The sequence below is a fragment of the Kutzneria sp. NPDC051319 genome (assembly GCF_040682195.1).
Classification (GTDB): domain Bacteria; phylum Actinomycetota; class Actinomycetes; order Mycobacteriales; family Pseudonocardiaceae; genus Kutzneria.
In genome coordinates this window covers 114,640-222,363 of the sequence record NZ_JBFBAM010000013.1, presented here as the reverse complement: position 1 = coordinate 222,363, position 107,724 = coordinate 114,640, and the positions used below count along the sequence as shown (strand labels likewise).

Annotated in this window: 89 protein-coding genes and 1 pseudogene (1 of these 90 only partly in view); 51 read left to right on the top strand and 39 right to left on the bottom strand. The window is 70.1% G+C overall.

Annotation, left to right across the window (positions count from 1 at the left end):
• Positions 1 to 87 precede the first annotated feature (87 nt).
• Both AB0M73_RS16420 and AB0M73_RS16415 read right to left on the bottom strand, forming a co-directional pair.
• Positions 88 to 567, bottom strand: a complete 480-nt coding sequence (locus AB0M73_RS16420; RefSeq protein WP_363891434.1) for a hypothetical protein — start codon at positions 565 to 567, stop codon at positions 88 to 90.
• Positions 568 to 586: 19 nt separating this feature from the next.
• Complete coding sequence (locus AB0M73_RS16415; RefSeq protein ID WP_363891433.1) at positions 587 to 1,048, bottom strand: hypothetical protein; 462 nt, start codon at positions 1,046 to 1,048, stop codon at positions 587 to 589.
• A 140-nt stretch (positions 1,049 to 1,188) separates the two neighbouring features.
• Between AB0M73_RS16415 and AB0M73_RS16410 the strand changes: the two genes are divergently transcribed.
• The 3 genes from AB0M73_RS16410 to AB0M73_RS16400 are packed head-to-tail and all read left to right on the top strand — an operon-like array spanning position 1,189 to position 3,147.
• Positions 1,189 to 1,626, top strand: a complete 438-nt coding sequence (locus AB0M73_RS16410; protein ID WP_363891432.1) for a helix-turn-helix domain-containing protein — start codon at positions 1,189 to 1,191, stop codon at positions 1,624 to 1,626.
• Positions 1,623 to 2,120 carry a hypothetical protein gene (locus tag AB0M73_RS16405; protein WP_363891431.1) on the top strand — a complete coding sequence of 166 codons (498 nt, stop codon included), beginning with the start codon at positions 1,623 to 1,625 and terminating at the stop codon, positions 2,118 to 2,120. Before AB0M73_RS16410 ends, AB0M73_RS16405 begins: the two co-directional genes overlap by 4 nt.
• A complete protein-coding gene (locus tag AB0M73_RS16400) occupies positions 2,113 to 3,147 on the top strand; it encodes an MAB_1171c family putative transporter (RefSeq protein WP_363891430.1) in 1,035 nt (344 codons plus the stop codon). The genes AB0M73_RS16405 and AB0M73_RS16400 overlap by 8 nt, the downstream gene beginning before the upstream one ends.
• A gap of 52 nt (positions 3,148 to 3,199) precedes the next feature.
• On the opposite strand, the gene AB0M73_RS16395 is transcribed toward AB0M73_RS16400, so the two are convergent.
• Entirely contained in the window at positions 3,200 to 3,865 is a 666-nt protein-coding gene (locus AB0M73_RS16395) for a leucine-rich repeat domain-containing protein (RefSeq protein ID WP_363891429.1), read from the bottom strand.
• Positions 3,866 to 4,172: 307 nt separating this feature from the next.
• Here AB0M73_RS16395 and AB0M73_RS16390 point away from each other — a divergent pair, with 307 nt between their 5' ends.
• The 9 genes from AB0M73_RS16390 (at position 4,173) to AB0M73_RS16350 (ending at position 14,035) form a co-directional block, all read left to right on the top strand.
• Positions 4,173 to 4,676 carry a DoxX family protein gene (locus AB0M73_RS16390; protein WP_363891438.1) on the top strand — a complete coding sequence of 168 codons (504 nt, stop codon included), beginning with the start codon at positions 4,173 to 4,175 and terminating at the stop codon, positions 4,674 to 4,676.
• Positions 4,677 to 4,701: 25 nt separating this feature from the next.
• Positions 4,702 to 6,636 (top strand): 4-alpha-glucanotransferase, encoded by a 1,935-nt coding sequence (locus AB0M73_RS16385; RefSeq protein ID WP_363891428.1) that lies wholly within the window; start codon positions 4,702 to 4,704, stop codon positions 6,634 to 6,636.
• 126 nt (positions 6,637 to 6,762) lie between these two features.
• The gene (locus AB0M73_RS16380; protein WP_363891427.1) at positions 6,763 to 7,554 is read left to right on the top strand and encodes an alpha/beta hydrolase; all 792 of its coding nucleotides are present in this window, start codon (positions 6,763 to 6,765) and stop codon (positions 7,552 to 7,554) included.
• Positions 7,551 to 8,480, top strand: coding sequence for an alpha/beta hydrolase (locus AB0M73_RS16375; RefSeq protein WP_363891426.1), 930 nt, complete (start codon positions 7,551 to 7,553; stop codon positions 8,478 to 8,480). Before AB0M73_RS16380 ends, AB0M73_RS16375 begins: the two co-directional genes overlap by 4 nt.
• A gap of 8 nt (positions 8,481 to 8,488) precedes the next feature.
• Complete coding sequence (locus AB0M73_RS16370; protein ID WP_363891425.1) at positions 8,489 to 9,913, top strand: wax ester/triacylglycerol synthase family O-acyltransferase; 1,425 nt, start codon at positions 8,489 to 8,491, stop codon at positions 9,911 to 9,913.
• A 75-nt stretch (positions 9,914 to 9,988) separates the two neighbouring features.
• Entirely contained in the window at positions 9,989 to 11,140 is a 1,152-nt protein-coding gene (locus AB0M73_RS16365; protein ID WP_363891424.1) for a Gfo/Idh/MocA family oxidoreductase, read from the top strand.
• Entirely contained in the window at positions 11,137 to 12,165 is a 1,029-nt protein-coding gene (locus AB0M73_RS16360; protein WP_363891423.1) for a dihydrodipicolinate synthase family protein, read from the top strand. The genes AB0M73_RS16365 and AB0M73_RS16360 overlap by 4 nt, the downstream gene beginning before the upstream one ends.
• Positions 12,162 to 12,983: a sugar phosphate isomerase/epimerase family protein gene (locus AB0M73_RS16355; RefSeq protein WP_363891422.1), complete on the top strand. Its 822-nt coding sequence runs from the start codon at positions 12,162 to 12,164 to the stop codon at positions 12,981 to 12,983. Before AB0M73_RS16360 ends, AB0M73_RS16355 begins: the two co-directional genes overlap by 4 nt.
• 23 nt (positions 12,984 to 13,006) lie before the next feature.
• Positions 13,007 to 14,035: a LacI family DNA-binding transcriptional regulator gene (locus AB0M73_RS16350; protein ID WP_363891421.1), complete on the top strand. Its 1,029-nt coding sequence runs from the start codon at positions 13,007 to 13,009 to the stop codon at positions 14,033 to 14,035.
• On the opposite strand, the gene AB0M73_RS16345 is transcribed toward AB0M73_RS16350, so the two are convergent.
• A complete protein-coding gene (locus AB0M73_RS16345; protein ID WP_363891420.1) occupies positions 13,977 to 15,107 on the bottom strand; it encodes a low temperature requirement protein A in 1,131 nt (376 codons plus the stop codon). The genes AB0M73_RS16350 and AB0M73_RS16345 overlap by 59 nt on opposite strands.
• 284 nt (positions 15,108 to 15,391) lie before the next feature.
• On the opposite strand from AB0M73_RS16345, the gene AB0M73_RS16340 reads away from it, so the two are divergent.
• Together AB0M73_RS16340 and AB0M73_RS16335 are read left to right on the top strand one after the other, a co-directional pair.
• A complete protein-coding gene (locus tag AB0M73_RS16340; RefSeq protein ID WP_363891419.1) occupies positions 15,392 to 17,920 on the top strand; it encodes a glycosyltransferase in 2,529 nt (842 codons plus the stop codon).
• Complete coding sequence (locus AB0M73_RS16335; RefSeq protein WP_363891418.1) at positions 17,920 to 19,281, top strand: radical SAM protein; 1,362 nt, start codon at positions 17,920 to 17,922, stop codon at positions 19,279 to 19,281. The genes AB0M73_RS16340 and AB0M73_RS16335 overlap by 1 nt, the downstream gene beginning before the upstream one ends.
• 4 nt (positions 19,282 to 19,285) lie before the next feature.
• Here the strand turns inward: AB0M73_RS16335 and AB0M73_RS16330 are convergent, their stop codons facing one another.
• Positions 19,286 to 19,891 carry a helix-turn-helix domain-containing protein gene (locus AB0M73_RS16330; RefSeq protein ID WP_363891417.1) on the bottom strand — a complete coding sequence of 202 codons (606 nt, stop codon included), beginning with the start codon at positions 19,889 to 19,891 and terminating at the stop codon, positions 19,286 to 19,288.
• 71 nt (positions 19,892 to 19,962) lie between these two features.
• Here AB0M73_RS16330 and AB0M73_RS16325 point away from each other — a divergent pair, with 71 nt between their 5' ends.
• On the top strand, positions 19,963 to 20,853 hold the full coding sequence (locus AB0M73_RS16325) for a TIGR03619 family F420-dependent LLM class oxidoreductase (RefSeq protein ID WP_363891416.1): 891 nt from the start codon (positions 19,963 to 19,965) through the stop codon (positions 20,851 to 20,853).
• Positions 20,854 to 20,896: 43 nt separating this feature from the next.
• On the opposite strand, the gene AB0M73_RS16320 is transcribed toward AB0M73_RS16325, so the two are convergent.
• From AB0M73_RS16320 to AB0M73_RS16310, 3 genes are all read right to left on the bottom strand, one after another.
• Positions 20,897 to 21,478: a LysE family translocator gene (locus tag AB0M73_RS16320; RefSeq protein ID WP_363891415.1), complete on the bottom strand. Its 582-nt coding sequence runs from the start codon at positions 21,476 to 21,478 to the stop codon at positions 20,897 to 20,899.
• Positions 21,475 to 22,203, bottom strand: coding sequence for a metallophosphoesterase (locus AB0M73_RS16315; RefSeq protein WP_363891414.1), 729 nt, complete (start codon positions 22,201 to 22,203; stop codon positions 21,475 to 21,477). The genes AB0M73_RS16320 and AB0M73_RS16315 overlap by 4 nt, the downstream gene beginning before the upstream one ends.
• Positions 22,204 to 22,291: 88 nt before the next feature.
• The gene (locus AB0M73_RS16310) at positions 22,292 to 22,717 is read right to left on the bottom strand and encodes an SsgA family sporulation/cell division regulator (protein WP_363891437.1); all 426 of its coding nucleotides are present in this window, start codon (positions 22,715 to 22,717) and stop codon (positions 22,292 to 22,294) included.
• Positions 22,718 to 22,862: 145 nt separating this feature from the next.
• Here AB0M73_RS16310 and AB0M73_RS16305 point away from each other — a divergent pair, with 145 nt between their 5' ends.
• Positions 22,863 to 23,927, top strand: a complete 1,065-nt coding sequence (locus AB0M73_RS16305) for a class I SAM-dependent methyltransferase (protein ID WP_363891413.1) — start codon at positions 22,863 to 22,865, stop codon at positions 23,925 to 23,927.
• 616 nt (positions 23,928 to 24,543) lie between these two features.
• Positions 24,544 to 25,689: a DUF222 domain-containing protein gene (locus AB0M73_RS16300; RefSeq protein ID WP_363891412.1), complete on the top strand. Its 1,146-nt coding sequence runs from the start codon at positions 24,544 to 24,546 to the stop codon at positions 25,687 to 25,689.
• Positions 25,690 to 25,934: 245 nt separating this feature from the next.
• Here AB0M73_RS16300 and AB0M73_RS16295 read toward each other — a convergent pair whose 3' ends face one another.
• The gene (locus tag AB0M73_RS16295; RefSeq protein ID WP_363891411.1) at positions 25,935 to 26,594 is read right to left on the bottom strand and encodes a response regulator transcription factor; all 660 of its coding nucleotides are present in this window, start codon (positions 26,592 to 26,594) and stop codon (positions 25,935 to 25,937) included.
• Entirely contained in the window at positions 26,587 to 27,720 is a 1,134-nt protein-coding gene (locus AB0M73_RS16290) for a GAF domain-containing sensor histidine kinase (protein WP_363891410.1), read from the bottom strand. The genes AB0M73_RS16295 and AB0M73_RS16290 overlap by 8 nt, the downstream gene beginning before the upstream one ends.
• A 155-nt stretch (positions 27,721 to 27,875) precedes the next feature.
• Here AB0M73_RS16290 and AB0M73_RS16285 point away from each other — a divergent pair, with 155 nt between their 5' ends.
• The 6 genes from AB0M73_RS16285 (at position 27,876) to AB0M73_RS16260 (ending at position 30,680) form a co-directional block, all read left to right on the top strand.
• Complete coding sequence (locus AB0M73_RS16285) at positions 27,876 to 28,541, top strand: SDR family oxidoreductase (RefSeq protein WP_363891409.1); 666 nt, start codon at positions 27,876 to 27,878, stop codon at positions 28,539 to 28,541.
• On the top strand, positions 28,538 to 28,885 hold the full coding sequence (locus AB0M73_RS16280) for a VOC family protein (RefSeq protein ID WP_363891408.1): 348 nt from the start codon (positions 28,538 to 28,540) through the stop codon (positions 28,883 to 28,885). The genes AB0M73_RS16285 and AB0M73_RS16280 overlap by 4 nt, the downstream gene beginning before the upstream one ends.
• Complete coding sequence (locus AB0M73_RS16275) at positions 28,882 to 29,886, top strand: S-adenosylmethionine:tRNA ribosyltransferase-isomerase (RefSeq protein WP_363891407.1); 1,005 nt, start codon at positions 28,882 to 28,884, stop codon at positions 29,884 to 29,886. The genes AB0M73_RS16280 and AB0M73_RS16275 overlap by 4 nt, the downstream gene beginning before the upstream one ends.
• A gap of 81 nt (positions 29,887 to 29,967) precedes the next feature.
• Positions 29,968 to 30,141, top strand: a complete 174-nt coding sequence (locus AB0M73_RS16270) for a hypothetical protein (protein WP_363891406.1) — start codon at positions 29,968 to 29,970, stop codon at positions 30,139 to 30,141.
• Positions 30,142 to 30,218: 77 nt separating this feature from the next.
• Positions 30,219 to 30,368 (top strand): hypothetical protein, encoded by a 150-nt coding sequence (locus AB0M73_RS16265; protein ID WP_363891405.1) that lies wholly within the window; start codon positions 30,219 to 30,221, stop codon positions 30,366 to 30,368.
• Between the two features lie 9 nt (positions 30,369 to 30,377).
• The gene (locus tag AB0M73_RS16260) at positions 30,378 to 30,680 is read left to right on the top strand and encodes an STAS domain-containing protein (RefSeq protein WP_052396046.1); all 303 of its coding nucleotides are present in this window, start codon (positions 30,378 to 30,380) and stop codon (positions 30,678 to 30,680) included.
• A 4-nt stretch (positions 30,681 to 30,684) separates the two neighbouring features.
• Here the strand turns inward: AB0M73_RS16260 and AB0M73_RS16255 are convergent, their stop codons facing one another.
• Both AB0M73_RS16255 and AB0M73_RS16250 read right to left on the bottom strand, forming a co-directional pair.
• On the bottom strand, positions 30,685 to 34,293 hold the full coding sequence (locus AB0M73_RS16255) for an AAA domain-containing protein (RefSeq protein WP_363891404.1): 3,609 nt from the start codon (positions 34,291 to 34,293) through the stop codon (positions 30,685 to 30,687).
• 46 nt (positions 34,294 to 34,339) lie between these two features.
• Positions 34,340 to 34,702, bottom strand: coding sequence for a hypothetical protein (locus AB0M73_RS16250; RefSeq protein ID WP_043725075.1), 363 nt, complete (start codon positions 34,700 to 34,702; stop codon positions 34,340 to 34,342).
• 47 nt (positions 34,703 to 34,749) lie between these two features.
• On the opposite strand from AB0M73_RS16250, the gene AB0M73_RS16245 reads away from it, so the two are divergent.
• Positions 34,750 to 38,538, top strand: a complete 3,789-nt coding sequence (locus AB0M73_RS16245) for a hypothetical protein (RefSeq protein ID WP_363891403.1) — start codon at positions 34,750 to 34,752, stop codon at positions 38,536 to 38,538.
• Here the strand turns inward: AB0M73_RS16245 and AB0M73_RS16240 are convergent.
• A complete protein-coding gene (locus AB0M73_RS16240) occupies positions 38,511 to 39,467 on the bottom strand; it encodes a hypothetical protein (protein WP_363891402.1) in 957 nt (318 codons plus the stop codon). The genes AB0M73_RS16245 and AB0M73_RS16240 overlap by 28 nt on opposite strands.
• Before the next feature lie 121 nt (positions 39,468 to 39,588).
• Here AB0M73_RS16240 and AB0M73_RS16235 point away from each other — a divergent pair, with 121 nt between their 5' ends.
• The 4 genes from AB0M73_RS16235 (at position 39,589) to AB0M73_RS16220 (ending at position 43,360) form a co-directional block, all read left to right on the top strand.
• Complete coding sequence (locus AB0M73_RS16235) at positions 39,589 to 40,500, top strand: hypothetical protein (protein ID WP_363891401.1); 912 nt, start codon at positions 39,589 to 39,591, stop codon at positions 40,498 to 40,500.
• 186 nt (positions 40,501 to 40,686) lie between these two features.
• Positions 40,687 to 41,367: a hypothetical protein gene (locus tag AB0M73_RS16230; RefSeq protein ID WP_363891400.1), complete on the top strand. Its 681-nt coding sequence runs from the start codon at positions 40,687 to 40,689 to the stop codon at positions 41,365 to 41,367.
• Positions 41,364 to 42,374, top strand: a complete 1,011-nt coding sequence (locus AB0M73_RS16225) for a hypothetical protein (RefSeq protein WP_363891399.1) — start codon at positions 41,364 to 41,366, stop codon at positions 42,372 to 42,374. Before AB0M73_RS16230 ends, AB0M73_RS16225 begins: the two co-directional genes overlap by 4 nt.
• Positions 42,375 to 42,781: 407 nt before the next feature.
• Positions 42,782 to 43,360, top strand: a complete 579-nt coding sequence (locus AB0M73_RS16220) for a hypothetical protein (RefSeq protein ID WP_363891398.1) — start codon at positions 42,782 to 42,784, stop codon at positions 43,358 to 43,360.
• Between the two features lie 8 nt (positions 43,361 to 43,368).
• Here AB0M73_RS16220 and AB0M73_RS16215 read toward each other — a convergent pair whose 3' ends face one another.
• Positions 43,369 to 44,040: a Crp/Fnr family transcriptional regulator gene (locus AB0M73_RS16215; RefSeq protein ID WP_363891397.1), complete on the bottom strand. Its 672-nt coding sequence runs from the start codon at positions 44,038 to 44,040 to the stop codon at positions 43,369 to 43,371.
• On the bottom strand, positions 44,037 to 46,202 hold the full coding sequence (locus AB0M73_RS16210; protein ID WP_363891396.1) for an NB-ARC domain-containing protein: 2,166 nt from the start codon (positions 46,200 to 46,202) through the stop codon (positions 44,037 to 44,039). Before AB0M73_RS16210 ends, AB0M73_RS16215 begins: the two co-directional genes overlap by 4 nt.
• A gap of 160 nt (positions 46,203 to 46,362) precedes the next feature.
• Here AB0M73_RS16210 and AB0M73_RS16205 point away from each other — a divergent pair, with 160 nt between their 5' ends.
• The 4 genes from AB0M73_RS16205 (at position 46,363) to AB0M73_RS16190 (ending at position 49,607) form a co-directional block, all read left to right on the top strand.
• Positions 46,363 to 47,430: an NAD(P)-dependent alcohol dehydrogenase gene (locus AB0M73_RS16205; RefSeq protein ID WP_363891395.1), complete on the top strand. Its 1,068-nt coding sequence runs from the start codon at positions 46,363 to 46,365 to the stop codon at positions 47,428 to 47,430.
• A gap of 13 nt (positions 47,431 to 47,443) precedes the next feature.
• On the top strand, positions 47,444 to 48,868 hold the full coding sequence (locus AB0M73_RS16200) for an aldehyde dehydrogenase family protein (protein WP_363891394.1): 1,425 nt from the start codon (positions 47,444 to 47,446) through the stop codon (positions 48,866 to 48,868).
• 6 nt (positions 48,869 to 48,874) lie between these two features.
• On the top strand, positions 48,875 to 49,339 hold the full coding sequence (locus AB0M73_RS16195) for a VOC family protein (RefSeq protein WP_363891393.1): 465 nt from the start codon (positions 48,875 to 48,877) through the stop codon (positions 49,337 to 49,339).
• Positions 49,340 to 49,478: 139 nt separating this feature from the next.
• Positions 49,479 to 49,607, top strand: coding sequence for a hypothetical protein (locus AB0M73_RS16190; RefSeq protein ID WP_363891392.1), 129 nt, complete (start codon positions 49,479 to 49,481; stop codon positions 49,605 to 49,607).
• Between the two features lie 22 nt (positions 49,608 to 49,629).
• Here AB0M73_RS16190 and AB0M73_RS16185 read toward each other — a convergent pair whose 3' ends face one another.
• A complete protein-coding gene (locus AB0M73_RS16185; RefSeq protein ID WP_363891391.1) occupies positions 49,630 to 50,586 on the bottom strand; it encodes an NADP-dependent oxidoreductase in 957 nt (318 codons plus the stop codon).
• 92 nt (positions 50,587 to 50,678) lie between these two features.
• Between AB0M73_RS16185 and AB0M73_RS16180 the strand changes: the two genes are divergently transcribed.
• The 6 genes from AB0M73_RS16180 (at position 50,679) to AB0M73_RS16155 (ending at position 54,332) form a co-directional block, all read left to right on the top strand.
• Positions 50,679 to 51,248 (top strand): helix-turn-helix domain-containing protein, encoded by a 570-nt coding sequence (locus AB0M73_RS16180; RefSeq protein WP_363891390.1) that lies wholly within the window; start codon positions 50,679 to 50,681, stop codon positions 51,246 to 51,248.
• Between the two features lie 170 nt (positions 51,249 to 51,418).
• Positions 51,419 to 51,862, top strand: a complete 444-nt coding sequence (locus AB0M73_RS16175) for an Hsp20/alpha crystallin family protein (RefSeq protein WP_363891389.1) — start codon at positions 51,419 to 51,421, stop codon at positions 51,860 to 51,862.
• A 32-nt stretch (positions 51,863 to 51,894) separates the two neighbouring features.
• Positions 51,895 to 52,200, top strand: coding sequence for a hypothetical protein (locus AB0M73_RS16170; protein WP_363891388.1), 306 nt, complete (start codon positions 51,895 to 51,897; stop codon positions 52,198 to 52,200).
• A gap of 73 nt (positions 52,201 to 52,273) precedes the next feature.
• The gene (locus AB0M73_RS16165) at positions 52,274 to 52,795 is read left to right on the top strand and encodes a DUF6292 family protein (protein WP_363891387.1); all 522 of its coding nucleotides are present in this window, start codon (positions 52,274 to 52,276) and stop codon (positions 52,793 to 52,795) included.
• Positions 52,792 to 53,652, top strand: a complete 861-nt coding sequence (locus AB0M73_RS16160; RefSeq protein ID WP_363891386.1) for a metallopeptidase — start codon at positions 52,792 to 52,794, stop codon at positions 53,650 to 53,652. Before AB0M73_RS16165 ends, AB0M73_RS16160 begins: the two co-directional genes overlap by 4 nt.
• A 212-nt stretch (positions 53,653 to 53,864) precedes the next feature.
• On the top strand, positions 53,865 to 54,332 hold the full coding sequence (locus tag AB0M73_RS16155; RefSeq protein ID WP_363891385.1) for a DUF6010 family protein: 468 nt from the start codon (positions 53,865 to 53,867) through the stop codon (positions 54,330 to 54,332).
• Between the two features lie 828 nt (positions 54,333 to 55,160).
• On the opposite strand, the gene AB0M73_RS16150 is transcribed toward AB0M73_RS16155, so the two are convergent.
• Complete coding sequence (locus AB0M73_RS16150) at positions 55,161 to 56,222, bottom strand: tetratricopeptide repeat protein (RefSeq protein WP_363891384.1); 1,062 nt, start codon at positions 56,220 to 56,222, stop codon at positions 55,161 to 55,163.
• A gap of 48 nt (positions 56,223 to 56,270) precedes the next feature.
• Complete coding sequence (locus AB0M73_RS16145) at positions 56,271 to 59,360, bottom strand: CHAT domain-containing protein (RefSeq protein WP_363891383.1); 3,090 nt, start codon at positions 59,358 to 59,360, stop codon at positions 56,271 to 56,273.
• 462 nt (positions 59,361 to 59,822) lie between these two features.
• Between AB0M73_RS16145 and AB0M73_RS16140 the strand changes: the two genes are divergently transcribed.
• Positions 59,823 to 60,731 (top strand): hypothetical protein, encoded by a 909-nt coding sequence (locus AB0M73_RS16140; protein WP_363891382.1) that lies wholly within the window; start codon positions 59,823 to 59,825, stop codon positions 60,729 to 60,731.
• 1,123 nt (positions 60,732 to 61,854) lie between these two features.
• On the opposite strand, the pseudogene AB0M73_RS16135 reads toward AB0M73_RS16140, so the two are convergent.
• The 6 genes and pseudogenes from AB0M73_RS16135 to AB0M73_RS16110 form a co-directional block, all read right to left on the bottom strand.
• Positions 61,855 to 63,144, bottom strand: a pseudogene (locus AB0M73_RS16135) (DUF87 domain-containing protein); the annotation flags it as partial.
• Positions 63,141 to 64,196 carry a PrgI family protein gene (locus AB0M73_RS16130; protein WP_363891381.1) on the bottom strand — a complete coding sequence of 352 codons (1,056 nt, stop codon included), beginning with the start codon at positions 64,194 to 64,196 and terminating at the stop codon, positions 63,141 to 63,143. The pseudogene AB0M73_RS16135 and the gene AB0M73_RS16130, both read right to left, overlap by 4 nt.
• Entirely contained in the window at positions 64,193 to 65,059 is an 867-nt protein-coding gene (locus AB0M73_RS16125) for a hypothetical protein (protein ID WP_363891380.1), read from the bottom strand. Before AB0M73_RS16125 ends, AB0M73_RS16130 begins: the two co-directional genes overlap by 4 nt.
• Positions 65,056 to 66,129, bottom strand: coding sequence for a hypothetical protein (locus AB0M73_RS16120; RefSeq protein WP_363891379.1), 1,074 nt, complete (start codon positions 66,127 to 66,129; stop codon positions 65,056 to 65,058). Before AB0M73_RS16120 ends, AB0M73_RS16125 begins: the two co-directional genes overlap by 4 nt.
• A gap of 3 nt (positions 66,130 to 66,132) precedes the next feature.
• Positions 66,133 to 66,486: a pilin gene (locus AB0M73_RS16115; protein ID WP_363891378.1), complete on the bottom strand. Its 354-nt coding sequence runs from the start codon at positions 66,484 to 66,486 to the stop codon at positions 66,133 to 66,135.
• Positions 66,487 to 66,557: 71 nt separating this feature from the next.
• Entirely contained in the window at positions 66,558 to 67,394 is an 837-nt protein-coding gene (locus tag AB0M73_RS16110; RefSeq protein WP_363891377.1) for a hypothetical protein, read from the bottom strand.
• A 542-nt stretch (positions 67,395 to 67,936) separates the two neighbouring features.
• Here AB0M73_RS16110 and AB0M73_RS16105 point away from each other — a divergent pair.
• The 5 genes from AB0M73_RS16105 (at position 67,937) to AB0M73_RS16085 (ending at position 72,201) form a co-directional block, all read left to right on the top strand.
• Positions 67,937 to 68,341, top strand: coding sequence for a hypothetical protein (locus AB0M73_RS16105; protein WP_363891376.1), 405 nt, complete (start codon positions 67,937 to 67,939; stop codon positions 68,339 to 68,341).
• Entirely contained in the window at positions 68,334 to 69,173 is an 840-nt protein-coding gene (locus AB0M73_RS16100; protein WP_363891375.1) for a DNA methyltransferase, read from the top strand. Before AB0M73_RS16105 ends, AB0M73_RS16100 begins: the two co-directional genes overlap by 8 nt.
• Positions 69,170 to 70,561: a DNA cytosine methyltransferase gene (locus AB0M73_RS16095; protein ID WP_363891374.1), complete on the top strand. Its 1,392-nt coding sequence runs from the start codon at positions 69,170 to 69,172 to the stop codon at positions 70,559 to 70,561. Before AB0M73_RS16100 ends, AB0M73_RS16095 begins: the two co-directional genes overlap by 4 nt.
• Before the next feature lie 78 nt (positions 70,562 to 70,639).
• Positions 70,640 to 70,843, top strand: a complete 204-nt coding sequence (locus tag AB0M73_RS16090) for a helix-turn-helix domain-containing protein (RefSeq protein ID WP_363891373.1) — start codon at positions 70,640 to 70,642, stop codon at positions 70,841 to 70,843.
• Complete coding sequence (locus AB0M73_RS16085) at positions 70,840 to 72,201, top strand: integrase (protein ID WP_363891372.1); 1,362 nt, start codon at positions 70,840 to 70,842, stop codon at positions 72,199 to 72,201. The genes AB0M73_RS16090 and AB0M73_RS16085 overlap by 4 nt, the downstream gene beginning before the upstream one ends.
• Positions 72,202 to 72,373: 172 nt before the next feature.
• Here AB0M73_RS16085 and AB0M73_RS16080 read toward each other — a convergent pair whose 3' ends face one another.
• Positions 72,374 to 72,907, bottom strand: a complete 534-nt coding sequence (locus AB0M73_RS16080; RefSeq protein ID WP_363891371.1) for a VOC family protein — start codon at positions 72,905 to 72,907, stop codon at positions 72,374 to 72,376.
• A gap of 40 nt (positions 72,908 to 72,947) precedes the next feature.
• Positions 72,948 to 73,607: a phosphoribosylanthranilate isomerase gene (locus AB0M73_RS16075; RefSeq protein ID WP_363891370.1), complete on the bottom strand. Its 660-nt coding sequence runs from the start codon at positions 73,605 to 73,607 to the stop codon at positions 72,948 to 72,950.
• Between the two features lie 85 nt (positions 73,608 to 73,692).
• On the opposite strand from AB0M73_RS16075, the gene AB0M73_RS16070 reads away from it, so the two are divergent.
• Positions 73,693 to 74,532 (top strand): zinc ribbon domain-containing protein, encoded by an 840-nt coding sequence (locus AB0M73_RS16070; RefSeq protein WP_363891369.1) that lies wholly within the window; start codon positions 73,693 to 73,695, stop codon positions 74,530 to 74,532.
• On the opposite strand, the gene AB0M73_RS16065 is transcribed toward AB0M73_RS16070, so the two are convergent.
• From AB0M73_RS16065 to AB0M73_RS16045, 5 genes are all read right to left on the bottom strand, one after another.
• Positions 74,529 to 74,996 carry a nuclear transport factor 2 family protein gene (locus AB0M73_RS16065; protein ID WP_363891368.1) on the bottom strand — a complete coding sequence of 156 codons (468 nt, stop codon included), beginning with the start codon at positions 74,994 to 74,996 and terminating at the stop codon, positions 74,529 to 74,531. The genes AB0M73_RS16070 and AB0M73_RS16065 overlap by 4 nt on opposite strands.
• Positions 74,989 to 75,426: a nuclear transport factor 2 family protein gene (locus AB0M73_RS16060; RefSeq protein ID WP_363891367.1), complete on the bottom strand. Its 438-nt coding sequence runs from the start codon at positions 75,424 to 75,426 to the stop codon at positions 74,989 to 74,991. Before AB0M73_RS16060 ends, AB0M73_RS16065 begins: the two co-directional genes overlap by 8 nt.
• A 100-nt stretch (positions 75,427 to 75,526) precedes the next feature.
• Positions 75,527 to 75,850, bottom strand: a complete 324-nt coding sequence (locus tag AB0M73_RS16055; RefSeq protein ID WP_043725014.1) for a hypothetical protein — start codon at positions 75,848 to 75,850, stop codon at positions 75,527 to 75,529.
• A 3-nt stretch (positions 75,851 to 75,853) separates the two neighbouring features.
• Positions 75,854 to 77,611, bottom strand: coding sequence for a zinc ribbon domain-containing protein (locus AB0M73_RS16050; protein WP_363891366.1), 1,758 nt, complete (start codon positions 77,609 to 77,611; stop codon positions 75,854 to 75,856).
• Positions 77,612 to 77,677: 66 nt separating this feature from the next.
• Positions 77,678 to 78,427, bottom strand: coding sequence for a trypsin-like serine protease (locus AB0M73_RS16045; RefSeq protein ID WP_363891436.1), 750 nt, complete (start codon positions 78,425 to 78,427; stop codon positions 77,678 to 77,680).
• A 235-nt stretch (positions 78,428 to 78,662) separates the two neighbouring features.
• Between AB0M73_RS16045 and AB0M73_RS16040 the strand changes: the two genes are divergently transcribed.
• From AB0M73_RS16040 to AB0M73_RS16030, 3 genes are all read left to right on the top strand, one after another.
• Positions 78,663 to 79,787 carry a SpoIIE family protein phosphatase gene (locus AB0M73_RS16040; RefSeq protein WP_363891365.1) on the top strand — a complete coding sequence of 375 codons (1,125 nt, stop codon included), beginning with the start codon at positions 78,663 to 78,665 and terminating at the stop codon, positions 79,785 to 79,787.
• A 274-nt stretch (positions 79,788 to 80,061) separates the two neighbouring features.
• On the top strand, positions 80,062 to 81,552 hold the full coding sequence (locus tag AB0M73_RS16035; protein WP_363891364.1) for an ATP-binding protein: 1,491 nt from the start codon (positions 80,062 to 80,064) through the stop codon (positions 81,550 to 81,552).
• A complete protein-coding gene (locus AB0M73_RS16030; protein WP_043725005.1) occupies positions 81,549 to 81,989 on the top strand; it encodes a response regulator in 441 nt (146 codons plus the stop codon). Before AB0M73_RS16035 ends, AB0M73_RS16030 begins: the two co-directional genes overlap by 4 nt.
• Here AB0M73_RS16030 and AB0M73_RS16025 read toward each other — a convergent pair.
• A complete protein-coding gene (locus tag AB0M73_RS16025; protein ID WP_363891363.1) occupies positions 81,964 to 84,651 on the bottom strand; it encodes a BTAD domain-containing putative transcriptional regulator in 2,688 nt (895 codons plus the stop codon). The genes AB0M73_RS16030 and AB0M73_RS16025 overlap by 26 nt on opposite strands.
• Before the next feature lie 228 nt (positions 84,652 to 84,879).
• On the opposite strand from AB0M73_RS16025, the gene AB0M73_RS16020 reads away from it, so the two are divergent.
• On the top strand, positions 84,880 to 85,728 hold the full coding sequence (locus AB0M73_RS16020; RefSeq protein WP_363891362.1) for a hypothetical protein: 849 nt from the start codon (positions 84,880 to 84,882) through the stop codon (positions 85,726 to 85,728).
• 78 nt (positions 85,729 to 85,806) lie between these two features.
• On the opposite strand, the gene AB0M73_RS16015 is transcribed toward AB0M73_RS16020, so the two are convergent.
• Positions 85,807 to 87,339 carry a phospholipid carrier-dependent glycosyltransferase gene (locus AB0M73_RS16015; protein WP_363891361.1) on the bottom strand — a complete coding sequence of 511 codons (1,533 nt, stop codon included), beginning with the start codon at positions 87,337 to 87,339 and terminating at the stop codon, positions 85,807 to 85,809.
• A 71-nt stretch (positions 87,340 to 87,410) separates the two neighbouring features.
• Positions 87,411 to 87,557 carry a hypothetical protein gene (locus AB0M73_RS16010; protein ID WP_157495167.1) on the bottom strand — a complete coding sequence of 49 codons (147 nt, stop codon included), beginning with the start codon at positions 87,555 to 87,557 and terminating at the stop codon, positions 87,411 to 87,413.
• Between the two features lie 202 nt (positions 87,558 to 87,759).
• Between AB0M73_RS16010 and AB0M73_RS16005 the strand changes: the two genes are divergently transcribed.
• A complete protein-coding gene (locus tag AB0M73_RS16005) occupies positions 87,760 to 88,473 on the top strand; it encodes a helix-turn-helix domain-containing protein (RefSeq protein WP_363891360.1) in 714 nt (237 codons plus the stop codon).
• On the opposite strand, the gene AB0M73_RS16000 is transcribed toward AB0M73_RS16005, so the two are convergent.
• Complete coding sequence (locus AB0M73_RS16000) at positions 88,470 to 90,629, bottom strand: LuxR C-terminal-related transcriptional regulator (RefSeq protein WP_363891359.1); 2,160 nt, start codon at positions 90,627 to 90,629, stop codon at positions 88,470 to 88,472. The genes AB0M73_RS16005 and AB0M73_RS16000 overlap by 4 nt on opposite strands.
• A 145-nt stretch (positions 90,630 to 90,774) precedes the next feature.
• Positions 90,775 to 93,042, bottom strand: a complete 2,268-nt coding sequence (locus AB0M73_RS15995; protein ID WP_363891358.1) for a LuxR C-terminal-related transcriptional regulator — start codon at positions 93,040 to 93,042, stop codon at positions 90,775 to 90,777.
• 1,332 nt (positions 93,043 to 94,374) lie between these two features.
• On the opposite strand from AB0M73_RS15995, the gene AB0M73_RS15990 reads away from it, so the two are divergent.
• Complete coding sequence (locus AB0M73_RS15990; protein ID WP_363891357.1) at positions 94,375 to 95,133, top strand: DUF222 domain-containing protein; 759 nt, start codon at positions 94,375 to 94,377, stop codon at positions 95,131 to 95,133.
• A gap of 1 nt (position 95,134) precedes the next feature.
• Here the strand turns inward: AB0M73_RS15990 and AB0M73_RS15985 are convergent, their stop codons facing one another.
• The 3 genes from AB0M73_RS15985 to AB0M73_RS15975 all read right to left on the bottom strand — a co-directional run.
• Positions 95,135 to 97,378 (bottom strand): hypothetical protein, encoded by a 2,244-nt coding sequence (locus AB0M73_RS15985; RefSeq protein WP_363891356.1) that lies wholly within the window; start codon positions 97,376 to 97,378, stop codon positions 95,135 to 95,137.
• Positions 97,379 to 97,443: 65 nt separating this feature from the next.
• Complete coding sequence (locus tag AB0M73_RS15980) at positions 97,444 to 97,971, bottom strand: type VII secretion system-associated protein (RefSeq protein ID WP_363891355.1); 528 nt, start codon at positions 97,969 to 97,971, stop codon at positions 97,444 to 97,446.
• Positions 97,961 to 107,724, bottom strand: the final stretch of a protein-coding gene (locus AB0M73_RS15975; RefSeq protein WP_363891354.1) for a putative nucleotidyltransferase substrate binding domain-containing protein. The gene runs 18,124 nt beyond the window's last position; only the last 9,764 of its 27,888 coding nucleotides appear in the window; its start codon lies off the right edge, out of view — the gene reads right to left on this strand; its stop codon occupies positions 97,961 to 97,963. Before AB0M73_RS15975 ends, AB0M73_RS15980 begins: the two co-directional genes overlap by 11 nt.

Below are 107,724 nucleotides of genomic sequence, written 5' to 3'. Positions count from 1 at the left end.
GGGCCCCCCCCCCGCGGGCCCCCCGCGGGGCGGGGCGGGCGGGGCCCGCCCCCGCGCCCCGCCCCCCCCCCCCCCCCACCACCGGGTTCAGCGGGTGGTGCCGGTGCTGCCGTAGGTGAGCGTGGTGCCGGTGTGGCTGCTCGTGGTCGAGCCCTCGGCGCGGAAGCTGTACGCGCCGCTGAGACCGGTGAGTTTCGGGGTCCAACAGCGGGTCTGGTTCGGAAGCACGATGCCGTTGCCGCCCGCGCTCTCGCAGCCGACGAATTCCGGCAGCCCGTCACGGTCGCGTTCCATGACGGCATCGCCGTAGGTGCTGGCGTTGAGCGGCTGGTTGAGCAGCAGGAAGCCCCAGAACTTGTAATCGCTGTCCCGGCACAACTGGATCTCGCCGACGGAAACGCCGTTGTCGGCGACCACCTTGGCGTGATCCACGCGGACGCCGTAGGTGTTGCCGAACTGGCAGTTCGGCGCGGATTGCGTGGCCGCCTCGGCCGAGGCCGGCAATACAACGGCCGCGGCGATCACCACGGCCGCACTCGTGGCGATCTTGACGATTGTGTTCTTCATTTCTCCCCCGTGGTCGCGATCAGTAGCTGAAGGACACGATTGCGTGCGCGGAACAGATGTCGGTGGTGAGGCTGATGTCCTCACACACCTTGATATCGGCCCGGGCCTGCGTGGCGCCGGCGTGCAGCCGCGTCGACAGCGGGCCGCCGACCGGCTTGAAGCGGGAGTTCCGGCTGCTCTGCACGGATTTGTCGATCACCCAGTCCCACTGACCGGTGTGGTCCTTCTCCCAGAAGGAGAAGTCCACCTGCACGTAGATGGCGTTGCCGTCGTTGAGCATGTCGACCCAGTTGGCGCCGACCGTCGCGTACACGCCGCCATTGTTGGCGAAGTCGCCGTATCCGGCGCCGACCTTGCCGCCGTGGTCGTAGACGTAGACGGTCCCCCAGTGCTGGGTGGCGGCATTGGCGACCGGCGCCGTCACCGACACCAATCCCACCGCGGCGGCACACGCCAGCGCAGTCTTCAGAATCCGAGACATAAGGCGGTTTCCTCCCCGAGACACAACACCCGTTTGCCGGAACGGCACGACAGTAAACCGGCCACACCGGCCCGTCAACTGGCGTGAAGCGGATTAGGCGTGCCCAGTTCACGACAGTTACCGCGGGTAGGATGCCGCCCATGGCAGAGGACATCGCCAGGGGCCCGCTGGCGACGAAGGTGAACCACCTGTTCACGGCGGTCCGCCAAGCGGGGGGCGACGAGTACACCTTCGACGAGGTGGCCGAGGCGATCCGGGCACAGGGCGGCCCGACCATCTCGGCGACCTACCTGTGGCAGCTGCGCAAGGGCCTGCGCGACAACCCGACCAAGCGTCACCTGGAGGCCATCGCCGGCTTCTTCGGCGTGCCGCCGGCGTACTTCTTCGACGACGAGGCGGCCGACCGCATCAACGCGGAACTGGCCCTGCTCAGCGCGCTGCGCGACGCCCCGGTGCGCAACATCGCCCTGCGGGCGCGGGGACTGTCGGCCAAGAGCCTGGAGGCGATCAGCGACATGGTGGACCGGGTCCGCGAGCTGGAGGGCCTGCCCGATCCCCTCGCCGACACGGACCGATGATCGGCAGCGGGCGGAAGCTGCGGCACCGCTGCGCCGCCCTGCTCCGTGACCTGGACCTGCCGGCCACCTTCGACGTGCCGACGCTGTGCGCCGAACTGAGCACGCGCCGGGGCCGCCCGATCATCCGGCTGCCGCTGCCGAATCTGCATGACGTGTGCGGGCTGTGGATCGCCACCGACGCCACGGATCTCATTGCGTACGAACAGAACACGAGCGCCCCGCACCAGCAGCACATCGTGCTGCACGAGATCGGGCACATGCTGTGCGACCACTTCCCGACCACGGTCGACCCGGTGGAGCAGGCCCGGCTGCTCATGCCCGACCTCGACCCGAACCTGATCCGCCGGGTGCTGGGCCGCACCGGCTACTCCAGCGTCGAGGAGCGGGAGGCGGAGGTGCTGGCCTCGCTGCTGAGTCAGCGAACGCTCCCGAGCCGGCCCGAGGATTCCGCCGCCGACCGGTTGCGTTCCGCGCTGGAGAACGACGGTGGATGAGCTGGTGCGCCGCTACGGCCCGGCGCTGCTGGCCTGGGGGCTGCTGCTGTGGTTGCGGCCCAGCCGGAAGCCCGGCCGCCGGCTCGTGCGGGTCTGCGTTCTCGGCCTGGCCGTCTCGCAGACGGCCCTCACCCCGGTCGTCGCCGACTTCACCCCGACCGTGGGCCTGCCCTATGCCGAACGGCTCGTGGGCCACCTCGCACTGCTGCTCGCGGTGTGGGCCGGCGCGCAGATCCTGTTGCGGCTGAACGGAAAGGACGTGCGGGCGCACACGGCGTGGGCGATCTTCGCCGGGGCCGCGATGGTCGTGCTGTTCGCGCTCACCCCGGACCTGTATCCGCAGTCGCCGTGGGTGATGGAGTACTCGCTCGCCTACGCCGCCGCGCTGCTGCCCGAGTTCGCCGTCATCGCCCGGCTGTGTCTGCGGGACGCCCGCCAGGCGCCGGACCGGGTCATGCGGCTCGGTCTCGGGCTGATCGCCGTCGGCATCGCCGCGGCGGCCGCGTACATGATCAGCAAGTCCCTGGTCGCGATCTCCTCCCGGGCCCCGATCGACTTCTCCGTCGGCCGTGGCTACCTGCTGAGCAAGGCCCTGCCGACCGCCGCCCACCTGCTGGTGCTGGCCGGGGTCGCGGCGCCGGCCGTCGCCGGGTGGCTGCGCCGCTACCGCAGCTACCGTCGGCTCGGCCCGCTGTGGCGCGACCTCTACCGGGCCGAGCCGGCCATCGCGCTGGAGCCGCCGGGCCTGCCCACCCTGTTCCCCACCCAGTTGCAGCTGTACCGGCGGGTGATCGAGATCCGGGACGGCCTGCTGGCCATCCGCCCGTACCAGCCGGCCGACGGCCGCGACGAGGCCGCCGCGATCGCCGCCGCCCTGCGGGCCCACCGCGACGGCGAGCCGCCACGCACGGCCGCGGTCACCGTCGACGGCGGCCACGACCTGGGCAGCGACACCGAATACCTCTGCCGGCTGGCCGACGCGTACCGGCGGATCGCCCGGTCGGCGGGGGCTGAGCAGACTCGCTGACCCACCTTCGCCCGTGATGGCCGCCGGCCGAGCGAGCGGAGTTGACGCGCCGTCAATCGGCCGGCGGCTGTTTCACCCGGAGTCCGCCGGTGTGCGCCGTCGGCACATAGCCCTCCGGCGGCCTCGGCAACGCCGCCACGCACTCCGGCGAGCAAGCGTTGACCAGCAGCGGCAACACATCCGTGGCCACGGCCAGCGAGATCCACACCTGGTGCACCTGCCGGATCGGTCCGTCGCAGACACTGCACGTCGCGGTCACGTGCTTGGTGCCGTCCAGGGCCGGGAACGGCATCCGGAACTTGACGTTGCCGTACAGCGCCCGGGTGCTCACCGTGCTGGCCACCAGGTTCGGGCAGCGCGTGATCTCGTACGGGAACCAGTGCAGCCAATACGAGGTGTACGGGTCGAACTCCCATAGACCAGCCATGGCCCCGATCTCCGGCGGTACCGAGCGGAGGTTGCTGCCGTACAGCACCAGCTTCCGCACGTCGGTCAGCCGGCCGATGGTCGGCGGCAGCTCGATCACCTGGCCGCGTTGTTCCTCGGTCAGCTCACGCAGCGGCGCGAACTCCGGGCGGCCGTCCGCCGCCGCCTCGTCGATCAGCTCCAGCAGCCGCAGCCAGCCATCGGCATCGGTGTCCTGCCGTTGCGGGTGGAACCTCACCTCGCGCGGCCGCCGCTTCCGGGCGTGAATGAGGCAGTAACAGCGGTCCTGCATGATCCCTCCCCAGTGACCCGAGAGCGTAGCCGCTGCGGGAACCCCGGGCCCCGAACTCGGCCGGCGACCACCCGGACCTCGACCCCGGCGGTCATCCCCGCGACGCAGCCGGTCATGACCTACGGCACGCACGGCGACATCCCGTCCGCCGAGCTCACGTTCCACATCAACACCTGCTACGTGTGGACGCCGACCGTGGGCAAGCCGGGCCGACGGCAAGGACCTCACCGACACCATCGAACAACGGGCTGCGGTATGTCGCTCAGCGTGACGCGGGCGGGTGGCTAGGGTGTCCGGCGTGACGAATATGTCCCGCTGGTCGGACGAGAACGGCGGCCTGGACTACGGGCTCCTGGTGCTGCGCCTGATGCTGGCGGTCGCGATGGGGGCGCACGGGCTGATGCAGGTGTTCGGCCTGTTCGGCGGCCCGGGCATGGCCGCGTTCACCGCGCAGCTGCAGGGCTTCGGCTTCAGCCGCAACCTGGAGTTCCTGACCTGGCTGACCGGTGTCACCGAGGTCGCCGGGTCGGTGCTGATGGTGATCGGCCTGTTCACGCCGCTGGCCGCGGCCGGGCTGCTCGGCGTGGGCATCAGCGCGGTGCGGGCCAAGTGGGCCGGTGGTTTCGGCCCGGGCGTCGGCTTCGAGCTGGAGGTCACCCTGACGGCGATCGCCTTCGCGCTGCTGCTGACCGGCCCCGGCTGGTACGCGCTGGACCGGCACACGGCGTGGCGGCGCAAGCCCCTGGGCTTCGCGATCGGGGGCATCATTCTGGCCGTGGGCGGGGCTGTGGCGGTGGGGTCGCTCTTCTGACGCCGGGGCCCGACAGAATAGGGCCATGGATGATCAGCTGATGGAGCTGGCCGAAGCGCACGGGGTGGCCACCTGGTACGAGGGCAGCGAGCGGCGCCGGGTCGACGTGTCGGCCGACGTGGTGGTGTCGGTGCTGGGCAAGCTCGGTGTCGACGCGGCCACCCCCGAGGCCGTCCGGACGGCGTTGGCCCAGGTCAGCCGGGACGAGCTGCCCCCGACCATCGTCCTGCGCGAGGGCGAGACCAAGTCCCTCCCCGATGCAGGGAAGGACTCCTTCACTGCGTCCAACGAGGGTAAGGCGTCCTTCCCTGCATCGGGCCGGGCCAGGATTCGCACCGAGGACGGGCGGACCCTCGACATCGGGCAGGAGATTCCCGGGGATCTGCCGCTGGGGTGGCACACGCTGATCGCCGGGGACCGGGAGATCACGCTGGTGGTCGTCCCGAAGAGCCTGCCGGAGCCGCCGAGGACGTGGGGCTGGATGCTCCAGCTGTACTCGATGCATTCCCGCGACTCCTGGGGCTCGGGCGATCTAGCCGACCTGAAGGACTTCGTCACCTGGTCCAAGGACACGGGCGCGGGCGTGGTGCTGCTGAACCCGATGCACGCGGTGGCCCCCGTGCACCCGATCCAGCCCTCTCCCTACTCCCCCAGCAGCCGCCGCCACACGAACCCCGTCTACCTCCGCGTCACGGCCACGAAGGAGTACCTGGAGGCGGATGACGCAACCAAGGCGGCCGTCGATGCGTTGAAGCCGGACGAAGAGCAAGAACTGATCGACTACGACCGGGTCTGGGACGCGAAGATCGCGGCGCTGGAGCTGATCAAGCCGCAGGAGCACCGGCCAGGCGACGACTTCGCCGTCTACTGCGCGCTGGCCGAGCAGCACGGCGCGGACTACCGGGAATGGCCGGCGGAGCTGCGGCACCCGGACGGCCCGGCGGTGCTGGAACAGGCCGACCCGGCCCGGATTTCCTTCCACGCCTGGCTGCAGGAGCTGTGCGACCGGCAGCTGGAAGAGGCCCGGCAGGCGGCGGAGGGCATGGCGGTCGGCATCGTGCACGACCTGCCGGTGGGCGTGGATCCGGGCGGCGCGGACGCCTGGGCGTTGCAAGACGTGCTGGCCCCGGGCGTGACGGTCGGGGCGCCGCCGGACGCCTTCAACCAGCAGGGGCAGAACTGGTCGCTGCCGCCCTGGCACCCGAGGAAGCTGGCCGAGGCGGGCTACAAGCCGTACCGGGACCTGCTCCAGGCGGTGTTCCGACACTCGCAGGGCCTGCGCATCGACCACATCGCCGGCCTGTGGCGGCTGTGGTGGATCCCCGGCGGCGACGCCCGCAAGGGCACGTACGTCCGCTACGACGCCGACGCCATGACCGGCATCCTCGCGCTGGAGGCGCACCGCGCCGGCGCGGCCGTGATCGGCGAGGACCTGGGCACGGTCGAACCCGTCGTCACGGAAACGTTGCACGCCAACAACATGCTGTCCTCGGCGGTGCTGTGGTTCGAACGGGACGACACCGGCGCCATGCTGCCCCAGGCGAGCTGGCCGGAGCGGGCGGCGGCCAGCATCAGCACCCACGACCTGCCGACGGCGGCGGGATTCCTGCGCAGCGAGCACGTCCGCGTGCGGGCCGAGCTCAAGGTCCTCGCCGGCGACGTCGAGGCGGAGTACGCCAACGCCGCCAAGGAGCGCCGGGAGCTGCGGGAACTGCTGGGCATCGACGAGTCCGCGGCCGAGGAGGACGTGATCGTCGCGATGCACGCCTTCCTGGCCGGCACGCCGTGCCGGCTCGTCCTGGCCTCCCCCTACGACGTGATCGGCGAGACCCGCCAGCCCAATTTGCCGGGCACGGTCGACGAGTACCCCAACTGGCGCATCCCGTTCCCGATCCCGCTGGCCTCGTTCATGGCCGACCCCCGCGTGTCACGGGCGGTGAGCACGATGTCCGGACGATGACCGCACATCTGCCCGAAGATCCCCCATGTCATTGCCAGCGACCAGGACGGCTTCCTACCATGCGCAAATAACACAACGTGGTCACGGGCGCAGCCGGACCGCCCCGCCGAGACGAGAGGGGCAAGCATGTCTGTTGCCCGACAAGCGGAAGAGCGGTCCGGGGCGGCGCACCGCCCGCCTCTGCGGTGGTTTCTGACCGAGCCGGCGCGGGGCGCGATGACCTTCGCCTCGCTGCCGTTCGCGGTGCCGCTGCTGTCCCGCGCCCCACGCGGCGACGGCCATGGCGTGCTGCTGTTGCCTGGTCTGCTGGCCGATGACGTCAGCAACCAGGCGCTGCGCTCGTACCTGGCGACCCTCGGCTACACCACGCGCGGCTGGGGTCTCGGCCGCAACACCGGGCCGACCGACGAGGTGCTCGACGGCATGCCGCTGCGGCTGCGGGAGCTGGCCGCCGGGACGGGCGGCCCGGTGTCGCTGATCGGCTGGAGCCTCGGCGGCATCTACGCCCGTGAGCTGGCCCGGGACCATCCGGACCTGGTCCGGCAGGTGATCACCCTGGGCAGCCCGTTCGCCCTGGTCGACCCCCGGCAGAGCCGCGCCGAGTACGCCTTCCGCCGCCGGTCCCGCCGGCACGCCGGCTCGGACCGAGTGCCCAGCCGGGACCAGCTCGGGCAACCGATCCCCGTGCCGTCGACCGCGATCTACTCGAAGGCGGACGGCATCGTGCACTGGCGGACCTGCATGCAGACACCGGCGGCGGACCGGGAGAACATCGAGGTCATGTGCGCCCACCTGGGCTTCGGCGTCGACCCGGCCACGCTGTGGGCGATCGCCGACCGGCTGGCCCAGCCGGCCGACACGTGGCGGCCGTTCCAGCCGCGCGGCTGGGCCCGCGCGTTCTACCCGGTCGCCCGATGACCCACCCGGCGCCGTGGGCGTTCGCCGAGCCATGGGGCGGTCAGGGCTGGGTCACCGACATCGACGGCCCGGTGCACTGGATCGGCTTCGGCGGCGAGGGCGACGCCCCGCCGATCGTGTTCGTGCACGGCCTCGGCGGCTCGCACCTGAACTGGTCCCTGGTCGGCCGGGCGCTGGCTCAGGGCAGGCGAGCCGTCGCCCTCGACCTGCGGGGCTTCGGGCTCACGCCGGGCTTCCCGCGCAGCACGACGATCCGGGCCAACGTGCGCCTGGTCAACCGGTTCATCGCCACGGTCGTCAAGGAGCCGGCGGTGCTCGTCGGCAACTCGATGGGCGGCGTGATCTCCGTGCTCCAGACCCACAACAACCCGGACAGCGTCGCCGGTCTCGTGCTGGTCGACCCGGCCCTGCCGCCCACGTCCACCCGCCCGGACCTGCGGGTGGCCGCCATGTTCATGACCTACATGACGCCCGGCATCGGCGAGCTGTACATGCGGTTCGCGCAGTCGCGGATGTCGTCACGGCAGCTTGTGCAGCGGATGAACGACCTCTGTTTCGGCGATCCGAGCCGGGCCGACGCCAAGATGCTGGACGCGTCGGTGGCCATGACCGAGGAACGCCGGCGGATCCCGGGCAAGGAGCAGTCCTTCCTCAACGCCAGCCGCTCGCTGATGCGGTTCCTGGCCCGGGGCGACCGCTACCGGGACATCCTCAAGGGCCTGCCGGCCCCGGTCCTGCTGATCAGCGGCGACGTCGACCGGCTGGTGCCGATCGCGCTGGCCCGTCAGGTCGCGGCGGCCAATCCGGCCTGGGACAGCGTTTTCCTGACCGGCGTCGGCCACACGCCCCAACTGGAAACACCCGACGCGGTGGTCGACGCCGTGACGGACTGGCTCGCCCGCACCCCAACCATCGCCGGAAAGTGAAGGGTGTCATGCAGCAACTCACCGGACTCGACGCCGCGTTCCTCGCCCTGGAGACGACCAACTCCACCGGCCACGTCGGCGGGGTCTGCCTGCTCGATCCGAGCGACGCGCCGCGGCCGCTGGACCTGGCCCTGCTGACCGAGGTGCTGGGCCAGCGCCTGCCGCTGGTGCCGGTGATGCGCCGCAAGCTGCTGGAGGTGCCGCTCGGGCTGGACCAGCCGTACTGGGTGGACGATCCCGAGTTCGACATCGAGTACCACATCCGGGAGGTGGCGCTGCCGAGTCCGGGCTCGCAGGCCCAGCTCACCGAGCAGCTGGCCCGGCTGCACGCCCGCCCGCTGGACCGGCGCCGCCCGCTGTGGGAGACCTACCTGATCACCGGGCTGGCCGACGGGCTGGTCGCGGTCTACACCAAGGTGCACCACGCGGCGATCGACGGCGTGTCCGGCGCCGAGCTGCTCACCGTGCTGCTGGACCTGAAGCCGGAGGGCCGGAAACTGCCGCCGGCCAAGGAGTTCGTGCCGGCCCGGCCGCCGGGCCCGCTGACGCTGATGACCCGGGCCGCCGCCCGGCTGGCCTGGCGGCCGGTGCAGACGGTGCAGCTGGCCGGCGAGTTCGTGAAGAAGGTGCCGACGCTGGCCCCGCTGGTCAGCCCGCTTGTCGGCGGCCTGCTCGGGCTGAACAGCGGCGACGGCAGCGTCATCCCGACCACCCTGGGCCGGGCGCCGGCCACCCCGTTCAACAAGAAGATCACCCCGCACCGCCGGGTGGCGTTCCGCAGCGTCAGCCTGGCCGACGTCAAGAAGGTGAAGAACGCCTTCGGCACTTCGGTCAACGACGTGGTGATGGCCATGTGCGCGGGCGCGCTGCGGCACTGGCTGGCCGATCACGACGCGCTGCCGGCGAGCCCGCTCAACGCCATGATCCCGGTGTCGGTGCGGGACGAGACGGCCAAGGGCGCGATGGGCAACCGGGTGTCGGCGATGCTGGCCGTGCTGCCGACGAACCTGGAGGACCCGGAGCAGCGGCTGTCCGTGGTGCGCGAGGCGACGAAGATCGCCAAGGCGCAGCAGGCGACGATTCCGCAGGGCCTGGTCGACGACATCTCCGACTTCGCGCCGCCGGCGCTGGCCGCGCGGGCGGCCCGGGTCGTGTTCGCCACCGGCATGATGCACCGCATGCCGCCGTTCAACATCTGCATCTCCAACGTGCCCGGGCCGAACGTGCCGGTGTACATGGCCGGGGCGCGGATGCTGGCGCAGTACCCGCTTTCGGTGATCCTGGACGGGCAGGGCCTCAACATCACCCTGGTGGGCTACCTGGGCCAGCTGCACTTCGGCCTGGTCGCCTGCCGCGAGCTGGTGCCGGACATCGACACCCTGGCCGGGTACCTGATCGACGAGCTGGACCTGCTGCTCAAGGCGGCCGGCTGACACGATCGGACGACGTTGACAGGGCGGGTAGCGTGAGCCCGTAGAAAGGCTTTTCTATCACGCGGAGGTGGCGCTGTGGCGCGGAGGACCGTCGGGGTGGCCATGAACGGGGTGACCGGGCGGATGGGCTACAACCAGCATCTGCTCCGCTCCGTGCTGGCCATTCGGGACCAAGGCGGCCTGACCACCAGCGACGGCACGGTGATCTGGCCGGAGCCGGTCCTCATCGGACGCAACGAGGACCGGATCCGGGCGCTCGCCGAGCGCCACGGCATCGACCGCTGGACCACCGACGTGGCCAAGGCGCTGGCCGAGCCGGACGTGGAGGTCTACTTCGACGCCTCGGTCACCTCCGCCCGCAAGGAGGGTGTGCTGGCGGCGATCGCCGCCGGCAAGCACATCTACTGCGAGAAGCCGACCGCCGAGTCCCTGGACGACGCGCTCCTGCTGGCCCGCACGGCGGCCGAGGCCGGCGTCAAAACCGGTGTGGTGCAGGACAAGCTGTTCCTGCCCGGGCTGCGCAAGCTCAAGCGGCTGGTGGACGGCGGCTTCTTCGGCCGGATCCTGTCGGTGCGCGGCGAGTTCGGCTACTGGGTGTTCGAGGGCGACTGGCAGCCGGCGCAGCGCCCGTCCTGGAACTACCAGGCCGAGCAGGGCGGCGGCATCGTGCTCGACATGTTCTGCCACTGGCAGTACGTGTTGCGCGAGATCTTCGGCCCGGTCCGCAGCGTGCAAGCGCTTACCGCGACCCACATCCCGCAGCGCGTGGACGAGCGGGGCAACGCCTACGAGGCCACCGCCGACGACGCCGCGTACGGGATCTTCCAGCTGGACAACGGAATCGTGGCGCAGATCAACTCCTCCTGGGCCACCCGCGTCAACCGGGACGAGCTCGTCGAGTTCCATGTGGACGGCACCGAGGGCAGCGCCGTCGCCGGCCTGCGGCACTGCCGCGTGCAGCACCGCTCGATCACGCCGAAGGCGGTCTGGAACCCCGATCTCCCCTCCCCCGTGGACTTCCGCGCGCAGTGGCAGGAAGTCCCGGACAACACCGAGTTCGACAACGGCTTCAAGGAGCAGTGGGAGCTGTTCCTGCGCCACGTGGTGCTGGACGAGCCGTGGCACTGGGACCTGCTGGCCGGCGCGCGGGGTGTGCAGCTGGCGGAGCTGGGCCTCCGGTCCGCCGCCGAGGGCCGGCGCATCGACGTCCCGGAGCTGACGCTGTGAACAGCCGGGTCATCTTCGCCGCCGCGCACGTCGTCGCCGATCCCGACGACAACACCACAGTGGACTGGGACGCCACAATGGCCTTCCGACGCCATCTCTGGCGGCTGGGGCTGGGCGTGGCCGAGGCGATGGACACCGCACAGCGGGGCATGGGCCTGAACTGGGCGACCGCGGCCGAGCTGATCCGGCGCAGTGCCGCGGACGCCGCCGCCGGGGGCGGCCTGATCGCCTGCGGCGCCGGCACCGATCAGCTGACCGAACCACCATCCACTCTGGACGAAGTGATCGCGGCGTACACCGAGCAGCTGTCGGTGGTGGAAGCCGCTGGGGCGCAACCGATCCTGATGGCCAGTCGGCAGCTTGCCGCGCTGGCCCGGGATGCCGACGACTACCATGAGGTGTACGGCTGGCTGCTGGGCCAGTTGTCGGACAAGGCGATCCTGCACTGGCTGGGCCCGATGTTCGATCCGGCGCTGGCCGGCTACTGGGGCAGCGAGGACCTGGACAAGGCCACCGAGACGTTCCTGTCGGTGATCGAGGCCAACGCCGAGCGCATCGACGGCGTGAAGATCTCCTTGCTGGACGCCGAACGCGAGATCCAGCTGCGGCGACGGCTGCCCCAGGGCGTGCGCTGCTACACCGGCGACGACTTCAACTACCCCCGGCTGATCACCGGCGACGAGCACGGCCACAGCGACGCCCTGCTCGGTGTCTTCGACCCGCTGGCCGTGGTGGCCGAGCAGGCGATGGGCCGGCTGGACGACGGCGACACCGAGGGCTTCCTGGCCCGGCTGGAGCCCACGGTCGCGTTGGCCCGCCACGTGTTCGAGACGCCGACCCGGTTCTACAAGACGGGCGTGGTGTTCCTGGCCTGGCTCGGCGGCCACCAGGACCACTTCAGCATGATCGGCGGCCTGGAGACGGCACGGTCGCGCGAACATCTGGTGCGCTGCTACGAACTGGCCGCCGAGCTGGACCTGTTCGCCGACCCGGAGTTGGCCGCGAGCCGGGTGGCGTCGCTGTGACTCTCGCCCGGCTCAGCATCAACAGCGAGACGATCAAGCAGTGGTCGTTGGAGGAGCTGGTCGCCGGCTGCGTCGACGCCGGCGTGCCGGGCATCGCCCCCTGGCGCGAGCCGGTCGAGGCTTATGGCCTCCACAAGGCGGCGAGGTTGATACGGGAGGCCGGGCTCAAGGTCACCAGCCTGTGCCGGGGCGGCTTCTACACCGTCGCGGAGCCAGCGCAGCGCGTGAAAGCGCTGGACGACAACCGCCGGGCCATCGACGAGGCAGCTGAACTGAACAGTCCGGTACTGGTCCTCGTCTCCGGCGGGCTGCCAGACAAGGACCTCAAGGGGGCTCGGGCCCGGGTCGCCGACGCGCTGGCCGAGCTGGCGCCGTACGCCGGGGAACGCAAGGTCACGCTGGCCATCGAGCCGCTGCACCCGATGTTCTGCTCCGACCGCTGTGTCGTCTCCACCCTGGGCCAGGCCATCGACCTGGCGTTGCCGTTCCCCAAAGAGCAGGTCGGCGTGGTCGTGGACACCTACCACTGCTGGTGGGAGCCCGACCTGGACGAGCAGATCGGCCGGGCCGGAGCGGCCGGCCGCATCGCGCTGTTCCAGGTCGCGGACTGGATAACCCCGCTGCCCGAGGGCGTGCTGCTGGGCCGCGGCCAACTCGGCGACGGCCACGTCCCGCTGCGCGAGATCCGCGAGAAAGTGGACGCCACCGGCCACGACGGCCCGGTCGAGGTCGAGATATTCAACGCCGCCATGCGGGAACGCAACGGGGCCGAGGTGCTTGCCGAGGTCGTTCAGCGTTACCGTGATCACCTGGTCTGAACAGGACGACACCGGGGGTCCGCATGCCCGTCACGCTGGTCGAGGTCGCCGCCCGCGCGGGCGTGTCGCCGGCCACGGTGTCCCGCGTGCTCAACGGCAACTACCCGGTCGCGGAGAGCACGCGGCAGCGGGTCGAGGAAGCCGTGCGCGAGCTGGACTACGTGGTCAACGCGCACGCACGGGCCCTGCTGCACGCCACCAGCGGCATCGTCGGCGTGGTCCTCAACGACGCCTCCGACCCGTTCTTCGCCGGCATCGCCCGTGGCATCCAGGGCGCGGCGGCGGAGACCAGCCGGCTGTCGGTGATCTGCAACTCCGAGGGCGACCCCGAGCAGGAGTTCGCGTTCCTGGACCTGCTGCGCGGGCACCGGGCCGACGCGGTGATCCTGGTCGGCGCGGCACCCGAGGACGAGGAGTACCGGGCGGCCGCGTCCACACGGGCCAAGGGCATGCTCACCACCGGGACGCGCATGGTGCTGTGCGGGCGGCCCTCCCCCGGCGAGGACGCGCCCGGCCACGTGGTGGAGATCGACAACGAGGGCGGGTCGGCGGCGATCACCCGGCACCTGGTCGAGCTGGGCCACCGGCGCATCGCCTACGTCACCGGCCCGGACGGCCGCACCACCACGACCGCCCGGCTGGCCGGCTTCCGGCGGGCGCTGGCCGACAGCGGCGTCGAGGCGGACGAGAACCTGGTGGTGCACGGCGACTTCAGCCGGCAGGCCGGCCGCGAGGCGGTGGAGCGGCTGCTGGCCGCCGGCCGCGATTTCACGGCCGTGCTGGCGGCCAACGACCTGGTCGCGGCGGGGGCCGTGAGCGCGCTGCGGGCGGCCGGGCGGAGCGTGCCGGACGACGTGTCCGTTGCCGGCTACGACAACCTGCCGACTGCCGTCGACGTGTGGCCGAACCTGACGACCGTGCACGTGCCGCTGGAGGAGATCGGCCGCAAGGCCATCGAGCTGGCGTTCGGCCCGGCCGATCCGCAGACCGTGGTCACGATTCCAACAGCTGTGGTGGTTCGAGATTCGACGGCCGCCCCAGCAACAGGCTGAACACGACCAGCAGCACGACCACCACTGCCGTGGCCGGCACCGCCCACGGCGTCAGCGGCGTGAGCAGGATCAGCGCCGCCGCCCCCAGGTGCACGGCGTCCAGCACGTACTCCTTGCGTGGCCGGACCTGGAGCGCCCAGGCGCTGAGCACGTAGACGGCCACCGGCACGGCGATGGCCCAGCCGATGTGGTCGTGGGCCTCCACCGCCTCCTCCAGCCCGGCGCCGACCGCCGCGGCCGAGGCGAAGACCAGGTAGTGGCTGTAGCCCCAGATGAGCGACGTGCGCAGCGACGTCAGCAGGTAGGAGGCGGGCCGGTCGAAGTACAGCCACCACATGCCGAACACGATCAGCAGCCCGCTCGCGGCCAGTACGGCCAGGTCGGCGATGCCGGTGCCCGCGTCCAGCGCCGCCTGCGTGGCGGCGGTCGCGGCCAGCACCGACTCGCCCAGCACGATGAGCGTGAACAGGCTGTACCGCTCGGTGATGTGGTGCGGGTGCCAGGTGGTCGGCGTGGTGTGCTCGGCCCAGATCGGGACGGCCATCTCCAGCAGGGCGAACACCGGGAACATCCACACCGGCAGCAGCGGCAGGCACAGCCACAGCAGCTGGAGCACGAAGATGCCGACGGCGTAGCGCAGCGCGGTCCGGCGGCGCTCGGGATCGGCCTTGGCCGCCCGCAGCCACTGGCTGACCATGGCCAGCCGCATCACCACGTAGCCGGCGATGACGATCCGGAAATCGTCCTCGAACGCCCGCGGCACGCCGGCCGCCATGATCAGCACGCCGGTGATCTGCAGCAGCGTGGTGGCCCGGTAGACGCCGTCGTCGGTGTCGTAGGCGGTGGCGAACCAGGTGAAGTTCATCCACGCCCACCAGATGCCGAAGAAGATCAGCACGTAGTGCACCACCCCGGGGCCCGGGTGGTCGCTGCCCAGCGCGTGGTGCAGCTGCGCCGCCGCCTGCGAGACGGCGACGACGAAGCAGAGGTCGAAGAACAGCTCCAGCGGGGTCGACACCCGGTGCACCTCGTGCATGCCGCGAGCCCGCATCGGCCGGTACCACGTAGTCACGCCGCATACTCTCACTCACCACCGGCGAGTTCCGCTCGCTGACCCACCGAATGGTCGTTTCCTGCCCATGTCACCGGCTCGACCGGCTGCTCTTCCACCACCGACTCGTCACCATGATCGGCTCCGGCGGTCCGGGTCGGCGCGGCCTCAACGCCTCAACGCTGGGGCGACAGCCGGCACATCGTAGTCCTGGCCTGGCGGACCCGCAGCGCCTGAGGCAAGTCCGGGCAGACCTGGCCGCCTGACCGGTCTTCCGGGCCCGCGACCGGGTTAGCGTCAGGTGTATGTCGGTGCTGTGGGGAATCTCGTTCGACGCGACCCCGATCTCCGGACTCGTGGTCGAGTTCGTGAAGACGGCATCGGTGTTCCGCGACCGCGGCCACCGCGTGCACCTCGATCTGGGCTACGACATCAAGGCCGACAAGAACGCCTTCTTCCGGCCCTATCGGGAAGAGTCCTCGGCCCTGCCGGACTGGGTGCGGCTCGACCGGCCGGATCTGGCGGGAATCGAGGGGTACCACGGGGAATTCGTCGCCGACGTGCTGCGTGAGGTGGTCGGCGCCGGCCGTTCCGAGCTGCTGCCCCGGGTGGAGGCGCTGGCCGTGGCGGTGGCGGACCGGATCGTGGCGGCCTGGCGGCGGGCCGGCGTGACGTTCGTGGTGGTGGAGAACGGCACCCTGCCGGAGAACATCACCTACACCAAGGCCTTGTACCAGGCGATCGAGCGCTACGGGCGGGAAGAGGGCCTGGGGCGCTTCGTGCTCTGGCGCGACCACGACCTGATGTGGCAGAGCGAGCCCGGCACCGGGAAGTACGGCCGGGACCCGTATCCGCACGCCGTGCCGCCGGTCGACTCGCCGCACATCCAGTACGTGGCCCTGCACGACGAGGCCAGGCGGAAAACGCTCTCCTGGGCGCCCGGGCTGCACGACATCGCGGTGCTGCCCAACACCTTCGACCACTCGCCGACCCGGCCCAACCCCGGTTTTCGGCCGCACTTCGGCATTCCCGCCGGCGCCCCGCTGATAGCCCGCTGCACCCGGGTGATCCCACAGAAACGCATCGACCGCGACCTGCACCTGATCGCGCGGCTGCCGGGCGTGTACCTGTTCGTGGCCGGCGATCCCCTGGAGGATCCCGACGAGCACGCGAAGCTGAGACGGCTGGCCGCCGATCTCGGCGTGGCCGACCGGGTGATGTTCGGCGGCCGGCTGGCCCCGCGCGAGGTGCGGAGCGGGCGGGCCTACTCGATCCGGGACCTGTTGGCCGAGGCCACCCTGGCCTCGTTCCTCACCTCGTACGACTACGAGAGCTACGGCAACCCGATCGGCGAGGCCATCGCCTCCGGGGTGCCCTACCTGACCAGCGACTACGAGCTGTACCACACGGTGTACGGGCATCTCGGCTGCCGGGCCCCGATGCTGACCGCCGACCTGCCGGACCAGTCCTTTGTGGACAGCGTCGCCGAACTGCTGCTGGACGAAGGGAAGCGTGCCCGCATGGCGGAACACAACCACCGGATCGGTCGCGAGCACTTCGACCGGGACCGGACCGAGCAGCTGGTCGACGACATGCTGGCCACCCGGGCCCGACTGGCCGTGGTGCTGCCCGTGTTCAACGAGGCGCACAACCTGCCGGCCGTGCTGGACAGTCTCCTCGCCCAGGAACTGGACCAGGAGCTGTACGAGATCGTGTTGGTGGACAACAACTCCACCGACGACACGGTGGCCATCGCCCGGTCCTTCGCCGCCGCCCACCCGGAGCTGAAGATCCACCTGCTCGACGAGGCCGAGCAGGGCGTGGCCTGCGCCCGCAAGGCCGGCATGGACTTCGCGGCCAAGCGCCTCGGCCGCGCCGCCGGCACCCGCTACTACCTGGTGTCGGCCGACGCCGACTGCCGGGTGGACCGGCGCTGGCTGCCGGAGCTGTTCCGCACCATGGAGGCCAACAAGGCGGCCATCGGCGTCTGCGACTACTACTACAACCCCGAGCACTTCACCGCGCGGCCTCGGCTGTGGGACGCGATCCAGCGCACCCTGCGCTGCCGGGCCGTGACCTTCGCGCTGTTCGGTGGTTTCCCCGACGGCAAGGGCTTCGCCGTGGACCGGGACGTCTACGAGAAGGTCGGCGGCATCGAGATCTTCTACCAGCTGCACAACGGCCGCTTCGTCAACCACCTCTCCGACGACTGGGACTTCGGCATCCGGGTCCGCGGCTCGGGCGAGGACATCGTGTACGCGCCGACCTCGCGCGTGGAGATCAACCCGCGCCGGGTCGACCACGCCATCGACGAGGTGATCACCGGCCGGGCCTACGGCAACGACGGCATCATCGTCATGCGGGACATTCGGCCCGAGCGGGCCAGCAGCCGCGACATCGACCTGACCGAGGCGGAAGCCCAGCAGGCGTGGGAGTTCTCCATCAAGGACTTCACGCCCAAGAACACCATCCTGCCGCTGCTGCTGACACCGTCCCTTCTGGACTCGGCCGACGTGATCGAGTTCTTCGGCGCCGACCTGGCCCAGCGGCTGCACGAGCGCATCGAGGAGATCGCCGACGAGATGCGGGTCGTCGACTTCACCCCGATCCACGTCTACAAGACGCCGTCCTACCGCCTTTACTTCGAGTTCGCCGACGAGATCTTCGCCCGGCTACGGGCAACCGTCGGCGAGGACATCGGCCACCCGCCGCCGTTGCCGGCCTGCTTCGACGAGGTGCCGCCGGACCGGTTCCGGGAGTTCGTGCGCTACTACTGCGAGGACCGCGAATCGGGCGAGGCCCACAACCACTTCGGCAACGGCGGGGTGTTCTGATGCTGGACGCGTTGTTGGAGAAGGAGAACGCCCATCTGCTGGAGTACGTGACGCAGGATCCCTTCGGCGCGCACGTGTTTCCCGGCGACACCCCCGACTACTCCCCCGAGGCCTTCCTGGCCGACCTGGACCTCCAGCTGCGGGACACCGCACCGATCCACCTCTGGTCGTACATCCCGACCTGCGCCTACCGCTGCCGGTTCTGCCAGTACCCGGTCGTGCTGGTCAAGGGCGATCCGAGCAAGCTGACCCAGTGGGCCGACTGGAACATGCGGGAAGCCCTGCTGTGGCTGGACAAGGTGCCTGCGCTGGCGTCGGCGCCGATCGGCGAGTTCAACGTCTTCGGCGGCACGCCGTCGCTGCTGCCGCCGTCGGATATCGCCCGGTTGCTCAACTTCTACCGCTCACACTTCAACTTCGGCCCGGAGACCACGGTTCGGTTCGAGGGCGATCCCAGCACGTTCACGGTGGAGAAGCTGGAGTTGTTGGCGTCCTTGGGATGCACCAAGCTGTCCTGCGGCGTGCAGTCGTTCGACGACCCGGTGCTGAAGCTGTGCGGCCGGGAGCACACGTCCCAGATGTGCGTGGACTTCATCCGCCAGGCGCAGCGGGTCGGGTTCGAGCGGATCAGCATCGACCTGATGTACGGCCTGCTCGACCAGACCGTCGACAGCGTCCGCCGCGATCTCGACGTGGTGCTGGAGACCGGCGTGAACTCGGTGGTGTGCACCAAGTTGCACCTCAAGTCGTACGCCGAGACGCGGACCGGTGTCGCCGGCGAGAAGCCCGCGGCCTGGCAGGTCGACAGCTACCGGGCGCGCCTGGAGAAGGACGGCCACTTCTGGCCGACGCTGGACGAGCAGTACGAGATGCGGGCCGTGCTGACCGAGGGCCTGCGCGCCGCCGGCTACGTCGAGCACCCCACGATGTACTTCGCGTCCGGTGGAATCGGCCCGGAGAAGTGGAAGTCCATCATGGTCGACCAGGACCGCCAGGACGCCGAGGTGGCCATCGGCCTCGGCGGCAGCTCCAGCTGCCGGCGCTCCGAGGCGATCACCGACGTCAACTGGCAGACCTACGCCGCCGCCGTCGAGGCCGGCCGGGTCCCCCTCGGCTCGGCCACCGCCTTCTCCCCCGAGGGCCAGGAGACCCGGGCCATCAAGATGGCGCTGACGTCCTTGCAGCCGTTGCGGGATTCCTTGCACCGCAAGCGTTTCGGCCACTCCCTGTTCGACGAGCCGTGGGCCGGCCGGTTCCGTTCCCTTGCCGATCGCGGCTTCGCCCGGCTCACGGAGGACGCCGTGACGCTCACTCCGGTCGGGGAAACCCTGGTGGAGGCCATCATCAACACGGAGTTCTGAGCCGTCAGGACTTGAGCAGCGACTGCCGCGCCGACTCCGCCAGCCAGGCCTGGGCGCGGTCGAAGTCCCAGCCGCGGTGGCCGACCATCGTGTACCAGCCGGGGCGGCCCAGGTAGAACCACAGCACGTCCAGCGCGCCGCCCCGGTCGAGCTTGAGGGCGTCCAGCTCGATGAGCCGGTCGACCACCGCGGCCAGGGCGGCCAGGTAGGACGCCTCGGCCTCGGCCAGCACCGCCTCCGCGCACGGCTCACCCAGGTTTCCGCTGGTCAGAGACCAGACGAGGTCCCAGTGGCGCTCGTGCGAGTCCCGGGTGCCGGCGGCCAGCAGGCCGATGACCTCGTGCGGATCGTCCGTGGCCAGGACGCCGGCCAGGGTCCGTTCGACGGCCGGATCGGTGACCGCCGGCTCCAGCACCGCCCGCAGGATCGCCGCCTTGCCGCCGGTGCTGCCATACACCGTCGGCACGGCCACGCCCGCCGCCGAGGCGATGTCGGCGACGGTCACCTTGTCGTAGCCCTCGGACACGAACAGCCGGCCCGCGGCGTCGAGGATCGCCGCGCGCGTGGCCTCCGCGGCGTCCCGGCGCCGGGGCGAGTGGTAGGTGCGCATCGCCTCCGATGGTACATCGGTCATAGGTATGTATATTGACAATAGGATCCTATGTTCAACGGAGGCTTGCGATGAAAATCGGCTTCGACCTACCGCATGTCGGCATCCACGCGCACCGCCCCGACGGCATCGCCCTGTTCGCCCGTGAGGTCGAACGGCTGGGGGCGGACAGCCTGTGGGTCGGCGACCGCCTGTTCGCCGCGGTCGACCCGCAGGTCAACTACCCCGGCGTCGACGGCATCCCGGCCGAGTTCCGGTCCAGCCTCGACCCGTTCGCGGTGCTCTCGATCGCCGCCGCTGCCACCACCCGGCCGCTGCTGGGCACCAGCGTGCTCATCGCCCCCTGGTACGCGCCGCCGCTGCTGGCCCGGTCGCTGGCCTCCATCGACCAGTTCAGCGGCGGGCGGCTGATCGCCGGCCTCGGCATCGGCTGGGCGCCCGAGGAGTACAGCGCTGTGGGCGTGTCGATGAGCGAGCGCGGGGCCCGGCTCGACGAGAGCCTCGACGCGCTGGAGGCGTACTGGACGACCAACCCCGTCGAGCACAAGGGCCGGTTCTCCAACACGCCGCCGAGCTGGGTCGACATCAAGCCCGCGCACCGGATTCCCGTCTACCTGCCGGCCTTCTCCCCCGCCGGCATCGCCCGCGCGGCCCGCCGGGCCGACGGCATCCTGCCCGCGACCGCGCCGGGCTTCTTCGACCCGGCCATGATCACCGGCCTACTGGGACAGGTGCGGGCCGGGGCCGAGCAGGCCGGCCGGAACCCCGCGGACATCGACGTCATCCTGCGGGTCAACACCAAGGCCGGCGAGTCCGTGGAGAGCATCGTCGACGTGCTGGTGCGGGCCCGCGACGAGGCCGGCGTCGAACACGCGTTCGTGGACCTGACCTTCCGCGACCGGGCCGACAGCGTCGAACACGCCATCGAGCTGGCCGGGCAGATCCTGGAGCAGGCCAGGTGACCCGGTTCGAGGGCGAGGCTCCGCGAGCAAGGCCCCTGGAAAGCTAGGCCGTGACGGCGGCGCGGACGCCCAGCGTCACCAGAACCACGGCGGTGACGCGTTTCGCCCAGCGGCGGAACACATCCGTGCTCGGCAGCTTGCCCACCACGAACGCCCACATGGACAGCCAGACCAGGGCCAACACGGCGTGCGCGGTGACCAGGACGTAGATCTGCACGGCCAGATCGTCCTGCGGTGTGACGAATTGCGGCACGAGCGTGAGGTAGATGGCCGCGGCCTTGGGGTTGAGGACGTTGGCCAGCACGGCCCGCACGTAGGTCGGCTCGGTGCGAGGCCGGGTTTTCGGCGCTCGGCCGGCGAACCAGGTCCACAGGCCGAGGCCGATCAGGTAGACCGCCCCGACCACGCGGACCACCGCGAAGGCTTCGCTGGACTGCATCACGATCGCCGACAGGCCCAGCACGGCCAGCGTGGCGTGCACGTACAAACCGGTGATGGTGCCGCCGATCACCGGCAGCGCCCGGCGCCGGCCGCCCTGGATCAGCAGGGCGACACTGGCGCCGGGCGTGGCCGTGATCGGGAAGACGGCGGCCAGGAACCCGGCGACGGCGTAGGGCTCGATCATGCGACCCGGAAGTGCGTGGTGATCCGGTCGTCCTCGACGACGTGGAACGCGACGCCGGGCGGCTGGGCCCAGTTGTCCAGCGAGCCGCCCTCCCAGGCCATGCGCAGCGCGAACGTCACCGCCGGCGCGACGATCAGCGGCTTGCCGGCGAACGTTGTGGCGCAAGCGGTGTGGGCGTGGCCGGCCAGGACCGCGATCACCTGTGGACGGTCCTGCACCAGCGCCGCCAGGCGGTCCGGCTCGTGCAGCAGGATGCCGTCGATGAACGGCTCGTGCATCGGGGCCGGCGGATGGTGCAGCGCGATCAGGGTCGGCGTCTCGTCCCGCAGGTGATCACGGATCCAGCCGACCGTCTCGTCGTCAAGGAAGCCGTGCCCCCGCCCCGGCACCGTGCCGTCGACCATCAGGATGTCGACGCCGCCGACCGTGTGCCGGCGGTTGATCGGACCGCCCGTCGGCTCCTCGCCCAGCAGCGCCTTGCGGTACGGGCCGCGGACGTCGTGGTTGCCCGGGCACAGCAGCACCGGCATCGCGACCGTGGTGAACAGCTGTGCCACCTCTTCGTACTCCACCTCGGCGCCGTGATCGGCGAGGTCGCCAGTCACCAGCAGCGCGTCCACCGGCCGTTGCAGGCCGTCGAGGTAGTCCATCACCCGCCGCGCCCGGGCCGTCGCCCGCTCGGACCCGTCCAGATGCAGGTCGCTGATCTGCGCCAACAACACCATTCTGTTCCCCCCTAACGGAAGCGACGGCGCCTTCCGTTAGATCACGCTAGGGTTTCGACAAACGGGCGGTCAAGCAAAAGGCCCGCACTCAGCGCCGGTCGCGGGACATCAGGGTGGTGAGGGCGTCGTCGACGCTGACCCACAGCTCTTCCACGCCCGGCGGCACCAGGTCGTAGGTGTGGTCCAGGAACTCGGCCAGGTCCTCCGCGTAGGCCTCGAACATGGCCATGCCGGCCGGCGAGCTCACGACCAGCGACACCAACTCGATGTGATCGTCGGCCGGGCCCACCCGGACATCGCCCTCGCCCACCTCGGTGAGCAGGCCGTCGGCCAGCAGGTCCCGGGAGAAGCACCACTCCACCGTGCCCGACGGGCCGCAGCGGAACGCCGCCGTCACCGCATACGGGTCGCGGGTGTCGTAGCTGAGCTCGACCTCGACCCGGACCGGCCACCCTCGTGGCACGAGCAGCGCCAGCATCACCGTCGCGCGGAGCGTCGCATGGTCGTTGTGCAAGGTCTTCCACTCCTCGGACTGCCGTGGCAACCGTAGGACTATGCCCCCACCCGGCCCAGCCGCGCAGCCGCTGTTCCGAGGTGCGGAACATTTCCGACTCTCGGCGCGCAGACAGCGGCCCTTGATCGCCGCTACGCTGCGGCGCATGACCGCTTCCTCCCTGCCGGAGACGGATCCTGTCGCCGCGCGACGCCCCCAGTACCTCGCCGACATCGCCGCCGGGCTCGACCGCTTCTTCGAGCCCCGCCGCAGCGACTGCCCCTGGTGCTCGTCGGCCCGCCTCACCACGCGGCTACGCACCGTGGACCTGTTGCAGCACAAGCCCGGCCGGTTCGAACTGTCCCAATGCGCCGACTGCCACCACATCTTCCAGAACCCCCGGCTCAGCCTCGCCGGCCTCGAGTTCTACTACCGTGACTGCTACGACGGTCTCGGCGAACAGCAGATGGCCGCCATGTTCGAAGGCAACACCACCGGCCTCCAGGACCGCGCCGCGCTGCTCACCAAACACCACGCCCCCAAGCGTTGGCTCGACGTCGGCACCGGCCACGGCCACTTCTGCAAGGCCGCCTCGGAAGTGTTGCCCGACACCGAGTTCCACGGCCTCGACATGAGCGCCGGCGTCGAGCTCGCACAGGAGAAGGGCTGGATCACCCGCGCCTACCGCGGCAACTTCCCCGAGATGACCGCCGAGCTCGCCGGCAACTACGACGCGCTCAGCATGTTCCACTATCTGGAGCACACCCTCGACCCCCGCGCTGAGCTGTCCGCCGCAGCCGCCGTCCTGCCGCCCGGCGGCCACCTCGTGATCGAACTCCCCGACCCCGAGAGCCGTTGGGGCCGCCTGCTCGGCCGCTACTGGATGCCCTGGTTGCAGCCCCAGCACCTCAACCTCATGCCCATTCAGAATTTGTGTGCGGCGGCCGAAGAAGTCGGCTTCACGGTCGTGGAGGAGCAGCGGGCCGAGCCGCACGGATCCATGGACATGATCGCCGCCGTCATGCTGTGGGCCAACTGGGTCGTCGGCGGCAACAACGTGCCCTGGCAGCCCAAGCCACCCAGCCGACTCCATCGCCTGGCCCGCAAGGCCAGCATGATCGTGTCGGTGCCGCTGATGGTGCTGGCATTGGTGGGCGACAAGGTCTTTGCGCCATGGGGGCGTAAGCACGGGTGGTCGAATGCGTACCGGGTGCTGTTGGTGCGGTCGTAGGGGTTGGTTGGTTGGTTGGTTGGTTGGTAGTTGGTTAGTTGAGTTGGTTAGTTGAGTTGGTTAGTTGGTTGGCGGCCGTGGTGGTGCGTCGGGTGTCCGCACCGCGCGGTTGCCGGTCGGCTGGTTGCCAGGTATGACAGGGAGACGGCCGGCGTTGCCTCGTGATCGGCGGCCTGGCCGGACTGTCGGAGCTGCTGACTGCCCGCAGGTTGTCAGCGGCTGAGCCTGGTCGGCGTGATGGACGTCCGCGCCGCGATACACGGCCTCGGTCTGTAGGCCCTATCCGGCGCCGACTTCTGAGTCGCGGTGGTGCGTCGGGCGTCCGCACCGCGCAGTTGCCGTCTCCGCCCACTCTCTCTTCGGCATGCGGTGCTGGAGTGGCAGGGGCGCGAGGTGGGTGGAGGGGCGAGTTGCATTGCGCGGCATCGGGTGGGTGGGTGCGCGCGTTTACTGATGGCTTGGGACGGGTCGGAAGGTGGGGGCTCGATCATGGTGAGGGAAGCGTTGCAAGGGAGGCTGGAAAGCGTTTTCCCGCGAAGGGATTGAAGGCCGCCACGATCGTGTATAGGTTGGTGCGTAACGGAAATCGATCACATAAGGGGAGTAGAATGGGGGTATGTCAGCGAATCCTGAGTTCCCTGCCGACACCGAAGGGTGGCAGCACGGCGAGCTGGAGCTGTGGCAAGCCGGCGAAGAAGCCGAAACCCTGTATCGGGCGCTCTATATCCGGCAGCTGGAGCGGGTGTGGGAGGTGTGGGACCGGTCGTGCCGGTCGAAGGAGGACCGGACCTCGATCGTGTCGACAATGGTGATCCGCTGGCGGCTCACGGTCAGGGAAGCCCGTGAGCGGCTTCGGTACGCGGAGTTGTTCCACAGCCAAGCGATCCGTGAGGCGGGTCGCGCTGGGGTGTTGGACCGGGAGCATCTGAAGGTCATCCACGAGACGTTGCGGATAGCGCCGGCGGTCGAGCGGGAGCGGGTTGAGGCGTCGTTGTTGGAGAACGTCCAGTTCGACGAGGGCGAGTTCAAGAACATCGCGCAGCGGATCCTGTTCCATCTCAACCAGGACGGCAAAGCCCCGGACGATCGGGAGCTGCGGGCGCCGAAGCGGGAGTTCCGTTTCGAACGCAAGCTGGACGGCAGCATGGTGTTCTGGGGAATGCTTGACCAGGAGTACGGGGCGAAGATCGCGGCGATGCTCAGTGCGCTGGCCAAGCCCACCTCCGGCACAGACCCCCGCACCACCGCCGAACGACAAGGCGACGCGTTCGCGGAAATCATCGAACTCGCCTCCCGCAGCGAAGGCCTGCCCGAGCAGGGCGGCGAGCGACCGCATCTGACGTTGTCGATGTCGTTCCAGGATTTCATGGACAACACGGGCGTCGCGAAGGTCGAAGGCGGCGGCGTGGTGAGCGCGGCGGAGGCCCGCCGGATCGCCTGTGACAGCACGGTGATGCGCCTGGTGCTGGGGGCCGGTAAGGAGATCCTGGATGTGGGGCGGCAGCAGCGGACGGCTCCGAAGGGGATCCGCAAGGCGCTGATCGAGCGGGATGGCACGTGTGCGTTCCCGGGATGTCAGGCGGAGCCGGCGCGGTGTCACGCCCATCATGTGGTCGAGTGGGCGAACGGAGGACCCACCAGCCTGGACAACATGGTCCTCCTCTGCGGAGCCCACCACAGGCTCATCCACCACAGCCGGTGGACGGTGACGATGGTGGACCAGCGGCCGGTGTTCTCCGACGGGCTAGAGGACGCAGGCTGAGATCTGTGCCTTCGCCGACCTCCCCCTTGGTCCCACCGCAATGCCGGCTCCGAGTCCCGCACCCGCACGGCCTGGATCTGAGCCCCGCGCCCGCACGGCCCGTACCCGCACGGCCTGGCATCCCCGACACGGCCCGGCGGTGACCACGTCCGTGGCAGGTGCTACCCGGTGAGCGGCAAGAGAGCCATCGCGCGGCCACAGCCGCCGAAGCGACGCCAGAGAGCAACAGCCGGCCGCGTGGCCCCTTACGGCTGGCTGAGGCGGGGCGCGGGGGGCTGGTCGAGGAGGCCGGTGCGGACGGCGTGGAGGGCGGCCTGAGTGCGGTCCTGGACGCCGAGCTTGGAGAGGATGGCGCTGACGTGGGTCTTGACGGTCTTCTCGGACAGGACGAGGGAACGGGCGATCTCGCGGTTGGAGCGGCCACGGGCGAGCTCGGAGAGGACCTCGCGCTCGCGGGCGGTGAGGTGGATGCCCTGGGGCTGGGAATCGCCGGCGGCGAGGAGGCGGGCGACGTCGGGGTGGAGCAGGACATGGCCGGCGTGGACGGCGCGGATGGCGGCGGCGAGGGCGGGAGGGTCGACGTCCTTGAAGACGTAACCGGCGGCGCCGGCGCGGACGGCGGGAAGCACGGCGACAGGATCGGTGAAGCTGGTGATGACCAAGACCCGGGCGGGGCTGCCGGAGGAGCGAAGGCCATGCAGGGCCTCGACACCGCCGGAGCCGGGCATCTTGAGATCGAGCAGGACGACGTCGGGATGGAGCTCCAGAACGGCATCCACACAGGACTGACCGTCGGCGGCCTCGCCGACCACGGTGATGTCGTCCTGAAGATCCAGGAAAGTGCGCAAGCCCTGGCGCACAACGGGATGGTCGTCAACGACGAGCACCCTGATCGGATCAGCCACCGGTCGCCACCTCCACCCGGACGACGGTCCCGACGCCGGGAGTGGACGTCACCGTGAGACGGCCGCCGACGGAGCGAGCGCGTTCACGCATGGACGAAAGACCCAGCTTCCGGGCGGCCTGCTCGGAACGGGCGGCGTCGAAGCCGACACCATCGTCCCGCACCAGCAAGACGACCAAGCCGTCGCCGGCGGACAGGTCGATCTCCACATGAGCCGGCTGGGCGTGCCGAAGGGCGTTGTGCAGAGCCTCCTGGGCGATGCGGTACAAGGCCTCGCGGCGGGCGGAGGTCAGCTTCGGCACGGGACAACCGACGAAGGCCACCTCGGCCTCGTGCACACGGTTGAGCAACTCGGCCTGCTTACGCAAAGCGGCATCGAGGCCGTCGCCGGACAGATCGACGGGGAGCAGACCGACGACAACGGCGCGGAGCTCATCGCTGACGTCGGCGGCCAAGCGGCGGACATTGTTGATCTCGACGACGGCCCGCGCCGGATCACGGTCGACCAGGGCAGCGGCGGCGTCGGCGGTGAGGCGCAGAGAGAACAGCTTCTGCGTCACGGCATCGTGCAGCTCACGGGCGATCCGGTTGCGCTCGGCCACAATGGACAGTTCACGGCTGCGCTCGTACAAACGGGCGTTGACGATGGCGATGGCGGCATGACCGGCCAACAACCGAAGCAGCTCCTCGTCCTCGGCGCTGAAGCCGCCGGGCGTGTTCTTGTTGGCCAAGAACAATTCGCCGAGGATCTCGTCGCCGTCGGTGATCGGCATGCCCACGAAGTCGGTGAGCACGGGATGGGCGGCCGGCCACCAGTCGAACTGAGGATGCTCACGGATATCGCTCAACCGCACGGGATTCGGGTCGCGCAGCATGAGACCCAACAGGCCGTGCTGGCGCGGCACGGGGCCGATGGCCTTCCACTGCTCGTCGGTGAGGCCGTCGGCCAGGAACTCGGCGAACGAGCCGTTCTCGTCGGGCACGCCCAGAGCGGCGTAACGGGCGTCGAGCAGCCGGCGCGCGGAGGTCAAGATGGTCTGCAGCACCTCGCGCACCGAGCGCCGCGCGGTCACGGCGAGCACGGCGGCGCTCAGCTCGCGCAGCTCTTCCCGGTCGCAGGTGCCCATGACGGCCACCGTACCCACTCCCGGCCCGCCGGCGAATCGGGCGGCGGACCTAGGTCCAAGGTCGTAGACCGGGCGGACCCCGAGCCCGATGGCAGCGCGGCCTCCGCTCAATAGCGTCGGTGACGAGCAGAACGACACCGAGGAGGTGACGGGGGATGCCCGTCGCGATCATCACCGGCGCGTCCCGCGGCCTGGGCCTCGCGCTGGCCAACGGCCTGTCCGACGCCGGCTGGAGCCTGGTCCTCGACGCCAGGGGGGCCGAGGACCTGCGCACCGCCGCCGACCAGCTGAACGGGCCGGTCCGGGCGATCCCGGGCGACATCGCCGACCCGGCGCACCAGGCGGCGCTGGTCGAGGCCGCGAACGAGCTGGGCGGCCTCGACCTGCTGGTCAACAACGCGGGCGTGCTGGGCCCGAGCCCGCTGCCGACCCTGGCGGACTTCCCGCTGGACCGGCTGCGCGAGGTGTTCGAAGTGAACGTGCTGGCCCAGCTGGCACTGACCCAACAGGCGCTGCCGACGCTGCGGGCACGAGAAGGCGCGGTCGTGTACGTCACGTCCGACGCCGCCGTCGAACCGTATCCCGGGTGGGGTGGATACGGCTCGGCCAAGGCGGCGCTGGAGCAGATCGGCCGCGTGCTGGCGGTGGAGGCGCCCGAGCTACGGGTGTGGATCGTCGACCCGGGCGACCTGCGCACGCGGATGCACCAGGACGCGTTCCCGGGCGAGGACATCAGCGACCGGCAGCTGCCGGAGGCGGTGGTGCCGGCCTACGTGAAGCTGGTGACCGAACGCCCGGAGTCCGGCCGGGTGCGCCTGTGAGACCGGTCGCCCTGTGGTTGCCGTACGAGGTCGACGACCTCGCCGCGGCGACGGAGTTCTACACAGTCCGACTTGGACTGTCCGAAGTGGATCGATTCGACGGCGGGGTCGTGCTGCGGGCCGCCGACGGCGCGTACGTGGAGCTGGCGACGCCCGGCTCGCCACGGCCGGCGCCGCTGGCGTTCGAGCTGGCCACCGACGGCGAGGTGGAGGCGGCGTACACCGCGCTGCGTCCACGGTCCGACGAGCTGGTTCGCGGGCCGGGCCGCTATCCCCGAGGCCACTACGGCTTCGAGGTGCGCGGCCCGGCGGGGGCGACCGTGATGATCTGGAGCGAACGATGACCGCAACCGTGGAGTTCACGCTGCCGGCGGAGCTGGAGGCGCACGAGCCGCCGGAGGCCCGAGGACTGTCCCGCGACGACGTTCGGCTGCTGGTCGGCCGACGCGGCACAGGCGAGGTCAGCCACCATCGGTTCAACGAGCTGCCGAACCTGTTGACACCGGGCGATGTGCTGGTCGTCAACACCTCGGCGACGCTGCCGGCGGCAGTGCCGGTGCTGAACGCGGACCTGCGGCTGCACGTGTCGACCAAGCAGGCGGACGGCAGCTGGCTCATCGAGCTGCGCACGGCCGACGGTCCGTTCCGGGAGGCTACGGCCGGGGAACGCTACACACTGCCCGGCGACGTCACGGTGACGCTGCTGGAGGCGTACTCGCAGGGTCGCTTGTGGACGGCCACGTTCGATGTTCCTTCCGTGCCAAGGTATCTGCTGGATCACGGCGTGCCGATCCGCTACAGCTACGTCCCGCAGCAGTGGCCGTTGCCGTTCTACCAGACGGTTTTCGCCGAGCACCCGGGCAGCGCCGAGATGCCCAGCGCCGCCCGGCCGTTCACCGACCGGATCGTCACACGGCTGGTGTCGGCCGGCATCCAGTTCGCGCCGATCCTCCTGCACACCGGCGTCGCCTCGCCCGAGGCGCACGAACGTCCCTACCCGGAGCGGTTTTCGGTGTCGGCCACCACCGCGCGCCTGGTCAACCAGGCCCGCGAGGCCGGCAACCGGATCATCGGCATCGGCACCACCGCTGTGCGGGCACTGGAAAGCGCCGTCGAGGACGGACGTGTGGCGCCGGCACGGGGATGGACCGACCTGGTGATCACACCCGAGCGGGGCGTGCGGGTGGTGGACGGCCTGCTCACCGGCTTTCACGAGCCGATGGCCTCGCACCTGGACATGCTGGCCGCGATCGCCGACGAACGGCTGCTGATGGCCTGCTACGCCGAGGCGGTCCAAGCCGGCTACCTGTGGCACGAGTTCGGAGATGTGAACCTGTTGTTCTGAATTGGTGCTGGAGGAGTGGGGGCGCAGCGGTAGCAGCTGCTGGCCGGGAGGCGACGGTCGGTCACGGGCAGTGAGCAGGTGGTGGCGGCGTTCGAGGCGCTGCCCACCACCGACGGGCATGGGCTCGTCACTCACGGCGACGGCGGCGTGGATCGCGGGGACGGAAGCGTGACTGTTGGTGACCGGGTGGTTTGGGTCAGCTACCCAGGTGGCGGGTTCGTGCGGCGGCAGGTGCCGATGTCGGCCGGCTGGTGAACTGGATCTCACCGATGATCTGGTCGGTGTTTTCCGGATCCGCAGGCTCACCGAGGTGCACGGGTGGGGTCGACGCCGTGGCAGTCAATCGGTTGCCCCGCAAGGGCTTCACCGATCGACTGCTGGCCGTCGGCGGGCCGGACCGGATGGCCAGGCCGTCGGTCGGCCCCGTGTTCCGGCACACCGATCCGGATGCGGCGGTGCACCACATGCTCGGACGCAAGTAGGGTTGCCCGGTGCGAATCAGCAGCGAAGGGACGGAGACCGTGGTCCTCGCCGTGGCCGGCGAGGTGGACCTGGGTACCGCGCCGAGCCTCGAGGAGGCCGTGACCACGGCTGTCTCGACCGCCGGCGCCCACGCCGTGAGAATCGACCTCACCGAGGTCTCCTTCATGGACTCCACCGGCCTGCGGGTCCTCCTGACCGGCCGCCAGGCGGCCGAGCAGCGCGGCATCGCCTTCACCGTGGCCAACCCCCAGCCGCACCTGCTCAAGGTGATGCGGGTCACCGGCATCGACGGCCTGCTGGGTCTTTCCTGACCGGTCAGTTCGGCAAGGTGTCGATGTCCTCGGCGAACAGGCGCCACGCGGGCAGCCGCTCGCCGTCGAGCAGCCCGGCGCGCGCGTGCTGGCGGCGCAGATGCCACGAAGCCGACCCATCCTCATATCCCCGGTCGAGCAACACCGCCCGGGTCCGAGCGCCGCTCTCGACGACGGCGTCCGCGCGATGCCCATGGACCGTCTTGTTCAGCTCGACGCTGACCGACGGGCCGTCCAGACGGGCGAACAGCAGGCGCGACAGCTCGTCGTCCCGACCGGCCGCCACCCGGGTCTTGGCCCGTTCGGCGGCGTCCGCGAGCACCGCGCCCAGGCCGCCCTCCCGTTCCCACAGGTCCTGATCGCCCACCACGATCAGGTGCGACTTCGCCCGGGTGATGCCGACGTTCCACAGGTTCAGCTGGCGGTTGAGCCACGACCGGCTGCCGGCCGGCATGTCCTTGCTGGCCACCAGGGAGAACACCATCACGTCACGCTCGCCGCCCTGGAACTCGTGCACCGTGCCCACCAACACCTCGGGCTGGTCCCTCAGCCGGCGCTTGAGCGCCGTGGCCTGCGCGGTGTAGGGCGTCACCACGCCGATCTGAGCGCCCGACGGCAGCTCCGCCCGCAGCTTGGTCACGGCCTGCAACACGCGCTCGACCTCGTCCTTGTTCACCCAGGAGCCGCCGGAGCTGCGGGCGGCCCGGCCGGCCCACTGCGACCAGATCACACCCTCGTCCCGTTCCGGCAGCCGACGCAGGTTCCGGACGTCGGTGAGCACGGTCAGCTGACCGCCGTAGAAGTGCTGGTTGGCGATCTCCGCGATGTCCGGATGGCAGCGGAAGTGCTCGTCGAGCAGCATGCTGCCGCCCCGCGCGGTCTCGAAGGCGTGGAACGACGAGTGCCGGTGATAGGACAGCCGGTGCTTCTCCAGCCAGTCCGCCGCGATGCCGGCCTCGGCCCGCGCCTGGGCCTCCAGCGCGGGTTTCAGCGTCACGACCGGGGACAGCTGCATCGCGTCGCCGATGATCAGCGCCCGTGTGGCCCGGAACAGCGTGGGAATCACGTCGGCGACGGTGCACTGGCTCGCCTCGTCGATGATCACCAGGTCGAACAGGCCGGGCTGCGTGGGAAAGCGCCGGATGCTGCGGGTGGTGACCGCCCAGCCGCCGACCGCGCTCAACACCGGCGGCACGTCCGGCCAGTCCGGGGACCTCGACGCGGAGGCATTCATCAGCCGGAGGATCTTGGCCTTGCCGCCGATGGCTCGTTCCCGCACCACGCTGTCCAGCACCTGCTCGGACGCGTCCTGCACGGCCTGCTGGCACCGCGCCAGCGCCTGCGTCTCCACATCGTCCGGCGGAAGTTGCGCGACCACAGCCCGGCCACGAGTCCACTCCGCATCGACCTGGAACCAGGCCGCCAGCGCATGGCACGTCTCCGCCGTCGGTTCCTGGTGCCAGGCAAGTGACTTCAGATAGCGCCGCCGACGCCATGTGGCCAGCAGGCGAGCGTGCGCCAGCCGGGATGCCTTCGCAGCATGGGCGTCCGGATTGACGACCGTGACGAAGGCGGCCCGCAGTTCGGCGGTAGACCGCCCAAGATCCGCCGCCGCACGGTCGCGGCTCTGGCCCGTGGCGAGCAGCTTTCGCTCCGCCTCCGCCTTGTCGGCCATCGTCTTCGTGACGACGTCCAGGTCGCGCCGTGCCATCGCGAGCCGGGCCAGAGCGGTGCTGCTGTTCACCGGCGGTGGGGTGATCGTGGCCAGCAGCTGGAGCGAATCCCGTTCCCGCTCCCGGTAGTTGACCGGACGGCTGCTGCCCGTACGGACGACGGACCCGGGCACGAGCTCCTGACACCGGTCCGACACGACGTTGACCGCCTTGTTGTTGGTCGAGGCGACCAGCACCTTCTGGCCGTTGGCGACGGCCGTCGCGACGAGGTTGGCCACCAGCTGGCTCTTGCCGGTGCCCGGCGGCCCGGTCGCGACGGTCAGCCGGTTGGCCATGGCCGACTCGATGACGGCCTGCTGGCCCTCGTTGAGCCGCATCGGCGTGACCGGTTCCCACTTCGGCTCGACCGGCTGGGCGGCCGGCCCCAGCAGGGCGCCGAGCGCGGTGTTACCGATGGCCGCGGCCCGCCGGCCGATCTCGTCGAGCTCGGTCGCGACCTGGGAGCTCGACTGGTCGCGAATGGTGCTGACCATGAACAGCACCGCGGAGTTCCGGGAGCCGGAGTTGGGCGTGCGGACGTCGATCACGGGTTCGAGCGAGCTCGGATCGAGCAGGCCCATCACCGGCAGCTCGGCGTACTTCTCCAGGGCGCTGCGGACCTCACGGACCATCTCGTGGTGCGCGCCGCCGCGCCACATCGGCCGGAAGTCGTCCGGGGCGGCGCCGCGGAGCTGCGGATGCAGTTCCGGCTCGCCGACAGCACACAGCCGCAGCTCGTCACCGTCGATCCGGATCTCCACCCGCCGGATGAACAGCGGCGCGAATCGATGAGTGGGGAAGCGCTTGCCGTCATCGGACTTCACCACCACCACGGTCGGATAACCGCACCACAGCTGGGCTTCTTCCTCGATCGCGCGCTCGACCAGTTCGACGGCCTCCGGGGGCGCCGGCACCGAGCCGTCCGCCTCAACGTCGCCGGACAGCAGCCGTTCCTCCCCCTCCCAGCAGACGTAGCTCTCGCCGATCTCCTCTACGCCCATCAGTTGCATGGACGACGTCTCCGCGGCCAGGCACTTCCGGTAGTACTCAAGCAGCCGCGGCCAGTTGCCCTGCCGGTCCGCATCCGACGTCGGCGCCTTCGGCGGCGGCAGCTTGATCTCCGACGTGCGCGGCAGCGGCCCCAGGTAACTGCGCGCGACGTAGATGGGCTCGTGGATGTTGAGCGCGGAGTAGACCGGCATCTGCGGCAGCGAGAACGTCCTGCGCAGCTGCTTGCTGACGTGCTCGAACAGCTCGCCCGCGGACACCATGCCGTCGCTGCCGGTGTCGGCGTAGCCGCTGTGCAGCGCCTTCACCAGTTCCCCGGTGAACCTGGAGGGCTGCGGGCCGTCCTCCGTCTCGACTCCGGCGTAGGAGACCTGGTCGTCGAGGCAGGACGACATGATGAACACGTCCCTGGGTGCGAGCATCGGCTCCTGCCGGGCCCGCTTGCCCCCTTTGGTGCTCAGTCCCCGGGCGAATCCGCCGCTGTGGCAGCAGTCCAGGATGGCCACCTTCTGCGCGGCCCGACACTGTTCCAGCTGCTGGTTGACGTATCCGGCGTCGACGCCGGTGCGCTGGATGTCGTCGTCGGTGTCGGCGGCCACGAAGTGGAACTCGCCGGTGGTGCCGGCGAGTCGCGTGCCGTGGCCGCTGATGTAGAGCAGCCCCAGCTCGGCCGGCTCCAGGTCCTCCAGGAACTCGGCGATCGCCTGGCGCATCCGGTCCGCGCTCGGGTCGAGCACGCACTCGACCGCGTCGAAGGCGCCGATCCGCGAGTCCCTGAGAACGCGCAGCAGCTGCTTGACGTCCGCCTGCGCGCAGGTCAGCGTGTCGTAGCTGTCGCACAGGTAGTTGGCGGTGCCGATGAGCAGCGCCCGTCGTCGTTCCGGCCCCTTCATGGTGTCAGCCCCCAGGTGTGCGCGTACGTCGTTCTGACGGACGGGCTCAGATTTCGGTCATCGGCCGCGACAGCAGGCCGCACTGCGGCGTGCCGGCGACCGCCGTCCACGGCTCGTGCCGGTCGCAGCGACCGGCCGGGCACACGTAGCCGCCCTGGTCGGCGGCGAGCAGCCGGCGCCGGCGCACCCCGTCCCCCTTCGTGATGTGTCCGTCCACCCGTCTCGCCGCGGCGGCGATGTCGTCGAGCAACCGGTCCCACTCGGTCAGCGATCCGTTGCCGCGCAGCAGTTGCGCACGCAGGTCACGCAGTTGGGAACCGAATCCCAGGGCCTCGGCCGCGACGGTCGTCCGCCGGGCGTCGTCACACAGGCGGGCCCATTCTGCTCGCTCTTGCGGGTGATCCGTCATCGGGGTATGCGTCCCTGTCCGTCAGTTCGGTGTGGAGGATGGTGCACGTGAGCAAACCGGAAGCCACTTTCGCCGAGGGTGTGCTCGGCGAGGACGAGCGCGACCAGGTGCGCTGGGCGCTCGGCCGGATCGAGGCCGACGGCGAGGGAGCCTGGCCGCATGTGGTGCGGCATGTCAAGGTGCTCAAGGCTTTCACCGACGGTCGCAGCGGCGGGATGGTGCTGCGGGTGGAACTGGCGTTCGAGGGACAGGCGCTGACCCGCGTGCTCAAGGTCGACCGGGTGGACGTGATGGCCCGCGAATGGCTGGGCTATCAGAAGATCCGCCGACGCGGCAACTCCGTGTTCGCGCGGGTGCTCGCCGCGTCTCGCGATGTCGTCGCCCGGGAGCAGCGCAGCCGGGTGCATGACTGGGGCGCGATCGTGTACGACGACGCGTCCGAATTCGCCGGTGACGCGTCCAGTCCGGCATGGACGCTGCTTGAGGTGGCCGCCGACCCGCAACGGCAGGACGAGACCGTCACCGCGATCGAACGGCTGTTCCAGGCCGCCCGGTCCACCTTCTACGACGTCCGCGGCGTGAACCCGGACGTCTCCTCGCTCATCACGCAGAACCGCAGGCTCGGAGTGAGCCTCGAGATCCGGTCCGACGACGGCCCGCCGGCTCCGGCTCTGGTGCACCGAATCCTTCGCCGCACAACAACCGGCGGTCCCGACGACTACGCGCCGGGCGACCGCGTGGCCTTCGAGGCCGACGCCGCCGACCCGGTCGTGATCCACGTCGATGGAGCTGAGGCCAGCGCCGGGAGCGGCGTGGTCGTGTCCAGCCGGGGCTCGGCGCGTCGAGAACTGCTGCCGACTCCGGCGATTCCCTGCGCGGATCCCTTCGCCGCGCTGCTCGACGTGCTGACCACCGGGCTGCCCGGCCGCGTGACGTCCGCGGCGCACGGCGACCTCAACTGCACCAACGTGATGGTGGTCGACGGGCGGCCGTACCTGATCGACTACGCCGAGTTCGCCGACGGCGCCCCCCAGCAGTTCGATTTCTCCTGGCTGGAAGTGTCGCTGCTGCGGGACGTCTACGCCTCGCGCGATCCGGCCGAGCTGATCCGGCTCCAGCGTGCCCTCGCACTCGGCAGCCGGCTGCTGCATCTCGATGTCGGCGCCGAAGAGGTGTTGCGGATCTGCCGTCGCTTCACCCACGCCGACAACCATGACGCGCTTCGGGTGCTGCTCACGATCCGCGTGCAGGCGCATCGGCTCTACCCGGCGCAGGCCCGACCCGAGTGGTGGCGTGATCACCTGGCCCAGTTGCTCCTCTCCGCACATCGCACCCTCAAGTGGCCGGCAAAGATGCAGAGCGTCGCCAAGCTGCATGCCGTTACGGCGGTCGCCGCGGTTGCCACCGAATGGCTGACGGACGTCGATCCCTTCGAGCACTGGGACGCGCAGCTCGACCAGGCCAAGGCCGAACTCGCCCGACACCTGCGGCGTGTGTTGCGCGACGCGTCGCCGCAGCTGGCCGCCGACCTTCGCGTCGAGCACTACCTGGAGCTGGCCGCCAACGACTCGCCCTCCGTGCAGAAGCTGCTCGCCGAGCACGACCACGTGGTGCTGAGCGGCGAGAGGGGCAGCGGCAAGACCACGGTGCTGCGCGAGTTCGGGCACCGCCTCGTCGCGGACGACACCAAGCCGGTGCCGCTGTTCGTGCACGCCAGGGACTTCCGGCCGCCGATGATCGACCCGGAGCACGGCCGCCTCGGCGTCGTGCACCTGATCCTCGACGACGCCTCACCCGAGGTGGTGAACGAGCTTCACAGCCTGTACCCCGCGATGCCGATCCTCGCCGCCGGCGAGGCCGTCGACGGCTTCGAGCAGGTCGAACTGAGAAATCTCGACGAACGGGCCATCGAGATCTATCTCTGGCGCCGGGTCCCGGAGGTGGCGGTCGAGAAGCTGCTCGACGCGCTGCTCAACGACCGGGGGTGGCAGCGGCTGAACATCGGCCGCCCCCGGGACCTGTCGCTGCTGGTGGACTACGTGGCGGCCAACGGGGTGCCGGACTCGGCGGTCGATCTTCACCGCGCCCTGCTGCTGGCCAAGGTGCACGGTGACGAGCAGGTGCTGCGGGCCGGCGAGCTGCTGGCGATGAACCTGTTGGACCGCAACGAATCGAGGCCGGTCGACGCCCGGCTCATCCGGTCGGGCATCGCGGTCATGGACCACGGTCGCATTCGGTTCGCGGACAACGCCGACCGCGATCATCTCGCCGCCTCGGGCCTGCGTCGAGGCCCGTCCGCCCCCAACATCGTGGAATGGCGGCACACCGCGCAGCAGTGGCAGGACGCGCTGACCGTGTATGTCGCGCGCCCGGACGTCTCGGCGGACGACGTGTCGGCGGTCGTGGAGAGGGCATCGAGCCCGAAGCGCAAGGCCGAACTGCTGGCGTCGGCGTACAACCAGCCCGCGACGACAATGCAGGAGTTCAGCCGGCAACTGGAGCGCCAACTCCTCCACCCCGACGGCACGTGGGCCAGGCACGCCAGTTCCGTGCTGCTCGAACTGGGCATGCCGGAGCCACTGTCGCGCGTGATCACGTCGTCGGAGGCGTCCGACCTCGCGCGGTCGGGGGCCTTGACCGCGCTGCACGACCTGCGGCGGCGCGCCCGACCGGGTCCGCATCACCGGTCGGCGTCCGTGGCGCTCGTGGCGGCCGCGCAGGCCGTGCTCACCGAGGAAACCAGTCACGAACTTCGTCAGCACGCGTGCTCCGTCGTGGCCGCCGCGAGCCTGTCGGAACTGGGCCTGCTGGTCGCGGCGCAGATCTCGCCGGACAATCCGTGGCCGTTGAACCACCAGGCGAAGACGGCGCTCGACAAGCTGGGCGTGAAGTCGACGCCCGCCCTCGACCGGGCCTACTCCACCGCCGGCTGCCTGCAGCTGGCCCGTCTCGCTGAGCGGCTGCGCGGTGTCACGACGATCGGTCAGGCCTTCGCCATCCGCCTTGAGCAGGCCTCCATCACCGAACACCTCACCGCGCAGGACCGGCAGACGTGGTTTCCCAGGCTGAGGTTCGGTTTCCTGATGTCGACCGGCCTGCTCGGCGAGCCCCCGTCGGTGGCGGGCAGCGTCGAACAGTGGCTGCACGACGTCGAAAGCGGACCGGCCGAGCAGGCGGCAACGGCGGCCCACCGGCTGCTGGCGAAGGCGCCCGACCTGGCGGCCGAGATCGTCGCTCGCCTCGGCCGTGCGCCGAGCGCCGACCGACTGCTGATCGCGGCCGCGACAATGGGCGCCGACGACCTCGACTGGGCCGAGGAGCTGGTGCTGCGAATGCTGCCCACGATCGATCCCGCGGATCTGGAGGGGCCGGCCGCGTTGCTGGTGGCGGTGTTCAAGCACCACCGCATGCGGGGCATCAGGCTGGCCCTGCGAGCGGCCGAAGCGGTCCGGCGGCGGGATCTGCCGGAGCGGCGTTTCGGGCCGTGGACGGTCGCGTTGGGCATCTGCCACGGCGAGCCCGGCGAACACGAGGCGCTGATCAACGAGGGCGACGTCGCGCTGGCCATCGACGCCCTGTCCAGCTACGGCTTCCTGCCCGCCGGCGAGCCCGGACCCGATCACGTGTTCGGCGACGACGCCCGGGCCCGGCTGCTGGCCGCGGTGACCGCGGAGAACCTGGTGGACTGGGCGCATGCGGCCGCGACCGCGCGGCTCGTCGAAGCGGCGCCGATCATCCAGCGGCACATCGCCGACGGCCGACCGGAGCCGATCCTGCAGAAGGCCTACGACCACCTCATGGCGGTAGATCAGGCGGAACGCCAGCAGATGCCATAGCTGAAGCCCTGTTCGGGACCGTCGAAGCGGGCCACCACCTCGGCCGCCCGGTCGAGGGTGAGCAAGGGGCCGTCGGGCACGCCGTGGTGCGGCAACGTGCGGGGCGAGGCACGGTCGGTGCGCCACACGACCAGTGGCCGGCGGCCGGCGTCGAATCGCACCCGGGCCTCGAACATGGCGCAGCTGACCAACGGGTTGAACACGTAGTGGTCGGAGATCGGCTGCCCGTCGCGGACCTGGAACACGATCGAATACGTGTGCGACTCGTTTCGGGCCAGCGGCCGGGGCAGTTCGAGCAGGTACCGGAAGTGGTTGGCGCCCTGGCGGTTCTCGGCGACGATGCGGGCCCCGTGCTGGACGTCGGCGTGCACCTCGCGGTCGAGGTCGGCCGAGTCGGGCCTGCGGGGCACGCTGAACCGGGCGACGATCTGGGACAGGTCGTCGCGAGTGGCGACGATCGTGCGTTCCTCGATCACCTCGGGCGCCTCACGGTCCAGCCGCACCAACACCCGCAGCCGTCGCACCGCCCAGCCGCGTTCCGGGTCGGACGGGTCGACGCGTTTGACGATCACCTGCGCCAGCTTGGCGAACGCGTCGTCGATCCGCCTTCGGGTCGTCCGCTCCGACCACCGGAACTCGGTGCCCAGCAACTCGGTCCTCGTGGACAGCGTGGCGGACCGCAACTCCCGGTCCAGCGCAAGGGCCACCAGCACCACACGCCGTTCCTCCTCGGGCAGGTCCATGTCCGGGATCTGCGCGACGGCGGCGTTCACCAGCCGTCTGACGTCCGCGTTCGAGCAATCCGGGGGAACGTCCGCCCACCGCGCGATGGCCGGCCCTATCACCGTGTGCACGTTCGGCCGGTGCAGGCCCCTTCCCCGGCGCAGAGCCATGAACTCCCGGGTCAGGTCGGCTTCGAACCGCGTCATGCCCCCTCCACGGCCTTTGGCCGGTGTTGCCGCGGAACGGCCTGGAATTGGCCAGTTCCAACGCCGCGGCCAGGCCACCATCCACCCGGACAGGCTATCCGGATGTGTGAGGAGATCGTCGGTGTCGGCAGCGCACACTCCCGTCGTCCAGCGGGGCGACTTCGACGAGCTGCGCGAACTCGCCCGCGGCGGGCGGCTCGGCGCGCAGCTCTCCAGCCCGGCCAATGCTAGGCGGGCTCGACTGGACGGGGCGTTGTACTCACTCGTGTGGCCGATCGTCTTCGACCGCCTGACCAGACCGCTGGAGCTGCGTCGCGGCCATCAGCGGTGCGCGACCCGCATGACCCTGCTGTCACCCGATTGTGTCGACGGTTTCCATGACGACGTGGAGGCGGTGGTGGATGGCGTGCGGCGCCGCGCGACGGCGCCGATCGTCGACCTGGAGGCGTGGATCGCCCGAATGGCCAGGTCCGCGACCATCGACGGCTACCGCCGGCGTCGCGGTCTGCTCGGGGCGCCGCAGCGACCCCGGGTGCCGCGGTGGCTTGCCGATCGGCTCGACGCCGATCCGTGGCTGGTCGCGCTGGCCCTGCACGTCATGGAATGGGTCGGCGTGCCGAACACCGCGGGCCACAAGCTGTGGCCGATCGACAGCTGGACGGAACGTCGGGCGAGCGTCACGGGCGACTGGCCCGGCAGCACCACGGAGGCCACCGGCCGCGACGTCGAACGGGTGCTGGCGGCGATGCGCAGCCGGCCGCACTGGTTCGACGCCAACATCGAAAGGCCATTGGGACGCAAGGAGACGCCCACGCCGATGCACCCGGCCGCGACGCCGCTGACTCTCGCTGCGGAGCGCGACACCGGCGAGGACGTGGCCGAGCGGATGGTGCGGATCATCAGTCGACGGGTCGAGGCAGGTGAGGATGTGCGTGAGGTGACGATCGAGGTGGTGCGGCAGGTCTTCCACGATCGGCTAACCGCCGTCCGCTTGGCCGGGATCGTCGATGCTGTCGTCGAGATCGTCGGCTGACACCGGTTCCCCCCGGTCGGCCGCCGAGCGGACCTCCGCGCGGAACAGGTCGAGCAGCGATTGTCGTTGCCCCGGCGACAACGGCTGTGGTCGTCTGGTCATCAGCTTGTCCCTCCACGACTGCGTCGCCGGTCACTGACGGACGTGCCGGCCGGCGGCGGGTTCACGAGAAAGGAGGTGGGGCTCGTGGTCTGGCGCCCGCGCTCAGCTCCGCCACACGTCCGCGTGTCCTTCTCCGCGATACTGCGGATCCGGGACGACGACGGGATCGTGCTGTTCGAGGCTCGATCCCGGCCGGGGGCGTACACGCCGCCCGGCGGGGTGTACAAGTATTTCGGCCCGGCCACCGACGTGCTGGACCGGTTGGGCTTTCACGGAGACCGGTGGACGGACCGGGAATCCGATATGCGCAACGACATCCGTGGCGTGCTGCCGGCCCGGTCGGTGCCGGAGTTCCTGCGCTGGTTCGACAGCGGCGCCTACCGTGAGGACTCGGACGAGTGTCTGCGCCGTGAGCTGACCGAGGAGCTGACCGAGGTGGGTTTCCCCGCCCTGGCGGCCGATGTGGCGAACTTGAGCTTCGCTCATCTCAGGACGGAGGTCGAGGGGCCGACGCCGGTGGCGGGCAAACCGTACCGGCAGCTGCGAAGGTTCGAATTCCACGACATGGTGTGCGCCAACCAGCAGGCGGTTCGGCTGCGGGACCGGATCCTGGAGTTGGCAGCGGATCCCCACGTGCAGACGGTCCTGGCGGCCACGTCGGCGGACATCACCCACGGCCGCGCGGGAAAGGCGCTGGTCGCACCGCATGCCGCCTACCTCACCGGAGGCACGCGCACCCGGTCCGACATCCCTTCGCTGCGGTGAACGCGATGGTGACGGCGAACTGCGTGCCCGCCACGGACAGCAGGGCGATCCTGACGGTGACGCTGACACCGGAGCGGGCGGACCTGGGGTGGTCGAGGGTCGTCACCCACGTGCGGGCCGGGCTCTCCCCGTCGGTCGTCGTGGCCGATCTGACCGGGCCGGAGACGCTGAGCTCCGTGTCGGGCATCGGGGAGTCGACGTTCAGCTGGACGCTCGGCCGGCTCGACGGGCCGGCGCTGCCGACGGAAGCCGTTGCGCTACAGGCATTCCTGCCGATGGAATCCTCGCCGCGAGAGCTCGACCTGACGGTGCGCGTGGACATGTCCTTCGCCCGGACGAGACTTCCCTTGCTACGACGGCGTCTCGACCACCACCATGTGCCCACGCCGTGGCGGTTATGTGTGGTGCTGCCGGCCGGTCGACGGTCCAGCGATGACCAGCCACGCGTGCGCCTGTGCATGGCGGCGGACATCGAGCACTACAGCCGGTTCGGCAACCCGGAGGCGATGGTGGCCCAGGAGAGGCTGTTGCAGGTGCTGCGGCGGGCCAGGGCCCATGCCGGCGTCGAGGAGTCGGCGGTGATCACCGAGGGCGCCGGTGACAGCCAGTTCGCGATCCTGCCCGAGAACCTGGACGAGGCGCGGGTGGTGCCGCTGTTGATCGAGGGGCTCGCGCACGCGATGCGCGACGTGAACCGAGGCCTCGAAAACCATCATCGGCTGCGCATCAGGACGGCGATGGATCGGGGGCTGCTCACGCCCAGCGTCAACGGCTGGGTGGGCACCGCGACGATCGCCGTGCACCGCCTGCTCGACTCGCCGGCGCTGCGCTCGGCCCTCACCGCGAACACCGGCGTCGACCATGTGGTGATGGCGTCGAGGACCTTGTTCAAAGACGTGCTCAGGCACGGCTATCCCGGAATTTCGCCCGACGCTTTTCGTGAGGTCGGCGTCGACATTCCCGGAAAGGGCTTCAGCGAACAGGCGTGGTTGTTCGTGCCCGGCTGACGCACGCGCTCGCCGACCGGCTTCCAGCCGGTCGGCGAGCACAGCGAGCGTGTGGGCCCGGTCAGATCCGAGCAAGCCCGGCGACCAGAACAATGACGTGACTCTCCATGATTCCCCCTCCCTCGTGAGCGAAGAAGGCCGGCGTCGACCACCGAACGAATCACCCGGGAATTCGCTACCGGTGAATCCGGCCGCATTCAGCATGCGCCGGACGTGGACGCGGCACAGTGCCATGCGGCACACCACGAACGTGCCATCTGGCTCACTCGGCATGATCGGCCAGAGCCGGCGCAACATGGCCGGCGACTGGCCAGTTCCGGCGCCGCGGCCACGCGACCATCCAGTTCGATGCTAGGAGCGGCCGGTCCCACGGGGCGTGGCGTTCACCCGGAAGGAGGTGGGAGTCCGTGTTCTGGAAACGATGTCCGCGGCCGGTGCGGGTGAACTGCGCGGCGGTGCTGCGGATCCAGGAGGACGACCGGATCGTGCTCGTGGAGTCGGCGTCGCGGCCGGGGGCGTTCGCCCCGCCGGGTGCGGTGCTGCGGTACACGGAACCCCTGGGGCGGCTGGGCTTCGACGCCGACAACGACCATCACCTGCGCGGAAACCTGCCGATCGGCTCGATCGAGGGGTTCGTGCGGTGGTTCGAGAGCGGGACGGGCCGTGAGGACGGGGAGGAGTGCCTGCGGCGCGCGCTCGCCGAGGTTCTGGCCGAGTTCGGGGTGCCCGGCCAGAACCTGAGCTTTGATCGGTTACGCCCGAAGATCGAGTTCTCCGGGGCCGAACTGCGGTGTTTCGAGTTCTACGACCTGGTGAGCCCGGTGCCGGATCGGCTGCTGGCGCTGGCGGCCGATCGCCGGGTGCACGCCGTCGCGGCCGTCGGCCCGGTCGAAGTGGCCGCCGGGCGCGTGGGCTCGGCGTTGATCGCGCCCCACACCCACTACTTGACCTGCGACAACACGGTGTCGGCGAAGAACTCCCCGTAGCGGTCGGCTCAGAGGCAGGCCAGGGACCTCAGCACGTCCGGCCGTTCCACCACGATCCGTCGGCGCCCCGTGCTCAGCACCCCTCGGGACCTCAGCATCGCCATCGCCCGGGCCACCGCCCGCCTCGACGCCCCCAGCTGGTTGGCGATCTCCTCCTGCGTGAAGGGCGTGTCGATCTCGATGCCCTCCACCGTCGTCCGCCCTCGTTCCTCCATCAGCCGCGCCAGGTGCCGGGCCAGCCGGTGGCTGATGTCCAGCTCCACCGAGACCACTCTGGCCCCCTCCGCCTCCCGCAGCCGCACCGCCAGCGACTTGATCACCGCGATCCCGATCTCCGGCCGGCTCCGCAGGACCCCTTGGAACTGCTGCGCCGTCAGCTGCACCACCGTCGTCGGCTCCACACTCCGCACCGACGCCGTCCGCTCCCACCCGTGCAGCGCCGCCAGCTCCCCCAGCACGTCCCCCGGCCCCCGCAGGGCGTACACCAGCTCCCGCCCGTCCTCCAGCAGCGTCGACACCCGCACCCAGCCGTCCACGATCACGTGCAGGAAGTCGGAAGGATCATCCTCCCGGATCAACACCTCATCCGCGCCGAACTTGCGCCTCACCCCGCCGGCCAACAGGTATTCCCGCTCGCCCTCGGTCAGGTACGACAGCAGACTCCCCCGCGCCGGATTCATGTGGCCCGCTTTTGCAGGACAGCCAAGATTTCGCGAACAGCGGCGGCATTGGGGTGGCCATCGCCGTACACCTGTACATGATCGTTCAGCAGACCCTGAAAGACCTCGACCGCATTGAGAAGATCACCGTCCAGGATCTGCCTCGTTGCGACATCCCAGCGAAGCTCCAAGGTGAAGGGATGATCGGAGCCCAGTAGGCGATCGGCATCGGACGACAACGTCCGCAGCTCGGTGGCATCAAAGCCGCCTCCCGCTTGCTCGCGCCAGGTCACGAGGCTGCGGCGGACAGTCAGGGTCTCCGGATGGTCGGGACCCAGTACTCGGAGCATATCCAGCAGTAGCTCCTCCAGCATCGCCACGGCGTCAGCCATGTCGCCACGCTCGGCCAGGCAGTTCGTCAACTGCCAGCGAGCCACGATTGTCATCCGGCTATCCGGGCCTTGAACACGGAGGTAGTCGGCCACCAGCTCTTGCCAGGCAGAGACCGGATCGGTGGACTTCCCCTGCCAGTGGGCGAGGAGGTACCGAAGGTTGAGGACAAAGGCATCTTCGGCGCCGAAAATCCGCGTGCCATCCTCGACGATGCGGTCGAGCTCGGAGGCGGCGGCCACTGTGTCTCCGGCTTCCCCGGCGCACTGAGCCAGCTGGGCGCGGCTGTGGAGCACGTTCGGGTGGTCCGGTCCGAGAATCTGCCTCTGGAGATCGGCCAGTTCGGCCAGAAGAACGGCCGCACCGGCCGGGTCTCCCGCCACGCCCTGCCAGAACGCGCCCTGATGCCGTGCGTCGAGGGTGATGTGGTGGTTCGGCCCGACCTGGTCGACAGCAGTGGCGTGCAGGCGTTCGAAGTAGGCAGCGGCCGCCGCATCCTGCCTGGAACCACCCAGGCTGGCGCCTGCCACGAACAGCACGCCGACATCGGCGCCGTCCGCACTCCACAACGTCGATCCGGCCGATTCCTGCAGGGCTGCGGTATTAGCCAGGAGGATGCGCTCGTCCCGTGCAGCCTCCGACCAGAGGTCCATGAGGGCGTCGGCGGCGATGCCCGCAGGCACAGCTAGGTCATTGGTCTGCTCACGCACCACCCGTTGCAGGAGATTGTGCACGCGGAGCGTGTCGGTGGCCTCGTCCAATGTCGCGAGGCTGAGGCGGTGCAGGCAACGGAGGGCGTCGCGGGCGTCGTCCGGATGGACTGGCTCGGGACCGAGGTAGTTCAAGACAACCGGTGTCGTGAACAGACGCGCGGGGATGCCGTTGGGGTCGAGTAACGCGGCGATGCGGAGCAGGGAGCCGGCTAAGCCTTCCGGGCGGAGGCGGTCGGCCAGCTCGATGGACAACGACCAGGTCTCCGTGACGGCGTTGCGGTAGTCGTCGGGGCGGGCGCTGGGTTCGGGCACCAGGTCGGTGAGGCGGCGTTCTGCGAGGCGGGTGCGGTAGTCGGCGCAGGTCAAGTCCCGGTCGAGGATGTAGGCGGCGGCCTGAGACAGGGCCAGGGGCAGGTGGCCTAGGTCGTAAGCCAAGTCCGCAGCCGAGGAGAGCTGGGCAGAAGAAAGCTTGGCCTCCAGGTACTGCAAGGACTCCGAGGGACTGAAGAGGCAGACGCGAACCACCAGGCGCCCGGCGGTGAGGGCGTGGTCCTCGCGGCGGGTGGTGACGACGGTGCGGCCGGACGTCGGGGGCCAGAGGCGGTGCAGGTCGGCGGGATCGGTGAGGTCGTCGAGCACGACGAGCCAACGGCGGTCGGTGGCCTCCAGCCAGGCCAGGAAGCGGTCGGCGGCCTGGTCCTGGTCGGGGTCCGCACCGCCGGTGATGTCGCCGATGGCCTGGGCGTAGCTGGCGACGACGCTGGTGCGGGAGGTGGCGGTGACCCATACGACCAGGTCGACCTCGCGCTGGGACCAGACGCGATGGGCCAGGGCGGCGGCGAGCTGGGTCTTGCCGACGCCGCCGAGGCCGGTCAACACCAGGCACCCGGAGGACTGGGAAGCCAGTTCGGTGTCGGCGGAGCGGAGCTGACGGCAGTCGGCCAACGGCGGCACGACGCCGACGCGGTGGGGCCAACCGACCGGCGAAGCGGCGTGAACGTGCACGCCGCCGGAGATGCGGCCGGCCTGGACCGCGAAGCCGACGAAGGAATCCCGGATGGAGTTGCCGACCTCGTCCATGAACCCCCTCCCCTGCGCCGCAACCACAGTAGAGCGTTCGGAGCGAAGGTTCTGCCCGCACGGCCGGCGACGGGTGCCGCCAGGATGCCCCCTGGCTAACGTGAGAGTGCTGACCATCGACGAGAGGCCCCGCGGTGACCGACGACGTTCACTCGAAAGCATGACAACGACGCGGGCGATGGTGCTGCGCGGCTTCGATCGGGGATTCTCCCTGGAGGACATCACCCTCGACGGCCCGCGGCCGGACGAGGTGCTGGTGGAGATCGCCGGCGCGGGCATGTGCCACACGGACATGCTGCCCCGCGACCCCGAGATGGGGGCGGCGCTGGCGCCGATCGTGCTGGGACACGAGGGAAGCGGTGTGGTGACGGAGGTCGGCACGGCGGTCACGGGGATACGCCCCGGCGACCACGTGCTGCTCAGCTTCGCCTCCTGCGGCGCCTGCCGCGAGTGCCTCCAGGGCGGCCCGGCGTACTGCGAGGAGTTCGAGCTCCGCAACGTGAGCGGCGGATATGCCGACGGCAGCACGAGCGCGGTCGACGCCGAGGGCCGGCCGGTGCGCAACCGGTGGTTCGGCCAGTCCTCCTTCGCCCGCCACGCGGTGGTCGCCCAGCGTGACGTCGTGGTGGTCGATCCCGACCTGCCGCTAGCACTGCTAGGCCCGCTGGGCTGCGGACTTCAGACCGGCGCGGGTTCCGTGCTCAACGAGATGCGGCTGGCCCCGGGGCAGTCGATCGCGGTCTTCGGCGCGGGCCCGGTCGGGCTGGCGGCGGTGATGGCGGCCAAGCTGGCCGGGGCGAGCGACATCGTGGTGGTCGACCTTCTCCAGTCACGCCTGGAGATGGCCACCGAGCTGGGCGCCACCCGCACCTGCCAAGCCGTCACCGACGAGGTGCGCGGCATGGACTTCAGCCTTGAGACGACCGCGGTGGAAAAGGTCATCGGCGACGCGATCGCCGTGCTGGGACGACGGGGCAAGGCAGTGCTGGTCGGCGTGGGCGCCGGGATGCTGACGGTGCATCCCTCGCAGCTGGCCGGCCGCACGGTCACCTACACCCTCGAAGGCGGCTCGGTCCCGAAGGTCCTCCTGCCCCGGCTGATCGAGTTCTGGCGGGACGGCCGCTTCCCGTTCGACCGGCTCATCCGCACCTATCCCCTCGACGACATCGACGCCGCCGAGCGCGACTCGCTTTCCGGCGCGACGATCAAACCCGTTCTCCTGCCCTGACAAAGGAGCATCCATGTCCTCCGCCATCGCCGACATCGTGTCCGCGGACGCGCTCGACTTCGCCGCCGACGGCGCCTTCGACGTGATCAACCCGGCCACGGGCGAGGTTTTCGCGCAGGCGCCCCAGATCGGCGACAAGGCACTCGACCTGGTCTTCGCCACGGCACAGGACGCCTTCCAGAGCTGGCGGCGGGACGAGGGCGTCCGGCGGGCGGCCCTGCGGGCGGCGGCCGACGCGGTCGAGAAGCGGGCCGACGAGCTGGTCCCGGTGCTCACGGCGGAGCAGGGCAAGCCGCTCAACGACGCGTTGGAGGAGATCGGCGCGGCGGCGGCCTGGCTGCGCTACTACGCCGAACTCGAGGTGCCCCGCGAGGTGATCCAGGACGACGCCGTGGCGTACCAGGAGGTCGTGCGCAAGCCGCTGGGCGTGGTCGCCGCCATCACGCCGTGGAACTTCCCGCTGGCGCTGGCCTCGTGGAAGATCGCGCCGGCCCTGCGGGCCGGGAACACGGTGGTGCTCAAGCCTTCCCCGTTCACGCCGCTGGCCACGCTGGCCCTGGGCCAGGTCCTGCGCGACGTGCTGCCGGACGGCGTGCTCAGCGTCGTCACCGGCCGCGATCCGCTCGGCGCGGCCATGGTCGCGCATCCGGTGCCCCGCAAGGTCAGCTTCACCGGATCGACCGCCACGGGCAAGAAGGTCGCCGCCTCGGCCGCCGACGACCTCAAGCGCGTGACGTTGGAACTCGGCGGCAACGACCCGGCGATCATCCTGCCGGACGTCGACGTCGCCGCGATCGCGCAGGACCTGTTCTGGAGCGCTTTCCGCAACAACGGCCAGGTCTGCCTGGCCGTGAAGCGGGTCTACGCGCACGAGTCCATCCACGCCGAGCTGGTCGACGCCCTCGCCACCATCGCCGCGACGATCAAGGTCGACGACGGCGTGGTCGCCGGCGCGCAGCTCGGTCCGATCAACAACCGGCCGCAGTTCGCCCGGGTCAGCGAGCTCGTCACCGACGCCCTCGGCCGTGGCGCCCGCGCGGTCACCGGCGGCGCTCCCCTCGACCGCCCCGGCTACTTCTATGCCCCCACCATCCTCGACCACGTCGACGACGGCATCCGCATCGTCGACGAGGAGCAGTTCGGGCCGGTGCTGCCCGTGATGTCGTACCGGGACGAGGCCGACGCCCTGGCCCGGGCCAACCGCACCAACTACGGCCTCACCGCATCGATCTGGTCCGGCGACGCCGAGCGCGCCTTCGCGCTGGCCACCGAGGTCGACAGCGGCCAGGTGACCATCAACAGCCACGGCGCCGGCGTCCGCCCCAATCTGCCGTTCGGCGGCCACAAGTGGAGCGGCCTCGGCGTCGAGAACGGTCCCTGGGGCCTGTACGGCTTCACGGAGCTCCAGGTCCTCGCCGGTCCGCCGCGCCGGAAGTGATCGGCCATGGCGGACTCGGACCGATTTGCCCTCACGCAGCCGCGGTGGACCCACATCGCACTGCCGACCGGTGACCTGGCGAAGGCCATTGCGTTCTATACGGAACTGACGCCGCTGGTTGTCGTCGCGCAGTTCGAGGACGACGCCGGGGAAAGCGCGTGGCTGTCGAACGCCCAGCAGACGGAGACGCCGTTCGTGCTGGTCCTGGTGTCGTTCAAGGAGACGGCCGGTGGTCAGCTGGGCCTGCTCAAGCCGTTCGCGCACATCGGTATCGAAATGCCGAGCCGGTCCGATGTCGACAGCATCGCGGATCGGGCCCGCGAGATGGGTGTGCTGCACTGGGAGCCGCAGTACGTGAACGAGCAGGTCGGCTACGTCTGCGCGCTCCGCGATCCCGACGGCAACACCATCGAGTTCTCCCACGGGCAAAGGGTGTACGAGCTGGTGCGCAAACTCTGGGATTCCCGGTGACGATCCGGTGCCGTTGTTCGGAGCAGGCCGATTGTGTGATCGGCCTGCCCGACGGCCCACCGGAGCTCGTGAGCGACAACACGCTGCTGGCCGTCCAGCAGTACAAGCTGACGCCGCACCCAACAGCGCCGGCTCCGAGATGACCAGGCAGCGCCTCAAGGAGGTGGCCGCGCTCAACGCCAGGGTGCCTCGCCGGTTCATCCGAACCTGGGTGCGCGTCCTGCCCAGCACCAGCGCAGAGGTGCAGGCGGCCGGCTTCACGTTCTGAGTCCCGGCGCGACCTCTTCACGCTAGAGGTCGATGACGACCTTGCCGTGCACGTGCCGGCTGGCCTGGAGCTCGGCCGCGCGGCGGATCTGCTCGACCGGGAAGCTCGCCGCGACAGGCACCCCGAGGTGGCCCGCCGCGACCAGACGGGCGATCTCGTCCAGGGCGCCGACAGCGGCGTTCGCGCCGTTGGCTGTCGACACGCCGTCGACCTGCGCGGCGATGGCGCAGATGCGGGCGTCCGGGACGCCGAGTTCCCGTGCGGTGTGGACCGTGTCCGTCCCATGCAGGTCGATGGCGGCGGTGACCCCGTCGGGAGCGAGGGCTCGGACCCGGTCGGCCAGGCCGTCGCCGTAGGCGACGGGCTCGGCTCCGAGATCGCGCAGGAAATCCGCCGATGTCGCCGATCCCGTCCCGATCACGCGCGCCCCCGCGATCCGGGCCAGCTGGACGGCGAACACCCCGACCCCGCCCGCCGCGCCGCCGATCAGCACGGTGTCGTCCGGACCGGGGTCGATCACGGCCAGGGCGGCGGATGCCGTGCGGCCGGCGATCGCGAGGGTGGCGGCGGTGCGGTCGTCGACGCCGTCGGGGGTGTGACAGGCCTCGTTCGCCGCGACGCCGCCGGCCGCATCGACCACCACGAAGTCGGCGACCGCGCGGGACAGGGCGCCCCCGAACACCCGGTCGCCCGGGGCGAAGCCGGTCACCCCGGCACCGACCTGGTCGACCACTCCCGCGTAGTCGGTCCCGAACCCGACCGGCAGGCTCAAGCCGAACCGGGCGGCGGTGTCCGCGTCGGCGGTCATGATCCAGTCCATCGGGTTGAGACCGGCCGCGGCGACCCGCACCCGGACCTGCCCCGGGCCGGCCTGCGGCGCGGGAATCTCACGGACGTCGAGGACTTCGGGGCCGCCGAACGAATCGAGCTGGACCGCTCTGCTGCTGGCCGTCGACGGGCGATCGCTTGGTTGCCGCATGTGCGCCTGTCTCCTTGTGACCGAGGGAATGTTGAAACGGACTATGCTCCGTTTCCATGGATGACCCTAGCACAACCGGAGCGTGATCCGTTTTGAGTGAGGCGGAGACACGCGCGCCACGGGCGGACGCCACCCGCAACCGCGACCAGCTGCTCGCGGTGGCGACCCGCATGTTCGGGTCGGCCGACGCCGAGCCGTCGCTGCGGGCGATCGCCCGCGAGGCCGGGGTCGGCATCGCCACCCTCTACCGGCACTTCCCGACCCGCGAATCGCTGGTCGACGCGATCTACCGGGACCAGGTCGCGCGGCTGACGACCGGCGCCCGCGAGCTGCTCGGCCGGCTGCCCCCGGCCACGGCGATGCGACGCTGGATGGACATGTTCGGGGACTGGATCGCCACCAAGAACGGCATGCTCGACACGCTGCTCGCGATGATCGAGTCAGGCGAGATCGCCCATGCGCAGACCCGGACCGAGCTACTGGCGGCCATCACCATGATGCTCGACGCCGGCCGCGCGGCGGGCGATCTCCGCTCCGACGTCACCGCCGACGACATCGCCGCCTCCCTCATCGGCATTTTCACCGTGGCCCCCCGGCCCGAGCACGAAGCCAAGGCCGGCCGTCTGCTCACCCTCCTGATGGACGGCCTCCGGCCGGTGTGAGCCCGGATCGTCGGAGTTCGGGGCAGCGCCCACAGCCGGGGCAAGCCGCGTTCGTGCGTGAGCTCCTCACACTGTCATCCTATCGACGACATCTCACTTGTCATCATTTGGACGACATGCTACAACTGTGGTGCGCGTTGACACCAGACGAAGGACGTGGAGGTGGAACGATGTTGATGCGCACCGATCCGTTCCGGGAGTTCGATCGGCTGGCCCAGCAGGTTGTCGGCGCGGCCACCCCGGGGACGTGGTCCCGTCCGGCGGCGATGCCGATGGACGCCTACCGAACGGGCGAGGAGTTCGTGGTGCACTTCGATCTGCCCGGTGTCCATCCCGAGGCGATCGAGTTGGACGTCGAGCGCGACGTGCTGACCGTCAAGGCCGAGCGCCGTCCGCTGCACGGCGCCGAGAACGTGCAGACCCAGGTCGCCGAGCGTCCGCTGGGGGTGTTCTTCCGCCAGCTGTTCCTGGGGGAGGCGCTGGACACCGAGCACATCGCCGCCCAGTACGAGCTGGGCGTGCTGACGTTGCGAATCCCGGTGGCGGAGAAAGCCAAGCCGCGGCGGATCGCCATCGACAACGCGAACGCGGAGACCAGGCAGATCAACGCCTGACACCCGGCCCCGCACGAGCCGGAGGTGACGCGATGACGACGGAGTCCGTAGCCGACGACCGGGTGGGTGACGAATTCCTCGACCTCCTGTGCGCCGACGACGAACTGGTTCGCGCCGAGTTCGACGCCATCATCGCGGCCGAGTGGTCCACGCCGCCGGATCCGGCCGAGCCTCGCCCGGCCGCGATGCCACCGTCCGACGTGCCGCCGACTCTGCCGGCACGCCGTGGCCGGCGCGGCACGGTCGATCGACGTTGGCCCCGAGCCCGGTCGCCGCCGGAACGCGTCCTGCTCGGCAGACGAGGCCAGGGAGGTGATGCTCGATCGACGATGTGGTGACGCGACGGGCGGGCCGACGGCCCGCCCGTCCTCCTGAATCCGAATGATCAACCACTGGCGAAAGGAACGCGGGGTGCACAGCGCGCCGAAGCTGGCCGACAGCCCCATCGAGGCTCGGCGCACAGCCGACCTGACCGAGTTCACCTGGATCGACGCCGACACCTTCGATCGCGGACTACGCGCGTACGTGACCGCCGTCGCCCGCGCGCTCGGCGTCGGCGAAGAATCGAGCACGGTGGACAGCACCGTCCCGGCATCTGCCTACCTGGCACTCGACGGGACACCACCGGCTTTCCCCGACCGCGAGCTGGCCCTGCTCTGGGACGAACGCCACGGCTGGGCCGCGGCCGTGGAGACGCATTCCGGCGGGGATCTCCTCGTTCTCGGTTATCTGGACCCGGCACACGGCGCCACACCTCCGCCACGGGTGCTCGTTCGGTTCGTCGATGCGCTGCGCGCCGGTCGGAGCGTCGGCCGCGCCGACCCGCCGGACCTGCCCGGCCTCGACCGCCGGCACGCCGGCGTCGTGCTCGCCGAGCGCTACCTCGAAAGCTGGTCGGACAACGCCCACGGAGGGGGGAACACGCTGTCATGACGGTGGTGGACGACACCGTCCAGGACGTCGCCGTCGACGAGGTCGCAGCCGAGGACATCCTGCCGTTGGCCGTCGACTTCGACGTGGTGCTGCGCGGTTTCGACCGCTATCAGGTTCAGCGCCATCTGCACGCGGTCGACGCCGACCTTCGACTGCTGACGACCGACCGGGACGCCGCCGTCCTGCGGGCGGACGACCTTGCCCGGCAAGTGGAGGCTCAGCGCCGCGAGATCGCCGACCTCCGGTCGAGGCTCGATCGGGTCTGCCGAGCCCCGGTGGACACCGAAGGATTGACGGAACGGTTGCGGCGCATGGTGGAACTCGCCTGTGCCGAAGCCGCCGAGATCACGTCGTCGGCCCGGGCCGCGGCCGACCAGAGCTGGCAGAGCACCCGGCTCGCCACTGCCCGCCTGCGCGAGCGGTGCGACCGGCTCGCGTCCGAGCTCGACGCTCGACGTCGCCAGATGGAGCACGAGCACCAGGAACTGCTGCGGCAGGCTCACGTCCAGATGCGGGCCATCGCCGAACGGGCCGCCGCGCGCCGAGCAGAACTCGACGAGCGAGCCGCCGTGCAGCGCAGGCTAGTCGAGGACGACTTCCAGATCGCGATGGCCGCGCGTCGCAAGGAAACCCTGGCTGATCTGGCCGCACTCCGGGCGTCCGCCCATGCGGAGGCTGACCGGTTACTCGCGGAGGCACGCGATCGGTCCCGTCGGCAGATCGCCGATGCCCGACGTCAGGTCGACGACCTGATCGCGCTGCGGCAGCGGATCGCGGCCCAGCTGCGGTCGGCCGGAGAGCTTCTCGAGCAGTCGTGCGGACTACTCCAACCGCTTCCCGGGGAGACGCCGGTGTGACTGCCGCGAACGGCCCGATGGAGCTCGCCGCGGACATAGCCGGCCAGGTGAATCGACCTCTCGGCGCCGAGAGGTCGCGTGGCCGTCGGGGGCCCGCGTGCCTACCCCACGACCTTCGCCAGCCCGGCCGGAACCGCGACCTGGCGATTTTCCGTCGCTCCTTGGCAATTCAGGAACTGTCACCCCTCACCACCGGTCAGTAGCCTTCGCAGATGCTTGTTGTCGCGCCAGTCCTCATCGGCATCGCATACGCTTTCGTCCTGTCCCTCCTCCGCGAACCGGCCAGGCGGCGGTTCAACGCCATCATGGTCGCCGGCGCGGGAGCGGCTTATCTGAGCAGCGGCAGCTTCGGGCCTTGGGAGTTCGTTTTCACCGCCGCGGTCACCTACTGCGCCTACCGCGGGCTCGATTCGTACACATGGATCGGCGTCGCCTGGTTGCTGCACACCGTCTGGGATGTCCTGCACTATCTGCGTGGCGCCCCGATCATTCCGTTCTTCTCGCATTCGTCGCTGGGTTGCGCGATCTGCGACCCGGTGATCGCCATCTGGTGCCTGCGTGGCGGACCTTCGCTGCCCAGCCTGACCAGGTCCTGGTTCGCGCGGCGCCCACTGCGTCGCGACACCGGCCGACAACACCGATCGGACGAGCCGGAGCGCGGCCTTCCGTCAACCGGCTGAAGGATCGGCTTGCCCGTTCGGCGATCTCACCGGTCCCCGGCCAATTCGCCGATTGCCGCGGTCGCCCGTCGGCGTGATTCCGCCGACGGGGCTGACGTTGGTGGTGCTCGTGCCGAAGAAGAGCAAGTCACCTGTTCACGCTGGTCAGAGGTAAATATGGGCTCAACCAGAGGTGCCGTCGAGGTGCAGGGACTCGCCGGCGAAGATGCCCAGCTCCTCGCGGTGGGACTGATGTTCAGCACCCGCATGGGCCTCTACCTGGGTGGATAGATGAGCCAGCTGGCCACCAGACCGGCGTTGTCCCGGATCTGTCCCGCAAACACGGCGAGCCGGGACGCAGCCAGCGAACCCTACCGTGTCAAAGTTGCAACGCCTCGCCGCTGACCTGCGGCAATCCCCATCGCCGCAGGTCAGCGGCATCTTTACCGCCTCGTTGCGACCGCTTCCGACGCGTTCCGCCAGGTTCCCGTCTCCACATTTTCGCCAAATGATCATGCTGCGGCGGCGGACCTCAAGCGTCCACTGTTGGCGACGCCAGAGTCGTCGCCAAGTAGCGCGCCCGCCCGCCGACGCCGGGGCGTCGACCACCACAACGGATCACCCTGCAAGGAGAACACCCGTCTCGCCAAACACCACCGCCGAAGGCGCTCGCCGCCCGCCCCGCCACGACGAACATCGAGCAGGCGAAGGCTCACACAGGATGACGTACACCAAATTTCTGCGTAATCGAGTTGGTGACCGTTCAGGCACTCCGCGTGCACCTCGTTCGTCCGCAGCGCAAACCCGTTGTCGCCGCTCCAGTACGAGGTGTTCGCGCCAACTCCAGTGTCAGAACAACCCCGCGATGAAGTCCCGCAAGCCGACCAGCTTGGGATGGTTTTGCGGCAGACGGCGCTCGTAGTGTGCCAGACACCGCCGGGCTAGCTGGGCCGCGTCGATCCGCTTGCCGTCCATCGCAAGCACCTGTGCCAGATTGTCGACCAATCGAATGACGTCGGGGTGATCAGGACCAAGCCTGCTCTCGTTTTCGGAGATGCTGTGCCGCAACAGGGCGCCGGCCTCGGCGAGCTCACCGCATCTGTAGAGGACAGCTCCGAGGTTGTTGCGCGCGCTCGAGGCGAGTGCTTGTTGGCTAGGATCGGCCGCGACCGTTGCGAGGACTTCCCGGAAAAGCTTCATCGCTTCCTCGTGGTGGCCGAGCTGGAACATCGTCAGGCCGACGTTGTTCCGACCGATAGCCGCTTCTGTACTGTCAGGGCCGAATCGACAGATCTTGTCGTGAAGCAACTCGAAGTGGAGCTCCGCTGCCTCCTCAAGCCAGCCAGCGGACCGCATCGCGTCGGCCAGAAGATCACGGCTGACGAGGGTGTCCTCGTGGACTGCGCCGAGCGACCGTGCCCGTCGCTCCGACACGTCTTGGAGCAACGCCAGGCCCTCTGCGTGCCGATCGAGTCGAACGAGTGCAAGCCCGAGGAACGATGCGGTCCCCAGGGTGTCCGGGTGGTCTCGGCCCAGCCGCTGGTCCTGACCGATGAGAGCGTCGCGGAGCATCGCCTCGGCCAATTCCAAGTTCCCCACGCGGTACTGGAGATTGCCCGCGACGTACAGGGCGGTGAACAGGTCCGGATGGTCCGATCCGAGCGTGAAGTGGGTCAGCTTGACGACGTGGTGTTGCAACTCAGCTGCGACTTGCAGGCGCCGCTGGTCGTGCGCGAGGTGGTTGACGATCAACTGAATCGCTTTGATCGTTTCTGGATGGGCCTCGCCGTACCTGTGGAGCATCGCCTCGAAGTGCCACTTTGCCCCCGTGAGCCCGCCGAGGGTAAACACGATCTCCTCGGGCACGGATTCGGTCCGCTCAGTCTGCTTGCGCCCTCGCCGGAATTCCATGGCTCCCCTCCCCAGCTCACCTTGGCACAGCGAGACAGAACCTGCCGCTCAAACACCGGAATGCACCCAGCTAGCCCAAACACTCGGCGGGTAGTCGCGGTAACGCAGCAGTACCTCGTGCAGCATCATGGCGGCCCGCTCGGGTGCCGGCGGCATCCCGATGGCAGCTATCGCGGTCTCGAAGGCGACCGCGATCTGCGACGCTATCCGGTCGTTGAGCTTCCATTGAGTGGCCACGACGCTCGGGTAGCCGGCAAGCTGAAAAGCGCCAGCAAGATGCAGGGCCTCATCGGGAAGGTACGCGGCACCGCGGGCGGTGTGGCATGCGGACAACACTGCGAGGCGGGCGTGCGGCAGGTGCGTCTGGGACACCTCCAACACCGAGAGCGGCTCCCCGTGCAGGAGCAGCTTGCTCGCTGATGGGTCCGAGGCATCGTAGACGCCGTGGCACGCGAAGTGGACGTAGCCGTGACGCCCGAGCGCGTCGAGAACACGTACGGGCGTGGCTTCCGCGCCGAGGATCGCCGTCGCCTGCCAAAGCTCAGCGACAGCGGTGGCTTCCCTTTCCGCATACGGGAGGGGTGCGGCGGACGCCGGCTCCGGCACGGCCACCGTCACCATGCCCGGCGCCCGTGCCGGCCGAGCCGCGGCGGCGCGGGCGTGTCCGAGTGCCCGGATCGTAGGGGTGTAGGACGAGATGACGCGATCCATGACCGTTCGACCCGGTGTCCCAGCAGCGTGCAGCGGCAATGACGTCAACGGCCCACCAGGGCACCACCAGACGCGGCCGCCACCGTAGCCGAGCCGGTCCAACTGGTCGAGCACCGGGCCGGTGACGGATTCATCCAGCCAGTTCAAGACTTCAGCCAGAGCCCGTCCGCTTTCCTGTTCGCGACCGCGTTCGTAGGCCGCGTCGAGAACCTCGGCGCATCTATCGGCGTTGGCTGCGGCGACGTCGTATGTCAGGCCAGACAACGGGATGGCCGTGACCTTGCCCTCTACGAGCACCAGCGCGTCGCACCGGAAGCTACTCACGTTGAGCAGGACAACCGGTCCCGGGCCGGCCCACTCGTGTACCTGGGCCACCGTCGGCGGCAGCAGGAACTGCTCGAAACCGGAGACCGCCCGGATCTCGTTCAGCAGCTGGTCGCGTGCTCGCGCTGTCGCGTGTCTCCGCTCGCTGTCTTCGGGGGCGACATCGAGTGTCGCGAGCTCTTCGTCCAGCCGCGCGAGCCGCGCGGCGGCTTCTGGCATACGGCTGCGCAACTGGCCGAGCTCGCCCCGTGTGTCGAGGATCTGGCCAAGCAGCACACCGCGGCCCTGTTCCAGCCAGCAGACGGCGCGATCTGCGTCACCCACCTGGAGCGCACATGCCGCCGCGTTCGCGGCGAGCCCGCTTAGTTGGGCGATCGTGCGTTCCCGATCGGCGCGCGAGAGCCGCCTCGATGCCACTTGCGGCAGCAATGACATCGCCAATCGGGCCGCTTGGAGCGAGCCCGGCCAGTCACCAAGCCTGATCGCCACGTCCACCCAGTGCCCGGCAGCCAGTATCCGATTCCGGGGGGAGTTCGCAATGTCGGCTGCGGCCGCAGCGAAAGCCCCCGCCGCAGACCACAAGGGGCCCGTGGTGCCGACGCGGTCATGCTGGACGAGCAGGAGCCTCGCGTATGAGCGGCGGTATTCGGCGCGGTCCGAGTCGGTCACCGGATCGGCTCGCACGGCCCGCCCGAACGCCATGATGGCGTTGTCGAGGGCAGTCAGGTCACCCGTCCGGTCAAACGCCAGCCGCCAAGCGCGCCCCAGAACACCAAGGCAGCTTGCGCGCCCCGGAGCGCCTGGCGGCAACTTGTCAAGCAGGTCATGCAGGAGGTTCAGCGCTTCCTCCAAATCGCCGATGCCGCCTCGCAGCTCGTGCCGCAGTATGAGCGCGTTGGCGAGCACGAGCGCTTGTTCCCGATGCACGTTGCCAAGTTGGATCGACTCGCGAGCGTATGCGACGGCTTCGTCTATGACTTCTGGAGCCCCGGTGCGGTGAAAGTAATCCTGGAGCGTCGTGCTCAGAAAGCTCACTGAGAGCGCACGTGACGACGCCCTGGGGTAGAGCGTTAGAGCCTCGCGTAGCGCTCCGATCGCCTCCCGCAGCGCGTTCAGGTCGTTGAAGTAGGTGGTTCGTGCCCGCAACACGATAGCCAGGTTGTTCAGCCGTGCCGGGTGCTCCGGGTCGGTCTCAGGCGTCCAAGCCAGCACCTGACGAGCATTGTCGATCGCGTCCTGGAGCAGTTCGGGGTCGCCAGTGACCAGGAATTCGCGGTGCAGTGCCGCGCCGAGGCTCACAAACCGACTTGCGCGGTCCCCTGCGTTCTCGACAGGAAGCTCGACCGCACGCCGCAACCGGCGGAGGCTTTCATGCACATCGGCCGGGTCTCCGGTCGCCTCGTAGCGATATCTCCACAGCACGCCGGACGCCTGGATCAGCTCGCCGCTGAGCGGATGGTCGTCGGGGAAGGCCGCGGCAGCCTCGTCCGCCGCCGCGATTGCGGACTCCAGCAGTGTGGCGTCGGTGAGCGGCACTGGCAGTTCGATCCGGCGGCGCGACTGCCGCACGATATTCACAAGCTGGCCGAGCCGTCTCGACCCGGTATCGGCGCCGGCTGCCGCCTGGTAAGCCCGTATCGCTTCGTCCAGGTCGCCGATCTGCCCGTCTCGGTCGAAGCGGTCGACCAATGCCCTGGCGAGTCCATGGTTCAGGTCGGCCAGGGCACTGTCACGCGGCAATGCGTTAGCCAAGGTGTACCGGCTGATCTCGATCGATCGCTCAAGCTTGGCTTGATCGCCGTCGAGCTCGTAGCCGTGCAAGGCCATCCTGGCCAGCTGCGAAACTTGATCAGTTCTGATCGAGCCCGAACGTGCGAGCTCCAGAAGCACCGATTCGGCCTCTACGAGGTCGGGTCGGTTCCCAACCGCCTCGAACCGGCCCAGTAGGACTGTGGCGAGGTTGCCGCGTTCGGCCCTGCTGTCCCCACAAAGGCGCGCTAGCGCAACTGCACGATCTTGTTCACGGACGTCACCGGTCTGGCCGAAGCGCTGGACGCAGGCCGCTATTTCGGCGATGAGCGTGGCCGGGTCGGCGTCATGCATTTCGTCCCCCTGAGCTCGGCATCACCCTAGGATCTCCAACTGAGAGCTGGTGGACAACGGAGGCACACGAGTGAGCGACACACCAGGCAGGCACGACGAACGGCGCTTCGGGGTGCTCTGTGCCTTGTTGTCGGAGGGGCGAGACCCGTTCGCCGCAGCGGGTCCGATACGCAAGTTGGCCTGGCAGAGCGCGGTGGCGGTCCGAAACGGGGGGTCGCCATCGGATCTGGCCAGCGACCTCGACAACCTTGAGGACCTACTGTTGAGAGCTGGCTACCCCGCTGGTCTCAGCGGCGTCCGCTCCATCCCATCGGCGCTGCCGGGCCTCGGCGGCGGTCACCCCCAGCTCGAGTTCTTCGGTTGCCCAGCCGCGACCTGTCTACGCGTCGAACCGCTCGACGGAGACGTGCCAGTGTGCCCAGTGCTGGACAAGCCGCTACGACGGCTTCGACTCGGTGACTCATGAGCAAGTTCCTCGAGACGTTGGCCGGAAAGTTGGCCGATCGGTGGCTCACGTTGCTTGTGCTACCTGGCGCTCTCTACCTCGTGACCGCGATCGCCGCTGCAAGCCTTGGCCACGACGGCTGGTACCGCGTCGACGTCCTGTATCGGGACCTGACGAAAATCGCGGCGGAGCCGGCCACCCGCAATCCCGGCACAATCGCGTTGGCCCTCGCTGGCGTGCTGGCAACTGCGGCTGCGCTGGGCATCCTCGACCAGGCGCTCGGCTCGATGTTCCACGCAATCTGGTTTGGGTCCTCGCGCGGTCCGCTGACCCGTGCGCTGACTCGCAGGCGCGTCCGCCGTTGGGACGCCGCGAACGAGCGTGTGCGGGAGGCATCCGTCGCGGCCGCCAGGGCGCAGGTGGCGGACGAGCCTGACGCAGCGGCGTTGTTGCGAACAGCCGAAGAACTGTCCGCCGCCCGCAACGCCATCAGCTTGGTTCGCCCTGCTAGGCCATTCACTGCGGGCGACCGACTTGCGGCGGCCGACCAACGGGTGTTGAAGCACTACGGCCTCGACCTGGTATCGGCGTGGCCCCGCTTGTGGCTGGTGCTGCCGGACGCGTCCCGGGCGGCGCTGCAGGAGGCCAACGCTGCAGTCACAGCCGCCGAGCGCCTGGCCGGCTGGGCGGTGGCATACCTGGCGCTCACCACGCTGTGGTGGCCCGCGGCTCTAATTGGTGTGGTGTGCCTGACGGTGGCGTGGCGCCGTGCCACCTCAGCTGCGGCAGTCCTGGCCGACTTGGCCGAAGCTGTCATCGACATCCACGGTCGGGCGCTCGCCGAATCCCTCGGCATCTCGTCCGAGGGGCCGTTCGGCAAGGAAACCGGTGCCGCGATCACGGCCGTTCTCCGCAAGGGAATATAACCGGAACCGGCCGATGACGGTCGTCCCCGCGCAGGCGGGGGTCTTCCGTCGGCCGGTGAGAAGGGTGGGAAGGGTGGGTCGTCCCCGCAGGCGCGGGGTTGTTCCTTGGGGCTACGGCGGAACCGGGCCAGGCACCCTGTCGTCCCCGCGCAGGCGGGGTTGTTCTATCGCCGCGCCGCTCCAGGCCGGGTACCCCGGTGTCGTCCCCGCAGCAGCGGGGGACTTACTCGACTTCCGGCTGCCCACCGAACTCGACGCTGGTCGGCGCACCATGGACCTCGGTCAGCAGAGTTGTGGAAAGCTTGCGGTCAGTCGAGCGGTGCGAGGCGAGCGCGGATCGTGCCGTCACGCTCGATTGCGTACCATCTGTAGTTCACCAAGACGGCGGCGCACACGTTGGGGTCACGGGTATCGGCGTCCACGGACACACTGGAACTGCCGAACGCGAACTGGTGACTGTCCATACGGTCCCCGCACCCGCCCGTCCGGCGGCTTCCATCCAGAGGTTGTAGCCGATGACGTAATCGTCTGCGTCGGCCAAGTGGTCCGGCAACACGACCGGGACGGTCGCGGTGATCGCCACAACGTCCTCAGGGGTGAGCTGCGCTAATCCATTGGTGCTCTCAACCTCGGCGAGAGTTACGACGTCCTGCGGCACCCATCCGGGGCGACGCCGTCGGAGAGGCGGACGGGACCGGGTCGTCGATGGACACAATGAGTCCTTCAGAGCCGGTGGACGTGGGTTGAGTGCCGATCTGTCTGAGGTGAGGCCGCGTCACGTAGTCAGCCTCCGTTGCCGACCGGGTTCGAGGCCGCTCCGCATGCTGTCAACGGCGATGTGCAAAGCCCTCGCGACGGACAACGCAGGCCACCCGACGATCACACCGCGGGCAGTCCGCAGCCTCATCTGCTTGACCGGTTTCGGCGGATCTCTTTGCCACGAAAGGGGATATTCCCCTAACCGGTTCCGTCGGCAACCGGGGGCGGCGGTCTGCGATCGCCAAGGGTCTTAGCAGCGGTTACACCTCGGTCACGAGGTCCCATGTCCACCGCCATCCGCCGATGCTGTACCGCCCCTCCCGGTCGGGCTCGACACGTTCGGCGACGGCCCCGCCGTTGCTGTGTCCAACGTCAGCAAGGTGCCGATCGGCTTGAGCTCCTCGGGCAGGTCACGCAACGAGAACACCACGAGGTGCCCTTCGGGTCGGGTCGTGGTGGGGCCGGCGAACAGCGCCGAGTGTGTGCCCTCGGTGAACGGGTGCAAACGAGCGGCAAGGTTAGTGTCCATTCCGGACAGTACGGTGGAGAGGTCGGCCAGCAGGGGCGCGGGCCGGGTCCAGGTGCGCGGGTCGGAGGTGATGCCGGCCCGCTGGTAGGTGACGGTGATGGCCTTGTCCAACACCGCCCGGTCGGGTGCGGTCAGTTCGCTGCCCAGGAGCACAGCCAACATCGTGTGCAGGAACAGCGAGCGTCGGGTGAGTCCGTCGGCGGGTGCGGTGCGGCGGCCGTCGGGGCGGGTGTGGACGGGCAGGTCGAACGGGTTGATGCACACCTTGGGCGCGCCGAGGTGCACGTAGGCGCCGCCCACGGCGGCGGCGAGGCGGGCGTACTCGTCCTCGGGGTCGATGACGTGGATCTCGACACCGCGGTAGAACGAGCGCAGCAGCTCCAGCTTGACCAGGTAGCTCTTGCCCGCACCGGAGCGCGCGAGGATGACGCTGTTGTGGTTGTCCAGCGTGAACCGGTCGTGGTGCACCAGGGATTGGCTGCCGATGTTGAACCCGTAGAGCACGCCCGCCGGGGCGCCGACCGCGGTCGGGTCCGGGGGTGGCAGGTCGGGGCTGGTGAACGGGAACGCCATCGACAGCGCCGCCGAGTCGAAGGTCCGCTGCAACCCGACCAGATCCAGGCCCATGGGCAGGGTGGTGACCCAGCCCTGCAGCGACCGGTAGGTGCAGGGTTTGGCGTCCATCAGCAGCGACGCCGCCAACGACCGGACGGCGGCGACCTCGTCGGCCAACGCCTTGTTCCCCACCGCGTGCACCGTGAGGTAGAGCCCGACCCGGAACAGGCGGCCCTCGCCGCGGGCGACTCGTGCGGACAGGTCGTAGGCGTCCTCGGTCGCGGCCTCGACCTCCGGGTCCAGCAGCCGGCCCTTCTCCGAGGTCTGCCGACGCCCCGATTCCAGCTTGGCCAACTGACGTTTGAGTCGGCTGGCGGCGGTCACCGGGTCGACGGGTTCGATGTGCACGCTGACGTCGAGCCGACCGGGGTAGGTCAGCAGCGGCTGCAGCCAGCCGGCGTAGACCTCGCGGGGATAGCCGGTGATCGCGAAGGTGGCGACGTGTTCGCCGCCGATCTCCAGGTGGCGTGCGCCGACGGAGAGCGCGTCGGGGGTGAAGGCACTGGTCATGCCAGCTCCTCCGAGTCAGGGTCGGCGGGTAGGGCGGTGGGGCCGAACGCGGTGGCGTCCCAGTCGGTGTCCGGACTGGTGGTGATCACGTCGTCCGCGCCGGCCATGCCCGCGGTGGGCGGGATCAACGAGTCGGGGTTGCAGGAGGCGGCGAGCACGGCGGTGGCCTGGCCGGCGTCCAGCGCGGTGATGGTGATGCCGCCGGGTGCGAGCAGCTCCACTGCCTCAGCCAGCCGGCCTTCCGCGGCGCGCACTGTTGCCTCGTCGATGCGTTCGGGCCGCCGGGACCGCAGCACTCGCGTGACCGGCGCCGTCCCGGCGGGCAGGACGGGTTCGCGCAGGACCAGCAGGACCTGGCGGCGGAGCAGGTCGGTGGTCGCGGCGAGCTGGGTCAGGTAGTCGGCGTGCTCGTGGGCGGCGTGCTCCAGCGCGGGATGGGGTAGGCCGGCCGCACTCGCGCGGAGGTCGGTGATCTGCGCGGAAAGGTCCATCCGCTCGGCGCGCACGAGGATCTGCACCGGCGCGCTCAGCGAGTGCAGGTAGCGGCCGAACACCACGACCAGGCCCTCTTGTTCGGTGGCGGTGTTGAGCTGGAAGTTGACCGTGCCGCACGTGGCGACGACGACGAGGCCGTCGCGGCCAAGGTCGATCACTCCGGCTTCGGTGACCGATCGAGCCGGCAGCCGCAGCGGTGCGGGGGACACAGTCGAGTGGCTGGTGTCGGCGGCGGTCAGCCATGCCGGGGCGGGGCGGACGCCTTCGGGGGCGGCGACGCGGTGCTGCGGGGTCAGCCGCTGCCGCACTGCGGCCCACAACAGCCGGTCCAGGCTCAGGCCGTCGCGGCAGCCGAGCACCACGAAGGTGGCCGCGCCGCCGATCGGGATCGCGAACACGAGGAACACCGCGATCGGCAGCACCGTTCTGGTCGCGAGGTAGCCGCCGTAGAGCACGATCCCGGCGACGGTGAGGATGAACAACTGGCGGGCGGTGAGGCTGCCCAGCACACGGTCTTCGCGGTCGACGTCGGCCGGGATGCGGACGGGATGGCTCACTTCTCACCTCCGGACGGAGCCGAGGAACGGCGGCTCGTGGGCGCACGGAACTGCATGGCGGCGGGCTTCGGCGCGGGCTGTGTGACGGACGGTTGCGTGGGCTGTGAAGCGGGCCGGAACACCGGCGGCGCGGGTGTGTGGGTTCGGGCGCGACGCTGGACCGGTGCCGTCTCAGGTGCCGCGAACGTCACCGGCGCGGGCACGATGGCGGTGTGTGTGACGGGTGCGGGCGATGGCGGTGGCGGGACGGGCGGTACGAATCGCAACTCCGGCGGCACGGTCGCCGTGCGCATCGGCGGCAACGGTGGCGTGGAGGGACGGGCTGTGCGGAAGGTCAGCGGTGGCGGCGGGCTCACCGGGCGTGGCGGTACGACGGGGTTCTGCGGCTGCTCCGGCGAGCGGAACGTCGTCGGTGCCGGCGCGGCCGAGGCGTGCCGGGTGGCCAGGTCGTGCGTCGGTGTCTGCGCGGCGGCCTGTTGGAAGCGCGCGGGGGTGACGGTCGAGGGTGGTTTGTGGTGGGCTCGTTCGCTGGTCTGCCACGCTCGGGTGCGTTGTTCGATCGCGGACAGGCTGCGCGGTCCGTCGACGCCGTACCAGGCGTGGATCTTGCCCGGCCACGCCGGATCCGGCGGCGGCCGCCAGGTGCGCCGCGCTCTCTCCCCGGCCGACAGTTGCGCGGGCCGGTTGGCTATCGCGCCGAACACCTTGGCCATGAGCAGGCTCTTGACCATGCTGCCGACCAGAGTCCGGCCGCTGTTGAGGCGGACGGCGCCGAGGATCCAGGTCGGGATGCGGTAGAGGATGTAGAGCAGTGCGAGGCACAGGAGGATGTCCAGCAGCCCGCCACCGGCGAACAGGTTCACGATCCGCCTCCTACGGGCGCGAGGAACACTCGGATCGCGACCACCAGGACGAGTGCTTGGGCGATCTGGATGGCCAGCACGGCGGCGAACGAGCGCCACCACCAGCGGGCGATGCCGTCGGTCTGCGGCAGGGCGTGGCAGGCCAGACACAGCGGCGCGACCACCACGAGCCCGAGCGTGACGACGGCGCGGGTCACGTAGGACACGAGCAGGCCGATCAGCAGCACGACCGCGCCGAGACCGAGCAGCAGGAACAACACGTTGCCCGTGCCCAGCGCCTGTGTGAGCAGGATGTTCGCCAACGCGCCGGTGGCCTGCGACGCGGCGATGTCCTGGCCGAGCACGGCTTGGGCGAGCGCGTTGGCCAGCACGATGGCCTGGTCGGCGGCCCACAGCGACAGCCCGGAGACGCAGAACGCGACCAGAAGGCGTGGCAGGATCTCCTTGAGGCCGCCCCGGGTCTGCACGCTCGCGTGCGTCATCACGACGATCCCGCCGAGGATCACCAGCAGCACGTAGCCGGCGAGCACCAGCTGCCATGAGTTCGTCCACAGTGGTCCGATCTGCGGTAGCGACTCGATCGACGGCGTGGACAGCAGCGTCTGGCCCAGCAGGTCCAGCAGCGGATGCAGCGCGGCGGTGAGGATGCCGGCGAACCAGGAGTTGATCGCCTCCACCGCGCAGCCGCCGACGTCAGCGAGCCAGCCGCCGATTCCACACGAGTCCGCGCCGCTGTCGCCGCCCGCGCTCGGGATCGTGGACAGCGGTGGCGTCGGGGTGGGTGTCGGGAGGCAGCCGATGCCCGAGCACGAGGTCGTCGTGCTCGGCGGCGGCGGGATGCCGGGCAGCGTCGGCGTCACGGTCGGCGCCGTCGGGGCACAGGCCGGCAACGGCAGGCTGGTCGGGCAGCTGTCCACCGGGGGCGCGGTCGGCGCCGGTGCGGCCGCCGGGGGCTCGGCTGCCGCGGTCGCGACCGCGGCTCCGATCAGGACGGTCGCCAGCCCGAGGGCGAGGCCGGCGACTACCCAGCGTCGTCGCTGCGGCGTGCCGCGAGAAGATGAGGTCGGCACGGGTCAGCCCCCGACGAAGCTGCCGAGGATCTGGACGATGATCGGCGCGAGCAACGCCAGCAGGTAGCCCTTGCCCGCGTTGCGGAGCGCCTGCTTGCCTTTCTCGGCCTCGCCCGGATCTCCGCCGGCGGCGAGGTAGCGGACCGCCCCGTAGGTGAACATGAGCGTGGCCAGCGCCACCAGCAGACCGGTCAGCCAGACCTGGATGGCGCCGAGGACGTCCTTGATCGAACCCGCCGCCGCGATCACCGTGGTCGTCTCCGCAGCGGCCCGGGCCACCACGGCGACGAGCCCGACCACCACCGCACCGGCGATCGCCGCCGCGCGCGGCCACCCATGCCGGTGTTGGTGATTCATCGGGCCGATGAACGCCTCGGCCGGTGCAGGCTCGCCGCGGCTATCGCGCACCGAGTGGCGTGAGGAACAGGTCAGGCGCATGGGGGCACCTCCGGAGTCCGGGCGTCGTGCGACCTTGTGCCGCATTCCTGAACTCCGACTCCGGGCACCTTCTTGGACTTCTCCGCCGACGGTTTCTCGACGGTGATTCCGCCGCGCAAATGGCGGGCCAGCCGTTTCTCGGCGCGCTCACGCGCCTTATACGTGGCCCACCGACTGGGCCCGTGTTCTTCAGCCCATTTGCCGAGCGGGGTCTTGTCCAGACGGGTCGCGCCGATCAACTCCGCCTCGGCCGCAGTCAGGACGCCGTCGGCGACCGCCCGGGCCAGCACCAGGTCGGGATGACCGACCGGCACGAGCGGCTCGGCCGGCAGCCGTCCCGGATCGACCGGGACCGGGCCGGCCAATGCCGCCATCAGCGCCTCATGGCCCGCGCGGTAGGCGCTCCACCGCAAACGGAGCATGATCCGCGGGCGCTCCAGGTCGATGCTGGTCAGCGCGGTCAGGAAGCCCACGAGGACCTCGTCAGCGATGTCGCTGGGGTCGCCGACGAACCGCGCCGACAAGGTCGCCGCGATCGCCGTGAGCGCGGGCAGCGCGACGCCGGTCGCGCCGACGGTCCAGGTCGATCCCTGCTCGCGGGATCGGCGCACGAGACTCGCCCAGACCTGGTCGCGCGTGGCCTGCGGACAGGACCGGGCCAGCAGGCGGTCGCGGACCTCGTCCAGCGCCAGCAGACGGTCGGGCAGGTGATCGAACAGGCGGCCGTCGAGTTGGACCGGGTGCGTGCCGGTGACGAGAAGGGCGAACGCGTCGCGGACGACGTCGAGGGAGTTTCGGAACTCGCGGTCAGGTGGTTCGTAGGCCATCAGGGTCTCCTGGATGCGGTCGAACAGAACGGCACCCAGTTCACGGAAAGCCCTATTAGGGAATTACTTGCCCAACCGACGGTCGCCGGCATGATTGCTTAGGCAGTTATTAGGGCCTACCCAACCCGTCGATCGGGCGAGCGTTCGCCAGTCGATCACTACAAGCGCTTTCACCTGCCGAAACGTAGCTACTAGTAGCGCCCTAGTAGCACAACTATGGCCGCGAACAGCCAGGTCGGCGCGCTCGAAGAATTTCTTCCGGGAATCTCGTCGTCCAATACCGGGACGGGACGAGGAGTTCAGGGACGTCAAGAGGTTCGACACCCGAACTCCGGAGGTGACCGGGCGTGGCATCACGGTTTCTCGTCCGATGTGACCGGCCCCCACGAGGGCCCGTATTCCGCTCACACGGCCGCCCGCCGCTATGGTCCAGGCGCGGCGACTCGATCGGGCCGGGCACGACCGTCTGGCCGTGCGGCGACGACTGGCTGACCACCGCGGTCGCCAAGACCGTCACCACCTACACGGCCCCGGGCGACCGCGTGCTGCTCCAGCCGGCCGGCCTGGCTCCGGACCTGGGCGGCAGGTACGTGCCGCTCGGCGACGCCGCGTGGACTGTGGTCCGCCTAGGCCGCAGCGTCGTCGCCGAGACCGTTTCCGATTTCGACGGTTTCACGCTCGTTCTCGCGGCCGCTCATCCCGGCCCCCACCAGATCCCCGACACACACCGAATCGCGCGTCTTCTTCGGCCCGGTGGTGTTTTTGTTGTCCTGACGCATACCGAGGAGATCGACGGGCATCTTCGGGACCGGACCCCCGCCATCATTCAGTCCGCTCGCGCCGCAGGTTTGCTGTATCACGACAACATCATTCTGCTGAGGAACTCCGCCGAGACCCACACAGACCTGTTGGTCTTCAGCACAGCGGCGAGGTCCTCCGATGAGTGAGCCGAGCGTGCCGTCCACCGGGTCGGTGTGGCGTTGCGGCGAGGTGCCCGTCGACAGCCAGTTCGATGCCGTCTACGCACCCCGCACTCGGACCGACCGTGCCGGCATGCCGCCGGCGGTCGCCGCGCACGCGCTGACCCGCTACTGCCGACGCGGTGACCTCGTGCTGGACCCCGATTGCGGCGCCGGCACCACCCTGACCGAGGCGCTCCGCGGCGGTCGGCACGCCGTCGGCCTCACCGCCGACCGCCGCCTGTGGGAGATCGCCCGGGCCAACGTCACCGCCGCAAAACGCGCCGGGGCGATCGGCGACGGCACCGTCCTGGCCGGCGGCACCGCCGTCCTTTCAGGCATCGGCGGCGCTGGGCTGATCGGGAGGGTCGCCCTCGTGCTGACCACGATCCGTAGCCGCCCCGGCTCCGGTCCAGCATCCACAACAGCTGTGGACAACCTCGCCGACACCCTCTCGCGCTGCGTCCCCCTGCTGCGCCCCGGCGGCCACGTCGTGATCACCGCCCGACCTCACCGCGTCGACGACGAACTGGTCGACCTGCCGGGCCTGATCCTCACCGCCGGACGGGGCGCTGGGCTTCGCCCCGCTCAACGCCGCGCCGCCCTGGTCGCCAGGACGACACTTTCTCGGGTCGCGCCCAAAAACCGACGTCCCCGAGACGGCCGGCTGCGGGTCATGCGGGTCGCGCACCATGACATCGTCGTCCTCCGCGCGCCCGACCGACCCGCGCTCGCCGCCGCGCGGCTCCCCCGCGAGCTGCGCACCGGGCGCCTGCTGCACGACCTGGAGTGCGCCGAGCTGCTGCGGTGCGCGGCATGACCGGCACCCCCGGGCCCGTCATCGGGTCGGTATGCACCGGCTACGGCGGACTAGACCTCGGCGTGCTCGCCGCCCTCGGCGGCGGCCGCATCGCGTGGTGCGCCGACCCCGACCCGCACATCACCCAGATCCTGGCCACACGCATGCCCGGCGTGCCCAACCACGGCGACATCCGCGCCCTCGACTGGGCCTCCGTCGAACCCGTCGACGTTCTGGTCGCCGGCTTCCCGTGCCAAGACATCTCCGCCGCCGGCAAGCGCGCGGGCATCGAACGAGGAGAACGCAGTGGCGTGTGGACCGACATCGTGGCCGGAATTCGCGTACTACGACCCGCGCTCATCGTCGTGGAGAACGTCGCCGCCCTCCGCTGGAAAAACGGCGGGCTTCACCGCGTACTCGGCGACCTGGCCGCCACGGGGTATGACGCGGCATGGCGTAGCGTCCGCGCCAGCGACATCGGCGCCCCGCACCGCCGCGAACGCGTGTTCCTGCTCGCCTGGCGCCGCGCCATCGTCGACGACAGGCCTGCTGCCCACCCCGACCGCGCACGACGGAACCTTCAACGGATCCAGCGGAGCGCAACGACAGGGGGGCCATTTCCTGCTGGACCAGTTGCGGGTGTTGCCAACGCCGGCAGCTTCGCGGCCGAACGACTTCGAGGACCCGGCGCAGTGGTTGGCCCGGAGGGAGCGGCAACAGGCCCGCGGGATCAACGGGAACGGCATGGGCATGCCCTTGTCGATCGCGGTGCGACTCCTGCCGACCCCGACCGCGCCGGACGCCAAGAACTGCACCCACGCCGGCCAGAACGGAGGCCCGTCTCTCCCTCACGAGGTGCGGCTCCTTCCGACACCACGAGCCTCGGACACCGGAACCAGCGGACGCCACGCGGGCAACGGGTTCCGACCACCGCTGTCCCAGCAAGTCCTCCCACTCGTGGTCCCGAACGCTCTGCTGCCGACGCCGCAAGCAACGGACGACACGAAGGGCTGCCCGGCCCAGCGTGGTTCGAAGGGCGATCTGATGTTGCCGTCGGCAGTGATGGAGACGCTGGCGCTCACCACCCACCGGTCGACTGGGGCATCTACACGCCCGCGATCCACCGCTGGGAACAAGTCCTCGGCCGCCACACCCCGCACCCGACCGAGCTCGGCCGCCACGGCCGCCCGGTCCTCGGACCGGCGTTCGTCGAACACCTGATGGGCCTACCGCCCGGCTGGGTCACCGCACTACCAATCCCGCGCACCGCCCAACTCCGAGCCCTCGGCAACGGCGTTGTCCCACAGCAAGCCGAGGCTGCGTATGCGGCGCTGCTGGACGACCTCGCCGACCTTTGCGGCAATTTCGCTTCTGACGCATCGAAGGGGCGTGCGCGCAATGCCTCGTAGCCTGACTATGCCCGTTCATCCGTTTGGGGAGCTCCGCTCGGCGGTTACACCGCCCTACGGTGTGGAACTGAAGAAGCAATGACCGACAGCGTCGACGAGTCCGACGGGCTGATGACCGTTCGGCAATTCTGCGCGACCGTCGGCGTAAGCCGAGACACGTTCTACCGCTGGCGACAACTCGGAAGCGCCCCAGCCTCCTATCGCCTCCCGAACGGCTCCTTGCGGATCAGCATGTCGGATTACAGGACGTGGCTCACCACCATCAGGGACGGGGCAGCATGAACAAGACGATCAAAGTCCGGTTCTGGGAGCTCCAGAAGAAGACTGGCCGCCGGCGGCCACACGGAGTCCGGTGGGTCACCGAGGACAAGGAGCATTCAGAGTGGTTCGTCACCAAGGCGTTGGCCGAGCGGCGGCGATCCGACTTGATGCAGGCGGCGCGGCACGGCGAAGCCTTCGACATCAACTCGGGATGGCCGGAGTCGGAATATAAGGCACGAAACAGCAGGTCACTGCTAAAACTTACGCAGGACTTCATCGACGGCCAATGGCCTAACTCTGCGCCGAACACACGCAAGCGGTACGTGGACTCTCTCGCCATCGCAGTCGCGGCTTTCACCAAGCCAGCCCGAGGGCGCCCCGACGAGCGCGTTCTACGCAAGGCGTTGACCACCTACCTACTACCGACGAATCGTCGGAAAGAACCACCCGAGCAAGAGGAGCTGCGCATTGCCGCGGAGTGGATCACTCGAGCATCACGCCCCATCAGAGAATTGGCCGACGAACAAGAGGTGACGCCGGTTCTGCAGGCACTAGGAAAAAACCTAAACGGAAGGACTGCGACAGCTTGGTCTATGGCGATCCGCCGAAGCGCACTCAATCAAGCCCTAAAAACGGCAGTGAATCACGAACTCGCCACCAACCCAACGACTGGCATCAAGATCACCTTCAAGACCACCAACGACGAGGTCGACCCGAGGGTAGTTATCAACCCGGCGCAAGCGGAACAGGTATTGGCCGCAGTCACTTACGCAGGCCGACGCAGATACATGTACGCCTTCTTCGCGAGCATGTACTACGCCGCCCTCCGCCCAGCTGAAGCCAACAGACTGAAGGACAGCGATTGCAAGTTGCCAGAGTCAGGATGGGGCGAACTAGTCCTCGAGAAGTCGATCGGGCTGTCCAACGCGCGATACTCGGACACCGGGCAGATCTGGGAAGAACGAGGGCTGAAGCGCCGCGGCGAAGGCTCTATCCGCCGCGTGCCGATCCCACCTCAACTCGTCACGATTTTGAGGGACCACATCGCCAGGTTTGGGACCACCTCAGACGGCCGGCTGTTCCACAGTCCACGCAACGACTTCCCGATCAACGCCAAGATCTACACCATCGCGTGGGACATGGCGAGGAAGATCGGCTTCTCGCCGGCGCAATACGCCTCGCCATTGGCCAGCACGCCATACGACCTACGCCACGCAGCACTGTCGACCTGGCTGGCAGCCGGCGTTCCACCGGCCGAGGTCGCCGAGCGAGCCGGACACACCGTGGACGTCCTCCTCACGGTCTACGCCCAGTGCCTGGACGGCCAACGCGACACCTCGAACACGCGGATCGCGAACTTCCTCGATGGCAAGACGTAGAGCCGTTCCTGCAGTTCAGAGGCCCTCGGCGCACACCTGGCGTCGAGGGCCTCTCTGTCCCGTGACTGTCCCGTGGACAGTGACAGACACCGACAGAAGACGCAGGTCAGTGACGGATCCCGCGAAAACCGCCCACGAACGACAACCCGTGCTCAGAAGCACCACGAGCCCGTCAATCAGCAGGTCCGTCGAGGTGCAGGGACTCGCCGGCGAAGATGCCCAGTTCCTCCCGGTAGAACTCCAGGCCGATGCCGTTGGGGTCGCGGACGTAGAGGCTGTCCTCCACGCCGCGGTCGGGGCCGAGGTACTCGACGCCCTCGGCGTCGAGCTTGGCCTTGATGGCGGCGAAGTGCTCGGCGTCGACGGACAAGGCGAGGTGCTGGACGGCGCCGATGGTCTCGACGTAGTCGGGGTGCGGGTGGCCGGGGAAGTCGAAGAAGCCCAGCAGGTTGCGGTTGCCCAGGTCGAAGAAGAAGTGGCTGGAGCCGGCGTAGTCGCGGTTCTCCACCAGCTCGACCAGGGGGAAGCCGAGGAACTCCTGGTAGAAGCGCACGGTGGCCTCGACGTCGCGGGCGACCAGGGCGATGTGGTGCACGCCGCGGACGGGGGTGGCGGGGCGCTCGCCGACGGGACGCAGGTACTTGTCCTTGAGTTCGGCGCGGCGGGCCCGCACGGCCTCCAGCTCGGCGCCTTCCGGTTGCGGCATGGTGCTCTCCTCTCGGGTCGTCACCAGCATAGTTGAATGCTCAACAATCCGCCACCGCCTGGACGAAGGCCCGCACCTTGCCGTGGTCCTTCACCCCCTTGGACGCCTCGACGCCGGAGCTGACGTCGACGGAGAGGGTCCGGCACAGGGGACGCAGGGCGGCGATGCCGGCGGCCACGTTGTCGGGAGTGAGCCCCCCGGACAGCACGAGGTGCGCGTCGGGGGCGGCGGGCAGCAGCGACCAGTCGAAGGGGCGACCGCCGCCGCCGTAGCCGGGAACGTGAGCATCCAACAGGATTGCCCGGGCCCGGTCGAAGCGCTTCGAAAAGCCGACCAGGTCGAACGGGGGCGCGTCGGGGTCGAGCGGGATCCTTGCGGCGCGAAGGAAAGCGTGCTCTCCCCGCCCGCCGGCGGCCCAGCAGTCCTCAGGGGTCTCGTCGCCGTGGAACTGCAGCAACGCCCCGGGCACACCGGAAGCGGCGGCGATCACCTCGTCTGCCGGCGAGTTCACGAACAGCAGCACGGGCGTCACGAAGGCCGGCAGCCGCGCGGCCAACTCGGCGGCTCGTTGCGGCGTCACGTATCGCGGGCTGGGCGGATACAGCACGAAGCCGATCGCGTCGGCCCCCGCCCCGACCGCCGCGTCCACGTCCTCGGGCCTGGTCAGGCCGCAGATCTTCACGGGCGTTGCGCTCCCCATGGGCCGCACCGTACACGTAGTCACGGGCTTCCCCCATTCGAGTTCACCCCGCTAACGAGACCGGCCCGGCGGCGAACTAACAGCCATGACTTCATGCCCGACGTGCGGCCGGGAACTCGGTCCCCACGCGCGGTTCTGCGGATCGTGCGGAACGCCCGTCGCGCAGCAGCCGCAGCACCCGCAGCAGCAGGCCCAGCCCCAGTACGAACAGCCCCGGTACGAGCAGTTCCCGCCCCAACAGCCCCAGTACGAGCAGCAGCCGTTGCAGCCCTTGCAACAGTCGGGGCCACAGACGATCCCGACCCCGTACGCGCCGCCACCGAGGCACAGCGCGCCCCGGAACCTGCTGCTGCCGATCGTGGCCGGCGTGGCCGTGCTTGCGCTGGCAACGACCGGGGTCATCGTCTTTCTGCTGCCCCGCCTGACGAACCAGGCCGACGCGCCGGTCACCACCACCAGCAGCAGCGCGCCGGCGACCACGACCACCACCGAGACGACAACGACGACCACCACCACCACCGAGACGACCACCACGACGACCCCGACGCCGCCGACCGTGGCCGATCTCCAGCAGGAGGTGGCGGCCGACCACGACATCGCGGAAACCCTTGTCGGGCAGTGGGTTCCGCAGATCTCGTCGAAGAAGCTCGGTCTGGTCGTGCAGGGCGTGGAGTTCGGCTACCCCGAGATCATGGCCGACTTCACCACGCTGAAGGCCCGTTTCCCCCAGGCGATCATGCTGAACTCCAACGACTACGCCAACTTCTCCGGCAAGGACTTCTGGGTCACGGTGCAGGCCACCACCTTCGGCACCGCCGACGAGGCCAATGCCTGGTGCGACCAACAGAACTTCGCGGCCGACGACTGCTACGCCAGCCGCCTCATGCACACCGGCGGCCCGGCCGGAAACTCGCAGACCCGCTAGTCCTGGTTCACCCGCGCCGCCCACGTGGCCGGATCGGCCAGCTGGGCCAACAACTGTTCCCGCCCACCGGAATTCGTGATCACGGAGACCGTGTCGTGGTAGTCACGCGACCGCGTGATCCTGCCGTTCTCCACCGTGGTCACGATGGCGTTGTGCACCCGGTAGGGCCGGCCGGTGGCCCGGGCGTAGCCCCGGTACTCCCATTCCGCCACCACCTCGTCGGGCCCGGTGTGATGGATCACGAGGTCGTGCACCTCGACGTTCCGCAGGTTCGACGGGTCACGCCCGCCGACCTCGGCCAGCACGCCCGCGGAACCCTCGATTCGCAACGGGCTGGGCAGGAACAGCCGGACGTCGACGGCTGCGTCCTCGGTGTACAGACTGGCGAAATGGGCGAAGTCGCCGACGGCCGAGGAGTAGATCAGATCCGTGACGACCTCGGCCGGCGTGGGGTATTCAGGCATGAGCGACCTCCTTGAGCTGGGCCAGCAGGGTGTCGAGGGCGCCGGCGATGAAGGCCCGCGTGACCTGGTCGAGGTAGACCCGCTCGGCGGCAATCCGACCGTCGCGGACCCGCGCGACAAGGAGGTTGCCGGTCACGACCTCTTGGCCGGTGGCCGGATTCGTGCCCACGTAGTCCCATTCCGCGATCACCACCTCGGGGTCTTCGGTGGTACGAATCCTGATGTCGCGGGCCGGCAGGGCGGGACCGCCGGCGAGCACGGCCGCGCGGATCGCGGCCCCGCCGAGCAGGAGCGGCCCGCCGGGCTGCAGCAGCGGGAGGAAAACGGTGCAGTCGTCGGAGTAGAGCTCGACGGCCTGGTCGAACCGGCCGGCCGCGAACAGCTCGATGAGCCGACCGACCACTTGGGACGGTGAGGAATTGTCTGCCATAGCGCCACTCTGACCGAAAGGTGAAGAAATGTGACCATCCATGACCGGACGAGCATCCGTTCGTGTCCGTGCGGCGCGCGGCCCCGGAAATCCGGACGGCTCAGGCCAGGAACTTGGCGATGAGCTTGGTGACCTCCATGACCGGCTCGCTGAGCACGCCGACCACGGCGGCGATGCGCTGCCAACCGGTGCGCACGACCTCCTTGTCGGCCTTGCCGGACCGCAGCTGGGCCTCGATCTCGTCCAGCCGCGCCCGCACGTCGTCGCGGCCGGCGGCCGGGGCGTCGCCGAGCAGGGCCGACCGCCGCTCCAGCAGGGCCTGGAGCAACGCGTCCGGCGCGGCGGCGTAGTTGTTGACGGTGGCGCGATTGCCGATGGCGCTGCCGCTGATGTGCGCGTTGCCGAGGTCGAACTTGTCGCCCATCGCCTAGCCCTTCCTGTTGGTGACGGAGCTGCGGGTGCCGACCGCGGAGTCGACGAGCGTGCTGCCCTGGAGGTTGTAGTTGTTGACCTGGGGGTCGGCCAGTTTCATGAACTCCACCGCCGAGTAGCCCCGCTCCTGGAGGTACTCCCCCACCGCGCGGAACAGCGTCGAGTCCAGGATCCGCACGTACCGCTCGACGTCCACGTCCTGGAAGTAGCTCTGCACCCGGTCGGCCTGCGCGAACTCGCGCAGGCTGCGGTCGGCGCCGTACTTGGCCGGCATCACCTCGTTCACGCCCTGCTTCAACGGCTTGAAGCGGCGGCACACCGAGACCACCCGGCGCACGATGGTGGCCGGCAGCACCAGGATCTCCATGATCGAGGACTTGACCGGTGCCAGCAACGGATCCCGGTACTCGTCGATGGCCCGGTAGCCGGGCATGATCGGCAGCAGCGCGAAGAACTGCCACTCCAGGAACAGCATCTTCTGGTCGGTGCCGGCGTGCAGGTAGCAGGACGTGGTGAGATCGCGGTCCCAGGCCTCGACCCGGTAGCAGCTGTAGTACCGCGCCCACTCCACGGCCGCGTCGGCCAGCGACCGCGCCTGGTCGGTGGACACCCGCGAAGTCGGCGCGTGGTCGAGGGTGGGCAGGATCTCCGGCACGCTCCGGTGGTCGATCACCAGCCGGTCGGCGGGAATGAGCACCTGTTCCCGGCGCACCAGGTCTTCCAGGCGGCGACCGGGGCCGAGCGTGGACGTGGTGCGCAGGCGGTTGATCGCGGCGGCGACGTGGTCGTGCAGACCCGTGACGCTGATGGGTTCCGTCGCTTCGTCCTCATCGGACGGTTCGAGGGCCAGCGCGATGACCTGACCGTGCACCGGCACCCCGGCGCCGATGAACGGCGAGAAACCCCGGTGCACCACCACATCCGCTTCGGTGGCCCGCTCGGCCTGCTCGGTGGCGGCCGCGACCCGGTGCAGCGGCAGGTGGAAGGTCGGCAGCCCGAGGCCGCGCAGCCGGCGCTCCCACTCGTGCGGGCTGGTCCGGCCGTCGGGCAGGAAGTCGGTGCGGCGGAAGCGGTTGAACACCAGGTAGTGCACCGCGAACTCGTCCGTGACGACCACGGCGGCCAACGCCAGCAGCAGCAGGCCGGTCAGGATCAGGTCGAGGGACAGGAAGCCCGAGGCGGAGTCGGCGGCGGAGGAGGAATACGACGGCGGCGGGCTCTCGTAGTACCCGCCGGAGCTGCTGCCCGAAGACAGGGAGGAGCCGACGATCGAGGCGATGCTGATGAAGCCCACCGCCAACAGGATGAGCACCACGACCACCGCCACGACGGCGGTGATCGCCGCGTCGCGGCGGCGCATCGTGAACCGCCCGGACACCATGGCCAGGAACAGGGCGAACACCAGCCACGGCACGAACACCACGGGGTTGACGACCAGCAGCGCCAGCAACAGGAGCAGCACCACGCCGTCCCGGATCCGGCGCCGGGCCCGGGCGGCGACCGCCTCCCGCAGCACCGCGGTGGTGTCGACGCCGGGCGCGGGTGGGATGGCACGCAACGGTTCCACCAGGAACTCGCGGATCGCCGTGTTGGCGTAAACCTCGCTGAGCTGCGCGGCCGCACACAGATAGCGTGTGGTGTTGTCGCGCCGCACCAGCGAGGCCCCGCAGCCCTGGCAGAACTTGTCGCCGGCGGGATTCACCGTCGCACAGCGCCAACAGTGCTGGTTCCGTTCGGTGATGCCGGCAGCCATGGCCGCTCCCTCCGGGCGAGTTCCCGCCCGGAGATCGCGTCCTACGCCGTCCGTCGTTAGCTCATGTCACTCGTTCGCGGCAACGGCCAGGCTGCCGTAGCCCGCCTGGCTGCCGATCCAGTCGGCCACCACGTCCACACGGGTGGTGGTCTCGGGCGTGTCGTGCGGGCAGTCCGGGCCGTCGCTCTCCACGGACACCAGCACGCCGGCCTTCACACCGAACTGGCGGAAGTACGGCGCGCCCGAGTCGTACAGGCAGGCGCTGGTGTCCGCCGCCGGGGAGACGCCGTGCACCAGCAGGTTGACGTCCTCGACGGTCTGGACGGCGACGCCGCCGTAGGTCATGTGCGTGCCGGGGGTCGGGTTCACCGAGTCCTTGGCGCCCCAGCCGGCGATCGTGAGCTGCTGGCCCACGGTCGGCTGCTGGCGGCTCACCAGCAGCGGCAGCACGCCGTAGACGGGCTTGTCCAGCTTGCCCAGCGCGATGTCGCCCTTGGGGGCCTGCCGCACCTCGACGACGTTGGCGGTGTGGCCGCCGCTGTCGGCGAGGTCGACCTTGCCCAGGGTCGCCGTCGTCGGATAGGGCACCGGGCCGCTGACCGGGTTGCGGTTGACGTCGTGGAAGCAGTGGCCGGCGGTGATCACCCACTGGGGCGCGATCAGGGCGCCGGAGCAGGCGCTGGACCGGGTGGTGCCGTCCGGGTTGGGGATGTTCGTCATGGTGAACTTCACCGAGAACGGGAACATGCCGGGGGTTGCGTCGTGGCCGTCGGCGACCGCGCCGGCCGGGGCGGCGGCGAGCGCGCCCGCCGTCATCAGGGCAGCCGCTATCGCGACTGCGTAACGCTTGTGCGCCACGGGAATTAGTCCAATCTCACGGAGCTGTCGACGCCATCCGGCGCAACAGCCAGGACCGGATGGGTGGTTCGCACCGTAGGAAGACAACACGTCCGTCACAACAGACACGTGCGGGCGACCATCGATGCGTGCCCGGAGTGTCACACACATAAGATCGGCTCCGGCGGAGTTTCGGCACGAAAGGGCACGACAGGTGCAGGTGCTGCTGGTCGAGGACGATGACGGTGACGCCGTGCTGGTCACCGCGCTGCTCGACGAGGTGGGAGCGCGGGTCGACGTGACCCGCGCGCGGACCGCGGGTGACGCGGTGGGGCTGCTGCCCGGTTTCGACTGCGTGCTGCTCGACCTCGGGCTGCCGGACGCGAGCGGGCTGGACGGCCTGCGCCGCATCCTGGAGCACGCGGGCCAGGCGGCGGTGCTGGTGCTGACCGGTCACGACGACGAGGAGCGCGGTATCCAGGCGCTCGCCGTCGGCGCGCAGGACTACCTCGTCAAGGGACAGGTCGACGGTTCGCTGCTGCTGCGCGGCATCCGGTACGCGGTGGAACGCCGCCGGGCCGAGGACACGCACCGCCAGCTCCGCGAGGAGCGGCTGGTGGCCCAGGAGACGGCCCGCCTGGAGCGGGGCCTGCTGCCCTCGCCGCTGCTGACCGAGGACTCGCCCGTGCTGACGTCGCGCTACCGCCCCGGGCGGCGGCGCATGCAGCTCGGCGGCGATTTCTTCGACGCCGTGACCGGCGCCGACGGGTCGCTGCACGTGGTGATCGGCGACGTCTGCGGGCACGGCCCCGACGAGGCGGCCCTCGGCGTGTGCCTGCGGATCGCCTGGCGGACCCTGGTGCTGGCCGGGCAGGCCGACGACCAGGTGCTGAACACGCTCCAGGAGCTGCTGATCCACGAGCGGCACCGCGAGGGCATCTTCACCACGCTGTGCATGGCCACGATCGCCCCGGACCAGTCGTCGGCCGCCGTGTACATCGCGGGCCATCCGTCGCCGATCCTCATCGACGACACCGGCCCCCGGCCGCTGCCTCGGGATCGGGCCGGGCTGCCCCTGGGCGTGCTGACCGAGGCCAAGTGGTCGGCGCTGGAGCTGCCGCTGCCGCCGGGCTGGTCGCTGCTGCTGTACACCGACGGCCTGATCGAGGGCCGCGTCGGCGCCGGCTCGGACCGGCTGGACGTGGAGGGCCTGGTCGACCTGGTGGCCCGCTGCGACCGGTCGGGTCTGGCCGGCGAGCTGCTGGCCGCGGTGGAGCGGACCACCGTCGGCGAGCTGGACGACGACATCGCCATCGTCATGCTCGACGACAGCCGATAACAATTCCGGCCGGTCGAATTACCATTGTCGACGGCATCGGTTTCCGGCCATCGCGAGCCGGAATTCCGCACAAAACCACAGCCCACCGGCTTCCGGCGGGGCTGTCGACCATTTTCTGCTCCCATCCGGATTGACGCATTCACGTGAGTGCACGGCCGTCGGCTCAGGTCGGCGGCGGCGCGCGCCCCGATGCCACACGGGAAGCGCATGTGAAAAAATCCGGGGCCGCGCTCGCACTGCACTCGACCGCGCGCTGGCCGATGCTGGAGAGATCATGGACGAGAGAACCGGGCCGGGCTGGCCGCTGCAACGTTGGTATCTGGCTGTGGTCGTGGTGATGGTGCTGGTGGTGGCGGCCGCCGTCGGGATGGGTGCGGGGGCGCTGCACAGCCTCAACGCGGCCCGGTCGCTGGTCGTGGACCAGGCCGACCCGGCGTCGCGGCAAGCGCTGGCCCTGGCGAACGCCCTGGTCGACGAGGAGACCGGCGTCCGCGGCTACGTGCTGACCGGCCGGCAGGACTTCCTCCAGCCGTACCAGGACGGCCAGCAGCAGGAGGCCAAGGCGGTGGCCGCCCTGCGTGCGCTCCAGACCGGGGATCTGACCTCGGCCGGCGCGGCCCTGGACGCCGTGCAACAGGCGGCGAACCAGTGGCGCGCCGAGTACGCCGAGCCGGCGCTGAAACGGGCCGAGGCGGGCGACATCGAGCGCGGCAAGGCGCTGTTCGACCAGGTCCGGGGCGCGTTGAGCGACCAGGAGTCGCAGCTCTCGGCCGCACGGACCACCGGCCGGGCGGCGCTGGCCACCGCCGCCGACAACCTGGTGGTGGTCGGCGTCAGCGTCGCCGCCGCGCTGCTGGCGCTGATCGTGCTGCTGGCCCTGCTGGCCCACTTCGGCGTCGTGCGGCCGGTGTCGAAGCTGGCCGGCGAGGTGCGGCTGGTCGCGGACGGCCAGTTCCAGCGCAAGGTGTCCGTCGGCGGGCCGCGGGAGATCGCCAGCCTCGGCGCCGACGTCGACCTCATGCGGCTGCACATCGTCGACGAGCTGGACACGCTCAAGCAGGTGCATGACGAGCTGGCCCGCTCCAACCGCGACCTGGAGCAGTTCGCCTACGTCGCCTCGCACGACCTGCAGGAGCCGCTGCGCAAGGTGGCCAGCTTCTGCCAGCTGCTGGAGCGCCGCTACAAGGGGCAGCTGGACGAGCGGGCCGACCAGTACATCGGCTTCGCGGTGGACGGGGCCAAGCGCATGCAGATCCTGATCAACGACCTGCTGGCCTTCTCCCGGGTCGGCCGGCTGACCCGGGAGAAGGTGCTCGTCAACTGCGACGACGTGGTCGCGCAGGCCATCGCCAACCTGGACACGATGATCGAGGAGACCGGGGCGCAGATCGAGGCCGGTCCGCTGCCGTCGGTGCGGGGCGAGCCGGCGCTGCTCGCGGCGGTGTTCCAGAACCTGCTGGGCAATGCCGTGAAGTTCCACGGCGAGGACCCGCCCAAGGTCACGCTGTCCGCTTCGCGTGACGACGACGTCTGGACGTTCACGTGCGCCGACAACGGCATCGGGATCGAGCCGGAGTACGCTGACCGCGTCTTCGTGATCTTCCAGCGGCTGCATCCGAAGGACGCCTACCCGGGCACCGGGATCGGGCTGGCGATGTGCCGCAAGATCATCGAGTACCACGGCGGCCGGATCTGGCTGGACACCGACGCCGAACGCGGCACCGTGTTCCGGTTCACGCTGCCGGTCGTCGAGGAGGAACAGTGACCGAATCGTTCGTGGACGTCGTCGACGTGCTGCTGGTCGAGGACGACCCCGGCGACGTGCTGATGACCCGCGAGGCCTTCGAGCATCACAAGCTGCGCAACAAGCTGCACGTGGTGGCCGACGGCGTCGAGGCGATCCAGTTCCTGCGCCGCGAGGGCGAGCACGCCGACGCGCCCCGGCCGGGCCTGGTGCTGCTCGACCTCAACCTGCCGCGCAAGGACGGCCGCGAGGTGCTGGCCGAGATCAAGTCGGACGAGTCGCTGCGCACCATCCCGGTGGTGGTGCTGACCACCTCCGAGGCGGAGGAGGACATCCTGCGCAGCTACGACCTGCACGCCAACGCGTACGTCACCAAGCCGGTGGACTTCGACCGGTTCATCGACATCATCCGCCAGATCGACGACTTCTTCGTCACCGTGGTGAAGCTGCCGCGCTGACCTCGGCCAGCAGCGCCCGGATGGCGCTGGCCCTCGTGTGGTCGGCGGCCAGCGGCAGCGCGGCGGTCAGCAGCTCCCGGACGCCCGCGGTGTGCCCGGCGCGGTGACGGGCCTCGGCCAGCGCGTGCATGGCCGTGCCCATGGCCCGCTGGTTGCCCAGCTCCTGCCAGATGGCCAGCGCCTCCTCCAGGTGCCCGATCGCCTCGGCCAGGTGACCGCCGGCCAGCAGTGCGACGCCGCGGTTCTCGGTGGCGTGGCCGACCATGTGCCGGTGCCGGGAGCCGGTCCGCTTGAGCAGCTCGGCGCCCTCGCGGGCGTATTCGAGCGCCCGCTCCGACTCGCCCCGCTCCGACAGCAGCTCGCTCAGGTTGAGCGCCGCTATGGCCTCCAGGAACAGGTTTCCCTGCTCACGGGCGGTATGCAGGTCGCGTTCCAGCAGCGCCAGGGAGCCGCGGTGCCGGTCCAGGCGGGTGTGCGCGACGGCGAGGTTGGCCGCCACCGAAGGATCTTCGGGGTCCAGCTGCACGAGGATCTCCGCGGCGGCCTCGTGGCATTCGGCGGCGATGTCCGGCCGGTTGAGGAAGTAGTGGTAGGCCACGCCGGCGTCGTTGCACAGCCGGGCGATGTTGAGCAGGTCGCCGGTGCGGCGGGCGGCGGCCAGGCCGATGTCGATCACCTGTAGCCACAACGTCCAGTGGCTCGTGCCGTAACACAGCACGGCCAGTGTGGCCGCGAGCTGCGCGGCCAGCCGGTCGTGCCCACGGTCGGCGGCGGCCCGCACCGTGGCGGCCAGGGTCGGCAGCCGCTCGGCCGCCCACACCAGGGCCGCGTCGTAGCCGATCGGCGTGAGGTGCGGGCAGTTCGCGTCGTGCACGACGTCGCCGAGGCCCGGCGTGAGCTCCACCCGGGCGGCGTGGGCCGAGGCCAGGGCGCATTCGATCAGCCGGAGCACGGCGGCGTCGGCATCGGCCTCGGGCTGCTCGGCCGCGAAGATCCGCAGCAGGTCGTGCAGACGGTAGGTGTCGGTCGCGGTCTGCTCGACGAGGTGCTGGCGGAGCAGCCCGGCCATGGTGTCGCGGGCTGTGTCGAGGTCGGCGTCGAACAGCGCGGCCGCCTCGTGCAGGTCGATCTCGGTGCCGGGATGCCGTCCCAGCAGCCGGAAAGCCCGTGCCGGCAACGGTTCCAGGGACCGGTAGGACAGGCGGAAGACCGCCCGCACGTCCGAGAGCTCGTCGTCGGAGTCGGCGAGGGCGTCAAGGCGGTCCTCCTCACGCCGCAGCTCCCTGACCATGTCCACCAGCGCGTACGAGCCCGAGCCCATGCGTTCGGCCGCCACCCGCAGCGCCAGCGGCAGGTGCCCGCACTGCTCGGCCAGCTCGCCGGCGGCGTCGGGGTCCTGGCGGACGCGGTCGGCGCCGAGCACGCTGGCCAGCAGGGCCACGGATTCCGCCGGGGACAACGTGTTCAGGCCGACGCGCGGCCCGTCGAGGGTGAGCCGGTTGCGGCTGGTGACGACCGTGAGGCAGCCGCGGGCGTTGGGCAGCAGCGGGCGCACCTGCTCGGCGTTGGCGGCATTGTCCAGCACCACAAGGACTTTGCGGTCGGCCAGCAGCGACCGGTAGTGCTCGCCGCGATCGGCCGGCTGGTCCTCGGCTCCGAGGGCGCGCAGCATGCGGTTGAGTGCCTCGGCGACGGTGACCGGCTTGGCCCTGGCGTCGAATCCGCGCAGGTCGACGAACAACTGGCCGTCGGGGAAGCGGTCGGCCACCAGGTGCGCGAACCGCACGGCCAGCGTGGTTTTGCCGACGCCGGCCTGGCCGTCGATGACCGCCACCGAGCCGGGCTCGGCCGTCTGGAGCTGTTGCAGCATGCGGGCGCGGCCGGTGAAGTGGGCGACGCCGTGCGGCAACTGCGCCGGCACCACCGCCGCCTCGGTCGGTTCACGCATCAGCTCGAACGCCTCGCGCAGGGCTCGGCCGGGTTCGATGCCGAGTTCCTCGTCGAGGGCCTTGCGGACGCGGTCGTAGGTCCGGTGGGCCTCGGCGGTCCGGCCGGTGCGGTGCTGGGCGGTCATCAGCAGCGCGTGCGGCCGTTCGCGCAGCGGGTTCGCGGCGGCCAGCTCGGACAGGTCGACGATCGTCTCGTCCGCCCGACCGACCTCGATCAACGCGGCGCAGCGCAGCTCCTGGACGTCGACCCGGAGCGCCTCCAGCCGGTCGCGTTCGCGCTGCACGAACGGGCCGACCGCGCCGGCCAGCGGCGTGCCGCGCCATTCCTGGACAGCCTGCTCGCACTGCGCCAGCGCGCCGCAGAAATCGTCGGCCAACCACAGCCGGCGTGCGTCGCGGAAGCCGGTCTCGAACCGCCGCAGGTCGACCGCCTCCGGCGGCAGGGCCAGCCGGTAGCCGGCCCTACTGCCGATCACCATGTCGCCCAATGCTTTGCGCAGCGTGGAGACGTATGTGTACACAGTGGACCGTGCCGTGCGGGGCGGCGCCTCGCCCCACAGCGCGTCCACCAGGTCGTCCGCGGTCACGGTCTCGCCCGCGCTGAGCGCCAGCCGCGCGAACAGCGATCTCGGCCCCGGCGCGCCCAGATTCAGCCCGGCGCCGCCGAACGTCGCGCCCACCTGCCCGAACAGGCGCACCGCCAGACCGTCCACGCCTGCCATCAGAGCGGAGCCCGGGGGTGGCGCGCAACCCGGGACGGCCGAATGCGCAGCCGATCGGCGGCGGCCGGCGAAACGCCAGCATCAAGCCTTGATCAAGTACACCTCAGCCCTGCCTTAATCGGGGCCGTGACCTGCCCGCGAACCCCCGCACTCCTTGCCGTTCACCGGAGTGCCGCCGTAGCGTCGTCACACCCATTCGCCTGACGGAACGGATGACCGATGGCCACGGCGTTTCGCTCGCCACCGCACCACCGCATCCGCCCGCCGCACGAATACCACCTCGACCAGCGCGCCGCCGACCGTCTGCTCACCGATGTGACCGCGCTCGCCGAATCCGGCGTCCGGCCGGCCGAACCGGAGTTCTACGACCGGCACTGGCTCGACCTGGAATTGTTGCCGGTGGGGCTGCGCGACTTCCTCTGGCGGTTCCGCATGACCGAGTCGCACGCCGCCTGCGTGATCCGCGGCCTTCCCGTCGGCGACGCCGAGACCCCGCCGCACTGGAACGTGTCGCATTTCCAGGACCGCAACCTCGTCGAGGACACCATTCTCGCCCTGTGCGCCATGTGCGTCGGCGATCCGTTCGCCCGCGCCGGCACGCAGAACGGCCGCATGGTGCAGAACATTCTCCCCACCTCGCTCGACCGTCGCGATCTGCACACCGAGTGCGGTTCCCACACCGATTACCTGGCGTTTCTCGCCATGGGCGAATGCTCCGCCGCGCTGGCGTCGGCCCGTGACCTCGACCTCGACGACCCCACCCGGGAAACCCTGGCCCAGCCCCGCTTCCGCTTCTCCGACGGGCCCGCCGCCGTGCTGTCCGGCGACCCCGCCGACCCCTACCTCCGGCTCGACCGCTGCCTGCCCGTCGACCCCGAGGCCCGCCTGGCCCTCGACCACCTGCTGGCCTCGCTCGACCGGCTGCGCCCCGACGTCGTGCTGGATGCCGGCAGCCTCCTGCTGCTCGACAACTACCGCGTCGCCCACGGCCGCCTCGCCGGCCCCTGGCTCAAGCGCATCACCATCAGCCGCAACCTCCGCCGCACCCCCCGCGGCCGCATCCTCTGACCCCCGGTTATGCAGGGAAGGACGCCTTACCCTCGTTCAACGCGGGTAAGGCGTCCTTCCCTGCATAAGGAGGGGGGCTCAGCGCCAGCTGGGGAGCCAGAGTTCGGCCTGCCACTGGGCATTGGTGATCAGGTCGCCGTTGAGGATGGGCCAGAGCCAGGCGAAGTTGGCCACGACCAGGCCGGTGTAGATGGCGACGACCAGGAGGCCGGTGCCGCGGCGTTCGACGCCGGCACGAGCGCGGCCGAGGATGTCGCCGCAGGCCAAGACCAGGCCCAGCACGAGGAACGGCGCCATGGGCGTGACGTAGAAGAAGAACATCTGCCGGTCGATGCTGAGGAACCAGGGCAGCAGGCCGGCCATGTAGCCGACCATGACGGCGGCGTGGCGCCAGTCGAACTTGATGATGGCCCGCCACAGCGACCAGCCGATCATGGGGAAGGCCAGCCACCACATCGCCGGCGTGCCGACCAGCATCTCGGCCCGCACGCACTGGATGGCGCCGCAGCCGGTGGCGTACGGGTTGGGGCCCTGCTCGATGTAGTAGAGCATCGGCCGCAGGCCCATGGGCCATGTCCACGGCTTCGATTCCCAGTAATGGTGGTGATTGGAGCTGAGCAGCGACTCGTGGAACTTCAGCACGTCGCCCTCGTAGTAGAAGAACGATCGCAGCGCCGTGCCGAAAAAATTGCGGTCGACGCCGGTCTCGCTGCCGAACCATCCCCACCACGTGGCGAAATACACCGCCACGGCGATCACCACGAGCGACCACAGCGCGGGCAGCACGTCCCGGACGAGAGCCCCGATCCACGGCCTTTCCACACCGGCCGCACGCCGGGCCGTCGCATCCCAGATGACGGAAAGCAGGCCAAAGGCGACGATGTAGTAGAGGCCGTTCCACTTGACGCCGCAGGCCAGGCCGAGGGAAATGCCGGCGGCGAATCGCCACCAGCGGAAACCCAGACGCGGCCCCCACCGGGATTCCTCCACCCAGCCCTCGTCGACGGCTACCGCCAAGCGATTGCGCACCTGGTCCCGGTCGACCAGCAGGCAGGCGAAGGCGATCACCACGAAAAGCGCCACGAAAACGTCCAGCAACGCGGTGCGGGACTGCACATGGCTGACGCCGTCGCAGATCAGCAGCACGCCGGCCAGCGCGCCCAGCATCGTGGAACGGGTCAGGCGACGCCCGATGCGAATGACCAGGAAGACGCAGACGACCCCGGCCACCGCCGAGGAGAAACGCCAACCCCAACCGTCGTAGCCGAACAGCCATTCGCCGACGGCGATGAGGTATTTCCCGACCGGCGGGTGCACGATGAAGGCGTAGTTGTAGCCGACATCGTCCTCGAAGCCGCCGTTGCGCAGCATCTGCCACGCTTCCGGCGCGTAGTACTTCTCGTCGAAGACGGGTGTGCCGCGGTCGGTCGGCCAGCCCAGATTCCAGAATCGGACCAGGGCGCCGACGAGCGTGACCGAGAGGGTGACGATCCAGCCGCGAACGGTGTCGGTGGGCCGCCAGACGGCCAGCCGTTCCAGTGGCCCGGCGGTCGACGGCTGCGTCGTCGGCGGCAGTTCCCCGACGCCCACCACGCCGTCGATCATCCCCATGTCGGGCGATCATGCCTCATATGGCGTGAACACGGGGTCAGGCGGGCACTGCCCGCCAAAACGAGACTTGCTCAGGCCGCGTCGCGCAGGGCGGCCGCGGGGCCGTCCACCGCCACTCGTAGCCCGGTGACCAGGCGCTCGTCGGCCGCGTCCAGGGCGTCCTGCTCCTGGTAGACCTGCTCCAGCACGTCGGTGAAGTCCCGGAAGTTTTCGCTCATGTGACCAGAGTGCGCCCCCGATCTCCACGTCTTCTCCACACGGACTCGACACCGCCACTACGTACGCCGAGCAGCGACTACGTAGACCGGCCGCGCGCTGCGTAGGTCATCCCCGACGGATGAAGGTGCGTATCTTCACCAATAGCTGGCCGTGCCGCGGCGGAGGAGGCTGTCACCGTCAAGCTCGAACCGGAGGTGTGACGTGGACGACCAGCGCTTGCCACGATCGATCGGGAAGGCGCTGATGGTGCTCACGGCGCTCCGCGAGGGCGGCACCCCGATGCGGCTGACCGAGCTCAGCGTGCGCACCGGGATCGCCAAGTCGACCACCCACCGCATGCTGTGCGCCCTGACCTCGGCCGGCCTGGTCGCCCGCGTCGGCACGCACTACCAGCCGGCCCGGCCCGCGTCGCCGAAGCCACGCACCCACCGCGAGGTCCTGCGACTGGTCGCCCCGTTCCTCGGGGACCTGTTGGTGCGCACCGGAATGACCGCCGGCCTGGCCGTGCTCGACGGCGCCGAGGTGGAGTTCGCGCACCGCGTCTACGGCCACCGGCACGTGTGGGGCCCGTGCGACGACAGCGGTCGGTCGCCGGCCCAGATGTCCGCCGCCGGGCGGCTGCTGCTGGCCAACGACGAAACCGCCGCCCGCAACCTCGTCCGTCTGGCCGGCCTCGGCCCGTCCGAGACGGCCGAGCTCGGCGGCGACCTCATACGCATCCGGCAGCGCGGCTTCGCCGAACTCACCGGCCCCGACGGCTCCACCTGCCTGGCCGTGCCGCTGCGACTGCCCAAGCCGCCCGTCGTCGCCCTGGTCCTGGAGGACGCCGGCAACGAGGCCGATCGGGCGCGGGCCCTGCTGTGGCTGCGCCGCGTCGCCGACGCCGCGATGCGCGAGGTGTGCTTGGCCGCCTAGGCCGTTCTTCGGTCGACGACCCAGGCCGCGAGCTGGGAACGTGATGTGAAGGCCAGCTTCTTGGTGATGTTGGCCAGGTGCTTCTCCGCCGTGCGGATGGAGATCACCAGGCGCGCGGCGATCTCCTTGTTGGACGCGCCGGCCGCGACCAGGTCGGCGACCTGGCGCTCCCGGCCGGTCAGGGTCTCGGGGCCGTCGTCCGTGGCCTCGGCGATGACGGTGGCGAGCTTGAGCAGGTGGTCGACGGCGTCGTCGAGGCCGGCGCGATCGATGTCGGGCAGCCGCCGATTGCCGCCCAGGTGCCGCCACACCGTGTTCGCGACACCGAGCGCCTCGGCCGCCTGCTGGGCCGGACACACGGAGGCGGCGATCCGGGCCACCGTCTCACCCAGCGCGGCCAGCCCGAACAGGTCGTTGAACTGGGCCTTCAGCCGCAGGCTCGTCACGGCGTGCCGAGCGGCCTCGGCGTGACGGCCCACGCGCCAATGGGCCAGGGCGAGCGCGTGGTGCGCGTAGGACTGGGCCCAGCGCTCGCCCCGAGCTTCGGCGATCGCGAACGCTTGGGCGGCAAGGACTTCGGCCCGGGCGAGGTCGCCTTGAGCGGCCGCCGCCATGGCCGTCGACGCGTAGGCCAACACGATTCGACAGTCGATCACGTTGGCCCGCAGGTAGAACTCGGCGGCGCGGGCATGGTGCCGCTCGGCGAGGGCGAGCTCGCCGTTCGCGAACGCGGAGCCGCCGGCGACCAGCAGGGCGTTGGCCATCATCAGCGGATCGCCCGTCTCGTGGGCGATCGCGGTCGCTTCCTCGGCGAAACGCCTGCCCTCGGCCAGTTCCCCGAGCGCGGTCGCGGCGTACGAGTTGAGGCACAACGCATCCTGGCGTATCGCGGTGGGCAGCGCGTCGATGCTCAGCACCTGATCGAGCCAGCGCCGGGACTCGCCGATCCATCCGCACGGCCAGTAGAAGGACAGCGCCGTGGCCAGCCGGGCGGCGGCGAACTTCTGCTCGCCGAGGCCGAACTCCAGTGCGGCACGGAGATTGCCGTGCTCGCGGCGAATCTGCGTCAGCAGCTCGATCTGGTCGGGGCCGCACCACTGCCGGGCGATGCCCTCGACCAAGCGGCGGAAGTGGTCGAGGTGCCGGCGGCGGAACTGCCGCTCGTCGCCCGATTCCGCCAGCCGCCGCAGGCCGTGGTGGCGGATGGTGTTGAGCATGCGCAGCCGGGTCACGCCGCCGACTTCGTCCCGTACCAGCACGGACTTGTCGACGAGGGCACCCAGCAGCCGCAACAGCGCCGTGGCGGTGATGCGCTCGTCGGTGCACACCGCGGCGGCGGCCTCGACCGTGAAGCCGCCGGTGAACACTGACGCCCTCGCCCACAGGCTTTGCTCGTCGGGAGTGCAGAGCGCGAAGCTCCAGTCCACCGCGGCGATCAGCGTCCGCTGGCGCGTCGGCCGGGCCGCGGCCTCGGGCGTGAACAGCGTGAACGTGTCGTCCAGCCGGGTCAGGACGTCGTGCGCCGACATCACCCGCAGCCAGGGCACCACCAGCTCGATCGCCAGCGGGATGCCGTCGAGCCGCGAGCAGATGCCCAGCACGGTGTCGCCGTTGTCGTCGTTGACGGTGAAGTTCGGCAGCGCGAAGGCGGCCCGGTCGGCGAACAGGGCGACGGCGTCGTCGGTCACGTGACGGTCGGGCTGGTAGCGGTCGGGCACCGGCAGCGGGCGGATCGGCAGCAGCTGCTCGCCGGCGATACCGAGCACGTGCCGGCTCGTGGTGAGGAAGCGGACCTCCGGCGCCGCGGCCAGCACCGCCGTGACGAACTCACGGCAGGCGGCGACCATGTGCTCGCAGTTGTCGAGCACGATGAGCATGGATCTGGGGCTGAGCCAGGAGATGAGCTGCCCGGCCTCCCGCAGGCCGAGATGGGTGGCCGCCACCTGCGGCAACAGCGCCGGGTCGGTCACCGCGTCCAGTTCGATCACGGCCACGCCGTCGGGGAAGCGCGCCTCGTGGGCCAGCCGGCGGGCGATGCGGGTCTTGCCGACGCCGGCCGGGCCGAACAGGGTGAGCAGCCGCACGCTGCCGAGCAGGCGGCCGGCCGTCGCGAGTTCGGCGTCGCGACCAACAAAGGTGGTCAGCTGACAGCTCACGATGCGCTCCCGCCACGGGGGATTTCGAGCGTCCGAACGTAATGCAACGACCGGACCGGCCACAATCCCCGCGCTTGGTGAGGCTGACCTTGAGGATTGTCGACGCTTTTCACCCGATTTGATGAAAATGGCGAATTAATCGACGTTATTGGCCTTGTGCGCGGCGGTCGGCGACCCAGGCCGCCAGCTGCGCTCGTGAGCTGAAGCCGAGCTTGCGGAGGATGTTGGCCAGGTGCTTCTCGGCCGTCCGCGTGGAGATCACCAGCCGGGAGGCGATCTCCTTGTTGGACGCCCCCGCCGCCGCCAGCTCCGCCACCTCGTCCTCACGGCTGGTCAGCACGGACGGCGCCTCGGCGTGGGCGGCCGCCAGCACGGTCGCGAACTTGAGCGTGTGCACCACCGCGTCGTCCACCTTCGCCGCGCTCGCCGCGCCCTTGGCGTGGATCGCGTCGAATCGCTCGTCCCCCAACGCCTTGCGCGCCGCGCGTTCGCAGCGCTTGTGCGGCACCGCCCAGTTGTCCGAGGCCAGGAACGCCGCGCCGCCCGTGTGCCGCCACATCGAGCTCGCCACGCCAAGGACCTCCGCCGCCTGCGGCATCGCCCCGGCCGAGGCCGCGATCCAGGCGATCAGCTCGACCAGCATGGACAGCCCGAGCACGTCGTTGAACTGGTCCTTGATCCGGATGCTCGTCATGGCGTGCCCGGCCGCCTCCGCCAGCCGCCCCAACTGCCAGGTCGCCAGCGCCACCGCGTAGTGCGCGTACGAGCGCGTCCAGCGTTCCCCGTGCTGGTCGGCGAGCTCGATCGCCTGCTCCGCCGCCGTCACCGCGCGGTCGAACCTGCCGGCGAACGCCGCGCACATGCCCAGCGCCGCGTAGGCCAGGATCGTCTGGCAATCCGTGACTTCCGCCGCCGCGTAGTGGTCCACCGACACCTGGTAGAGCGACAGCCCGTAGTCCAGCTCGCCGCCGACGAACGCCGCCCCGCCGTACGCGAGCATCGCGTTGGCCATCATCAGCGCGTCGCCCGTCTCCCGGGCGATCCTCACCGCCTGTTCCGACAACACCTTGCCGGCCGGCACCTCGCCGAGGGCGATCGCGCAGTAGGCGTTGATCCACAGCGCGTTCTGTCGGACGTCCGTCGGCAGGTTCTCGACCTCCAGCACCCGGTCCAGCCAGCGACGCCCTTCGCCGATGAAGCCGCAGTCCAGCCAGTAGTACTGGAGTGCGTTGGCCAGCCTCGCCCCCGTGACACGGCGCTCGGGATCCGTCAGCGCGAACTCCAGCGCCGAACGCAGGTTGTTGTGCTCGCGCCTGGTGTCCGCCGCCAGCTCAACCTGGTTGGGGCCCAGCCACTCCTTTTCGTTGCGCTGCGCCAACATGAGCTGATAGTCGAGGTGCCGGCCGCGGATTCCCCGCTCCTCACCCGACTCCGCCAGCAGCTGCAAGCCGTACTGCCGGATCGTGTACAGCATGCGCAGCCGCGTCACGCCATCCACTTCATCCCTGACCAGCACTGACTTGTCGACCAGACCGCCCAGCAGCCTCAGCACCGCCGTCGCCGGAATCCTCTCGTCCGCGCACACCGCCACGACCGCCTCGACCGTGAACCCGCCGCTGAACACCGCCGCCCGGGCCCACAGCGCCTGCTCGTCCGGCGCGCACAGGGCGTAGCTCCAGTCCACCGCCGCGATCAGCGTCTGCTGCCTCGACGGCCTGGCCGCCGCCTCCGCCGTGATCAGCGTGAACGTGTCGTCCAGGCGGCTCAGCACGTCGTTCGTGGACAGCACCCGCAGCCAGGGCACCACCAGCTCGATCGCCAGTGGAATGCCGTCGAGGCGGGAGCAGATGCCCAGCACCGTGTCCCAGTTGTCGTCACTGAGCCGGAAGTTCGGCAGCGCGTACATCGCACGGTCCGTGAACAGCGTGACCGCGTCGTCCACCGTGTCCTCGACCCGCTCCGGCACCGCCAGCGGCCGCACCGGCAGCAGCTGCTCGCCCGGGATACCCAGCACGTGCCGGCTGGTCGTCAGGAAGCGAACCCCCGGCGCCGTGTCCAGCACCTCGTTCACGAAGTCCCGGCACGCCTGCGCCATGTGCTCGCAGTTGTCCAGCACGATCAGCATGTTCTTGGCGGACAGGAACGCCAGCAGCTGCGGCATCGGCGCCGTCGAGACGTCCCTCAGACCCAGCTCCGCCGCCGCCACCTGCGGCAGCAACCCCGGGTCCGGCACCGCGTCCAGCTCGACGAACACCACCCCGTCCGCGAAGCCCTTTTCGGCCCGCGCCGCCACACGCTGCGCCAGCCTCGTCTTGCCCACCCCGCCCGCCCCGATCAACGTCAGCAGCCGCGCCCCCGCCAGCAGCCGCCCCGCCTCCCGCATTTCGTTGCCCCGGCCAACGAAGGTCGTCACTTCGCTGATCAATTAACGCTCCCGGCCTCGCCCCTCGGCTCCGCAGAACGTAATACAGGAAATGACCACGCGCAATCCCCTCGGTTATCCCTAAGGGCCGAGGTTATTCGGGCGCAAGTCCCCATTCCGGTTGTCGGACGGTTGGGGGGATGCGGGGGTAGAGGCCCGTCCGGACGGGGGATTCGGCGGCAGCCCGTCCGGACGGGGGCGGCAGGCCGGGATGGGAGGGGCTCGGCGTGCCGCATGGAAGCGCCGCGGGTGGGGCCGCGGCGGCGGGGGGATGTGGTCGCGGGCGGGGGGTGCGGGGATGTGGGGGTCGTGCGGGGAGCGGGGCGTGTGGCGGGGGTTCTGGGAGGCGGGGGTTCTGGGGTGGGGTGAGGTTCGGAGGGAGTTTAGGAAGCGGGGGGTGTGGGCTCCAAGGGGTTGTTCTGGATCCTGGAACGTTGAGAGGTGAGTGGTGGCGGCAGAGCAGCCAAACGCCAGCAGCTGTAGGGGTGGGCGAGGCTCTGCCGGGAATTCTGCGGTGGGTCGCGTGGATTTTGCGCGGAGCCACTGATCGATGTCGCGAAGGGCTAATGCGGGTAGGCAGGCCTGCCCTTCGCGAAGTCAATTGTACGACATCGATCCCCTCCACGCAAAATCCACGCTTCTTTGGGAGGTTAGGGGGTGGGGCGCTGGAGGGGTATTGGTTGGTCGTTGGGAGGTCCATGCTCGAATGACTGATATGGCCGTTGGGAGGTCCATGGCTGAATGGCACCTAACGCAGGAGCGCCAGGATTGCCAGGGGTGCCAGGGTCGCCGGAATCGCCGGAGTCTCCAGGGTCGCCGGAATCGCCAGAGTCGCCGGAGTCGCCGGAGTCGCCGGAGTCGCCGGAGCGCGATTATGCATGAAACATTCACCCGTTAGTGATTCGAATTCGATCATGTGTTCTAGTAATATGGAGACATGGAAGAAATCAACCGAGGGTGGGAGGGTGTGGCGCCCTGCGGGGCGATGGTGGATCTGCTGGCGGGGGTGGATGTCGAGCGGCTTAGTGAAGAGCAGAAGGTCACGGCTTACATTCTTGCGCGCAAGATCGGCGCGTTTGCCAGTGCAGTGGAGTTGGCGGTGCTCAATCAGGTGGAGGACGTGACGGAGTTGGCTATGGCGGCTAGGGAGCCGGAGAGGGCGGTGGGGAGGCAGAAGGAATTCAGCGGGGTGGTGAAGGCGCTGCCGCGAATGGTGGGGCAGCTGAGGCGCGGGGAGATCGATCTGCGGCGGCTGGAGGTGGTGTACGAGCGAACGGTCCATATGGGGGATCCGAGCCTTGTCGCAGAGGTGGAAGACGGCTGGTGGGGGTGGCGGCGGGGCTCAACCGGAGCCAACTCGCACGGCGGGCCACCAAGCTGGTGGCCCAGGTCGACCCGGAGGGCTACCAGAGGCGCTGCCGGAAGGCGGAGAAGGAGCGGCGGGTGGAGTTCAAGCCGCTGCCGGACGGGATGGCGCAGATCAAGGCGATCCTGCCGGCGGTGCGGGCCAGCATGGCGCAAGAGCTGCTCAGGCAGGACGTCGCCGGCCTGCCGGCGGATGAGCGGAACACGGATCAGAAAAGGGCCGACGCGTTTCTCGAACGGTTCCTGGGCAACGCCAGGGAGCGGGAGGTGCAGGTCCACGTGACGGTTCCGATGGAGACGCTGCTGGGCCTCACGGAAGAGCCGGGGCTGCTTGACGGGTACGGGCCGATCGCGGCGGGCATGGCCCGTGAGCTGGCGATGCGAGGGCCGTGGCGCGGGGTGCTGCTCGACGAGTACCGGCACGCGGTGGCGATGAGCACGAAGAAGTACCGGCCAACCGCGCGTATGAGGGAAATGGTGAAGGTGCAGGACGGCGGGGTGTGCACGGCGCCGGGGTGCACGAGCCCGATACGGGAACTCGACCACGTCATTCCCTGGCCGAAAGGGAAGACGACGGCCAAGCAGCTCAAAGGGTTGTGCGCATGGCATCACCACCGCAAACACGACAACTACCGGGTGACGCTGGACGCCGAGGGCAATGCGCGGTGGACGACGCCGCTAGGGCGCACCCACACGGTTACGCCCCACCGGTACTGAGTTACACGGGGGAACCGATGGAACGGCCGAAACGCACGGGATCGGCCACGGGGCCGGTCGAGGCGCGCAGCTTGGCGGCCTCCTCCAACTTGGCCAACTGGTCGCCGCCGCCGATCTCGCCCAACAGGATCCGACCGTCCTCGACGCCGAGCACCTGAAAACGGGTGCCGGGCAAGAAGACAATAGAATCCAGGTCGGGCTCGAAAAAACCGGTGCGACGGCCGCTGTCGGACCAGATGACGAACTCGGCATCGCCCGGCAGAGCAACCTCGGGGGCGGTGACGGCGTTCAAGAAGCTGACCTCGGTGAGGATGGCCCCGGCACGGTGGGTGCCAGGATCCACAGCGCCGCCACAGAAAGCGACACCCTCGTAGACGGGCAGGCGCTGAAGGCCGGAAATGACGCAACTCAAGAACGGCAGCAGGGCGTCGACATCGCCGGACAACAGGGCCTCATCGGCCTTGCGCTCGCCGGCGGCCAAATAGACGAGCACCGCCACCAGATCGGTGACAACGGACTGCAATTCGCCCTCGCGGAGCGAAGGATGCTGAATCAACAACCGCAGCACCCGGCTGGCATACGAGTCGTACTGGTCGCCGAGAGTGCGACGCACCCAGGCCCGGTGCTCGTCCAAAGCGGTCTCGGCGGCGACCAGAGTGTCGAGCATGGTGTCGACGTCGATGCCGGGATCCACGAGGAAAGGCTCGATCCGGGCGGGCACGGGCGGCGGCTCCACGGGGGCCGACCACGTCTCAACCGAGGCGGCGGAACCGGTGAGCTGCACGAGTTCCATCTGACGCCGCAACAACACCATGGTCGGCAGGTCGTCGCCGATGTCGTAGTTGACGTCGACGTCGACGGAGGTCGGCACCGGGTCCGAAGGCTCCAAAGGAACAGCCACGACCGGCGACTCGACAACGGGAGCCTCGACAACGGCCGGCACCAGAACGAAGTCGTCGACAGCAGCAGGCTCTTCAACCTCGGGTTCCAGAGCCTTGACCGGGGCCTCGCCGAAGACCAGACGCACCACCCGCTGCGTCTCCGCGTCCAAGCCGGCGAACAGCTTCGCGCCGGCCACGCTGACCTCGTCCCCGACGGGCTCCCCCGGCACCCCGACGGTCAACCGCGCCCACTCCGGGTCCACCGGCGCGGCCCGAACGACGTCGACGGACGTGGTCCCGGCGGCCCGAACCCACAACCCGGCGGCCACGGCCTCGACGACGACGTTGGCGGAGAGCTCCCACAGCCCGGGCCGCAACGGCTTCAGCCCACCAACGGGCGGACGGGCGGCGACGACCTCCGGCGGTTTCCCGGGCCGATACCGGAGCTCGGTGGCGAAGGACCGCCAGGTCGCGCGGCCGTCCCCGGCCACGATCCCGACCTCGATGCCCCGCTCCGTGGACAGCGGCAGCCCGTTGTAGGCGATCACGGGCCGGCCGATGGTGTCGGCGGCGAACTGCCCCAGGTCGGCCCCGAACGACGCGAACCGGACCCGACGCCGGATCTCCTCCGGCAACGCCTCCCACAACGCCCGCAGGTCGGCCGACGGCAGCCGCCCTTCCTCCGGGCCGCCCAGCACAACGGTCAGCACGTCCATCCGCACCGGCACACCGAAAGCCAGGGTCGAATGCCGGCGGGTGGCGGCGCTGGGCGTCGCATGCAGCCACAGCCCGGTCGGCACGGGCTCCGCCACGGACACGGGACCGGCCCGCCAAGGGGCCGTGGTCATGAACGACTCCCACTCCGGCGACGGGAATCGGGCGCCGAGGGACTCGCTGGGCTTGTCAGGGTGGAAGCTGCGCCAGGCGCCGGTGGCGTGGGCGTTGGCGACGAACGTGGAGCCGCCGGGCACCGGCACCAGGGTGCCGTCAGGGGCGACGACCTCGGCGTGCAACTGCTCGGACAGCCACTGCGCCGCGATGGCCCGGGTCGGCCCGCTGCCGGAGGCGCTGCCCGCGCCGGACACGGCCAGCCGCACGGGCCCGCGCCCGCGCAGGGCCTGCACCAGAGCGCTCCAGTAGCCGCCGTTGTCCCCGGAAGGGAAGTCCACCACGACCATCGTGCGCCCCGGATCGCCCGGCACCGAGGCGGCCAGCGCCATCGCGTGCCAACCGGGCCCGGGCGGGGCCGACACGATCAGGGCCGCCCCCACCTGCCGGGTCTGGAACTCGACGACCGGCGGCTGCGCCTCCGCGGGCACGGGGCGCTGCGGCTTCGACCGGCGCGACTTCAACCAGTTGATCACGAAGGCTCACCGGGGACGGGGGACACGCGCACGCCCCCGATACTGCCAGGTCCCCCCAGACACCTTCACCCGGCCGGGTGAACAGCGGCGTCGGCGATGGTCGACGCCAGCAACCGCGTCGAGGTCTGCGCACCCGGGTTGACCAGGGCATCCACCTCGTGCTCGGCCAGCATGCCAGCCAGCTCCTCAGCGTTCACCACCTGCCACGCCTCGGCCCGCACCCGGCCGCGGTGCGCCGGGGCGGTGGTCACCAGCAGCGACAGCACGTCGTCGGGCGCTGGGGCGATGACCGGCCGCTGGTGCTCGTCCAGCGCGACCCCGAACTCGGACTCGCGCAGCACGGCGAACAGCGCGTCGGCGTCGACCTCGCCGTCGGCCATCAGCCGCAGCGCGGCGTCCACCGGGTCGGTCGGCGACTCCGGTGTGGCCGGCTCGTAGTCCGGGTTCGGCTCGAACCGGCCGACCGCCCCGTCGGCGGCCACCAGCCAGCCCCCGACCACGGCCTCGGCCGGCGGGTTCTGTCCCGCCGATCGACCCTCTTCGGCTGGCTGCCAGGCCGGGTCGACCAGCAGCATCCACTGGTCATCGGACATCTGACGTCATCTCCTCGATCAGCACCGGTTCGAAGCCTAGCCCCAACCGCTTCATGTCCTGGGCGACCGCGGCGGCCGCCACCGCGGGGCCGCCCTGGGCGTAGGCCCGAGCGACGCCCTCCAGCACGTGCGACAGGGTCAGCCCGGCGGTCACGGCGTCACCGGCCTGCCGCAGGAGCTTGCCCACCACACCGGCCTTCTCCAGCAGGCGCATGGCGTGCGGCATCGCGGACGCGAGCTTGCCGGCGGCCGCCTCACCCTCCAGGGCCCGGGTCCCGTCCACGGCGTCCTTCGCCGATGACACAACCAGGTCGGTGGTGTCGTCGTGGGCGCCGTGCCCGGCCAGGCTCGCCGCCAGGCCGTGCTCGTCGAGAGACGCCGTGGCGGGCGTGTCCGGGATGGGCTCCAGCAGGTGCGGGTTCACCGGCTGCGGCGTCGGCTCGGGCCGCCAGCCGCCGGTGGCGATCCACCGCCGGACGCGGGACGTGCTGGTGGACGAGAAGCTCGCGCCCAGCACCCGGCCCTCGTGCACCAGCGGACCGTCGCCGGCGGCTCGGCTTTCCGTGACGCCGTGCGGCACAGTGCTCTCGCCGGCGGTGTGCAGGGTGACCACGGCCTCCCGCGAGTTGGCGCGGCCGGGCTCATACGCGCCCTGGATCCCGTTCTCCGGCACCAGTTTCTCGACGTCGATCGCCCGCGTCTTCGGCGGCGTCATCCGCTCCAGGTGCCGCGACACCAGGTGGATCAGGTGCTCACGGGTGTCCGAGGCGCGGAGCTTGCCGGTCGCCTCGGCGGTCTCCTTGGTGTTGCCCAGCATCGAGCCGTTGCCGTAGCCCTTGATGTGCGCCTCCGGCAGCGGCAGCCCGTCGCCCTGCCGCTCGATGGCCAGCTCGGCCAGCTTGCGCGCGAAGTCGTCCAGGCGCTCGGACCGCAGGCCGGGCTCCAGCGTGGTCTGCTTGCGTCCGAACGGGACAGTGACCGGCTCGTGCTTCACCGGCTCGGACAGCGGGCCGTGCTCCCCCACCGCGTTCAGCCGGACCGGGCGGCTCGCCCTGCCGGCATCATCGTCCCAAGTGGACTTGCCGGTGACGGTGAACCGCCGCCGGACATGCTCGCTGACCGGCACCGGCACCCAGCGGTCGTGCCGGTCGAGGTACCGGTCGGCGATGGCGCGCACCGAACCGGCCAGCTTCGGGTCGGACGCGATGTGCGACAACACCGTGGCGGTGACGATGTCCGGCCGCTGGTGCCTGCTCGCCGCCTTGTGCACGGCCGCGAGGTCCAGCTGCCCGCCGTTGGCCGGCAGCTTCGCCACCGCACTGTCCACAAGGGACTTTGCCAGGGCGATCGTGCCGGCACGGTCGGACAGTCCGATCCGGCCGTCCGGCCGGACGTGGTCGTGTCCGGCGTACTTCCAGCCCTTCTGCATGGCGTGGACCATCTCGTCCACCATCGCGGCCTCGTGCCTGGGCAGCACCTCGCCGTAGACGTTGAAGTGGCCGCCGCTCTCCAGCCCGGTGAACCGGTCGCCGTCGCGGTGCCCGAACCGCATGATCGTGCTGCCGCCGAGCGTCGTGTCGGTGAGGTCCTTGCGCTGCAACGCCTTGTGCAGGTCGTGGGCCAGGCCGCCGGGTCCGGTCTGCGCGCCGGCCTCGCACGCCAGCAGCATCGTGGTGCGCCGGCCGTCGCCGACGGCCTTGAGGAAACCGCTGCTGCGGGCGGCGATCTCGCCCATGGTGTCCGGGCGGACGTGCACGGTGCCGAGGCCGCGGACGTGCAGGCCGGCGGTGTACGGGTTGGCGTGGAAGGCCAGCACCGCGGACTCGTCGGCCATACCCGGGCGGCTGGTGACGAGATCCGAGTCGATGGCGCCGCGGTCCTTGCCGTCCGCGTCGTACTGGTAGACGCGGTCCGGGTTGCCGCCACGGGCCCACCGGTCGGCCGCGCGCTGGTCGGATTCCTCCTTGTAGAAGGAGGTTCCGAACACCTTGCCGGACGAGTCCCGCAGGTCGGTCTGGGTGACCCGGCCCATCGGGAACCGGCGTTCACGGCCGGCGGCGTCGTGGCCGCTGAACCAGTCCTGCCGGGTGTCGGCGTGGCTGTCCGCGTGCGGCATGGAATCCACGCCGCGCTTGGGTTCCTGCGACAACTGCGCCAGGTGGTGCTGGGTCAGCTTCTCGCCGGTGTGGTGCTCGGTCAGGCCCAGCGCGGTGCCGATCTTGTGCGCCAGCTGCTCGCCGGTGCTGTCCGGGCGCCACGTGTCGTGCCGGTCCGGGCCGGACTCGGTGATCTTGGCGCGGACGTCCGCGTCCAGCCGGTCGTCGACCCGCTCCAGCCGCACCCGGAAGTGGTCGCCGTTGGGCAGCCGCTCGTGGTTGAACTGCTGGTCCGCGCCCTGTTCCAGCTTCTTCCACAGCTGGTCGACCTGGTGCGGCGTCCGGGTGCCGGGCTCGATGTGCACCTTGACGGTGGCCTCGCGGACCCAGGTGCCCGGTTTGACCTCCATCCGGCGCATCTCGTAGTGGAACCGGTTCTGGCCGACCTGCGGCCGCACGAAGTTCAGCGGCGCGTCGTCCCGGACGAGGTCGATGTCCGCGTGCGACACCGGCTCGTGGCGAGTCGGCCCATGAGGGGTCGACTCAGCGTCCTCGTCCGGCGCGGAGACGATCCGCTCGCGGTCCTGCACGAGGTGCTCGCCCTCGGCGTGCATCCGGTCCAGCAGCGCGTGGTTCTGCTGGAAGCCGGCCAGGTCGCCGTCCCGCAGCGCCCGCATGGACCGCTCCCGCACCGCGCCGGCGTTCGCCATGTGCACGGCGCCGTTGTGGGCGTTCAGGTCCAACTGCTGACGCTGGTGGTTCAGATCCTCGTCCAGCGACGCGGTGACGTGCTCCTCGTCGTTCATCCGGAACTGCGGCCCGAGGTCCAGCGCCGGCAGGTGCTGGGCCGGCGGCGTCGGCTCGTCCCGTGACGGCGGCGGCGTCGGGTTCTGCCGGGCCAGCGCGGCGTCCCGCTCCCGCCGGGCGGCCCACCACGCGTCCTCGGCCTCCCGGGCCCGACGGTAGGCGTCGACCGCGGCGGCACGGGCCTGTTGGCGGGGCTGGTCGACGGCGCGGATCGGCGCCATCAACCGGTTGCGGTCCAGCACCAGCTGGCGGCCGTGCTCGGTGGCCTCGCCGAGCTGCCGCTCCAGGTCCGTGATCCGGTCCAGGTGGCCGCCGGCGTAGGCGTCCCACAGCTGCTGGCGCAGCTGGTTGACGTGGTCGTTGTGGTCGCGCTGGTCCTGGAGGTTCTCCGCCAGCTCGTCCCGGTGCTGGTCGCGCAGCTGGTCGATGCGCGGCCTGGCCCGCAGGTACTCGTCGTCCACGGCGTGCTGCGCGGTGACGACGTCCTTCTCCGCGTCCTGCCAGTTCTTCTCGGCGTCGCGGACCCTGTCCTGGGCGTCCGAGACGTCCCTGGGCAGCGAGCCGTCGTCGTACACCCGGATCCGGGACGAGTCGTCGAACTTCAGCGTGACGCCGCGGTCGCCCTTGACCAGGCGGATCTCGGTGTCGTGCAGCACCACCTTGGTCCGGCCGGAAATGGACGTGGAGCTGCCGGTGGCCGGGTGGACCGGGCCGCTGGAGCCGAGGTTGCGGTTGTTCTCCATGCCGCCGCGGTCGAAGTAGACGCCGGTGCCGCCCGCGTTGACGTCCCGGTGCTGGGCGCTGTGCGGCGGGTCGGTGACGTTGCCGCCGAGGCCGCCGATGATGGCGTTCACCGAGCCGGACACCGACCGGTTCACCGAGGTGTCGATCGAGCTGTGGTCGGTGCGGCCGCCGCCGAGGTCGACCGAGTCGCTGACGGTGGCCAGCCGGGGGTTGGTCAGCTTGACGTACGCGGTGACGCCGGCCTCCTTCAGGCCCGGCAGCTCGACCGGCCCCTTGGCCATGGCCGGCATGTTGGCCTTGATCACCTCGGGGGTGAGCGTGGTGGTCAGCGCGTGGGCGGCGGTGGTGTTGAGGTCGCCGGCCAGCTGCCGGGCCTCGTGGCGGATCTCGTCCACGTTGCCGGTGAAGTCGTCCACGTGCAGCTCGTCGGGCAGCCGCTCGCCGTCGCGCTGCCACTGCTCGTGGTCGCTCGGCGGCGTGTCGCGGAAGTGCTCGACGGTCGCCTCGTGGCCGACCGGCCCGTTGGTGGCGGTGCTGACGTCGTCGGCCAGCTTGCGCACCACCAGGTCGTGCGGGTCGGAGTCGGAGACCGCCAGCGACTCGCCCTTGTGCTTGAACTCCAGCTGGAAGGTGACCGGCAGCTTGTAGCGGGCCTGCGGGCCGCCGGCCGAGCTGCTCTGCGTGATGTCGGTCGAGTCGTTCCTCGTTGTGCTGTGGCCGGTGGAGTGGCTCAGGCTGAACGAGGTCGCGTTGTTGACGGTCATGCTGGCCGACGAGTCGGGCAGGTGCGGCAGGCCCGTGCCCAGCAGCCGGCCGCCGACGCCGGAGCTGGCGTCCTTGCCCTTCATATCGGCCTGGGACAGCGCACCCGTGGCGTCGTGTGACAGCGTGCTGCCGTCGTTGCTGACGCCCAGGTACGTCGCGCCCTCGTCGGTCGGCCGCGCGTGCAGCACGACCTCGTAGTTGTCGTGGGTGAACACGTTGGGCTTCGGTGTCATCAGCGAGACGCCACCGTTGAGCGCACTGTCCACAAGAGATCGAACACCGTCCTGAGAGGACTGTTCGTCCATCCGGCGCAGGTTGCCCATGGCGTCGTCCAGCACGGACTGCGGCAGCAGCTTCGGGCCGAGCTCGCCGAGGTTCGCCCGCAGCGACGGCACCAGGTTCACCAGGTCGCCGGTCGGCTCCACGTGGCCGAAGCCGATCGACGGCCGCTCGGTGGCCAGGGTGCTCGGCGTCGGCAGGCCCGGCTTCGGGCCGATCGGCGTGTCGCCGCCCAGGTTGTGGTCGGGCAGCGCGCCCATCTGCCGCGCTTCCTGCTCGGTGACGCGGACGAACACGCTGTCCGGCAGCTCGACCGTGCGGCCGGCGGTGCGGACGTCGGTGTCGTGCAGGATGCTCGTCTGCCGCGACTCCGCGACCAGGTGCACCCGGGCGTCCATCTGCACCAGCACGGTCCGGCCGTGCGGCGAGGAGACGCCGTGCTCGGCGGTGCCGCCCAACGACTTCGTCAGCTTCGACGTCCACGTCCAGTTGCGCAGGCTCGCCACCGCGAACACGCCGGCGCGGCCCTTGGCGTGCGGCACGTCCGGGGTCAGCGTCAGCGCGTTGCGGGACGCGGAGGTGCCCAGGTTCAGGCCGAAGGAGTGCTGGGTCTGCTTGCCGCCGGAGGCCGAGTAGCCGCCGGAGTCCTCGTGCTTCAGCGAGATGTCGTCCGAAATGGACACGATCCGCGGGTTGTCCAGTTCCATGGTCATGGCGACCGCGCCGACCCGGTCCGCGAGCCGGCGGTTGTGCTGGAGGCCGTCCACCTGCACGCCGTGCTTGACGACCTGCGGGTCGGCGGTCAGGTTCTCCGGGCTGAAGGCGTGGTGCAGCGCGTCCGCGCTGACCGTGCCGTTCAGCGACAGCGACCGGTCGCCGCCGGCCGCGTCGGCCAGGACGTCCTCCGCGGCCTGCTGGATGTGCTCGGCGCCGATGATCGCCTCCACCCGCTGGAACTCCGGCTGCCGGGTGCCGCGGGCCTGCGCGCGCAAGTCGTTGATCGACGGCGGCGTGTCCATCCGCGTGGTGACGTGGTTGTCCACGTGCGGCGCCGCCGCGGTGCCGCGGGTCAGGCTCTCCGGCACCATCACCGTGACCTCGCCGCGCGGCGGCCGGCTGAGGCCACCGGGCCGGGCCACGTGCGGGTTGTTGTGCACCTCCGGCACGTGCTGGCCAGGCGTGCCGGGCGTGATCCGGCGGATCCACGACCGCACCCGGCTGTGGTCGCTGACGGTGACCTCGTAGTGCACCTTGGCCTTGAAGCCGTGCACGTCCTCGCTGCCGCCGGTGGACAGCTTGTGTCCGGTCGACGGACCGGCCTCGGTGGAGTGCGCCCGCTGGTAGCCGTACTGCGCACCGATCGAGGCCGTCGGCGCGCCCTTGACGTGGCCGCCGTCGAACGGCGTGGTGACCCGGCCGTCCGCGTAGACCGTCACGCCCTTCTTGGCCGTGTTGGAGACGCCCAGCTTCGTCGACGTGGCACCGGATCCGCTGATGGCGTGGTCCGGGGCCGTGCCGAGGTGCTCCAGTCCGGTCAGGCGGGCCCTGACCGTGACGGTGACGTAGCGGTTGAAGAACAGGCCCGGCTTCTTGAGCCGGATCTTCATGCCCTTGCCGAGCATGCTGTTCATGTTGGCCTTGAGGTGCTCGTCGGACAGCTTGGTGTCCAGCTCGCGCCGGTTGGCCGCGGCCAGCGCGGTGTCGCCGCGCGAGGCCTCCTTCAGCTTGTCGCTGCCGAAGTCCGGCGCCAGGTCCTTGAGATCCTCGTTGCTGCGCAACGTGTCCTCGACGCGCTCACGCACCTCGTCGCCACCGGACAGGTGGAACACCTTGGCCAGCCCCAGGGACTTGCCGCCGGCCAGGTAACTCGGCGCGTGGTGGGCCTGCGGCGTCGGCTGGAAGCCGCCGTGCGCGCCGTTGGGCACGACGAGACCGGCGTGGTGCGCCTCCAGGCCGGACATCCGGACGTGCGCGGAGGCGCCGTGCACGGTCACCGGGTTGTGCCCGATCACCTGCATGTGCAGCCGGAAGCCCAGCTTGTACAGGCCGCTGACGCCCTCGGACTCCAGCACCGACTCCCACTTCGCGGCGTCGCCCACCTGTGTGCCGAGACTGTCGGTCTTGCTGAACGCGGTGGTGATGCTGGCGCCGGCGGCGATGCTGTGCGTCGGGTCGGCGATGCCGGCCCCGCTGCCGCCCAGCCAGAGCTCGCCGCCGGTGGTCGAGGTGTTCGACCGGCCGGGGCCGCCGGACCCGCTCAGCGTGGAGCCGATCTTGTAGCCGCCGGCGCTGCTCTCCAGCGCGGCGTCGGCCGGCTCGATCCGCATCCGGACCGAGCCGATGCGGCTGCCGTCCGAGCTGATCAGGTCGGGCGAGTAGATCCAGTCCTTGCTCATCGCCGGCAGGTTGTCCTTGACGTTGCCGGCGCTGACGAACTGCTGCAGCACCTTGCGGCCCGGCGAGCCGATCTCGGTGATCTTCGGGTGCAGGTCGGCGGCGACCTTGTCGAAAGCCTCGCCGATGCCGTGCACCGACTCGGCCCCGAACACGCCCAGCCCGTCCAGCCGCACCGGCCGCGGCGTCGTGTCGTGCGAGGGGGTGTTGTTCTCGTGCGGGAACGCGACCGTGGCCTCGTGCTCGAAGGTCACGCCGCCGGCCGGGTTCGGGTTGACCCCGTGCTTGTCGGTGACCGAGATCTCCAGAGTTGCCTTGCCCTGCACGACATCCGAGCCGGTGTGGCTGATCGCCACCGAGTGGCCGGCGCCGTGGCCGGACTCCAGCGTGACGGTCGGGGCGGCGTGCAGGATCGAGCCGAACACGTTGCCGCCGCCGATGCCGTTGCCGGCGCTGACGCCCATGGACAGGTCGTGCTGCTTGGTCTTGGTCGTGCTCTCCGAGGTGGACCGGTCGGTGCCGCCGGAGCGCTCCAGGCCGCGGTTGGCCTCGGTGGTGTGCAGCGCGTCGGTGAGGTCCGTGCGGGCCTTCACCGTCGCCTCGTATACCTTGTCGCCGACCCGGATCTCGAACCTGCGGCCGTCGCCGTGCAGCGAGTCGAAGTCCTGTGTCACCACGTGGTGGATGGCGTCCAGTCCCTGGGCGTTCGCCCGCTCCTCGGCGCTGTGCGGCAGCTGCTCCAGCACGGCCTGCTGGGTCTGGTGGGCCAGCCGGTCGCCGTCGACCAGCTTGCCCAGGCCCAGCGAGTCGCCGTCGTGCACGTAGCTCGACAGCTGGGTGTGGTCGTACGGCTCGGGCTCGTCGTTCTCGCGGATCGAGTCCAGCGGATCGAAGGCCGGCAGGCGCGGCGCGCGCTGCGGTCGCTGGAACGGCTCTCGGGGGTGGTCCTGCTCGTCCAGCCGCAGGGCGTTGCGGTGGTTGGACGGGCCGGCCTCGGTCTCGCCGACGACGCCGTGCCGGTCGAACAGCGGCGCGGGCCGGGACGTCACCGGGTTCGGGTCGTTGCGCAGGCTGCCGTGCTCGTGGACGTAGGCGTCGATCTGCCCCCGCGTCGGCCTGGCCGGCATGCTGTCACCGAGCCGGTCGGTCAGCGCCGGGTCGTCGTACACGCGCGACAGCGGCGTGTCCATGGTGATCCGCTCGGCCCCGTAGTTCTGGATCGGGCCGCCGACCTGGGTCTCGCCGGGCACCATGAACGCGACCGCGTCGCCGTTGTGCGCCGAGACGGTCTTGTGCAGGATCATGCCGACCGGGAAGTGGTCGTCGGCCGGGTCGTAGCCGGGCACGAACTTGATGTCGTCGCCCTCGCCCATGCCGGTCCTGCTGATCGCGGCGCCGCCGGCGATGTTGCGCTCGGTCGTGAACGGCACGAACCGGGTCTCGCGGGTGTCGAAGTTCGGGTGGTCCTCCATGCCCAGCGGCGGGATCACGCCCTCCTCGACCGTGTGCCAGGTCGGGTGCCAGGCCGGGATGCCACGCTGCAACCGCAGCCCGTTGGTCAGGTACCGGTCGACCTGGCCGAAGATGTCGGCCCGGTCCTGCGGATCCGCGTCGTCGCGGAACAGGTCCTTGCTGATGAAGGCGTTGTGCTCGTCGAGCTTGTAGAAGTTGCCGACCTCGTGCGCCGGCAGGTCGTGCGGGCCGAGGTGCAGCGTCACCCCGTTCGAGGTGTGCTCCACCAGGGGCGGCGGCGTGTGCTGGCCGGTGACCGCGCCGATCGCCTTGTTCAGCCATGAGGGGGCCGGCCGCTGCCAGCCCGGGCCGTTCGGGTCGTGCCGCAGGGCGCCGTGCTCGGCGACGTAGTCGGCGACCTGCTGCTGGTTCGGCCGCGCCGGCATGTGGTCGGCCAGCGTGAGGCCGTCGTCCGGCCCGCCGAAGACGTGCGACAGCGGCGTGCCCATGTGCAGGGTCGCGGCGTCGAAGTCGTGCAGCGGGCCGCCGAGCTGCGTCTCGGAGGAGTTGATGAACGCGACGGCGTGGCCGTCGCCCTGGGTCACCCGCTTGCTCAGCACCATGCCGACCGGATGGGCCGGGTCGGTCGGGTCGTAGCCGTGCACGAAGCGGCGGTCGTCGGCGCCGCCGTGCATGCCGCGCTGGGACATCGCCGCGCCGACCGCGGTGTTGCGGTCCGCGGTGAACGGCACGTACCGGGTGTCCCAGGTGCTGAAGTCCGGGTGCTCCCGGCTGCCCAGCGGCGGGATCTCGCCGCCCAGCACGTGGTGCCAGGTCGGGTGCCACGCCGCGATGCCCCGGTGCAGCGTGATCCCGTTGGTCAGGTACTCGTGCACCTGCCCGTAGACCAGCGCCGCGTCCCCCGGATTCCGGCCGTCGACCAGTTCCGAGCTGATGAACACGTCCTGGCCGACCAGCTTGTGGAAGCCGCCGACCCGGTGCGCGTCGAACGTGTGGCCGTTGCCGAGGTCGATGTGCTCCGGCTCCGGCTCGGACGCGAAGGCGTTCTTGATCTTGTCGAAGAAGCCCCGGCGGTCCTCGTGGGTGGCCGGGCCGTGGTCCTGGTGCTGGCCCGAGCCGACCGGGTGCTCGTCGAAGTTCCCGGTGTGGAACGCGTGCGGGACCGCCTTGTTGGCGACCTCGACGTGCCGGGCGT

What these genes read in the sequence shown, in the direction of transcription:
- AB0M73_RS16010 (WP_157495167.1), bottom strand. Translation starts at nt 87,557, where the DNA reads ATGAGCGAAAACTTCCGGGACTTCACCGACGTGCTGGAGCAGGTCTAC.
- AB0M73_RS16205 (WP_363891395.1), top strand. Translation starts at nt 46,363, where the DNA reads ATGACAACGACGCGGGCGATGGTGCTGCGCGGCTTCGATCGGGGATTC.
- AB0M73_RS16385 (WP_363891428.1), top strand. Translation starts at nt 4,702, where the DNA reads ATGGATGATCAGCTGATGGAGCTGGCCGAAGCGCACGGGGTGGCCACC.
- AB0M73_RS16300 (WP_363891412.1), top strand. Translation starts at nt 24,544, where the DNA reads ATGTCAGCGAATCCTGAGTTCCCTGCCGACACCGAAGGGTGGCAGCAC.
- AB0M73_RS16395 (WP_363891429.1), bottom strand. Translation starts at nt 3,865, where the DNA reads ATGCAGGACCGCTGTTACTGCCTCATTCACGCCCGGAAGCGGCGGCCG.
- AB0M73_RS16215 (WP_363891397.1), bottom strand. Translation starts at nt 44,040, where the DNA reads ATGAATCCGGCGCGGGGGAGTCTGCTGTCGTACCTGACCGAGGGCGAG.
- AB0M73_RS16175 (WP_363891389.1), top strand. Translation starts at nt 51,419, where the DNA reads ATGTTGATGCGCACCGATCCGTTCCGGGAGTTCGATCGGCTGGCCCAG.
- AB0M73_RS16050 (WP_363891366.1), bottom strand. Translation starts at nt 77,611, where the DNA reads ATGGCTGCCGGCATCACCGAACGGAACCAGCACTGTTGGCGCTGTGCG.
- AB0M73_RS16285 (WP_363891409.1), top strand. Translation starts at nt 27,876, where the DNA reads ATGCCCGTCGCGATCATCACCGGCGCGTCCCGCGGCCTGGGCCTCGCG.
- AB0M73_RS16075 (WP_363891370.1), bottom strand. Translation starts at nt 73,607, where the DNA reads ATGGGGAGCGCAACGCCCGTGAAGATCTGCGGCCTGACCAGGCCCGAG.
- AB0M73_RS16210 (WP_363891396.1), bottom strand. Translation starts at nt 46,202, where the DNA reads ATGGACGAGGTCGGCAACTCCATCCGGGATTCCTTCGTCGGCTTCGCG.
- AB0M73_RS16195 (WP_363891393.1), top strand. Translation starts at nt 48,875, where the DNA reads ATGGCGGACTCGGACCGATTTGCCCTCACGCAGCCGCGGTGGACCCAC.
- AB0M73_RS16375 (WP_363891426.1), top strand. Translation starts at nt 7,551, where the DNA reads ATGACCCACCCGGCGCCGTGGGCGTTCGCCGAGCCATGGGGCGGTCAG.
- AB0M73_RS16405 (WP_363891431.1), top strand. Translation starts at nt 1,623, where the DNA reads ATGATCGGCAGCGGGCGGAAGCTGCGGCACCGCTGCGCCGCCCTGCTC.
- AB0M73_RS16155 (WP_363891385.1), top strand. Translation starts at nt 53,865, where the DNA reads ATGCTTGTTGTCGCGCCAGTCCTCATCGGCATCGCATACGCTTTCGTC.
- AB0M73_RS16370 (WP_363891425.1), top strand. Translation starts at nt 8,489, where the DNA reads ATGCAGCAACTCACCGGACTCGACGCCGCGTTCCTCGCCCTGGAGACG.
- AB0M73_RS16335 (WP_363891418.1), top strand. Translation starts at nt 17,920, where the DNA reads ATGCTGGACGCGTTGTTGGAGAAGGAGAACGCCCATCTGCTGGAGTAC.
- AB0M73_RS16085 (WP_363891372.1), top strand. Translation starts at nt 70,840, where the DNA reads ATGAACAAGACGATCAAAGTCCGGTTCTGGGAGCTCCAGAAGAAGACT.
- AB0M73_RS16115 (WP_363891378.1), bottom strand. Translation starts at nt 66,486, where the DNA reads ATGAATCACCAACACCGGCATGGGTGGCCGCGCGCGGCGGCGATCGCC.
- AB0M73_RS16410 (WP_363891432.1), top strand. Translation starts at nt 1,189, where the DNA reads ATGGCAGAGGACATCGCCAGGGGCCCGCTGGCGACGAAGGTGAACCAC.
- AB0M73_RS16240 (WP_363891402.1), bottom strand. Translation starts at nt 39,467, where the DNA reads ATGACGCGGTTCGAAGCCGACCTGACCCGGGAGTTCATGGCTCTGCGC.
- AB0M73_RS16415 (WP_363891433.1), bottom strand. Translation starts at nt 1,048, where the DNA reads ATGTCTCGGATTCTGAAGACTGCGCTGGCGTGTGCCGCCGCGGTGGGA.
- AB0M73_RS16380 (WP_363891427.1), top strand. Translation starts at nt 6,763, where the DNA reads ATGTCTGTTGCCCGACAAGCGGAAGAGCGGTCCGGGGCGGCGCACCGC.
- AB0M73_RS16090 (WP_363891373.1), top strand. Translation starts at nt 70,640, where the DNA reads ATGACCGACAGCGTCGACGAGTCCGACGGGCTGATGACCGTTCGGCAA.
- AB0M73_RS16055 (WP_043725014.1), bottom strand. Translation starts at nt 75,850, where the DNA reads ATGGGCGACAAGTTCGACCTCGGCAACGCGCACATCAGCGGCAGCGCC.
- AB0M73_RS16350 (WP_363891421.1), top strand. Translation starts at nt 13,007, where the DNA reads ATGCCCGTCACGCTGGTCGAGGTCGCCGCCCGCGCGGGCGTGTCGCCG.
- AB0M73_RS16200 (WP_363891394.1), top strand. Translation starts at nt 47,444, where the DNA reads ATGTCCTCCGCCATCGCCGACATCGTGTCCGCGGACGCGCTCGACTTC.
- AB0M73_RS16160 (WP_363891386.1), top strand. Translation starts at nt 52,792, where the DNA reads ATGACGGTGGTGGACGACACCGTCCAGGACGTCGCCGTCGACGAGGTC.
- AB0M73_RS16325 (WP_363891416.1), top strand. Translation starts at nt 19,963, where the DNA reads ATGAAAATCGGCTTCGACCTACCGCATGTCGGCATCCACGCGCACCGC.
- AB0M73_RS16315 (WP_363891414.1), bottom strand. Translation starts at nt 22,203, where the DNA reads ATGGTGTTGTTGGCGCAGATCAGCGACCTGCATCTGGACGGGTCCGAG.
- AB0M73_RS16340 (WP_363891419.1), top strand. Translation starts at nt 15,392, where the DNA reads ATGTCGGTGCTGTGGGGAATCTCGTTCGACGCGACCCCGATCTCCGGA.
- AB0M73_RS16145 (WP_363891383.1), bottom strand. Translation starts at nt 59,360, where the DNA reads ATGCATGACGCCGACCCGGCCACGCTCATCGCCGAAATAGCGGCCTGC.
- AB0M73_RS16185 (WP_363891391.1), bottom strand. Translation starts at nt 50,586, where the DNA reads ATGCGGCAACCAAGCGATCGCCCGTCGACGGCCAGCAGCAGAGCGGTC.
- AB0M73_RS16320 (WP_363891415.1), bottom strand. Translation starts at nt 21,478, where the DNA reads ATGATCGAGCCCTACGCCGTCGCCGGGTTCCTGGCCGCCGTCTTCCCG.
- AB0M73_RS16190 (WP_363891392.1), top strand. Translation starts at nt 49,479, where the DNA reads ATGACCAGGCAGCGCCTCAAGGAGGTGGCCGCGCTCAACGCCAGGGTG.
- AB0M73_RS16035 (WP_363891364.1), top strand. Translation starts at nt 80,062, where the DNA reads ATGGACGAGAGAACCGGGCCGGGCTGGCCGCTGCAACGTTGGTATCTG.
- AB0M73_RS16140 (WP_363891382.1), top strand. Translation starts at nt 59,823, where the DNA reads ATGAGCAAGTTCCTCGAGACGTTGGCCGGAAAGTTGGCCGATCGGTGG.
- AB0M73_RS16080 (WP_363891371.1), bottom strand. Translation starts at nt 72,907, where the DNA reads ATGCCGCAACCGGAAGGCGCCGAGCTGGAGGCCGTGCGGGCCCGCCGC.
- AB0M73_RS16100 (WP_363891375.1), top strand. Translation starts at nt 68,334, where the DNA reads ATGAGTGAGCCGAGCGTGCCGTCCACCGGGTCGGTGTGGCGTTGCGGC.
- AB0M73_RS16095 (WP_363891374.1), top strand. Translation starts at nt 69,170, where the DNA reads ATGACCGGCACCCCCGGGCCCGTCATCGGGTCGGTATGCACCGGCTAC.
- AB0M73_RS16015 (WP_363891361.1), bottom strand. Translation starts at nt 87,339, where the DNA reads ATGGGGATGATCGACGGCGTGGTGGGCGTCGGGGAACTGCCGCCGACG.
- AB0M73_RS16170 (WP_363891388.1), top strand. Translation starts at nt 51,895, where the DNA reads ATGACGACGGAGTCCGTAGCCGACGACCGGGTGGGTGACGAATTCCTC.
- AB0M73_RS16330 (WP_363891417.1), bottom strand. Translation starts at nt 19,891, where the DNA reads ATGCGCACCTACCACTCGCCCCGGCGCCGGGACGCCGCGGAGGCCACG.
- AB0M73_RS16045 (WP_363891436.1), bottom strand. Translation starts at nt 78,427, where the DNA reads ATGACGGCGGGCGCGCTCGCCGCCGCCCCGGCCGGCGCGGTCGCCGAC.
- AB0M73_RS16275 (WP_363891407.1), top strand. Translation starts at nt 28,882, where the DNA reads ATGACCGCAACCGTGGAGTTCACGCTGCCGGCGGAGCTGGAGGCGCAC.
- AB0M73_RS16070 (WP_363891369.1), top strand. Translation starts at nt 73,693, where the DNA reads ATGACTTCATGCCCGACGTGCGGCCGGGAACTCGGTCCCCACGCGCGG.
- AB0M73_RS16110 (WP_363891377.1), bottom strand. Translation starts at nt 67,394, where the DNA reads ATGGCCTACGAACCACCTGACCGCGAGTTCCGAAACTCCCTCGACGTC.
- AB0M73_RS16290 (WP_363891410.1), bottom strand. Translation starts at nt 27,720, where the DNA reads ATGGGCACCTGCGACCGGGAAGAGCTGCGCGAGCTGAGCGCCGCCGTG.
- AB0M73_RS16250 (WP_043725075.1), bottom strand. Translation starts at nt 34,702, where the DNA reads ATGACGGATCACCCGCAAGAGCGAGCAGAATGGGCCCGCCTGTGTGAC.
- AB0M73_RS16060 (WP_363891367.1), bottom strand. Translation starts at nt 75,426, where the DNA reads ATGGCAGACAATTCCTCACCGTCCCAAGTGGTCGGTCGGCTCATCGAG.
- AB0M73_RS16065 (WP_363891368.1), bottom strand. Translation starts at nt 74,996, where the DNA reads ATGCCTGAATACCCCACGCCGGCCGAGGTCGTCACGGATCTGATCTAC.
- AB0M73_RS16020 (WP_363891362.1), top strand. Translation starts at nt 84,880, where the DNA reads ATGGCCACGGCGTTTCGCTCGCCACCGCACCACCGCATCCGCCCGCCG.
- AB0M73_RS16390 (WP_363891438.1), top strand. Translation starts at nt 4,173, where the DNA reads ATGTCCCGCTGGTCGGACGAGAACGGCGGCCTGGACTACGGGCTCCTG.
- AB0M73_RS16150 (WP_363891384.1), bottom strand. Translation starts at nt 56,222, where the DNA reads ATGGAATTCCGGCGAGGGCGCAAGCAGACTGAGCGGACCGAATCCGTG.
- AB0M73_RS16420 (WP_363891434.1), bottom strand. Translation starts at nt 567, where the DNA reads ATGAAGAACACAATCGTCAAGATCGCCACGAGTGCGGCCGTGGTGATC.
- AB0M73_RS16305 (WP_363891413.1), top strand. Translation starts at nt 22,863, where the DNA reads ATGACCGCTTCCTCCCTGCCGGAGACGGATCCTGTCGCCGCGCGACGC.
- AB0M73_RS15980 (WP_363891355.1), bottom strand. Translation starts at nt 97,971, where the DNA reads ATGTCCGATGACCAGTGGATGCTGCTGGTCGACCCGGCCTGGCAGCCA.
- AB0M73_RS16255 (WP_363891404.1), bottom strand. Translation starts at nt 34,293, where the DNA reads ATGAAGGGGCCGGAACGACGACGGGCGCTGCTCATCGGCACCGCCAAC.